This is a genomic window from Desulfobotulus alkaliphilus (assembly GCF_007830435.1).
Lineage (GTDB): Bacteria > Desulfobacterota > Desulfobacteria > Desulfobacterales > ASO4-4 > Desulfobotulus > Desulfobotulus alkaliphilus.
Genome location: NZ_VLLC01000002.1, coordinates 1 through 114,490 on the forward strand (window position 1 = coordinate 1; position 114,490 = coordinate 114,490).

Annotated in this window: 113 protein-coding genes and 1 tRNA gene (1 of these 114 cut by a window edge); 65 read left to right on the plus strand and 49 right to left on the minus strand. The window is 51.8% G+C overall.

Going from position 1 to position 114,490, the window contains the following annotated elements; all coding sequences use genetic code 11:
• On the minus strand, positions 1–182 hold a 182-nt coding region (locus LZ24_RS01585; RefSeq protein WP_144681658.1), incomplete at its 3' end, for an IS110 family transposase.
• 414 nt (positions 183–596) lie between these two features.
• Here LZ24_RS01585 and LZ24_RS01590 point away from each other — a divergent pair.
• From LZ24_RS01590 to LZ24_RS01605, 4 genes are all read left to right on the plus strand, one after another.
• Positions 597–1,100 (plus strand): hypothetical protein, encoded by a 504-nt coding sequence (locus LZ24_RS01590; RefSeq protein ID WP_144681660.1) that lies wholly within the window; start codon positions 597–599, stop codon positions 1,098–1,100.
• A gap of 23 nt (positions 1,101–1,123) precedes the next feature.
• The gene (locus LZ24_RS01595; protein ID WP_144681662.1) at positions 1,124–1,399 is read left to right on the plus strand and encodes an AbrB/MazE/SpoVT family DNA-binding domain-containing protein; all 276 of its coding nucleotides are present in this window, start codon (positions 1,124–1,126) and stop codon (positions 1,397–1,399) included.
• Between the two features lie 371 nt (positions 1,400–1,770).
• Entirely contained in the window at positions 1,771–3,231 is a 1,461-nt protein-coding gene (locus tag LZ24_RS01600) for a catalase (RefSeq protein WP_144681664.1), read from the plus strand.
• 209 nt (positions 3,232–3,440) lie between these two features.
• The gene (locus LZ24_RS01605) at positions 3,441–4,766 is read left to right on the plus strand and encodes a M78 family metallopeptidase domain-containing protein (protein WP_144681666.1); all 1,326 of its coding nucleotides are present in this window, start codon (positions 3,441–3,443) and stop codon (positions 4,764–4,766) included.
• A 512-nt stretch (positions 4,767–5,278) separates the two neighbouring features.
• Here the strand turns inward: LZ24_RS01605 and LZ24_RS01610 are convergent.
• Genes LZ24_RS01610 through LZ24_RS01620 form a run of 3 tightly spaced genes read right to left on the minus strand, consistent with a single transcriptional unit; the run spans position 5,279 to position 8,111 of the window.
• Positions 5,279–5,749 carry a hypothetical protein gene (locus tag LZ24_RS01610; RefSeq protein ID WP_144681668.1) on the minus strand — a complete coding sequence of 157 codons (471 nt, stop codon included), beginning with the start codon at positions 5,747–5,749 and terminating at the stop codon, positions 5,279–5,281.
• 35 nt (positions 5,750–5,784) lie between these two features.
• Positions 5,785–7,125, minus strand: coding sequence for a DUF2201 family putative metallopeptidase (locus LZ24_RS01615; protein ID WP_144681670.1), 1,341 nt, complete (start codon positions 7,123–7,125; stop codon positions 5,785–5,787).
• Positions 7,125–8,111 (minus strand): AAA family ATPase, encoded by a 987-nt coding sequence (locus tag LZ24_RS01620; RefSeq protein ID WP_144681672.1) that lies wholly within the window; start codon positions 8,109–8,111, stop codon positions 7,125–7,127. The genes LZ24_RS01615 and LZ24_RS01620 overlap by 1 nt, the downstream gene beginning before the upstream one ends.
• 341 nt (positions 8,112–8,452) lie before the next feature.
• Between LZ24_RS01620 and LZ24_RS01625 the strand changes: the two genes are divergently transcribed.
• From LZ24_RS01625 to LZ24_RS01640, 4 genes are all read left to right on the plus strand, one after another.
• Complete coding sequence (locus LZ24_RS01625) at positions 8,453–10,681, plus strand: TonB-dependent receptor domain-containing protein (RefSeq protein WP_144681674.1); 2,229 nt, start codon at positions 8,453–8,455, stop codon at positions 10,679–10,681.
• A gap of 97 nt (positions 10,682–10,778) precedes the next feature.
• Positions 10,779–11,480: a hypothetical protein gene (locus LZ24_RS01630; RefSeq protein WP_144681676.1), complete on the plus strand. Its 702-nt coding sequence runs from the start codon at positions 10,779–10,781 to the stop codon at positions 11,478–11,480.
• Between the two features lie 318 nt (positions 11,481–11,798).
• Positions 11,799–12,293: a hypothetical protein gene (locus LZ24_RS01635; RefSeq protein ID WP_144681678.1), complete on the plus strand. Its 495-nt coding sequence runs from the start codon at positions 11,799–11,801 to the stop codon at positions 12,291–12,293.
• A complete protein-coding gene (locus LZ24_RS01640) occupies positions 12,293–13,057 on the plus strand; it encodes a hypothetical protein (RefSeq protein WP_144681680.1) in 765 nt (254 codons plus the stop codon). Before LZ24_RS01635 ends, LZ24_RS01640 begins: the two co-directional genes overlap by 1 nt.
• Before the next feature lie 119 nt (positions 13,058–13,176).
• Here LZ24_RS01640 and LZ24_RS17065 read toward each other — a convergent pair whose 3' ends face one another.
• Positions 13,177–13,326, minus strand: a complete 150-nt coding sequence (locus LZ24_RS17065; RefSeq protein WP_186442867.1) for a hypothetical protein — start codon at positions 13,324–13,326, stop codon at positions 13,177–13,179.
• Positions 13,327–13,447: 121 nt separating this feature from the next.
• Between LZ24_RS17065 and LZ24_RS01645 the strand changes: the two genes are divergently transcribed.
• The 18 genes from LZ24_RS01645 (at position 13,448) to LZ24_RS01730 (ending at position 29,543) form a co-directional block, all read left to right on the plus strand.
• Entirely contained in the window at positions 13,448–13,828 is a 381-nt protein-coding gene (locus LZ24_RS01645) for a type II secretion system protein GspG (protein ID WP_144681682.1), read from the plus strand.
• A gap of 71 nt (positions 13,829–13,899) precedes the next feature.
• Positions 13,900–14,484 (plus strand): hypothetical protein, encoded by a 585-nt coding sequence (locus LZ24_RS01650; RefSeq protein WP_144681684.1) that lies wholly within the window; start codon positions 13,900–13,902, stop codon positions 14,482–14,484.
• A 267-nt stretch (positions 14,485–14,751) separates the two neighbouring features.
• Positions 14,752–14,958 carry a hypothetical protein gene (locus LZ24_RS01655; protein ID WP_144681686.1) on the plus strand — a complete coding sequence of 69 codons (207 nt, stop codon included), beginning with the start codon at positions 14,752–14,754 and terminating at the stop codon, positions 14,956–14,958.
• Between the two features lie 36 nt (positions 14,959–14,994).
• The gene (locus LZ24_RS01660) at positions 14,995–15,252 is read left to right on the plus strand and encodes a hypothetical protein (RefSeq protein ID WP_144681688.1); all 258 of its coding nucleotides are present in this window, start codon (positions 14,995–14,997) and stop codon (positions 15,250–15,252) included.
• A complete protein-coding gene (locus tag LZ24_RS01665) occupies positions 15,246–16,301 on the plus strand; it encodes a type II secretion system protein (protein ID WP_222427489.1) in 1,056 nt (351 codons plus the stop codon). The genes LZ24_RS01660 and LZ24_RS01665 overlap by 7 nt, the downstream gene beginning before the upstream one ends.
• Before the next feature lie 79 nt (positions 16,302–16,380).
• Positions 16,381–18,201: a type II secretion system protein gene (locus tag LZ24_RS01670; protein ID WP_144681690.1), complete on the plus strand. Its 1,821-nt coding sequence runs from the start codon at positions 16,381–16,383 to the stop codon at positions 18,199–18,201.
• Between the two features lie 22 nt (positions 18,202–18,223).
• Positions 18,224–19,882, plus strand: coding sequence for a coiled-coil domain-containing 22 family protein (locus LZ24_RS01675; RefSeq protein WP_186442868.1), 1,659 nt, complete (start codon positions 18,224–18,226; stop codon positions 19,880–19,882).
• A 1-nt stretch (position 19,883) separates the two neighbouring features.
• Complete coding sequence (locus tag LZ24_RS01680) at positions 19,884–20,429, plus strand: hypothetical protein (protein ID WP_144681695.1); 546 nt, start codon at positions 19,884–19,886, stop codon at positions 20,427–20,429.
• Between the two features lie 90 nt (positions 20,430–20,519).
• Positions 20,520–20,903, plus strand: a complete 384-nt coding sequence (locus LZ24_RS01685) for a hypothetical protein (RefSeq protein ID WP_144681697.1) — start codon at positions 20,520–20,522, stop codon at positions 20,901–20,903.
• 94 nt (positions 20,904–20,997) lie between these two features.
• Positions 20,998–22,620, plus strand: a complete 1,623-nt coding sequence (locus LZ24_RS01690) for a type II secretion system protein GspD (protein WP_186442869.1) — start codon at positions 20,998–21,000, stop codon at positions 22,618–22,620.
• A complete protein-coding gene (locus tag LZ24_RS01695; RefSeq protein WP_222427490.1) occupies positions 22,617–23,822 on the plus strand; it encodes a type IV pilus twitching motility protein PilT in 1,206 nt (401 codons plus the stop codon). Before LZ24_RS01690 ends, LZ24_RS01695 begins: the two co-directional genes overlap by 4 nt.
• On the plus strand, positions 23,819–25,495 hold the full coding sequence (locus LZ24_RS01700) for a GspE/PulE family protein (RefSeq protein ID WP_144681701.1): 1,677 nt from the start codon (positions 23,819–23,821) through the stop codon (positions 25,493–25,495). Before LZ24_RS01695 ends, LZ24_RS01700 begins: the two co-directional genes overlap by 4 nt.
• Before the next feature lie 10 nt (positions 25,496–25,505).
• A complete protein-coding gene (locus tag LZ24_RS01705; protein ID WP_144681702.1) occupies positions 25,506–26,705 on the plus strand; it encodes a type II secretion system F family protein in 1,200 nt (399 codons plus the stop codon).
• Positions 26,706–26,781: 76 nt separating this feature from the next.
• Positions 26,782–27,621, plus strand: a complete 840-nt coding sequence (locus tag LZ24_RS01710) for a peptidyl-prolyl cis-trans isomerase (protein ID WP_144681704.1) — start codon at positions 26,782–26,784, stop codon at positions 27,619–27,621.
• A 119-nt stretch (positions 27,622–27,740) separates the two neighbouring features.
• On the plus strand, positions 27,741–28,337 hold the full coding sequence (locus LZ24_RS01715) for a hypothetical protein (protein ID WP_144681706.1): 597 nt from the start codon (positions 27,741–27,743) through the stop codon (positions 28,335–28,337).
• A 39-nt stretch (positions 28,338–28,376) separates the two neighbouring features.
• Complete coding sequence (locus tag LZ24_RS17485; RefSeq protein WP_222427491.1) at positions 28,377–28,673, plus strand: hypothetical protein; 297 nt, start codon at positions 28,377–28,379, stop codon at positions 28,671–28,673.
• Positions 28,674–29,035: 362 nt separating this feature from the next.
• The gene (gene relB / locus LZ24_RS01725) at positions 29,036–29,293 is read left to right on the plus strand and encodes a type II toxin-antitoxin system RelB family antitoxin (protein WP_222427492.1); all 258 of its coding nucleotides are present in this window, start codon (positions 29,036–29,038) and stop codon (positions 29,291–29,293) included.
• Positions 29,277–29,543 carry a type II toxin-antitoxin system RelE family toxin gene (locus tag LZ24_RS01730; RefSeq protein WP_144681708.1) on the plus strand — a complete coding sequence of 89 codons (267 nt, stop codon included), beginning with the start codon at positions 29,277–29,279 and terminating at the stop codon, positions 29,541–29,543. Before relB ends, LZ24_RS01730 begins: the two co-directional genes overlap by 17 nt.
• 257 nt (positions 29,544–29,800) lie before the next feature.
• Here LZ24_RS01730 and LZ24_RS01735 read toward each other — a convergent pair whose 3' ends face one another.
• The 6 genes from LZ24_RS01735 to LZ24_RS01760 all read right to left on the minus strand — a co-directional run bounded on the left by LZ24_RS01735 (position 29,801) and on the right by LZ24_RS01760 (position 39,432).
• Complete coding sequence (locus LZ24_RS01735) at positions 29,801–31,291, minus strand: efflux transporter outer membrane subunit (RefSeq protein ID WP_222427493.1); 1,491 nt, start codon at positions 31,289–31,291, stop codon at positions 29,801–29,803.
• A 15-nt stretch (positions 31,292–31,306) separates the two neighbouring features.
• Positions 31,307–33,244 (minus strand): MacB family efflux pump subunit, encoded by a 1,938-nt coding sequence (locus LZ24_RS01740; RefSeq protein WP_144681710.1) that lies wholly within the window; start codon positions 33,242–33,244, stop codon positions 31,307–31,309.
• On the minus strand, positions 33,241–34,521 hold the full coding sequence (locus tag LZ24_RS01745) for an efflux RND transporter periplasmic adaptor subunit (RefSeq protein ID WP_144681713.1): 1,281 nt from the start codon (positions 34,519–34,521) through the stop codon (positions 33,241–33,243). Before LZ24_RS01745 ends, LZ24_RS01740 begins: the two co-directional genes overlap by 4 nt.
• A gap of 593 nt (positions 34,522–35,114) precedes the next feature.
• Positions 35,115–36,410 carry a PepSY-associated TM helix domain-containing protein gene (locus tag LZ24_RS01750; RefSeq protein ID WP_186442870.1) on the minus strand — a complete coding sequence of 432 codons (1,296 nt, stop codon included), beginning with the start codon at positions 36,408–36,410 and terminating at the stop codon, positions 35,115–35,117.
• A gap of 110 nt (positions 36,411–36,520) precedes the next feature.
• Positions 36,521–38,911: a TonB-dependent receptor domain-containing protein gene (locus LZ24_RS01755; RefSeq protein WP_144681717.1), complete on the minus strand. Its 2,391-nt coding sequence runs from the start codon at positions 38,909–38,911 to the stop codon at positions 36,521–36,523.
• A 344-nt stretch (positions 38,912–39,255) separates the two neighbouring features.
• Complete coding sequence (locus LZ24_RS01760) at positions 39,256–39,432, minus strand: Com family DNA-binding transcriptional regulator (protein WP_144681719.1); 177 nt, start codon at positions 39,430–39,432, stop codon at positions 39,256–39,258.
• 99 nt (positions 39,433–39,531) lie between these two features.
• Here LZ24_RS01760 and LZ24_RS01765 point away from each other — a divergent pair, with 99 nt between their 5' ends.
• A complete protein-coding gene (locus LZ24_RS01765) occupies positions 39,532–40,008 on the plus strand; it encodes a hypothetical protein (protein WP_144681721.1) in 477 nt (158 codons plus the stop codon).
• Positions 40,009–40,016: 8 nt separating this feature from the next.
• On the opposite strand, the gene LZ24_RS01770 is transcribed toward LZ24_RS01765, so the two are convergent.
• From LZ24_RS01770 to LZ24_RS01780, 3 genes are all read right to left on the minus strand, one after another.
• On the minus strand, positions 40,017–40,622 hold the full coding sequence (locus LZ24_RS01770; protein ID WP_144681723.1) for a DUF4405 domain-containing protein: 606 nt from the start codon (positions 40,620–40,622) through the stop codon (positions 40,017–40,019).
• Between the two features lie 161 nt (positions 40,623–40,783).
• Positions 40,784–41,398, minus strand: a complete 615-nt coding sequence (locus LZ24_RS01775; protein ID WP_144681725.1) for a DUF4405 domain-containing protein — start codon at positions 41,396–41,398, stop codon at positions 40,784–40,786.
• Between the two features lie 109 nt (positions 41,399–41,507).
• Positions 41,508–43,421 carry a TonB-dependent receptor plug domain-containing protein gene (locus tag LZ24_RS01780; RefSeq protein WP_144681727.1) on the minus strand — a complete coding sequence of 638 codons (1,914 nt, stop codon included), beginning with the start codon at positions 43,419–43,421 and terminating at the stop codon, positions 41,508–41,510.
• Positions 43,422–43,677: 256 nt separating this feature from the next.
• On the opposite strand from LZ24_RS01780, the gene LZ24_RS01785 reads away from it, so the two are divergent.
• The 5 genes from LZ24_RS01785 to LZ24_RS01800 all read left to right on the plus strand — a co-directional run bounded on the left by LZ24_RS01785 (position 43,678) and on the right by LZ24_RS01800 (position 47,637).
• On the plus strand, positions 43,678–44,367 hold the full coding sequence (locus LZ24_RS01785; protein WP_144681729.1) for a hypothetical protein: 690 nt from the start codon (positions 43,678–43,680) through the stop codon (positions 44,365–44,367).
• Positions 44,301–45,278, plus strand: a complete 978-nt coding sequence (locus LZ24_RS01790) for an Rpn family recombination-promoting nuclease/putative transposase (protein WP_144681731.1) — start codon at positions 44,301–44,303, stop codon at positions 45,276–45,278. The genes LZ24_RS01785 and LZ24_RS01790 overlap by 67 nt, the downstream gene beginning before the upstream one ends.
• Positions 45,279–45,883: 605 nt before the next feature.
• Complete coding sequence (locus LZ24_RS17070) at positions 45,884–46,024, plus strand: hypothetical protein (RefSeq protein WP_186442872.1); 141 nt, start codon at positions 45,884–45,886, stop codon at positions 46,022–46,024.
• A gap of 49 nt (positions 46,025–46,073) precedes the next feature.
• Positions 46,074–47,126: an AAA family ATPase gene (locus LZ24_RS01795; protein ID WP_144681733.1), complete on the plus strand. Its 1,053-nt coding sequence runs from the start codon at positions 46,074–46,076 to the stop codon at positions 47,124–47,126.
• A gap of 1 nt (position 47,127) precedes the next feature.
• Positions 47,128–47,637: a cysteine--tRNA ligase gene (locus LZ24_RS01800; RefSeq protein ID WP_144681735.1), complete on the plus strand. Its 510-nt coding sequence runs from the start codon at positions 47,128–47,130 to the stop codon at positions 47,635–47,637.
• 92 nt (positions 47,638–47,729) lie between these two features.
• Here the strand turns inward: LZ24_RS01800 and LZ24_RS17490 are convergent, their stop codons facing one another.
• The 6 genes from LZ24_RS17490 to LZ24_RS01830 all read right to left on the minus strand — a co-directional run bounded on the left by LZ24_RS17490 (position 47,730) and on the right by LZ24_RS01830 (position 53,614).
• Positions 47,730–48,005 (minus strand): hypothetical protein, encoded by a 276-nt coding sequence (locus tag LZ24_RS17490; protein ID WP_222427494.1) that lies wholly within the window; start codon positions 48,003–48,005, stop codon positions 47,730–47,732.
• Between the two features lie 347 nt (positions 48,006–48,352).
• The gene (locus LZ24_RS01810; protein WP_186442873.1) at positions 48,353–48,877 is read right to left on the minus strand and encodes an SRPBCC family protein; all 525 of its coding nucleotides are present in this window, start codon (positions 48,875–48,877) and stop codon (positions 48,353–48,355) included.
• Between the two features lie 41 nt (positions 48,878–48,918).
• Complete coding sequence (locus LZ24_RS01815) at positions 48,919–49,104, minus strand: hypothetical protein (RefSeq protein ID WP_144681741.1); 186 nt, start codon at positions 49,102–49,104, stop codon at positions 48,919–48,921.
• A gap of 49 nt (positions 49,105–49,153) precedes the next feature.
• Positions 49,154–49,732 (minus strand): hypothetical protein, encoded by a 579-nt coding sequence (locus LZ24_RS01820; RefSeq protein WP_144681743.1) that lies wholly within the window; start codon positions 49,730–49,732, stop codon positions 49,154–49,156.
• Positions 49,733–49,763: 31 nt separating this feature from the next.
• Positions 49,764–51,449, minus strand: coding sequence for a S8 family serine peptidase (locus LZ24_RS01825; RefSeq protein WP_186442874.1), 1,686 nt, complete (start codon positions 51,447–51,449; stop codon positions 49,764–49,766).
• Positions 51,450–51,793: 344 nt separating this feature from the next.
• Positions 51,794–53,614, minus strand: a complete 1,821-nt coding sequence (locus tag LZ24_RS01830; protein ID WP_144681748.1) for an acyl-CoA dehydrogenase — start codon at positions 53,612–53,614, stop codon at positions 51,794–51,796.
• Positions 53,615–53,962: 348 nt separating this feature from the next.
• Here LZ24_RS01830 and LZ24_RS01835 point away from each other — a divergent pair, with 348 nt between their 5' ends.
• Entirely contained in the window at positions 53,963–55,528 is a 1,566-nt protein-coding gene (locus tag LZ24_RS01835; RefSeq protein WP_144681750.1) for a sigma-54 interaction domain-containing protein, read from the plus strand.
• Positions 55,529–55,606: 78 nt separating this feature from the next.
• Here the strand turns inward: LZ24_RS01835 and LZ24_RS01840 are convergent, their stop codons facing one another.
• From LZ24_RS01840 to LZ24_RS01855, 4 genes are all read right to left on the minus strand, one after another.
• A complete protein-coding gene (locus LZ24_RS01840; RefSeq protein ID WP_144681752.1) occupies positions 55,607–56,536 on the minus strand; it encodes a helix-turn-helix transcriptional regulator in 930 nt (309 codons plus the stop codon).
• Positions 56,537–56,797, minus strand: coding sequence for a zinc ribbon domain-containing protein (locus LZ24_RS01845; protein ID WP_144681754.1), 261 nt, complete (start codon positions 56,795–56,797; stop codon positions 56,537–56,539). It abuts the gene before it with no gap.
• 262 nt (positions 56,798–57,059) lie between these two features.
• Positions 57,060–57,650: a 2'-5' RNA ligase family protein gene (locus tag LZ24_RS01850; RefSeq protein WP_144681756.1), complete on the minus strand. Its 591-nt coding sequence runs from the start codon at positions 57,648–57,650 to the stop codon at positions 57,060–57,062.
• Between the two features lie 9 nt (positions 57,651–57,659).
• Positions 57,660–57,908, minus strand: a complete 249-nt coding sequence (locus LZ24_RS01855) for a hypothetical protein (RefSeq protein ID WP_144681758.1) — start codon at positions 57,906–57,908, stop codon at positions 57,660–57,662.
• A 257-nt stretch (positions 57,909–58,165) separates the two neighbouring features.
• On the opposite strand from LZ24_RS01855, the gene LZ24_RS01860 reads away from it, so the two are divergent.
• From LZ24_RS01860 to LZ24_RS01870, 3 genes are all read left to right on the plus strand, one after another.
• Positions 58,166–58,429: a hypothetical protein gene (locus LZ24_RS01860; RefSeq protein WP_222427495.1), complete on the plus strand. Its 264-nt coding sequence runs from the start codon at positions 58,166–58,168 to the stop codon at positions 58,427–58,429.
• Between the two features lie 88 nt (positions 58,430–58,517).
• Positions 58,518–58,892, plus strand: coding sequence for a hypothetical protein (locus LZ24_RS01865; protein ID WP_222427496.1), 375 nt, complete (start codon positions 58,518–58,520; stop codon positions 58,890–58,892).
• Positions 58,892–59,356 carry a hypothetical protein gene (locus tag LZ24_RS01870; RefSeq protein WP_222427497.1) on the plus strand — a complete coding sequence of 155 codons (465 nt, stop codon included), beginning with the start codon at positions 58,892–58,894 and terminating at the stop codon, positions 59,354–59,356. Before LZ24_RS01865 ends, LZ24_RS01870 begins: the two co-directional genes overlap by 1 nt.
• Before the next feature lie 12 nt (positions 59,357–59,368).
• Here LZ24_RS01870 and LZ24_RS01875 read toward each other — a convergent pair whose 3' ends face one another.
• Both LZ24_RS01875 and LZ24_RS01880 read right to left on the minus strand, forming a co-directional pair.
• On the minus strand, positions 59,369–60,703 hold the full coding sequence (locus tag LZ24_RS01875; RefSeq protein WP_144681764.1) for an MATE family efflux transporter: 1,335 nt from the start codon (positions 60,701–60,703) through the stop codon (positions 59,369–59,371).
• The gene (locus LZ24_RS01880; protein WP_144681766.1) at positions 60,700–61,140 is read right to left on the minus strand and encodes a MarR family winged helix-turn-helix transcriptional regulator; all 441 of its coding nucleotides are present in this window, start codon (positions 61,138–61,140) and stop codon (positions 60,700–60,702) included. Before LZ24_RS01880 ends, LZ24_RS01875 begins: the two co-directional genes overlap by 4 nt.
• A 604-nt stretch (positions 61,141–61,744) precedes the next feature.
• Here LZ24_RS01880 and LZ24_RS01885 point away from each other — a divergent pair.
• The 4 genes from LZ24_RS01885 to LZ24_RS01900 all read left to right on the plus strand — a co-directional run bounded on the left by LZ24_RS01885 (position 61,745) and on the right by LZ24_RS01900 (position 67,060).
• On the plus strand, positions 61,745–63,691 hold the full coding sequence (locus LZ24_RS01885; RefSeq protein ID WP_144681768.1) for an aldehyde ferredoxin oxidoreductase family protein: 1,947 nt from the start codon (positions 61,745–61,747) through the stop codon (positions 63,689–63,691).
• Positions 63,692–63,756: 65 nt separating this feature from the next.
• Positions 63,757–64,005: a (2Fe-2S) ferredoxin domain-containing protein gene (locus LZ24_RS01890; protein WP_222427498.1), complete on the plus strand. Its 249-nt coding sequence runs from the start codon at positions 63,757–63,759 to the stop codon at positions 64,003–64,005.
• Between the two features lie 5 nt (positions 64,006–64,010).
• Positions 64,011–65,834: a [Fe-Fe] hydrogenase large subunit C-terminal domain-containing protein gene (locus tag LZ24_RS01895; RefSeq protein ID WP_144681772.1), complete on the plus strand. Its 1,824-nt coding sequence runs from the start codon at positions 64,011–64,013 to the stop codon at positions 65,832–65,834.
• Positions 65,831–67,060 (plus strand): SpoIIE family protein phosphatase, encoded by a 1,230-nt coding sequence (locus LZ24_RS01900; RefSeq protein ID WP_144681774.1) that lies wholly within the window; start codon positions 65,831–65,833, stop codon positions 67,058–67,060. The genes LZ24_RS01895 and LZ24_RS01900 overlap by 4 nt, the downstream gene beginning before the upstream one ends.
• Before the next feature lie 2 nt (positions 67,061–67,062).
• Here the strand turns inward: LZ24_RS01900 and LZ24_RS01905 are convergent, their stop codons facing one another.
• A complete protein-coding gene (locus LZ24_RS01905; protein WP_144681776.1) occupies positions 67,063–67,926 on the minus strand; it encodes a hypothetical protein in 864 nt (287 codons plus the stop codon).
• Positions 67,927–68,009: 83 nt separating this feature from the next.
• On the opposite strand from LZ24_RS01905, the gene LZ24_RS01910 reads away from it, so the two are divergent.
• The gene (locus tag LZ24_RS01910; RefSeq protein WP_144681778.1) at positions 68,010–69,743 is read left to right on the plus strand and encodes a hypothetical protein; all 1,734 of its coding nucleotides are present in this window, start codon (positions 68,010–68,012) and stop codon (positions 69,741–69,743) included.
• 55 nt (positions 69,744–69,798) lie between these two features.
• Here the strand turns inward: LZ24_RS01910 and LZ24_RS01915 are convergent, their stop codons facing one another.
• The 4 genes from LZ24_RS01915 to LZ24_RS01930 all read right to left on the minus strand — a co-directional run bounded on the left by LZ24_RS01915 (position 69,799) and on the right by LZ24_RS01930 (position 72,850).
• A complete protein-coding gene (locus tag LZ24_RS01915) occupies positions 69,799–70,341 on the minus strand; it encodes a bacterioferritin (RefSeq protein WP_144681780.1) in 543 nt (180 codons plus the stop codon).
• Positions 70,342–70,460: 119 nt separating this feature from the next.
• Complete coding sequence (locus tag LZ24_RS01920; RefSeq protein WP_144681782.1) at positions 70,461–71,036, minus strand: cysteine hydrolase family protein; 576 nt, start codon at positions 71,034–71,036, stop codon at positions 70,461–70,463.
• Positions 71,037–71,087: 51 nt separating this feature from the next.
• Positions 71,088–71,702, minus strand: coding sequence for a DUF4276 family protein (locus LZ24_RS01925; protein WP_144681784.1), 615 nt, complete (start codon positions 71,700–71,702; stop codon positions 71,088–71,090).
• Entirely contained in the window at positions 71,693–72,850 is a 1,158-nt protein-coding gene (locus tag LZ24_RS01930) for an AAA family ATPase (RefSeq protein ID WP_144681786.1), read from the minus strand. The genes LZ24_RS01925 and LZ24_RS01930 overlap by 10 nt, the downstream gene beginning before the upstream one ends.
• 324 nt (positions 72,851–73,174) lie before the next feature.
• Between LZ24_RS01930 and LZ24_RS01935 the strand changes: the two genes are divergently transcribed.
• On the plus strand, positions 73,175–73,762 hold the full coding sequence (locus LZ24_RS01935; RefSeq protein WP_144681788.1) for a hypothetical protein: 588 nt from the start codon (positions 73,175–73,177) through the stop codon (positions 73,760–73,762).
• Between the two features lie 16 nt (positions 73,763–73,778).
• Here the strand turns inward: LZ24_RS01935 and LZ24_RS01940 are convergent, their stop codons facing one another.
• From LZ24_RS01940 to gltX, 3 genes are all read right to left on the minus strand, one after another.
• Positions 73,779–74,027 carry a S24 family peptidase gene (locus LZ24_RS01940; RefSeq protein WP_222427499.1) on the minus strand — a complete coding sequence of 83 codons (249 nt, stop codon included), beginning with the start codon at positions 74,025–74,027 and terminating at the stop codon, positions 73,779–73,781.
• 374 nt (positions 74,028–74,401) lie between these two features.
• Positions 74,402–74,475, minus strand: a tRNA-Gln gene (locus LZ24_RS01945).
• Positions 74,476–74,542: 67 nt separating this feature from the next.
• A complete protein-coding gene (gene gltX / locus LZ24_RS01950) occupies positions 74,543–75,949 on the minus strand; it encodes a glutamate--tRNA ligase (RefSeq protein WP_246118493.1) in 1,407 nt (468 codons plus the stop codon).
• Between the two features lie 223 nt (positions 75,950–76,172).
• Here gltX and rpmF point away from each other — a divergent pair, with 223 nt between their 5' ends.
• From rpmF to LZ24_RS02015, 13 genes are all read left to right on the plus strand, one after another.
• Positions 76,173–76,355, plus strand: a complete 183-nt coding sequence (rpmF, locus tag LZ24_RS01955; protein ID WP_144681792.1) for a 50S ribosomal protein L32 — start codon at positions 76,173–76,175, stop codon at positions 76,353–76,355.
• Positions 76,356–76,525: 170 nt separating this feature from the next.
• A complete protein-coding gene (acpP, locus tag LZ24_RS01960) occupies positions 76,526–76,753 on the plus strand; it encodes an acyl carrier protein (RefSeq protein WP_342779241.1) in 228 nt (75 codons plus the stop codon).
• Positions 76,753–78,033, plus strand: a complete 1,281-nt coding sequence (fabF, locus tag LZ24_RS01965) for a beta-ketoacyl-ACP synthase II (RefSeq protein ID WP_144681794.1) — start codon at positions 76,753–76,755, stop codon at positions 78,031–78,033. The genes acpP and fabF overlap by 1 nt, the downstream gene beginning before the upstream one ends.
• On the plus strand, positions 78,030–78,491 hold the full coding sequence (gene rpiB, locus LZ24_RS01970) for a ribose 5-phosphate isomerase B (protein ID WP_144681796.1): 462 nt from the start codon (positions 78,030–78,032) through the stop codon (positions 78,489–78,491). Before fabF ends, rpiB begins: the two co-directional genes overlap by 4 nt.
• 11 nt (positions 78,492–78,502) lie before the next feature.
• The gene (glyA, locus tag LZ24_RS01975) at positions 78,503–79,747 is read left to right on the plus strand and encodes a serine hydroxymethyltransferase (RefSeq protein WP_407923296.1); all 1,245 of its coding nucleotides are present in this window, start codon (positions 78,503–78,505) and stop codon (positions 79,745–79,747) included.
• A gap of 378 nt (positions 79,748–80,125) precedes the next feature.
• The gene (locus LZ24_RS01980; protein WP_144681798.1) at positions 80,126–80,608 is read left to right on the plus strand and encodes a deoxycytidylate deaminase; all 483 of its coding nucleotides are present in this window, start codon (positions 80,126–80,128) and stop codon (positions 80,606–80,608) included.
• Positions 80,605–81,069, plus strand: a complete 465-nt coding sequence (gene nrdR, locus LZ24_RS01985) for a transcriptional regulator NrdR (protein WP_144681800.1) — start codon at positions 80,605–80,607, stop codon at positions 81,067–81,069. The genes LZ24_RS01980 and nrdR overlap by 4 nt, the downstream gene beginning before the upstream one ends.
• Complete coding sequence (gene ribD / locus LZ24_RS01990; protein WP_144681802.1) at positions 81,066–82,190, plus strand: bifunctional diaminohydroxyphosphoribosylaminopyrimidine deaminase/5-amino-6-(5-phosphoribosylamino)uracil reductase RibD; 1,125 nt, start codon at positions 81,066–81,068, stop codon at positions 82,188–82,190. The genes nrdR and ribD overlap by 4 nt, the downstream gene beginning before the upstream one ends.
• 326 nt (positions 82,191–82,516) lie before the next feature.
• Entirely contained in the window at positions 82,517–83,179 is a 663-nt protein-coding gene (locus LZ24_RS01995) for a riboflavin synthase (protein WP_144681804.1), read from the plus strand.
• A 60-nt stretch (positions 83,180–83,239) separates the two neighbouring features.
• The gene (locus tag LZ24_RS02000; RefSeq protein ID WP_144681805.1) at positions 83,240–84,457 is read left to right on the plus strand and encodes a bifunctional 3,4-dihydroxy-2-butanone-4-phosphate synthase/GTP cyclohydrolase II; all 1,218 of its coding nucleotides are present in this window, start codon (positions 83,240–83,242) and stop codon (positions 84,455–84,457) included.
• Positions 84,458–84,486: 29 nt separating this feature from the next.
• Entirely contained in the window at positions 84,487–84,960 is a 474-nt protein-coding gene (ribH, locus tag LZ24_RS02005; protein WP_144681807.1) for a 6,7-dimethyl-8-ribityllumazine synthase, read from the plus strand.
• Positions 84,960–85,394, plus strand: coding sequence for a transcription antitermination factor NusB (gene nusB, locus LZ24_RS02010; RefSeq protein WP_144681810.1), 435 nt, complete (start codon positions 84,960–84,962; stop codon positions 85,392–85,394). Before ribH ends, nusB begins: the two co-directional genes overlap by 1 nt.
• A gap of 63 nt (positions 85,395–85,457) precedes the next feature.
• A complete protein-coding gene (locus LZ24_RS02015) occupies positions 85,458–86,084 on the plus strand; it encodes an MBL fold metallo-hydrolase (protein WP_144681812.1) in 627 nt (208 codons plus the stop codon).
• 90 nt (positions 86,085–86,174) lie between these two features.
• On the opposite strand, the gene mltF is transcribed toward LZ24_RS02015, so the two are convergent.
• The gene (gene mltF / locus LZ24_RS02020; protein WP_186442875.1) at positions 86,175–87,575 is read right to left on the minus strand and encodes a membrane-bound lytic murein transglycosylase MltF; all 1,401 of its coding nucleotides are present in this window, start codon (positions 87,573–87,575) and stop codon (positions 86,175–86,177) included.
• 208 nt (positions 87,576–87,783) lie between these two features.
• On the opposite strand from mltF, the gene ispG reads away from it, so the two are divergent.
• The 3 genes from ispG to LZ24_RS02035 all read left to right on the plus strand — a co-directional run bounded on the left by ispG (position 87,784) and on the right by LZ24_RS02035 (position 92,819).
• Entirely contained in the window at positions 87,784–88,896 is a 1,113-nt protein-coding gene (gene ispG, locus LZ24_RS02025) for a flavodoxin-dependent (E)-4-hydroxy-3-methylbut-2-enyl-diphosphate synthase (RefSeq protein ID WP_144682091.1), read from the plus strand.
• A 3-nt stretch (positions 88,897–88,899) separates the two neighbouring features.
• Positions 88,900–90,411, plus strand: coding sequence for a proline--tRNA ligase (gene proS / locus LZ24_RS02030; RefSeq protein ID WP_144681816.1), 1,512 nt, complete (start codon positions 88,900–88,902; stop codon positions 90,409–90,411).
• 254 nt (positions 90,412–90,665) lie between these two features.
• Positions 90,666–92,819 carry a RelA/SpoT family protein gene (locus tag LZ24_RS02035; RefSeq protein ID WP_144681819.1) on the plus strand — a complete coding sequence of 718 codons (2,154 nt, stop codon included), beginning with the start codon at positions 90,666–90,668 and terminating at the stop codon, positions 92,817–92,819.
• 357 nt (positions 92,820–93,176) lie between these two features.
• Here the strand turns inward: LZ24_RS02035 and rpmB are convergent, their stop codons facing one another.
• The 5 genes from rpmB to LZ24_RS02060 form a co-directional block, all read right to left on the minus strand.
• Positions 93,177–93,368 (minus strand): 50S ribosomal protein L28, encoded by a 192-nt coding sequence (gene rpmB / locus LZ24_RS02040; RefSeq protein ID WP_144681821.1) that lies wholly within the window; start codon positions 93,366–93,368, stop codon positions 93,177–93,179.
• Positions 93,369–93,559: 191 nt separating this feature from the next.
• A complete protein-coding gene (gene bamD, locus LZ24_RS02045) occupies positions 93,560–94,225 on the minus strand; it encodes an outer membrane protein assembly factor BamD (protein WP_186442876.1) in 666 nt (221 codons plus the stop codon).
• A 115-nt stretch (positions 94,226–94,340) separates the two neighbouring features.
• Complete coding sequence (gene trxB, locus LZ24_RS02050; RefSeq protein ID WP_144681825.1) at positions 94,341–95,264, minus strand: thioredoxin-disulfide reductase; 924 nt, start codon at positions 95,262–95,264, stop codon at positions 94,341–94,343.
• A gap of 7 nt (positions 95,265–95,271) precedes the next feature.
• Positions 95,272–95,601 carry a thioredoxin gene (gene trxA, locus LZ24_RS02055; RefSeq protein ID WP_144681827.1) on the minus strand — a complete coding sequence of 110 codons (330 nt, stop codon included), beginning with the start codon at positions 95,599–95,601 and terminating at the stop codon, positions 95,272–95,274.
• A 223-nt stretch (positions 95,602–95,824) separates the two neighbouring features.
• Positions 95,825–97,129, minus strand: a complete 1,305-nt coding sequence (locus LZ24_RS02060) for an EAL and HDOD domain-containing protein (RefSeq protein WP_144681829.1) — start codon at positions 97,127–97,129, stop codon at positions 95,825–95,827.
• A gap of 80 nt (positions 97,130–97,209) precedes the next feature.
• Here LZ24_RS02060 and purN point away from each other — a divergent pair, with 80 nt between their 5' ends.
• Positions 97,210–98,007, plus strand: a complete 798-nt coding sequence (gene purN / locus LZ24_RS02065; RefSeq protein ID WP_144681832.1) for a phosphoribosylglycinamide formyltransferase — start codon at positions 97,210–97,212, stop codon at positions 98,005–98,007.
• Here the strand turns inward: purN and LZ24_RS02070 are convergent.
• Positions 98,004–99,194, minus strand: coding sequence for a TraB/GumN family protein (locus tag LZ24_RS02070; RefSeq protein WP_144681834.1), 1,191 nt, complete (start codon positions 99,192–99,194; stop codon positions 98,004–98,006). The genes purN and LZ24_RS02070 overlap by 4 nt on opposite strands.
• Before the next feature lie 501 nt (positions 99,195–99,695).
• On the minus strand, positions 99,696–100,610 hold the full coding sequence (locus tag LZ24_RS02075) for a tetratricopeptide repeat protein (protein WP_144681836.1): 915 nt from the start codon (positions 100,608–100,610) through the stop codon (positions 99,696–99,698).
• A gap of 408 nt (positions 100,611–101,018) precedes the next feature.
• On the opposite strand from LZ24_RS02075, the gene yedF reads away from it, so the two are divergent.
• Complete coding sequence (gene yedF, locus LZ24_RS02080) at positions 101,019–101,621, plus strand: sulfurtransferase-like selenium metabolism protein YedF (RefSeq protein ID WP_144681838.1); 603 nt, start codon at positions 101,019–101,021, stop codon at positions 101,619–101,621.
• A gap of 523 nt (positions 101,622–102,144) precedes the next feature.
• Here the strand turns inward: yedF and LZ24_RS02085 are convergent.
• The 6 genes from LZ24_RS02085 to LZ24_RS02110 are packed head-to-tail and all read right to left on the minus strand — an operon-like array spanning position 102,145 to position 108,005.
• Positions 102,145–102,555: a response regulator gene (locus LZ24_RS02085; protein WP_144681840.1), complete on the minus strand. Its 411-nt coding sequence runs from the start codon at positions 102,553–102,555 to the stop codon at positions 102,145–102,147.
• A gap of 10 nt (positions 102,556–102,565) precedes the next feature.
• Positions 102,566–103,384, minus strand: a complete 819-nt coding sequence (locus LZ24_RS02090; RefSeq protein WP_186442877.1) for a response regulator — start codon at positions 103,382–103,384, stop codon at positions 102,566–102,568.
• Complete coding sequence (locus LZ24_RS02095) at positions 103,377–104,288, minus strand: HDOD domain-containing protein (RefSeq protein WP_144681845.1); 912 nt, start codon at positions 104,286–104,288, stop codon at positions 103,377–103,379. Before LZ24_RS02095 ends, LZ24_RS02090 begins: the two co-directional genes overlap by 8 nt.
• Positions 104,248–105,600, minus strand: a complete 1,353-nt coding sequence (locus tag LZ24_RS02100; RefSeq protein ID WP_144681847.1) for an HD domain-containing phosphohydrolase — start codon at positions 105,598–105,600, stop codon at positions 104,248–104,250. Before LZ24_RS02100 ends, LZ24_RS02095 begins: the two co-directional genes overlap by 41 nt.
• On the minus strand, positions 105,597–106,847 hold the full coding sequence (locus tag LZ24_RS02105; protein ID WP_144681849.1) for a sensor histidine kinase: 1,251 nt from the start codon (positions 106,845–106,847) through the stop codon (positions 105,597–105,599). The genes LZ24_RS02100 and LZ24_RS02105 overlap by 4 nt, the downstream gene beginning before the upstream one ends.
• A gap of 33 nt (positions 106,848–106,880) precedes the next feature.
• Complete coding sequence (locus tag LZ24_RS02110; RefSeq protein ID WP_186442879.1) at positions 106,881–108,005, minus strand: ATP-binding protein; 1,125 nt, start codon at positions 108,003–108,005, stop codon at positions 106,881–106,883.
• Positions 108,006–108,485: 480 nt separating this feature from the next.
• On the opposite strand from LZ24_RS02110, the gene LZ24_RS17075 reads away from it, so the two are divergent.
• A complete protein-coding gene (locus LZ24_RS17075; protein WP_186442880.1) occupies positions 108,486–108,659 on the plus strand; it encodes a hypothetical protein in 174 nt (57 codons plus the stop codon).
• 222 nt (positions 108,660–108,881) lie between these two features.
• Positions 108,882–109,415 carry a zf-TFIIB domain-containing protein gene (locus LZ24_RS02115; protein WP_144681853.1) on the plus strand — a complete coding sequence of 178 codons (534 nt, stop codon included), beginning with the start codon at positions 108,882–108,884 and terminating at the stop codon, positions 109,413–109,415.
• Positions 109,416–109,646: 231 nt separating this feature from the next.
• Here LZ24_RS02115 and LZ24_RS02120 read toward each other — a convergent pair whose 3' ends face one another.
• Positions 109,647–109,895 (minus strand): DNA polymerase, encoded by a 249-nt coding sequence (locus tag LZ24_RS02120; protein ID WP_186442881.1) that lies wholly within the window; start codon positions 109,893–109,895, stop codon positions 109,647–109,649.
• A 218-nt stretch (positions 109,896–110,113) separates the two neighbouring features.
• On the opposite strand from LZ24_RS02120, the gene LZ24_RS02125 reads away from it, so the two are divergent.
• The 3 genes from LZ24_RS02125 to ade form a co-directional block, all read left to right on the plus strand.
• On the plus strand, positions 110,114–110,971 hold the full coding sequence (locus tag LZ24_RS02125) for a response regulator (RefSeq protein ID WP_186442882.1): 858 nt from the start codon (positions 110,114–110,116) through the stop codon (positions 110,969–110,971).
• Between the two features lie 510 nt (positions 110,972–111,481).
• A complete protein-coding gene (locus LZ24_RS02130) occupies positions 111,482–113,761 on the plus strand; it encodes a response regulator (protein ID WP_144681859.1) in 2,280 nt (759 codons plus the stop codon).
• Between the two features lie 13 nt (positions 113,762–113,774).
• Positions 113,775–114,490 carry the start of an adenine deaminase gene (gene ade / locus LZ24_RS02135; protein WP_144681861.1) on the plus strand. Its footprint extends 1,006 nt past the window's final position, so 716 of the gene's 1,722 nt are visible here — the first part of the coding sequence; its start codon is at positions 113,775–113,777; its stop codon lies off the right edge, out of view.

A 114,490-nucleotide genomic window follows, 5' to 3' on the forward strand; every position in this document is an offset into this window, starting at 1 on the left:
TACCAATTGTAAGTAGACTCAACTACCACGCCGTCCAGACTATTTTTAAAGGGTTCAAGAGCTTTCAGAACATTTTCAATATTATTGGGTATTCGTTTTTCAAAGAGCCGTTTGTCATCGTTATCAATGACTACAATAAAATTATTGCTTGAATGAAGGTCAATTCCAGCGTAAGTTTTCATAAGACACCTCCTAAATCCTATTGAGATTTAAGTCTCTTGCCCTTGGTTTCATAGTCTTACTATGAATAGGGAGGTGTCAATTTTTTACAAGACTCGGTGAGGTAATCCTTTATATGATTATCAGACCCCTTTTGTGTTTTATGTTGACAAATCAGGGCTTTTTTTGTTATCAAACCCTTTGTTTTTTGGCTTCCCTCGTATTGCAAAATAAAAAAATGAGAAAAGAGATGAATATACTGGCAACATATTATCGCTTGTTTTTCCCTCAGATCCCTGTTTTTGACGGGAAAAAATTTATTCGGGAACATATGCGTCATTTCACCAAGAGAAGAGCGCGGGGAAACATAAATCTCCAGATGGGGAACTATGTCACTCAGGATGATATTGACGTAATCAAGAAAAAAAATCTGACACATGTCTTCTCAAAATAAAGCTGTCTCCCAAAATGAGTCTGATGAAGACCTTCAGTCCATCGTCAGGCTTTTTGGTAAAACGGAAGCTGTTCTTAAAGAAATTGAAAATACAACCAGCGATATGGTTGTTCCTGTTATCAATGAGCTTCGCTACGCAGGCTATCATCTGACCCAATACCTGCAATGCAAGAATGCAGAGGATCTGTCTAAGGCAAAGAACCATTGCAAGCGTGCTCTCTTTGACGCATACGACTACAGAATTAATCTGGCCCTGATGACAATCAGGGAGTTCCAGCAGGATTACAGGCTTGTCAACATTGGTGCCATTGTAAATGATTATCAGGCACTCATGAGAGATGTCGAAAATATAAAAAAAGAAGTGAATAGCAAAATTACCACCCATGAGATCCGCGAAGAAAGATATGCTGCACTTGAAAAACCCGTGGCCCGAATCAGCAGAAAATTACAATTGCCAAGGAATCCATTGCAGTTACATTGTAATTAAATTAACCGCATCTGGAGGCTGAAATGGCAACTTTAATAAAAATAGGGAATTCACAAGGTATCCGCATTCCAAAGGCCCTCATTGAGCAGGCAGGATTGGAAGACAGGCAACTGGAGTTCAAAATCATAGACAACGGTCTTTTAATAAAACCTGTCAAGAAAAACAGAGAAGGCTGGAAAGAGGCTTTTGATAAAGCCCTTACTGCAAATGAATTGATCGAAGCGGATCAAGTCTGGCTGGATGCTCCTTTGGCAGATGAAGGAGACCGGGGTGGTAAAAAAAGATGTTCACAGATTTGAAATCTGGTTAGTTCCGCTTGACCCGACATCAGTCTGAACAAAATACGCTAAATCATTATTTTTGAAACACAGTGCCGCACTAAAACACCACAATAACTTGACAGCCATACCCGCCCCGTCCTACTCTTTTTTCGGCAGCCATAAGACCATTTTCTGAGATTGAAGAATTCTGAAATGAGTCCCCTCAACCCGGCCCCTGACTTCGAGAACCTCAGCCACCGCCCATAGGGAGATGGCACCATAAGATACGCATAGTTTAAAAAAGATTATCCATTTCCTCCCTTATTACCCTAAACTTTTCTTTTTAGTTTTTGAATGAACATTCAATTTCATTCCAGCTCCAACCCTTAAAACCCCAAAGGAGATGCTGCATGACAGAAGAAAAGAAAAAACTCACCACCAATGCAGGCGCACCCGTTCCGGACAACCAGAATGCCCTCACCGCAGGGCCCAGGGGACCGATGCTTCTTCAGGACGTGTGGTTTCTGGAAAAGCTGGCCCACTTTGACAGGGAGGTGATTCCGGAACGAAGGATGCACGCCAAGGGTTCCGGAGCCTACGGCACCTTCACCGTCACCCACGACATCACGCCCTATACAAGGGCAAAAATCTTTTCTGAGATCGGCAAAAAAACAGACCTTTTTCTCCGTTTCAGCACCGTTGCCGGTGAGAGGGGCGCTGCGGATGCGGAAAGGGACATCCGGGGTTTTGCCGTTAAATTCTACACGGAAGAGGGCAACTGGGACATGGTGGGCAACAACACCCCCGTTTTCTTCCTGCGCGATCCCCTGAAGTTCCCCGATTTAAACCATGCGGTGAAGCGGGACCCCCGCACCAACCTGCGCAGTGCCAGAAACAACTGGGATTTCTGGACCTCCCTGCCCGAGGCCCTGCATCAGGTCACCATTGTCATGAGCGACCGGGGTATCCCCGCCACCTACCGCCACATGCACGGTTTCGGCAGCCATACCTTCAGTTTCATCAATGGAAAAAATGAACGCTACTGGGTGAAGTTCCACTTCAAAAGCCAGCAGGGCATCAAAAACCTCAGCGATGCCGAAGCCGAAGCCCTCATCGGACAATGCCGTGAAAGCCATCAGCGGGATCTTTATGAGAGCATTGAAAAGGGCGATTTTCCCCGCTGGACCCTTTTTGTACAGATCATGCCGGAAAAGGAAGCTTCTTCCTGCCCCTACAATCCCTTTGACCTGACCAAGGTCTGGCCCCACAAGGATTATCCCCTGAAGGAAGTGGGGGTACTGGAGCTGAACCGTAACCCTGAAAATTATTTTGCGGAAGTGGAGCAGTCTGCCTTCAACCCGGCCAATGTGGTTCCGGGCATCGGATTCTCCCCGGACAAAATGCTGCAGGGAAGACTTTTCTCCTATGGGGATGCCCAGCGCTACCGCCTGGGCGTCAACCACCATCTCATTCCCGTGAACAAGGCCCGCTGCCCCTTCCACAGCTATCACAGGGACGGAGCCATGCGGGTGGACGGCAACCACGGCAGCACCCTTGGCTATGAACCCAACAGTTACGGAGAATGGCAGGAACAGCCGGATTTTTCCGAGCCGCCCTTAAGCCTTGAAGGCGCTGCGGATCACTGGAACCACAGGGAAGATACGGATTATTATTCCCAGCCCGCTGCCCTTTTCCGACTGATGAATGGTGAGCAGAAAGAAGCCCTTTTCGCTAACACGGCCCGTGCCATGGGGGATGCGCCCAGAGAAATCAAGATCCGGCACATAGGAAACTGCCTGAAGGCAGACCCGGCCTATGGCAAAGGGGTGGCCGAAGCCTTGGGTATTGGCTTGGAGGAAGTGCCCCAGTAAAAATACCAGAAAAAAGGCATTTTACTCAAAAGACTGGCTTTCAGCCGACGGCTATGGAAAATGAATTTCCACCATAAATACTTGACTGACAAGGCATAGGTGACCAAAACCATGGAAAAGCCGGAAGAGAAGAATTCTTCCGGCTTTTTTTGAATGACAGCCGGAGTCCGATCCTTTTTCCCATGCAGTGATTCATGAATGGAAAGCCCGTGATGAAAAAATTTGAGCTGCGTCAAAGCTGGTCCGACACCGGCTCCGGATCACCGGAATTCAGTGCTACCACAGCCCGGCTTGAAATCTATGCAGACGGGCACAACCTTACAAAAAATGAGAATATCTGGTCCCGCTCCATACAGGATCATGTTCTTGTATCCACCTGGCCTTTAGCCATGTGGGCCTTGCAAAACTGGTGGCGGCTGCTTTATGAACCCCTGCCATCACCAGCCCGCAGGCCCGATATGGGCTGGAGAATGGCCCATGGGCTGGGTGCTGCCAATCATGGCTTTGTCTGGCCAGAAATTATGTTTGCCAGTGACGGTGAAAATGTTCAGATATGGTCAACCCCATCCAGTGATGATAATCAGCAATCTGTCAGATACATCAAACGCATAGACTCTCCCGTATCCATACCCATTGCCGTTTTCCGAAGTGTGCTTCTGGACTTTGTTTCCACCATTGAAAGCAGGCTGGATGCCGTGGGCTTGCACGCCTCTGATCTTTCCGTCTTCTTTAAAATCATAAGGGACGAGGAACAGAACAGAGATTCCATGATTTACCGTAAACTGGAAGCCCTGATGGGTTTTGATCCCGATGAATGCCCACCCGAAACTATGGATAATGCACTGAAACTGTATGCTGCCTGTGGGGAAAAGACCCTCTCAGAACTGGCACCCGTTTACGGCAAAGGCGGAAAAACAGAGCCGCTGAAACCCATTGAAGCATTTCTACATGCCCCCGGAGTTATGGGGATGCCTGAATTTTCAACAAAAAGCATGGGAAGGGAGACAAATTCCGATACTGCACCCTGGAGGGTGGCCGTAGAGGACGCCCGAAAATTAAGGGAGGAAATCGGAAACAGGCACAAAGCCATTGAAACAGCAAGGCTCTTTGACCTTTTAGGAATTGCCGCATCGGACAGGGATAAATGGAGCCCACCATGCAGGTCCTTGGTTTCAGTAGGTATCCCAGCCTTTCACCAGCATATAAAATTTATCCCCCGAAAAAGACACCCTTTGAGCAAACGATTTGAACTGGCCCGTTACATTGGTGATTATATCTGCACCGGTGACAGCCACTGGCTGACAAATACAGACCTTGGCACAGCCAGACAAAGATATCAGAGGGCTTTTGCCGCCGCATTTTTATGCCCCATGGATGGTCTGATGGCTTTTTTACAGGATGATTATTCCGAAGAGGCCATTGAAGACGCCGCAGATCATTTTGACGTGAGTGTACAGACCATTGCTTCTCTGCTGAACAGCCATTCTTCCGGAGAAAGGGAATTTTCCTTTTTTACATCGCCCCTTTCATTCTGAAAAGGAGATGCTTCTTAATGGTAATTATTCAGAACAGTTTATTCCGAACTGTCAATGCTGTAATTGCAGCAGCTTCGTACTGTTGCAAGGCTCCGTGGCTATTTGCAAGTGACATTGCAATCGTTTCGGATCAGAGCTTTGCAGGCCTGTGCGAAAGAAGCGGCAAACTGTCTGAGCCGCCACAAAGGCAGCGTACCAAGGCCTGCTATGGTAATCAAAAAGCCTATCCTGCCTGTGGCGGGGAGTTTTTGCCGCTTCCGCACAGGGCAAAAAGCTCCCGAATAAGATTGCGTCACGGGCAAATAGCCTGGGGCCTGTGCATCTGCCTTGCAGGTATGGTACCTGGAAAACTGTGCTGAACAGTTACTCTTAATGAATGAGAACTAAAAAAAGCCCTTATCGATCACAAGGCCCGCACCATGGAGGATATGATCAAGAAAGGCAAAAATCAGCCCAGTCATGGCCTGATAAGAATCCGGACATGACTGAGCTTAAGCGATAATGAGAAATTCTTATGCCACCCTCTTCAGAACCGAAGAAAGCATGCGGTCCGCAGCAAGGCCGGGAGCCAGCTGTTTCCGAACCATTTTCCCCAGAGCCATTTTTTCTTCCTCATGCATGGGCGTGCTGGCCGCAGCCTCGCTAAGGGCCTTTTCCATGGCTTCACGCACCCTTTCAAAGCCTGTGATCACTTCAGGATAGGCATTGTTCTCCCGCCATGGAAGAATCATGCGGCCTTCACTTCTTCCGGATTTATGGGCTGGTGTCAGCACTTCCCAGCTTCCGCCAAGGGGCTTTCCGCTCCTTTCATGCTGACCCGGATAGCAATGGCTCTCCCAGTAGGCAGGGGGCATGGGTATTTCCGTATCCACGGCAAGGGGGGCCATACCAAGCTCTTTTTCTGCCGGCTCCAGTGTAATGCTCCAGCTTAAAACGGGGCGGAAATTACCTCTTTTTTTATCAATGCTCCATCGAATTTCCAAGGGGATCTCCTTTCTTCATACTGTTTTGTGTTCCATCACACCCCACCCAGAGCCAGACATTCACCAAAGGGTGGCATCGCTTTGGCATCATTCCCGCAAACCGCCCATAAAACAGGAAAACCCGGATCTGCCGGATAATGCTCACAGGCAAGATCGGTCAGATAAATCAGGCAGCGGGGCGCAAGGCCTTCTTTTTCAAGCCATCTGAAGGGTGCCCTGAAGTCCGTACCTCCTCCGCCTGTGAAAAGGGGTTCCATGGGCAGATCCGAGCGGGTCAGCCTGAAAACCCCTCCAACGGCCATATCACAGCCCATCACAAGGATTTCACCGGAAAAGGCAGAAAGGATGGCGGACACTTCCGCACAGAACATATCCAGTTCCCCGGGGGATATGCTGCCGGAAGTGTCCACCACAATCACAATACGGTCTGCGTCTTCACTGCGGACCGATGGCAGATAAAGTCCCTGATGCAGATAACGTCGGTTGGGGGGTGACCAGGCATAATCGCTTCTCGCTGTCTGGTCCACAAAGCGGGAAAGGAGCATGCGCCAGTCCATGCCCGGTTCAAGGGTGTCACGGATACTGCGCTCTATGCTGGCAGGAAGATCGCCTGCATCCCTGCGGGTGAGGAGGACCTTGGCCAGCAGGGTTTCCATGGCCGATGCTTCCGCTTCTCCGTCGGAAGCATCCCCCGGATGCTGCCCGTCCCGCACTTCGCCCGTTCCTGCGGGATCACCGCCACCGGGGTCGGAAATATCCGAATCCCCTTTTTCTTCTTCGGCAGATCCTGCGCCCCCTTCATCTCCTGCGCCTTCACCGGATCCGGCAGAAGGCCCATGGGTGTGGCTGTCTCCGGCTACCTTTTCACCGTCGGCACCCGGACCTTCCATTTCCTCACCATCGCCATTTTCGCCGGAACCGGGATCGGAAAGTCCCTGTCCCTCCCTTTTATCCATGCGGCTTAAAATACGCTCATACACGGTTTCCGCAGGAAGATGCCTGAAGGCAGGATCATCCAGCCAGCCTTCGGGCAGCCTGAACCCCGCCTCCAGAAGCATCCAGTTCATGGTGTGGTCGCAGGCCATGTTCCAGATGGAAGGGTCCCTGTCCTTTCTGCGGGTATGATGCCCAAGGGCCGTGTGCAGCACCAGATGGGCCAGAAGCCCCTTCAGGCTTTCAAAGGGCAGGGCCCGGATGTATGCGGGCTGATACCCTATGGTTCTGCCGTCCGTCCATGCGGAGTTACAGCCGGGATCCGCCGCAATTTCAAGGCCCATGGCAAGGGTTCCGAAAAAGGGGTGATCCAGAAGCAGATGGGTTCTGGCCTTGCGCATGAGAAAGGCAGGAGACCCGGATAAAAGTTCTGAAGGAGGCATCAGACAAAAATCTCCGCATGGTTTTCTGCCCAGAGGATAAATTCCTGAGTATCCACAAGACGGGTATCCTTTCTGATGGCATCCCTTATCAGAAGTACGGCAAATTCCACGGGAAGCTTTGATGCAATGCGGGTGATGGCTGAAAAGGTTTTACTGGATGCATGGCTGGCCAGAAGTTCGCAGAGGGCATAGAGAAGGGCCGGGTCTTCCGCTGGCAGTTTCCAGGTATCCGGGTTGCTCAGCAGATTTTCAGCCGAAGGCAGCTCCCGGCATACGGCAAGATAGCCCGTAAACTCTGCGGCAGCTCCGGCACCCACGGTTCCGGCCACAAGGGCGCTGAGGATTTCCTCGTCTTCCGTTGCATCCAGAATTCTGGAAACAAAGGCCCAGGATCTGGGGGTGGGAAAGGCCTTTTCATTGCGGGTGGGATCAAAATGATGCAGAAGGGCCGGTCTGAAACGCAGAAAAGCAATGACTTCCGGTGCAATTCCCTCCTGAAGCGCCCAGTCCACCCAGTCTTCAATGCGGACCTCAAAATCAATGTGGGTAAAGCGGTTGGCCAGAGCCGAAGGCATGCGGTGGGTGACGGAGCGGTCCGTCTCCCGGTTGCCCGCAGCCACCACAGACCAGCCATCGGGCAGTTTGTAGTCTCCGATGCGGCGGTCCAGAACCAATTGATAGCAGGCGGCCTGTACTAAGGGCGGGGCGGCATTCAGCTCATCCAGAAAAAGAATACCCCTGCCCTTTACGGGAAGGAAATCCGGCGGAGACCAGGAGGTCCGGCCATCCTTTTCTATGCGGGGCAGCCCCCGAAGATCCACGGGATCCAGAAGCAGGGCGCGGATATCCACAAGTTCCCGGTCCATGGCTGCGGCTGCCTGCCGTACCACATCACTTTTTCCTATTCCCGGAGGCCCCCAGAGGTAAAGGGGCTGGCCTGCTTTTACAAGGGTTTCTACGGTGCTCTGTACCAGACGGGCTCTCATGACAGTCTTTCTCCTGATAAAATCTGTAATTTCCAGACTCTGAAAATGCCCGAAGATATTTTTATTGTCAAACCCTTTTTGGTCTACCAAAAATATATTGCTTCGCCTTTTTTTGGCAAGAGGGCCTGCATCCTTATAAAAAATTCATTTTATCTTTAAAAAGCAGGGGCTAATATCCGAGACTCCTTCTTTTTTTGAAATATGTATTTTTTTCGGCATACCTTATTTTTTTGAATTGACTTTGGCTTTCCGAAATCATATGGATGGCAAAAAAATCTAAGCTATGAAAAAAAATTTAATGTTCCCCGCACTTACCACCAGCCAAAGAGAAAGGATTATTCATGTTGTTACCATGCAGCCAAAGGCAAAAAAGTCTTTTAAAGACAAAAGACAAGGGGAAAAAATCACCTGTTCCATGGAAGATCGCCCGGGCACTGGGGCTGGGGCTCACCCTCACAGCCTTTGCCTTCAGTTCATCGGCGATGGAAAAGGAAAAAGAAGATACAGCCATTGCCATGTCCGAAGTAACGGTCATCGGTACCCGCATTGCAACGGATGTGCAGAAATATCCCGGATCGGTGACGGTTCTGGGGGAAGAGGATCTGAAAAGTTCCAGTACGGTCATTGAAGCCATGACTTCCATCCCCGGTGTCACCACAGGGGGGGATTCCGGCAGGGCCATGGGGCAGCAGTTCAACATCCGCGGCTTCGGTTATCAGTCCGAAGACAGGGTCATTATCCTTCAGGATGGCGTCAGGCGTTCCGCCTCCCTTTTTTCCAATCAGATCTCAACCTTCCGTTCGGATAATGATCTTTTAAAGAGGATAGAAGTGGTCAAAGGCGCATCCTCCGGGGTACACGGCAGTGGTGCCATCGGCGGTGTGGGGGAAATGGGCACCAAGGATGCCTATGATTTCATGGTTCCCGGTCAGAACTTTGGCATGGCCACAAAATTCCGCTATGAAGACAACAACTACAGGGAAGGTTATGTGGCCTTTGCCGCGGCACCGGAAGACCAGAAATATGAGATGCTGATTTACGGTAAAAAAGGTCAGCATGGGGACAGAACCCTTGCCAAGGCATACAGTGCCGGAAATGATACAAGCTCAAAAAAAGTTGATAACGATGAGGATCTCAGAATTCTTTTTATCAAGGGGGGCTACAATTTTACCGATGCCTCAAAACTGACCCTTTCCTATTATGATTTTTCAAAAGATTCCAAAGTCACCTGGCAGAGCCTTTGGCATACCTCATACAGCACCGTAACCGGACCCGTCATCGGTACCCTCACCCAGAGGGATATGATCGCCAGCTTCACCCACAACCCTAACCATTCTCCATGGCTGGATTTCGGTGCAACGGTGTACAGGGCTGATTCCAGCTACGACAGGGGCTTTGACTCCTTTAATGCCAGAGGAGAAAAGGACAAGCTGGACTATGAAAACAAGGATGAGCGCTGGGGCCTGCGCCTTCGCAACCAAATGCACTTTTCTGCCCTGACAGCCAGCAACCGCCTCCTTGTGGGAGCGGATTTTGAAAAAAGGGAAGAAGATGCCATTTATGTGAGAAACGGCACCGTCAGTGATTTTGGCTCCATGCCCAATACCTATGAAGACATGGGGTATTATGCCCATCTGGAGTCCTCATTTTTTGATGACATTCTTGTACTGCAGGCCAGCGGCCGTTTTGACAGCTTTGACCGCAAGGTAAAGGGAGGAGGCAAGGCCTACTCCGGTGATCACTTTTCTCCAAGGATAGGGTTCAGTGCCCGCCTTTTTGAGGGCTTCCACCTTCTGGGTAACTACTCCGAATCCTTCCGTGCTCCCACACCCCATGAAACCTCCTCCGAAGGCCCCCTCAACCGCCATTACTGGTATCTGCCCAATGCGGATCTTAAACCGGAAATCGCCAAGGAATTTGAAGGCGGCTTTTCCTATACCCGCAGAAATATCCTGAGGGATGAAGACCGGTTCCGCTTTAAAGCCATGTATTTTGACGGTAAAATTGAGGACATGATCAATCTTGCACCGGATCACGACGGACCCAGAGCAGAAGATCATCCCATGAATGAAAATGCAGTTTATGCCACATATAAAAACATCGACAGCGTTTCCCGCGAGGGGTACGAGCTTTCAGCGTCCTATGACGCCTTCCGGGCAGGCTTCAGTGCAAGCTTTTCCCATCTCAACATGACCGATGATGCCACGGGCAAAAAAGCCCCCCAGGCCTTTGCCGATAAAGTCACCTTCAGCGCCTATGCAAGGCCCCTTCACAGCCTTAAAATCAGCACCACCGTTCATCACTGGCTCAAGCCGGACCAGAACCCAGAAACCCTCGTGAGCGGTGGAACAACCCACTGGTATGTCAGAGACAGCTACACACAGGCCAACTTCCTTGCCGCATGGACTCCGGATATCCGCTCCATGAATCTTTTTGCAAAGGATCTGGAAATCCTTGTGGGTGTAAACAATGCCTTTGATCAGGCCTATATCAATGCCAGAGACGTGGAAACCACTTCCCGTGTGGCTAAAGGCCGGAATATTTTCGCCAGTCTGAGCGCAAAATTTTAATAACCCTCCCCGGATCTGTCGGATGCTGCCTGAAAGGGCAGAGGGATGCAAAATGGCCATCCGCATCAGATCCGGGGAAAAAAATGAAAGGATATAAATGATGATGCACCGCTTATGCAGCTGTATTCTCGGCTTCACCCTGATATGCATGGCTGCGGCAACGCCCCTCATGGCTTCAGAAAAAAGAAGCTATCCGGAAGCCCTGAAAAACCTTCCTCCCCTGACAGCCACACAGAACGGAGAAATCCGCATCATCCATCTTACGGATGTGCTGGATTTCTTCAACAAGACATGTCCGGGCACCATTCTGAGCTTCGTTGCCATCCGTTATGGCATCGACACCCTCTTTGGAGAAGACACACCGGACCTTGACGATATCGTTGTCATGAGCCGCATCGGTGGGGGGCCTTTAGACACACTGGATTTCATTCTGAAGGGCGGCAACCCCGCCAACCGCACCTGGCCTCCTCCGGGTATTGACCGCAGCATGGAAAACTATGTGCTTCAGTTTTACCGCAAATCCACCCTGCAGGGCGTCACCGTAAGTCTGAAAAGGGATGTCTGGGCAGGGGCGGATTCCTATTGTTCCTCTGCAGCACCCACAGAGGAAACAACCCAGCAGAGGCGCACGGATCTGCGAAGCTACATTTTCCAGACCCTGCCCCTTGTGCATCCCTCCGAAGCCTTTGAAACCACTGCCGTTTATACCTTCATTCCCTGGGGCAGCATGACGGAGCCGGAGATGAGACGGAATATCCGGAACCAGAGGCGGCAGCACGCAGAAACGCAGGAAGGGTAGTTTTTTTCCTGAAAAATCATAAAAAAGCACCATCCCGGACAGCAGGCACCGCAATGGGTGTCCACTGTCCGGGAATATCCCCCCCTGATTTCTGCATGTAATTCTTTTTTCAAATATAAGAATCCCTGTCATTATCCATTCAGATATGCTTTAATATTCTTCATGTTTGAAGTTTTTTTCTAAAAAAATCAAACCTGAACCTTCCATTGCTGAAGAGGGGTGCTTGACTGCGACTTTTTTCACAAGGCGAAAAATTCTGGCTGCTGACTTTGTAGGCCGTTCGACCTCAATGCACCATACCAAACCTTTAGAGAAGCCATGAAAACAACCAGCTTAATTTATTCAGTAACCGCAATCCTGATTGCAGCCATTATGGCCTTTAAAATTTATGATGGGCTGAATCACCTGCAGCAGATGAAGCGTATGGAAAATCATGGAGAAAAAACCATTGGTTATGTTCAGGGTACAGCCAGTGAGACCATCAGCAGGCGGGGCAGCCGGGTACGCTATTTTGCTTACATCGACTATGCCGGAACCGATGCAGGGGGTCAGGACCGGCGCCTGACCATTAAAGCGCCTGTTGAAAAGGAACAATATCAGATGCTCACCCACAGCCAGCAGGTTTCTGTCATGTATGAGTCTGGTGCACCGCATAATGCCATGATGATCGGTCAGAAAGAAACCTCTGCCAAAACCAAATGGGTAACAGGTTTTGCCTTTGCCCTTTTCCTTATGGCTGTAAATGCTGCCCTGTATTTTATCTTCAGGCCAGTCCCCCGGTTTTCACCAGGATCCCGTAAGGAGCCGTACTGATGTCACCCATATTTGCATGGTTACTTTATCTTACATTTACAAGCCTGAGCCTTTTGCTGGTGATGGCAGGTCTGGCCACAACCCGCGCCAACTGGAGAACCCTTCAGCGCGTCAAGAGCCCTGTGCAGCAGGTGACTGCGCCTGAGGAACCCTTTTGCTCTCTGGTTCAGGTTCAGTCAGGCACCCCCGGCCTGTCCCTGCTCTTACAGGAACCCTGTGTGTACTCCATAAGCCTTGTAAAAAAAGGATACTCCAAAAATAAAAGCCGGATCTATCTGGACGAAATCTCTCAGGCAGAAATAACAATGATTTCGGGGGACTGGTCCTTTGAAATCCCTGAAAGGGACACAGGGTGTTTTTGGATACTGCCTGAATATCATTACCATAAATGGGTGGGCCGCGCCCTGCCTGAAACCATAAGAAAGAGACTGGAAACCCTTGATATTGATCCGGACTTCTGGAAGGGGCTGCGTTCCTGCACCGTAGACATCAAAGAAAAAATTATCCCTACCGATACGCCGGTATGGGTATGCGGGCGGCTTGTACCGCAAAAGTCCCCGGAACCAGAAGAAAAGAAATCCAGCAGGCAGCCCGCCCCTTACCGGTTGGCCGGACACTGCGATCTGACGTTTCCTTTAATTGCTGTTACCCACAAAGACATGAAACAACAGGCATTCTTTGACTGGATGATGTGGCTGACTGGCAGTCTGTCACTTACAGCCTTTACGGCTTTTGTCAGCTACCTGTTCTTCTTTACATTCTGACCCCTTTGATCACATCAGTACAGAAGCAGCAATCCAAAACAGGGCAGGCCTTTTAAAGCTCCTGAGAAATCCGTCAGCTCGTTAAGGGATGTGATGAGCCAAAAACTTTAGCCTGCTGCTCAGCCCCCCCTCTCCCACCCGCCGCCCAGTACCTTATAAAGATCCAGTGCCGCATCCAGACTTGCCAGCCGGAGCTGTACCATCTGATCCCTGGCCTGAAAAAGACTGCGCTGGCCGTCCCGTTGTCCGCATATTTTCTCATTTTGCAAAAACAGGACATCAAAATAAATTCCTTGACTTTTTTTAGGCATACAAAATAAGATTTGTCACACACAAGAGCTGGACACCCATATCTCCCGCGCGGCGGGAAGCCCCTTAACCGGAAAGATTATGATTGATATCCTTCAAAGACTCGTTCTCGCCGCTGCGGTCAGCGGTGCCATTGCCCTGAACATGGATGAGATTCAGGGTTTCTATGAAGAAACCATGACGGCATCCCAGAGGGTGACGGCGGCCGGTGACCTGCGAAGTATATCCATCATGCTGGATTATGAATTCATGCAGAGCGGCCGCTATCCTTCGGAAAGAAACTTTGAACGCTGGCTGCAGCAGCGCTTCCAGGAAAATGAACTCCGGGAGCTGAACAGGGATCAGTGGGGAAACACTTACAGATACAGCACGGGACCGGACCGGAGAAGCTTTGTTCTTGCCAGTGCCGGGCCGGATGGAGAATTTGATACCGAAGACGACATGATCCGCACAGGTCCCTGATTCAAAAAAAGCGGCCTTTAAAGCAGCAGATTTTCATGCAGACCGTACAACAAGACAAAGGAGGATAAAGGATGTTACTTGAAAACCAGCGGGAGGACAGGTGGAAAATCCGGCATTCTTTGCCCCGTTTCATGAAGGGACTGCTGCGGCGACGCAGATTTTTTGTGTCTCCTGCCTTTCAGCTCAGCCTTACCTGGCGCATTCTCCTGCTCATGATGCTGGCCGTGGGCATTACAGCTACCATAGATGCCTGGTTCTATCTGGTCTTTCTGGATCAGAGGATGATGATCAATGTGAACATGGCTTATCTGAACAAATTTATTGCCATCCTGCTCCTTGTACTCATCGGAGGGGCCGTCTGGACTCTGCGTCTCACCCATCGCATTGCAGGGCCGGTTTACCGGATCATCCGGGTTCTGGAAAAGACAGGCGATCATGGAAAGACAAAGGTCTGTCTCCGAAAAAATGACCTGCTTCAGGAACTGGCGCAGCCTGTAAATGCCACGCTGGCCCTTCTGAACGAACAGCGCCTCCGCATTCATCTGGCCCGGAAGGATCTGAACAGCCTTCTGGAGCAGATGGCAGAGGGTGAGCGGAATGAGGAAGATGTGATACGGCAGATCCGGGAGGCTGTTCGCAGGCTGGACGGAGAATGATGCCTGTTTTTTTTAAAGAAAAAGATAAAAAACCCCTAAAAAACCATGGCTTTTAGATTTTTTTTAGACTATCCAAAAAAATGCTTGACATGGAAAAAGAAAGGGGTTAAGTTCGGACCCGTTCGATGAATGATAATTCAGGCACAGAGGAACACCTTACGGTCTTCGGCATTGCAAATGTGCGACAGAAAGTGAAGGCGTAACTGGAAAAGGCGATTTTTTTTTCGCCCCGGTTACGCCTTTTTCCTTTTACAGGGAGCAGACACCATGGAAAACCATCTTTCCTTAGAACACAGCCCCATACGGGAAAAAATCATGGAGCTTTACACGGATCTTTTTCTGCACGACGGATACGGAAAAATTTCCCTTGAGATGCGTTTTCTCAAGCGGGGGCAGAAGGAAATTATCGTCAGCAGCGGAAAGGATTTTCGTTTTGTGGTGGACTGGCCCGAAGTCCGGTCCGCTGGCAGCTAAAACAGGTATCATCCTTCCCCTTTCACGGGAAGGTTCATGATAACGGATTTTCAATTCGGAGTGAAGGGAGGTGAGGCAAGGGAGGAAGTACATTCCCCAAAGGCCGGTGCAATGCCGGAAAAGGGAAAACAGGCTCTTTCTTCATGGGAACCCTGGGGCAGGGCAGGGAAGAAAGAAAGTCAGAAAAAGGGAAGTGTGGAAAAACTTGCACAGGCAGCGGCAGACTCTGGGGCTGAGTTGCTGCTCCATAGGAAAAACAACTTCAATTTTTTATGGAGCAACAAACAATGTTAAAAATGTTTAAAAAACGAAACAGACAACTGAACCAGAAGGGTTTTACCCTGCTGGAAATCCTCGTGGTTGTGGCCATCATGGGCTTCCTCGTGGCCATGGTGGCTCCCCGTTTTGCGGGTATTGTGGGTAACACCGAAGAACTTGTCTGCGACACCAACCAGCAGCGCATGGTGGCAGCAGTGGCCACCTACTATGAAACCAAGGGCGGCCTTCCTTCGGGTCTGGTTAACCTGGTGGACCAGAATACAGAGGATGACTCTTACCAGATCCCTACCCACACAGGGCAGCTTGAGTTTTCCGATGAAGGGAAAGCCACCTTTGATGATGAATTTATTGACCGCAATCTCTTTGCGGTTCACCACCTGAGTGGAGCAGAAGCCAATCGAATCCGCAGGCTTGGTATCGGTTCCGTTTACAATCTCAATGCCTACAATTATGAGGGTATTGATGAGGACGAATATGACTTTATAGATAGTGACGATAGGGCCGCCCCCCTGAACCGTGCAAGGGTCGCAGAAGGCCTTGGTGTACTCATGGTGGGTATGGGTGCTAGTGACCAAGATGCTTACCTGGCTTTCTCACCTAGCGTATCACGCAATACCACAACTGGCATCCTTGAATTTGGCGGCGAAGGATATGCTGAATGGGGAAATCCCGAGTGGCTGGGCCGCATCTTCTTTGGTGTGGGTGCTGACTCCGCACTGGTTAAAGAAGGGATGCTTTCCGCCGCTGGTCTCTGCCCCGAGGGTCTGAACGATGATCAGATCACCTGGAACCATTACGGCATCCTTCTTCCCCGTCTTAAAGAAACGGTGGATAGAATGACTGATGAATTCAGAGGTGATCTGGAGCAGGTCATTGCCAAGGCCAATGGCGGCGCCTACCGCACCTTCAACCTTGCCAAGGCACAGCAGGGCTTTGAGTTTGTCACCCAGTGCCCCGAAGGTCACATGTATCCTGAGTCCGAAGACTTTGAAGAGTGGGCCATCGCTGTGGGTGTTACAGATGAGGAAGATGCCAAAACAGCACTTGATGCCGTAATGGATTAATCCGGTCAGACAGAAATCTGTCTGAGCATTAACCCCGCGGGAAGGGCAAAAGCCCTTCCCGCATCCATTGGAGTCGGGCATGGGCGGCAACTGCAGGGGCTTCACCCTGATGGAAGTACTGATTGTGGTGGGAATCATGGGCTTTATGGCAGCCATGGTTCTGCCCTTTGGCGGCATGGTCCGGGAGGCGGAACGGGAAAGGGCCACTCTGGCAGCCATGGATGCCCTTGAAGAAGCCCTTTTGGGCCACAGCCAGCTTGTGGACCCTCTGGATAAGGGCCGCATCATCGGCGGCTATGTGGGAGACATGGGCGCATGGCCGGATCTCTTCCAGCCGGGAGCAGCAGATGGCAAACCCGGAGACACAAGGGGAGAATTTACAAAGAACCGTTTTCAGTGGAAGGATTTTACCAAGGTGACCGATCCAAAGGCTCCGTCTCTGGGACAACCCCGGGGGCTCTGGACCCGTCATCTTCCGGGCAGCGCAGATACCCGGTGGCAAGGTCCCTATCTCAGGGACCCCCGGGGAAAAACCAAATCACTGGCAAGGCATTATGCCAGCAGCCAGAAGGATTATGAAGGCATGGATACACTGGACAGGGAATACTTTCATCTGCTGCAGGCCGGTGAACAGCTTCGGGACGGCTGGGGGCAGGCCTTCCGGTTTTTTATTTCCCCCGACCCTGAAGAAAGTGGCTCCGATGCCAACGCCCTTTTCTGGATAATCTCCATGGGGCCGGACGGCATGGCCACCCTGCCCGACGATATAAAAGACTATAATCCGGATGCATCCCACAATCAGGATAATATTGTACGAAAATTTCGAAAACACCAGTGGCAGGACATCATGGAAAAACAAAGCCGCATCAGCACCATTACCCAGCGGCTCATTTTTATTACCGAAGACAGGCTGGACAGCGCTGTCAAAGCCATTGTGGGTGATGCCCCGGCCGGTGCCAACACGGGCTATACGGCCGATCTTCTGGACTGGCCGCAACTCTGGAACCGGGCGTGTAAAAATGATGAGGGCCATACGGTTTCCTGCACAGGCGACAATGCCGATAGTGAAGGCTGGCAAAACCTGTTCCATGGCGAATCGGAAAATAATCCTTTCACCTACGGCCAGCCCAGAGGTCTCTGGGACCAGACAGCTCTGGAAGGAATCATGCGGGGCAGCCATGAACTCAAGGAAAGCCGTTTCGGTGTTGGCTGGCGACACGGCTATGTCCCAGCACCCCACGGTTCTGCTGAAACACTGCAGGATGCCTGGGGCAGGCCCCTTCACTTCTTCAATATCAAGGAAAACGAAAAGGATCAGCTCATGGTTCTCTCCGGCGGTCCTTCGGGTTCCTTCTGCATCACAGGCAGCGATAACAAGTGCCTCCATATGACGGATCTGGAAAACTGGACAAAAACCTTTTCCCTGAAAAAGAATGGCACCTGTACCGATGACTCCCCCTGCTATGACCCGGAGCACGATCTCAACCGTGATAACCGCATCCGCATCCTTCGTATGCAGGACTGGACACCGGGTTTTCTCAAGCTGACAATCCGCTTCCATAACATAGAGGCGGCCTGTCCCGGTTCAGGTGATGAAAAAATCCGCTGCCGCATTTATGGCATCACGGGGGATAAAAACCAAGACCCATGGGTTGAATCGGGAGAATGGACATGGACAGAAGGTGAAAATGGAACCCAGGACACCTGCACATCCGCCTTCTCCTTCAGCGACACGGACGATTCACGCCTTGCCTCAGGGGGAAGGTATCTGGTCTGCTGGAAGGGTGGTGATGATCCTCCGGAATCCTGCCCTTCAGAAAACTGCCTTATCCGTATTTTCAGCGTATATGCCAGCCCCGGCCGCATGGTGGACAGGGAGCTGGTCATCAATTTTAATTGAGCAGGAAGCAGGCTTTTTTTCAATGAGTGAACAGGACCAGACAACAATAAAAGAAGGGGATGGGGCAGATCATCCCCAGCCTCCCAAAACTCCGGCCCAGCCCAAAGGGGGTTTTAGGGCAAGGCTTTCTTCTGTGGCAGCCGCCCTTTCTCCTTACCGCCTTGCAGCAGGAATGCAGGCCCTTCCCCTGCCGGAAAAACGCTGCCTCGGCATAGAATGTTCCGGCGATGAAATAAGGGCCGCTCTGGTCCGCAGCCGTGCCGGAAAAATTGAGATTGTGGATTTTATGGCCCTGAAACTCCACGATGCCAGGGAAGAGCTGCCCGGCATTGCCCAGCTTCAGGAAATCCGCAACCGTTTAGGGTGCAGGGCAAAAACCCCCACGGTATTCATCACCCCCAGAGCAAGGGTGGTGGTTCTGCCCATGAACCCGGACAGGGTAAAAAAAATCTCTGCCCATGCACTGGGAGAAGCGGCAAAGTGGGAAGCCGAAGCCTATACGGGCATTCCCGGCCACCAGTCCCTTGCCGGTGTGGAGGTGGAAAAAAAAAGGGAGGAGCCGGGCCAGATTCAGGAAGAAAGCGATGAGGTGCTGGTTCAGGTTTCCGTACTGGAACAGAATGTTTACAGGGCGGTAAAGGAGCGCTTCCGGCTGGCAGGGCTCAGAATGATGCGCATTTATCCGGCAGAAGTCTGCTTCCATGTGCCTCTGCTGGACATGCACAGGGATACGGACAGGGCGGTTCTGGAGGTGGGGGATGCCTTTTCCGGCTTTGCCCTGCTCCGGGGCGGAGACACCCTTTCCATCAATGCCATGGATATCAGCACCCCAAGAATACGGGAACACATACTGGGAGCCCGCATTCCGGATCTGGAAGACACCCTTTTTTATCATTTTCGTCAGGCTCCGCCCCCCCATTCCGTGGCCGTAACCGGCACAGGTGCCATGGATGACAGGGTGATGGATTTTCTGAAAAAGCTGTCACCTTCCGGAGCCGAGCCCCTGCTGATGCGCCGTGCGGGCAGTCTCAGCACCCTCGGTGCCACGGAAAGCCCCATCTTTGCCATGGCCGCAGGTGGGGCCATGCGGGAGCTTGGGAAAAAAACCATGCAGGGCATCGGCATTTCCGATGCCATCCCCCTTGGCATCCGCATCCGCCAGAGTATTTATCTCATGCCCCTTGCTGCGGCCTCCCTTCTTTTTGCCCTGCTCATGTCCCACTATCTTCTCCTGCGTTATCAGGAAAATCATTTCCGGGAACGGCGGCAGACCATGGAGGAGCAGATCAAGGAAAGGCGGGGTGAACTGAACACCAGCCGCAGCCTTCAGACTCAGATTGATGAGACGAGGAAGAAGAAGGAGGAGATGGAAAGACAGCTCCGCTTCATGGAGGGGGATTCGGGCAGGGAGATCCGTGAGCTTGTGGCATTCAAAGAAAAGTTGATCCACCTTCTTCCGGAAAATATCATGTTTACGGAAATCCGCCAGCTTCCCGGCCGGAAAAAGGGCTTTGAAATTCAAGGCTCTGCCGTGAATGCCTCTTCCGTAATGGAATACGTGCTGCTTCTTCGTAAAAAAGACCTCGCCCGCACCGTTGAGGTAAAACGCCTTGAGTATCAGGGGGCAGGCAATAACAGCGGCCTTAGCCACGGCTTCACCCTGATGATGGAGATTGGCTGAGATGGCCCGCAGGTTAACCAAGCTGGAAAAATTCGGTCTCATTGCCGCCGTGATAACGGGCATGATCTTTTTTTACCTGAACAAGGTCTATGATCCCCAGCAGCTTGCCATGCAACGGGCCAGAGACCAGTTGAATAAAACCATCAGAGACTACAACGATCTTCAGTCTGCCCCACCCCTGTTCCAGTTGCAGCAGAGGCTGAAAAGTTACAGGGAAGATGTGGAAAAACTGGAAAAAAACCTGGCTGAAAGGGATATACACGCAGGAAAGGAAGAAAGCCGCATGGCTTCCCTGAGCTGGATCTACCAGCAGATGGAAGGCCGGGGAATGCCCGTACTGGAAGCCCGGCCCTCGGGAACCAGACAGGAACTCTTTACATGGCATGTGTACCGCTTTGGAACAAGGGGGAGTTTTTCAGATTTTACGGAGCTGCTGAAGCAACTGGAAAGATCCCCCCTGCCCCTGAAGGTGGAGGCCATAGAGATAAAAAGACCGGACAAGGGATGGCCCCTTGCCATCTCCATGGATATCTGGATCATGGGCTGAAAAACGACCGGACAGGGCAGGGGCAGAAAATAACTTTCTGCAAAATATTAGTCATGGCTATACTTTTTTACTAAGTGAAAGGTTTTTCATATGTTTTTTTTCGGAGGAGAACCATTCCGGGCCTTTCTTCTCATACTGGCCCTTATCATTATTTTCCTGTCCAGTCCCCGGTGGGCTGCCGCAAGGGAACCCTTCATAAACCCGCCCCCGCCCATGGCGGTATTCAATTATCCGGCAGCCGCAGCCCAGATGCAGCTCAGGGGGCTGGTTGTCACGGAAGACAGTTTCAGGGCCGTGATTTATGTGAAATCCCAGCGCCGCTTCCATGTGGTGAGACCCCTGGACAGGGTGGAGGTGGAAATGGACGGCCTGCGCCATGAGTTCAGGGTTCAGGGGAGCGGAGGGCAGCGCCGGGTTCTGCTGCAGGGTAAAGACCGCCAGTGGTATGAGATCGGGGTGCATGAAAGTGAATAAAAATATTTTTAATTTTTTTGCCTTTTTTTTCCTGGCTGCTGCCTGCTTCCATGGGTGTACCCATGTGCGGCCAGCCCAAAAGGAGATTCATGCCATGCCCTCTTCTCTGCTGCAGGGGGAGACGACACCGGAAATACGACTCCCTGCCAGAGAGGATGTCCGCATCATCAGCAGGCATGAACCGGGAGAAGGGAGCCGCACCTTCAGACCGGGATTCCGCCATCCTGCAGGCCATACCCGCATCCTTGAACTTTTTTTTCAGGATCTTCCCCTTTCCATGGCAGCCGAACTTCTCAATGAGCTTTCCGGCATTAACCTCATGCTTCAGGAAGATATCAGCGACAAAAGGGTTCGTCTTTATCTGCAGGATGTGGATGTGGCCGCAAGCGTGGATTCCCTTTTACGGAAAAATGGCCTCTGGTTTCGCACGGACGGCCTGACAACGGCTGTGATGAGTGAAGAAGCCTTTGCAGAAAACATGATCTTCCAGCAATCGGAAAAGATACTGGCCTTTTTCATGCGCTACACCAATGCCCAGGACATGGCCGCCCTGCTGGCTACCCTGCTGGAGCCGGATGTGGATTTCAGGGATATGAGCGGCCAGTCTGTTTACGGCCATCTGGAAGCAGGCAGCAGCGGTGCGTCCAGTGCTTCCGGCGACACCCGGGCCAATCTTACGGAAAACGAAAGGAAGCAGCTCATCCGTATGGGCGTTCCGGATACCAGCCTCAGCATGGAAGAAGCTGCTGGACTTCTGGGAAAACCCATACCAGCCATTGTCACCGTTTTTAAAAAGAACAATGCCATTGTGGTGCGTTCATCGGACACAACCCTTTTGCAGCACATCAGCGGCCTGATCCGGGAGCTGGACACACCCATCCGGCAGGTACTGCTGGAAGTACGCATTCTGCGCCTTCAGCTGGGAGACAGTTTTGAATCCTTTTTTGACCTCAGTTACGGCGAAAACAGGAAAGACTACAGCGTAGGTGCAGCTACACTGACCGGTGCCGGAGAGCTTGCCGCAATCACCCTCGCCTCGGTTTTTTCCAATGAACACATCGCCGCCAGAATGCAGGTTTTTGCCAGAGAAAATCGCATGAAAACCCTTTCCTCTCCCTTTCTCATGACCGCAGATAATGCGTCCGTCCGCTTTTTTGTAGGGGAGGAAGTCCCCCTGCGCACAGGGGTGAGCAAGGAAACCATCCGGGGTTCGGACGTACAGGATCTGGTTGTATTTACCATGGACATACAAAGAAGGGAGCTGGGTACGGAACTGGATATCCGCAGTTTCATCAATGCGGACAAAACCATCACCATGGAAATGGCCATCGCCATTGAATCTCCCAATTATGGCGTTTCCAACATCACCCTCATCAATGACAGAACAGGGCAGCCCGTGGTCTTTCCTCTGGACGGTGTGGATAAAAACGAGTTCCGGTCCATCCTTGCCGTTCCTGCAGGGAATACGGTGGTGCTGGGGGGGTTCATCCGTCAGGAAAATCAGGATTATGAACAGAAGGTTCCCTTTCTGGGAGACATTCCCCTTCTGGGTTACCTCTTTAAAAAGGTGGAGCGCAGGGCCGTGCGCAATGAAACCCTTATCCTTGTAACCCCCCATATCATGGCACATCCCGATGAGGGGGGAGGGCAGGTGCGGCGTTTTCTCGAAAGGAGCAGCCGCAGTCTGGATGCGGAAACAGAGGGAGAAATTCCATGAGCCGCTTTACACGGAAACATCTGGGACCGGGTGCGCCTCCCGAATACATGGAAGATCTTTTGCGGCTGACTGTGGAAAAGGATGCATCGGACCTTCACCTCACCTATTCCGAACCGCCGGTTTTCCGCATACGGGGGGACCTTACTCCCATGGACTGCGGAGCTTACACCCATGACAAGATCCATGAGCTTCTCATGCAGGTCATGCCCCCCCGCTACGCCAAGGTGCTGGAGGAACGGCGATCCGTGGATTTTGCCGTGAGCAGCCCGGAAGTCGGCCGCTTCCGTTTTGCCGCCTATTACCAGAGGGGAGCCCTTTCCCTTGCCATCCGTCTGCTGGCCAAGGGCATTCCGAACTTTGAAAGTCTGGGGCTGCCCCCCAGTGTGGCGAGACTGGCCACCTTCCGGGATGGACTGGTTCTGGTAACGGGGGTGACAGGCTCCGGTAAATCCACCACCCTTGCCGCCATCATAGATGCCATCAACCGCAAGGACAGCAAAAATATCATCACCGTGGAAGACCCCATTGAGTATGTGCACCAGAACGGAAAGTGCATTGTGAATCAGCGGGAACTGCACACGGACGTGCTGAGCTTTCCCGATGCCCTGCGGGACTCCCTGCGTGCGGACCCGGATGTGATTCTGGTGGGAGAAATCCGGGATCTCGATACCATGCGCACGGCTATCATGGCAGCGGAAACGGGACATCTGGTCTTTTCCACCCTGCACTCCAAGGATGCCATGTCCAGCGTAAACCGCATGGTGGGTTCCTTCCCCGCCGGAGAACAGGCCCAGATCCGTCAGCAGCTTTCCTCCACACTCAGGGCCGTCATCTCCCAGAGACTGCTTCCCAGGGCGGATATGACAGGCCGTGCTCCTGCCGTTGAAATCATGTTTACCACAACGGGCATTGCCAACCTGATCCGACTGGGAAAAGACGATATGATCTATTCCGCCATAGAAACGGGTCAGAGGGAGGGTATGCAGACCATGGAGCAGTCCCTCCTGTCCCTTGTGAAGCAAAACATCATATCCATGGAAACGGCCCTGCCAGCGGCAAAAAACAAGGCCATCATGGAAAACCGCATGGCGCTCTGCGGTGAAATGCCAGCAGGAGAAGAAAAAGATAAAGAGTGCGGTCCTCCGAGATCCTGGTTCTTTTCTACCTCCATAGAAAAGGAAGGGGTGGGCAGAAAACCATGATACCCCTGTATAAGGACAGATTCGGCGGCTTTCTCGTACAGAAGGGCCTGATTTCCCAGGCCTGTCTGGAGCGGGTGCTTTCCATACAGAAGGTGGTTCCGGAAAAAATCGGCCAGCTTCTGGTACGGGAAGGGCTGCTCACGGAAGACAGGCTCATGCAGGCCCTTTCCGAATTTACCCGCATTCCCCTCTATGACGGCAACGGTGCTTCCTCCGTCAGTCCTGAAATACTGCGTCTGGTTCCGGAAAAAATGGCCCGCAGGGCCGGGGTTATGCCCCTTTTCCGCAATACAAAAAACGAGCTGCTTCTGGCCTGCAACGGCCCCGTGCCCAGGGCCATGCTGCAGAACATATCCCGCCTTGCCAAAGGGGAGGTCCGGCTGGTGCTGGTTACAGAGCGCCAGCTAAGAAAACTCCAGCAACTGGCCTATGCAAAGGATGTGGACACCCGCATTGATTTTCGCAACCAGAGCATGGATCTGGACGATCTCAACCTTGTGGTGGAGCTTCTGGAAAAAATACTGGTGCGGGCCGTGAGTCAGAACAATGTGTCGGATATTCACTTTGAACCGGAAATGGACGGCTTTGCCATACGGTTCAGGGAAGACGGCATGCTGCGGCGGGTGGAATCCCTGCCCCTTGCCATGGGCCAGAAACTTACATCAAGAATCAAGGTGCTGGCCAATCTGGACATTGCGGAACGAAGAGCCCCCCAGGACGGTTCTTTTGTCTTTCGCCCCAGTCTTCTCAAGGTGGAAATGGAGGCCGTAAATATGCGTGTATCCGTTCTGCCCGTTCATTATGGAGAAAAGGCCGTTATCCGTATTCTGCCTCCCCATGATGAAGAAATCCGGCTGAACGCCATGGGCATGGACAGCGAAAGCCTTGAAAAATTTAGCAAAGTCCTGAAATCACCCCACGGCCTGATTCTGGTAACCGGTCCCACGGGGTCGGGAAAATCCACCACCCTTTACGGATCTTTGCAGATGCTGCGCTCGGAACGCACCAATATCACCACACTGGAAGATCCCGTGGAACTCACCCTGAGGGGTATCAACCAGACCCAGGTGGACGGGGGGCAGCGCATGGATTTCGCCTCCGGTCTCCGGGCCATTCTCCGTCAGGATCCCGATATCATCATGGTGGGAGAAATCCGGGATGCAGCAACCCTGCAGGTTTCCCTGCGCGCTGCCATCACAGGCCATCTGGTACTTTCCACCCTGCACACCAATGATGCACCCAGCTCCTTTTCCCGGCTCATGGACATGGGAGGAGAGTCCTTTCTTGTGGCGGTTTCCGTCAGGGCCATTCTGGCCCAGCGTCTGGTGCGTCTGGTGTGCGCCCACTGCAGTGAGCCAAGGCCGGTCACAAGGGCCGAGCTGGATATGCTGGGTCTTCGCCACCTCTCTCCCGGCAGCTTTGATGTGAAACGCTCCTCAAAGCCATGCGATCTCTGCGGAGGCAAAGGGTATGCCGGAAGAACAGGTCTTTATGAGCTTCTTCTTGTGGATGAAGCCCTGAGGGAAAAAACCATGCACGGTGCCACATCCCACGAAATTGCAAAGGTGGCAAGGGCAGGGGGCAACTACAGGAGCCTTCTGGAAGACGGCATAGAAAAAGTGAAAATGGGGCTGACCACACCGGAGGAAATTCTCCGGGTTACCATGGAGTAAAGGAGAGGGAATGCTGCACTACGAATGCCGGGCCATGGATCCGGGAGGCCGCACGATCCGCATGATCATTGAGGCAAAAGACAAGGCCGCCGCCGCCGCAGAAGTGCGGGCAAGGGGCCTGTCTCCCATATCGGTTCAGGAAAATCAGGGAGGGGCGGCAACTTTTTCCATCAGTCAGTTCATGCCCGTTGGCACAGGAGACAAGGTGCTTCTCTTCCGCATGCTCAGTACCCTCATCAAATCCGAGGTAACCATCACCGAAGCCATCCGTATTCTCCATGACCAGACAGACAGAATGAACGTGAAGCGGGTACTGGGGGATGTCCTCATACGCATCGAGGGAGGTGCTCCCCTGAGTGATGCCCTTTCCCAACATGCAAGGGTTTTTCCCCCCATGATCATGAACCTGATCCGGGCCGGTGAAATGGGAGGAATGCTGGATGTCGTCTTTGACCGCATTGCCGACTTTCTGGAGAAAAAGTCGGATCTTAAGAAAAAAATGCTCATGTCCTTTTTCTATCCCGGCATGGTGCTGCTCATGGGCATTGGCGTGGTGCTGTTCATGGTGCTCTTTGTCATTCCCAGATTCATGGGCATGATTCAGGGCAAACTTCCTCCGGTCACCCAGTTTCTCATGGATTCCACAGCCTTTCTTCAGAATCACGGACTGAACATACTCATGGGGACAGGGGCTTTCATTGCCATGCTTTTTTTATTCCATGCCCTGCCCCTCACCCGTTACTGGATGGACCGTTATAAAATAAAGATTCCCGTGGTGGGACCGGTGATGAAGCTTGGCATAGTGGTGGGCTTTGCAAGGACCTTCAGTCTCCTTCTGGAAAGCCGCATTCCCATGGTGGAGGCCCTTAAAGCCACCAGTGCCACCCTGCCCAATACGGCGGTGCACCGTTTTCTGGATCAGGTGATTGAAAGGGTCATGGCCGGAGAGCCCCTTTCCTCCACCATGAAAAACAGCTGGTTTTTTACGCCCATCACCACATCCCTTGCCAGCATCGGCGAACATTCCGGCCTGATGAGTGAAACCATGGGAACCGTGGCCGAGGTGCATGAAAAACTTCTGGAAAGCAAAATCGCCCGCATGAGTGCCATGGTAGAACCCCTTCTCATCATCACCCTTGGGGGAGTGGTGGGTCTTGTGGTTTATGGGCTGATCTCAGGAATGCTGGCCATGTACTCCGGCTCCATGTGAGGTGTCAAAGAGATTTAGGGACCGGTCTGTCCGGTCCTGCATACAGATTCAAACCAGAAAAAAGGGAGGTTTACCCATGTTTCGTTATCTCATCTGCGGCCTGCTGCTCCTCTGCCTGCTGGCAGGATGCGGGAGCCAGCAAGTCCCGGAAAACAAAAACCAGATCTCTCAACATATGGATCAGGCCTTTCTCGATGCCTATGCCAGACGCATGCAGGAAGGAAGGGACGCTTCACTTTCGGCGGAACAGGTTCTTGAACATGTGCAGAACATGGAGGCCCTGATAGCCGAAGCAAGAATCAGAAAGCTGCACGACATTCCGGAATTTCGGCAGGCCCTGCATCAGTTTCAGGCAGAGCTGTTCATGCATACCCTGCAACCTGATCTTGTGAAGGAAATTCCAAGGGAAAGCATCAGTAATGAAGAAACCATGGCCTTTTTCGAAAAACACAAAGAACAGCATTACAGCCTTCCGGATCTCTATACCCTGCGCATTGCCATGTCCGAAGATACTGAAGAGCTGTATAGACTTAGAGAACTCATGGACAGCCAGCAGCCAGCAGAAAACTCCAGCTCGCTTCGCCTGCTTTCTCCAAGGCCTCTGGAGCAGTTTCCCGCACCATGGCAGGAGGCACTGCAGGGGATGAAGGAAGGCGACACAAGCCCCGTACTGAAACATGGAAATGGTTTTGCCGTTCTGCGACTGGAATCCATTGAAACAGAACGCTTCCATGATTTGGAAGAAAGGATGGAGTACATCCGCAATGATGCCCTTTATGCCCGTTACCGCAATGCATGGAAAAAAGCCTATGAAGATCTGAGGGAAATCCACGGTATTCGCATGGACTCAGCCCTTTCGGACGCCTTTGCAGCCGGCTTTGCCCATTCATCCGGCAAAGCCGGAGAGAATCTCTGAGCCTGATCTGGCCGGATCCCGATGCCCTGCACCGATCCGCCGATTCCAGATATTCTCATGTTCCTGATGCAAAAAAGGGAACAGAAGCCCTGATATGTTAATATGAAAGGATATACGGCATGAACACATACATATATTTCAGACAGATGCTGCATCGGCCTCCTCCGGCCGCAATGGCCCTTTTTCTCTGCTTGTTTTTGGCAGCCCTCCTCCTCCCCTGCACGGCCCACAGTCACAGTACCGAAGGTAGGGTGAGAATCCCGCTGGACACCTCCCGGCCGGACTGCGATGCCTTTGCCTATTTCATTGAGCCCTATGTGAATCAGGAAAAATACAAAGGCATTCACCAACCCCACATGGGCCGGTTTTACGTGATGGATTTTCATGGGGTGGAACGTAAAGGGAACCATGCCACTGTTTCCTTTGAGGTGCTGGATGTTCGGGTAAACCAGCGTTTTAACGATTCCATGGACTTTGTACGGGGAAATGACGGCGTCTGGACTTTTATGGACGGGGACGGCAGGGCAAGGCCGGTTTTCACCTATATACCTTCCTGGCTTCATTTCATTCAGCTTTATGTGCAGCCCGCCGCCATGGCGGGTCTTCCCCTGCTCTGCATTCTGTTTTTCTTCCTGTACCGCAGAAGAAAACTGAACTCCGGCAGCAAGAAGGAAAAGGATAAAGATGCCTCTGATGAGGAATCTGTTACCGCCTGATGTGCTTTTGCATCGGCAGAACAAGGAGTAAGCCCTTCCATGCAGGTAGACAAAAAACATCTCATCAAGGCCCTGAATGCCAGCGCCAGGGATCTGCAACAGGATATTACCATGCATTACGGACTCATGGCTTCCATACTGGAAGGAGAGGTGGACGAAAAACACCTTCAGCACTTTCTCAATGTCTGCCCCAGATGTACGCGGGAAAAACATCTGGAGGCAGCCATACGAGAAGCCATTGAGATTCTCGAGGAAAGTCGAAAATCTTTTAAATCCAAACAGCTGGAACAGCTTCGCATCCGTCTAAGCCGGGTTCTTACGGAGAGGAGGCTCTGACGGTATCTGTCCTTTATCCATTGCGGCCCTGTTTTCATCTCATATATTTTTTTATGCAAATCACTGTCAGAGTTGCTGCGGTTATAAAACTTCTTTTAATAAAAAAAGGGGGCCTTATGAATAATTTTTACGGCCCTTTTATGCAGAGGGCATCCTTTTCAGGTGCCCCTACAAAACAGGGGGCGTAAAGATTATTCGTAGAGGCAGGCCTTGCGCCTGCCCGTATGAAAGCTCTCACTATGGTTTTGACAATAATCTGACCAGCAGACTCTGGCTGAGTCAGGGTAGTAAGCAGAAAAAAAATTGTTTTTTTTATTTATTTGTTTTACATATAAAACAAATGATTTTAAAAGGAGGTTTTTATGCCAAGAGTAAGAGAAATCAATAACCCGGTTATGCTTGGGGTAAGGATTCCAGCGGAGTTAAATGCCAGACTGGACACGCTTTCAGAGGCAACAGGGCGCAACAAATCCTTTTATGTCCGGGAGGCCCTTTCTGAATACATAGCCGACATGGAAGACATCTATCTTGCGGAAAAACGCCTTGAGGACTTGAGGGCTGGCCACAGTTCCACCATGACCCTGGAAGAAGTGGAGAAGGCCCTTGGTTTGGCAGATTGAATTTGACAAAAGGGCTATGAAAGAACTTTCCAAGGCTGAGCCACAGATTCAAAGGCGCATGATCGCTTTTCTCAGGGATAAGGTGGCGCAAGACCCGAAAGCCTTTGGTGCGCCACTTCAAAGCAATCTGTCTGGATTGTGGAAGTTCAGAATGGGAGATTACCGGATCATAGCAGAATTATGGGAAGAAAAAATAACCGTCATGGTGTTGCGTATAGGCCACCGGAAAAATATTTATGGGGGACACTGATGATTGAAGAAATGCACATCTGGTCTTTGATCTATTCAGGGGAAGATTAATCCCTCTATTTTTGATAAAATAGCTAAAAAATCTGTTGGTTCCGTTGATTTTTTGAAAATCCGGCCACGGTATCATTTTTGTCCTTGCTATCTTCCTGAAAAAGAGCCCCTTCTACCTCATCCAAGATCGGACAGGCCTTTTAAAGCTCCTGATAAATCCCTCAATGCCTTACGGGATGTGATGAGCCAAAAACTTTAGCCTGCCGTTCAGCCCCTCCTCTCCCACCCGCCGCCCAGTACCTTATAAAGATCCAGTGCCGCATCCAGACCTGCCAGCCGGAGCTGTACCATCTGATCCCTGGCCTGAAAAAGACTGCGCTGGGCATCCAGCAGGGTCAACAGGTCATCCGCACCTTCCCGGTAGCGCAGCTCCGCCAGCACGAGACTCCGGGCCGCTTTTTCCACAATGGCTTCCTGCAGAGAAATCTGACGACCGGAAAAATCCGCCCGGTTCAGTCCGTCTTCCACTTCCTTTAAAACCGTAAGAATGCTTTTCCGGTAACTTTCCACCTGCTCCCGGAGGCGGGATTCCGCTGCGGCAACCTGATTTTCCCGGCGTCCGGCGTCAAAAAGCGTCTGGGCAATGGCCGCGGAAAGGCTCAGGCTGCCATCGGGGCTGGCAAGGGAGACAAGGGCGGTGCTGGCCAGTCCGGCGGAACCGGAAAGCTGAAAAGAAGGCAGAAAGGCCGTTTTGGCAACGGTGACACTGGCCGCCGATGCCGCAAGCTGGGCCTCGGCCCTTGCGATATCCGGCCTGCGGAGAAGAAGCTCCGATGGCATGTAGGCCGTCACCTGCGGAATGATAATTTCGCAGAAAGCTTCCGTCCCCGGATCAAAGGACTGGGGCGGATGCCCCACGAGAATGGCAAGGGCGGAACGCTGCTGGCGGTACTGCTCTTCCAGAGACAAGAGGGTGGATTCCTGACTCAGCACCGCAGACTGCTGCCGCTTCAGGTCCAGTTCCGTCGCACTGCCGTGCCTGTACCGGGATTCCACAAAGGCCAGTACCCTTCTGGCAATGGCCAGATTGCTGCGGCTGATCTGCAGGCGCTCCTCCAGAGCCAGCACCTGAAAATATCCGGAGGCAACCCCGGCCATGAGGCTTAAGCGAACCGCATCCCGGTCATATTCGGCCGCATGGAGAAGGGCACCGGAAGCACGCATGTCAGCGGCAAGCTTTCCCCATACATCCACCTCATAACTGGCTCCCATGGAAAGGGTCGTGGACTCTGTGGAAACCGTTTTACCTCCGGAAGCCCGGTTTCTGCGCCATGAACTTCCGCCGCTGAGATTCAGGGAAGGGAAGAGGGAAGCTCCGGTAATGCGCAGCTGACTTTCCGCCTGCATCACCCGCTCCACGGCCATGGTCAGATCCGGAGATGCGGAAAGGGCCTCTTCCAGAAGTTCTTCCAGTCCCCCTGACCGGAAACTGCGCCACCAGTCATTCTCCGGCAGCTCCCCATCCATGGCCATGTCCGCAGACCAGCTTTCCGGCAGGGCAGGGGGATATTCCAGAGGCTCCGGGTCTTTGAGCGCACATCCTGCTCCCGCCATCCAGATACACAGCAGAGCCGCCATCTGCAAGAGAAGGGCAGGCCTCTTCCACAGGCGGAATCCCCCAAAGGGCAAAGTCCCTGTAACCCAGGAAACAGCTCCGGCACCGGACCCCATCAACACATTTTTTTTCATGCTATACATGGATATTTCCCCGTATCATTCCGAAGCCAGCGCCACAACCGGATCCAGACCCGCTGCCTTGCGGGCAGGAAGATATCCGAACACAAGACCCGTTGCAAAGGCACAGCCAAAGGCCAGCAGCACCGGTGCGGAGGTATACTGAACGGGCGTGCCCAGAGCGGCAATGACCGCTGCCACGCCAAGACCCGCGCCCACACCAATGAGCCCCCCCATGGTGGAAACCACCAGTGCCTCAATAAGAAACTGCTGCATGATATTCCGCATTCTGGCCCCTGTGGCCATGCGGATACCGATTTCCCGGGTCCGCTCCGTCACACTGACCAGCATGATGTTCATCACACCGATGCCGCCCACCAGAAGGGAAATGGCGGCAATGGATGCCAGCAGTATGGTCAGGGTATTCTGGGTTTCGGAAACGGACTCAATGAGAGAAGCCATGTTCCGGATCTGGAAATCTTCCACACCATGGCGGGCCAGAAGAAGGGCATGAACCGCATTCTGGGTTTCATCCATCCGTTTTACATCCTTTACGGCCACCGTGATGTTCCGCAGATGACGCTGACCCGTAATCCGCAGGCTGCCCGTGGTATACGGTACAAAAACCACATCGTCCTGATCCCTGCCACCAAAACCGGCCCCCATGGGCGCCATAACACCCATCACCTGAAAGGGAATGCTGTTGATGAGAATATACTCTCCCAAAGGATCGGCACCGGGGAAAAGGGCCTCCGCCACGGTCTGGCCCAGCACGGCAACGGTGGCATAGGCCGCCTCGTCTTCGGCCGTAAAAAAAGTACCACGGGATGGATGCCAGGTTCTTGCCACCCCGTAGTTCCATGAGGTCCCGTTGATTTCCGCCCTGTGGTCCATGCGGCCGTACCGCAGGGTCACGGAGCCGGATTGCTCCGGCACGGCAGCCAGTACATTGTCCAGCTCGCCGATGGCGCGGACATCCTCCCAGACCAGGGTGGCGATGTCCCCCCGGCCCCGCATGTTGGGAGCCCCCGGCCGTACGGTGAGCAGATTGCTGCCCATGGAACTGATCCGCTCCACCACCGCCTGCCGCGCCCCGTCACCGATACCCATGAGGGCAATGACGGAAGCAACACCGATGACAATACCGAGAAGGGTGAGGATGGTCCGGAACACATTGCTTTTCAGGGAACGCAGCGCCGTGAGGGTTGCTTCCGCAAGTTCTGCCGGAAAAGAGCTTTCCGCACCCTTTACCACCCTCTCCGGCATGGCTGAGGCTCCGGGCATGGGGCCGGGATCCGAAAGGATATGACCGTCGCGGATTTCGATGATGCGGTGGGCATGGGCGGCCACTTCCTTTTCATGGGTAATGAGAATCAGGGTATGCCCCCGCTCCGAAAGCTCACCCAGCAGACGCATGACCTCTGCTCCGTTGCGGCTGTCCAGTGCTCCTGTGGGTTCATCCGCCAGAAGAATGCGGCCCCCGTTCATCAGGGCACGGGCAATGGATACCCGCTGCTGCTGCCCGCCGGAAAGCTGGGTCGGCCTGTGAAACAGGCGGTCTCCCATTCCCAGATCCTCCAGAAGACGGGCGGCCCTTTCCTTTCTGTCCCGTGACTTCATGCCCGCATACACGGCCGGTACCGCCACATTGTCTCTGGCACTGGCCGTGGCAATGAGGTTGTAGCTCTGAAAAACAAAGCCGAATTCCTCCCGCCGCATCCGGGCCAGTTCCCCGTTGTCCATGCGGGACACATCCTGCCCCATGAAGAGGTATTCTCCCTGCGTGGGCCGGTCCAGACAGCCGAGGATATTCATCAGGGTGGACTTACCGGATCCGGAACTGCCCATGATGGCCACAAATTCGCCGGGATAGATCGTCAGGTCAATGCCATGGAGCACTTCCACATCCATGTCACCACTGCGGTATACCCTTGTAATACCTGTAAGCTCCAGAAGGGGTTCGGCGGCTGTGTTCATCGCATCCTCGGCATTCCGGGCATCCCCCCATCCGTGCGGGCAGGGGATCTCTGACCCGCGGCAAGCGGCCCTGTTATTACCCTTTCCCCCTCATCCAGACCGGAAAGAATCTGCACCTGCACCCGGTTGCTGACTCCCGTCCGCACTTCCCGGATTTCTGCCACTCCGCTGCTTCCCAGCACCCGGACACGGGCCGATTTTCCCTCCGGTCTTGCCCCCCTCTCCGGCCTTTCACCCTGAACCACAGGTTTTCGTCCCCTTTCTCCTCTCTGGGGCATGCCTTCCTGTCCGGCTTCCCCTGCCATCAGGGCAGACTGAGGAATGACAAGGGTATTGGCCGCCGCCGCCACCACAAAAAAGACCTGAGCCGTCATCTGGGTAAAAAGTTCTCCACCACTGTTATCCACATCAAAGAGGGCATTATAGAGCACCACATTGTTTTCCACGGCTGGCGTAGGCTCAATGCGCTTCAGTTTTCCCCTCCAGCGGCGGTTCTGGCTGCCAAGGGTGGTAAAATACACATCCATTCCCATAAACAGCCTGCCGATATCCGCTTCGGACACCCGTGTCTCCACGGTCATGGTGGAAAGATCGGCAATGCGCAGAATGGTGGGTGCCTGCTGGCTGGCGTTAAGGGTCTGGCCCTGACGGGCAGAAATGGAAACCACCGTTCCATCCATGGGCGCATAAATCCGGGCATACCCAAGGCTGGCTTCATCGGCCCGCAGGGTGGATTCGGTCTGTTCAATCTGGGCAAGGAGCATGGCAACCTGAGCCTCTGCGGAAAGAAGGGATGTTTCCGCATTCTGGGCCGTTTCAAGGGTGGTGGCTCCTTCGGCCAGAAGGTTTTGCTGCCGCTCATGATGGTTGGCTGCCTGTTGACGCTGGGCTTTTCTGTCCTGTAACTGAGCCTTCTGATACCGAAGCTGGGCACGGCTGGCATCCACCTTTGCCACAAAGAGGGTGGGATCAATCTCCGCCAGCAGTTCTCCTTCTTTGACAAAATCCCCCACCTCAACCCCTATGCGCTGCAGCTGTCCGGAAACCTGCGCTCCCACATCCACATAGTTTCTGGGCTGCAGCACACCCGTTGCCGCAACCAGATCTTCGATGCTTCCCCGCTGAACGGGAGCCGTTGTCCAGGAAATTCCTTCGCCCCCGTTTCTTAAAAAAAAATGCCAGACCACACTGCCGGCAACAAGGGCAAGCACAGAGCCAAACAGCATCCATCCCACCAGCCCCCTTTTTCTTTTCCCCTTTTTCTCCGCCTGTTTCATGCTCTGTCCCGTTATGATTGTTCTTAAAAAAACCTGATGTAACTTCTGAGTAACTTAAATTTAGTTCTTTTAATTCAAAAGCTTAAAAAATGACCAATTATCCATCACTGATCGAAATTAGTTTGAATCCTGCACAAGTTACTCTATGACAAGACGCCCTAGCAGGGAGTGAGCTGCTGTTCAGCACAGTTTTCCAAAACTATACCTGCCAGACAGATGCACAGGCCCCAGGCTATTTGCCCGTGACGCAATCCGGCACTCAAGCTAAAAAACGCAAGCCCCTTTACGGGAGTAGAAATGCCTATGGATCTTGAGTGCCGGATTCGGGAGCTTCTTGCCCTGTGCGGAAGCGGAAAAAACCCCCCGCCACAGGCAGGATAAGCTTTTTGATTACCATGGCAGGCTTTAAGCACGCTGCCTTTGTGGCGGCTCAGACAGTTTGCCGCTTCTTTCGCACAGGCCTTCAAAGCTCTGATCCGAAACGATTGCAATGTCACTTGCAAATAGCCACGGAGCCTTGCATAAAGTACGAAGCTGCTGCAATTTCAGCATTGGCAGTTCGGAATAAACTATGCTGAATAATTACAATATGATCAGCCGTGATGGGTTTCCGGTGTCTGAATACCGAAGGCTTCTGCCGGTTCTTCCTTTCTTTTTCGTCTCTTCCGCCGGTCCAGATAGAGCATCCATCCCGTTATACTGAAAAATGGCATTCCCACGCTGGCAAGGAACATGAGAACTTTACCGAAAAGCCCGAAATAACTGCCCGAATGCAGGGGCAGCATGCTGCTCATCAGCCGCACATTCAAAGGACGGTCCCGGTAACGGTCATGATTCACGACAGCTCCGGTCACAGGGTGTATCTCAAGGCGGTTGAAGGCCCTTTCATGGGCGGGTTTGGCATCCTGATACATGACCATAAGGGCCTGCCCCGGATTCTGGGGGAACCGGAACATGGCCAGACTGTAGTCGCCGCCGCTCTCTTGCAGAAAAAGGGCCCATAGTTCATTGAGTCCTTTCTCTGGCATGACTTCCTGCATCTCCCTTGCCCCTCCGGAGCCTTCTCCCGGACTTCCGCTGCGCTCTCCTCTTCCTTCTCCCCTGCGCCTCTCCGCTCCGGCCATGGCCTGGGTATTTTCAGCAGGAGCAGGGGCTGGCGCCATCCTCACGGGCATGGGAACGCCACTCACACGGTGAAGCATTCCCCTGTACCAGTCATAGGACCAGTAAAGGCCGGTAAACGAAGCAAGAAGAAAAAAGAGAAGCGCCCAGGTACCCAGAACCGCATGGGAGTTCCAAAGAAATTTCCTGCCTTTCTGCTTCACGCGGAAGGTCAGCCAGCGCTTCAGACTGAACACCTTCCTTGGCCAGCGCAGATAAAGGCCGCTGAGGCAGAGAACAATCAGCAGTACCGTACTGGCGCCCACAATCTGCTTTCCGATATTCCTGTCCCCGAACAGCTCATTGGTCAGAAGCCAGCGGTGGAGATGCTTGACCGTACGGAAAAAACCCTCTCCCCGGACCTCGCCTGGAAAGGCCCCCGTATAAGGATCCACAAAAAGGGTTTCTCCCCTGCGCATGGCAGGATCCGCGCTGCTAAGAGTCACCTGATGGGTACTCCCCGGGTCCGCATGGAAGGTCAGGGCATTGATCCTTCTGTCCGGCAGCCTTTGCTGAATCTTTTCAAACTGGGCTTCGGGCGAGAGTTTTTCCATCCCTGCCACCGGAGATACCCGCATCACACCGGGATTGATGAGCCTGAGAATCTCCCTTTCAAAGGAAAGGAGGCCACCCGTGACCCCGATGATCATAAGAATCACACCCGCAGTAATACCGAAAAACCAGTGCAATTGAAAAGTAAACTTGCGTAAAGTTTTTTTAAGACCCATGGCAGTTCTCCATGTCTCACAAATCATATGTGTTGGCAAAGATGTTTTTGTGCAAACAAAAAGTCCGGTGCCTCCTCTGGTGGGAGCACCGGACTTCCTTTCCTTCCTTCCTAGAAAATCACGTTAAGGCTTACCCAGAGATTCCGGGCCTTTGCTTTGATATTATAATCATCCGTATAGGATGCCGTATAGCTGCCATCCGGATTCTGGGTAAAATCCGTTCCGTAGGAGGTGAAATCACGGTCAAAGAGGTTGTTGACCCTTGCCGTGAGGGTGGCATATTCGTTGAGTTTGTAAACGCCACCCACATGATAGATTTCATAATCCTTCCAGTACCGGGCCTTATCCGCCTCCGTATCCCAGCCACGGTAGCGCTTCGAACGCATCTCCATGCCAAAAAACACGTTGAGATCTGCCAGCAGGCGCCAGTCAAAGCCTGCATTGACCATATGCTCTGCCGTTCCCGTGAGGGGGCGGCCTTTTTCGGCACCGCTTTTCTGCTCCGAATCCGTATAGGTGTAGTTTGCCTTCAAAAGCATGTCTTCGGTGATCTGATAACGGCCGGCCAGCTCCAGGCCCTGAATATCGGCCCTGTCAATGTTAAGGGTCTGGGTAAAGCTGGTATAGCCAAGATCTGCCCAGCCTTCCCCCACATTCACACAGTGCTCACCCGGAGCAGCCACCTCACAGTTGGGTACCGAATCCCCCCTTGCAATTTTATCCTTGAAACGATTATAGAAGGCCGTCACATTAAAACTGTGCCCCAACGGGCTGGTATAATATACGGCCACCTCGCTGTTTACACTTTTTTCCGGCTCCAGATCGGGATTGCCCACGGTGGGATTGACCCCCTGCGCTGTAAAGCCTGTGATACCGGAAAAAAGCTGATCCGTAGTGGGAGTTTTATACCCCGTACTCACGCCGCCCTTCAGGGTCCAGCTCGAAGCAAGGTCCATGATTCCATAGAGGCGGGGGCTCAGCTGACCACCGTACATGTTGTGGTCATCGTAACGGATACCGCCCACCAGCGTGAACATACGCCCTATGCGCCAGCTGTCTTCCAGAAAAAGGGCCCACTGACGATGATCCTGGGTCTGGCCGGAACGGTAGCCATCCCCGTACATGCCAAAAACACCATCTTCCATTTCCGCATCCACATACTGACCGCCAAAGACAAGCATGTGATTACCCATCATCATGTCCATTTTGGCATCAAGGGTGCGCTGCCGGGTTTCCATGGTACGCCGGTCTCTGGGCAGAAAGGATTTCAGCCTTGCCATCTCATCGGCAGTGAGAAGCCCTTCCATCACCTTAAGCTTCTGCTCTTCATTCCAGTTGTTATTCAGCCCCATGCTGGCGGGAGAACACCCGCCACTGCCGCCGGAAGCCACACAGGCCGCATCCCACAGTTCCTGAAGCTCAGCCCTTTCGGAAACGGTAAAGGGAAGGGAGCGACCCAGATTGCTGGTGTTCACCGATGAGACGGATACCTCACTGCGAACTGTACCCCACCGGCCTACGTGGGTAAGGGCCCACTGATCCCGTTCAAAACGCTGATCCGCTGCATAACCAACCCGGGGCTGGACAATGCCGTTGTTGGCCGCCCTCAGAATGGTTCCGTAATCATCCAGCGTACCCAGCTGCCCTTCGCTGTTGGCATACTTCTGGCGGGAGGAGTCAATGTCCGCAATGATGTCATGCTGCTCATTGGGGGTATAGGTGAGCCTCAGACCCGCATTCCAGTTGGTATTGTCCACGGTCCGGCCCCCACCGCCGAAACCGAGGGTTCGATCGTGTACAACTCCGGACGGATCCGTTGCCGGATCATAGGAAGGACTGGAGGCATCCCGTTCATAAAGACTGCCCCGCAGGCTCAGCCCCAGCCTGTCCTTCACAAGGGGACCCATCATCATAAAATCCGTGGTGCTGTCATTCCCGAAATCCGAATCCTGCTCAAAGGTTCTTGTGTGGGTATAGGAGCCGGTCCACCGGTCTGACACCCTGCGGGTGATAATATTGATGACCCCTCCCAGGGCATCGGCTCCGTAGAGGGTGGACATGGGCCCCCGGATTACCTCGATCCTTTCAATCATGTCCAGGGGAGGAATATGGTTGAACTGGTTTCCTCCAAAGTTGTTCGGGTAAAGATCCCCCACATTGTTCTGACGCCTTCCGTCAATGAGAACAAGGGTATAAGCCGCTCCCATACCACGGATACTGATGGTTCCCTGACCGGTCTTGTCCGTTGTTTCGCCCACGTCAACGCCTTCAATGTCCCGCACCGCATCCAGCAGGGAAATATAAGGCCGCATGGACAGCTCTTCCCTTGTAATCACGGAAATGCTGGCTGGCGCATCCGTAATTTTCTGCTCAAAACCCGATGCCGTCACAACCATCTGCCCCATATGGTGATCGTCTTCGGCGGCCTTTGCGCCCTGAAAGGCAAACAATAAAGCGGACATCAGCGCAGCACTGCGCAGATGTTTCTTTCCTTTTCCCATGATGATTCCTTTCTCCTTCAGCCTGACCCTAAACGCTGTCATGCATGCAGCCATGGGCTTCAGAATGGGCAGAAAGGGAAAGGAAAAGGGGAGAGGAGGACTGAAGGAACTTTCCCGAAGACCTTACCACATATCTGCGGGCATTCTGCCGCCTCAGGGAGTGCAGACAGATAACCGCCGGGTCTTACGGGATTTGAAATCCTCTTCATTGATAAAAAAGGCGTTCGAAACGCTCTGGGAAACGCATGCTCACTGAGCATTCCGTTCAGAGTAACAGCAGGGCTTCAGCCTCTGCATCTCTCAGGAGGCCGGTCTTCTGAGGGAAAACCGGAAAAAAAGGAAGCTTATTCGCCCATACCACATTCCGGCCGACCGCCAAAAAGCTGCAGGGAGCCGCATTTCGGACACTTCACTTCCACCTTAACAACCAGCCCCTTCATCAGCAGTCTGCGGCAACGGCGGCAGCGGATATCCTCCCCACAGCGTTCCTGTATGGACGTGGTGTCTTGCGATGTTTTCACAACCTGAACTACTCCCGAAAATTAAAATACAGCAAATTAAACAGCTTTTGCTTCCCATACTTTTAAAAAAAGCAGGAATTTTTCATACTATCGGGAATATTGCCTGTCAATATTTTTTTGTTGTTCCAAAAAAAATTTAAAAATCTGCTAAAAATAAAAGATGCTTATATTTTTTGCTTTAAGCGTTTTCTTTCAGCCATGATAATTACATGGTCAGATTTTTACCTTTGCCTGCTTACCCGTCACCCAAATTCGGCATTTTTTTCTGAAAACCCAATGAAATCAAGCAAGGTGGTTTTTTATGGGTACTACATATCCATTTCTCAGCCGTTTAAACTAAGCCTTCAGGCGTGTGGTCACTACTTTGGCGAACTTGGGGTAAAGGGTGTCCTTCAAAACAGAAGCCGTAAAACCGTTCACAGGGCAGGCATTCAAGCCTGCCCGTATGAAAGCACTCTCCATGGGTTTGACAACAATCTGACCAGCAGGCTCTGGCTGAGTCAGGGTAGTAACCAGAATCTTTTTTATGGTTTCACAGGCGGCGGACGGATACATGATTTTTCAGAAGGGGAGTAAAACAGCCCCTAATCCTGCCGGATCACAAGGTACACATCCCTTGCACTGAGTCCGTTGGCTCTGGCAATGGAACCAAGGGTCTGCTCCGGTCTCCTGAATTCCAAACCCTTTGCCCGGATTTTTTCCACGGCCTGCTCAAGGGAAAGCCCTTCCATTCTGCATACATCCGCAAGGCTCATGCTGTCTGCCCTTGGAAAGGGCGGTTTATTATCTTCCGTTACCCAGGCCTCCTTCACATGGTCCACACCGTTCATCAGCCAGGAAACGGGCGGGGTAAAGGTCACTGAAGAGACGAGAAAAATCAGCGTAACAAGGCTGGCCCCGTAAAATTCCCTTGAAAGCCCCCATTTCTTCTCCCTGTTTTTAAAATAACTGACAAAAAGCTTCCAGTTGTAGGCCAGCAGATGAAGCACACCGGCCAGAAGAATGAGCAAAGAAAAGGCCACATGCAAGGCCTGCCAGCCCTCCCTTTCCACTCCCATAAGCTGCCAGCCCATCCAGTGGATCTGTCTGCCATGGGGCATGATGGCCAGAATAATGCCGCTGAAGGCGGCAATGGCAAAGGTGAAACAAAGGGTAAGGCTGGTCCATTTTTTTATACTGAACTGCTTCATATTCTTTTCTCCCCAAAAGAAAATCTGATTACTACCCTGACTCAGCCACAGTTTGCTGGTCAGGTTGCTGTCAGGCCTATGGTGCGGGCTTTAACACGGGCAGGCGCAAGGCCTGCCCTTAACGCTTGGTTTTACGACCCTGTTTTGTGTAGGGGCACCCTTTACGGGTGCTCGCTAACATCGGTAATCATCAGATAAATTTCCCTGGCACTGACCCGGTTGTCCCTTGCGATAAAAGCGATGGACTGCTCCGCTCTTCTTACTTCCATGCCCCTTTCACGGATCTTTTGGATGGCTCTCTCCTCGGGTATCCCCGTACGCAGACTGATATCCCGGATACTGAGAATTTCAGCCATGGGGAATGGGGGTCTGGTTTCTTCGGAAACCCAGGAATCCTTGGCCCTGTCCACACCGGACATAATCCAGGATGAAGGAGGCATGTCCGTGAGTGCTGAAGCAAAAATCAATACAAAAAAAATCAGTGCAGCATAAAATTCTGTGGAAATTCTTTTATCAGACTTGCTCCTGAAGTAAGAAATAAAAATTTTCCAGTTATAGGCAAGAAGGTGAAGGGTTCCCACCGCAAGAATAATGATGGCAAAGGGAAGGTAAAGGCTTTCCCATCCTTCCTTGCCAAGACCCAGAAACTTCCAGTTCAGCCAGTAGGCAATCCTGCCCGGCGGCATGATACAGAGAACAATTCCGCTGAAACTTGCCGTGATAAAGGCAAAAAAGAGGGTAAGGCTGGTCCATTTTTTCCAGTTGAAACGTTTCATTTCTGACTCCGGTAAAGTCTGAGGGATAAAAACCCGAAGGCAGTTTTAATCTGCCTTCAGGTTTCATGATGAGATATCAGACAGCTTTTCTGGTCTGCCTGCGTTTTTTTCAAAAATAAAATTTCATCCCTGCCATCCATTCCGTACCGTCCAGCCGCCACTCATCCTCTATGTTTTTTTCATTGGTAAGGTTTTCAATGCGGGTGAATATTTCCATCTGGGGAGCAGCCTTCCAGGTGACGGCAAGATCAAAGGTTTCATAGGAGGAAAGGCTCTTTCTTTGATTCTGGGAGACCGTATCCCTTTCCCCGATCCATGAACCGGTAAGACGGAAACGGATATCCGGATGACGGAGATGATAGTCCAGATCCAGACCCGCCCTGTGTTCCGGCCTGTCAGTCAGCTTTTTCCCGGTACTCTTATCTTCCGTATCCGTATAGCTGTGGTTCAGGGTTGCCCTGAGTCCCTCCATAATCCGCCACGATGCACTCCATTCCACCCCCTGGGTAACAGCCTCGCCAATATTGGCATAGGTTTCCAGCTTGGGAGTCTGGGAATGGTCCACTGGCACCGTTACGATGAGATCATCAATCTCATTTCTGAAAAAGGATGCGCGGATCAGCAGGGCAGGGGTCGCTTCCCAGTCAAAACCCGCCTGCCATGACAGGGATTTTTCCGGTTTGAGATCCGGATTGGGCTGAACGATGAACTGCCGTCTCTGGCGGGGCATTTCCGCATAGCGTTTCAGCAGGGAAGGACCGGCAAAGGCGGTTCCCACGGATGCCCTGAGGTGCAGGGTGTCCATGGCACGGAAAACAAGACCTGCCTGGGGGTTGAACTCCGTATCCCAGTCGTCGTGGTGGCTGACCCGTCCCCCAAGACTGACAAGGGTGCGGCCAAAATCCATTTCATTCTGGATATAGAGGCTGTGGGTATCCTGATCCGCCGAATCTCCCGGAATACTGTGGGTTTTTCTGTTTTGCGGAATATGGGTGGCCTTGTCTTCTATCTTTTCTCCAAGGTAGGCATAACCTGCGCTCAGGGTATGAATACCGAACATGCCCGTAGCTCCGGCCTCAAATTCCCATGACTGGGCCAACTGCTCCAGAGATCCGTCTTCCCTGCGGTGATCGTGGGCAATGTAGCTGGCACGGGTATGGATTCTTGTGAAGGCGTCGGGCTTAAACTCTGCAATGGCATTGATGCCGCTTCTTTCCTGAATTCTGTCCTGAATGATAACCTGCCCGCTTTGACCACTGCCCTGACCGCCACCCTGTGTTTGGGAATCATCCGTTGTTACCTGACGGGTGAAAAGGGGCGTAAAGGTCAGATTGACGGACTCGCTGGGTGTATAATGGATGGTTGTGGAAATGGCTTCCCAGCGGCTTTTATCCTTGGGCTGGGTAATACCGTCATCCCTGCGGTAGGAATAATCCATGCGGACACCATAATTGTCGCCACCAACATCCGCGCCGGCATGGCCCCGGAATCGATTACGGCTGCCTGCGGCCATACCTCCCCGCAGAGCAGAACCCTCTTTGGCTTTTTTGGTGAAAATCTGAACAACACCGCCCAGAGCATCGCTGCCATAGAGCGAGGATGCCGGTCCTTTCACCACTTCAATGCGTTCAATGGCTTCTACGGGTATGCTGGCTATATCCACCACATCATTGCCACCGATAAAACGCTGACCATCCACCAGCACCAGCGTATGGTGGGCATCCAGCCCCATGAGCCGGACACTGCCACCGCCACCCCAGGAGCCTGTGCGTTCCACCACCTGAAGGCCGGGAATTTCCCTTAAAAGAACCTGTATGTTCTGGGGCTGACGCGCTTCAATTTCATCTGCCGTTATCACATAGGTGGGTCTGGGGGTGTCTGCCAGCCGCTGTTCCGTGCGGCTGGCACTGACCACCACCTGCCCCATTTCCGTGTTTTTAAACATCTCTCCGGCATGGGCTCCTCCGGCTGCCATGCACAGGGCAAGACAGAAGATGCCGGATCTTAAACAGGATCTTTTCATTGTTTTCCTTTCCAGATAACGCCTTTAATTTCTAAGATAATATCAGAGGCAAATGCAGGGTGCATCACAGTCTGCATTTGCCCCATACAGGATATGGCTCATTATGGGCCATGTGATATTCCGAAAAACTTACGGTGTCAAGAAAAAATACGGAAAGGCTAAAAGGTTTAAAGAAAAGGCTTGATTTAGGAGTTTATTAAATATAATGAGACTGCAAAGTTTTAAAGAAGTACTAAACATATAAAGGGGAGAAAAAATGAAATCAGGTTTTAAAAAGGCTATGGTACTTTCCTGTATGATCTGTATGTTCCTGACTCCGGGACTTGGGGCAAGTGAGCAGAAACATCCGGAAAGCATAAGAAAACTGCCTCCCATCACTGCCATGCAGAAGGGTGAGGCGCGCATTATTCACCTGACGGACATCTATGGACACTACAATACTTCCTGTGCCGGTACCCTCATGAGTTTCATCGGTATCCGCTATGGCATGGAAAGCCTTTTCGGTGAGGACACACCGGATCTGGATGATATGCTCATCCTTACCCTTGCAGGGGGTGGCCCTCTGGATACCCTGGACTACATCCTGAAGGGGGGAGATCCCGCAGACCGCACTTGGCCACCCCCCGGAATCGCCGGTGACTTTGACCACTATATTTTCCATTTTTTCCGTAAATCCACCCTCGAAGGCATTACAATAAGCTTGAGACAGGATGCCTGGCCCGCAGACTGGTTTGAGCTGCGGGAAAAATATAAGAATGAAACCATAACGGAAGCAGAAGAGAAAAAAAGAAGGGAAAACCGGCGCAGCGTGGTGCAGGCCTTTTCAACGAAAAACCCTGCGGATCTCTACGACAGCTCTGGGGTTTATACCTTTATTCCGTGGGGGAGCATGACGGAAGGGGAAATGAAAAGAAACATAAGGAATCAGCGGCGGCAGAACATGTAGAGGAATTGATACGGTCATCCCTGCCGCCCGCTATACTTGAGCAACTGGATCTGAGTACCCTGGAGGAGGAAAAGGGTTCCTTTTTGGGGGAAGAGTTGTCAGAGTATTTTTCTGATCTGCTTTATACCTGCCAGTTCAAAGGTGCGCTGATCCGTATCGCCCTTTTGTTTGAGCATAAAAGCTATGTGGACCATGATCTTCCTTTTCAGATTCATTTATACACGGGTGGTTTCTGGGAGCGTTGCCGTAAGCAGAAGATAGAACGAACCCCCATTATTCCCATAGTGATCTATCATGGAGAAAGAGAGTGGCAGCCCGGTCTCCTCAGTGACTGTTTTAAAGACCTGCCCTCTATGATCAAGCCCTTCATCCCGGATTCAGAGTACATTTTTGTGGATCTTTCAAGCTGGAAAGACGAAGAGATCAAAGACAGCCTATTTGTCATGGTTTCCATGAAGTTCTGTATGCTTATTTTTAAAAATGTTTTTCATCCAGATACGTTCAGAGAAAACATAAAGGAATACTTTGAGCTGGCATCCTCATTGTTTGAAGATGAAGATGGTCTGAAGATCATCAAAAATGCCATTGAGTACATTTTCAAAACCACAGATCTTCAGCCTGAGTATGTGGCTGAGACCATAGGTAGTGTAAGCCAGAAAGGAAAGGAGCTTGCCATGACTACAGCGGAAAGACTGATAAGCGAAGGTATAATGATGGGCCGTAATGAGGGTGTGGAGCTTGGCATGTACAACGAGAAGTTTCAGACGATTATGAATCTTCAAAAATACAACATGAAGCCCGAAGAGATAGCGGACATTACAAACCTTACCCCTGAAAAGGTCAAAGAAATCCTTGCTGCCGGGGATAAAGGCTTGGATCTGCTCATAGGCGATAATGCCACCAAACATTAGTCCTGTGTCTGACGGCTTCATATCCATTCTCTCTGCTGTGGTTGCTGTATTGGTAGCCATGGCAGGGTAAGGGAGTCTTTTGCTCAGTTCGAGTTCTCCGGATTCATTCCATCCTGTCATGTCCCGGATACCCCTCTATTTTCCCCGTACAGATGCCCATTTTCACCCCTCGGTACCCATGCAGCCCCTCCCAAAGTGGTTGTCAGCAAAATTCACATATATATTACACTTGTGAAATATAGATTCTTTAGGTCTTTGTGATTATCCAAAACCAGCCTCCCTTCTGCCTTTTTACGGGCAGAGGGGGAGGCTTTATATTGTTTTTAAATTATCCCGATTTTTAATCTGGCACAACGGATACCCAGATACCACAACCATCCCTTCAATTCTTAAAAAGCACTCCTAAGGCAGATTTCCAGCATCCCCCCCCCAAAAAAAACACCTCCCACCATCGAAAAAAAACTCCCCATCCCTACCTAAAACTACTGGAATTACTCATCCATTCCCCCTTGGTTCTTGCCCCCATGCTTGTGCATAAGGTGAAAAAATGTTTTCCTGCAAAAAAAGCCCTGAGCTTCATCCATTACTATATATGGGCTGCACCCATGGCAGCAGGCCTGATCAACAGGGGACAAAAGAAGTTTCTTATCATGCTAAAACTTAAAAAAATCAAAACCAGCACCATGATCCGTGGCATAAAGGGTAGTGAAATTGTAAAGGTCGTTCAGAAGCAAGCGGATTTATGAATACGGAAAGTAACGAAACAAGGCAAAACCCTTGCAAAGGAAAAAACATATGCTGAGAACCTTTTCCATTAAAAATCTGAGTGTTTTTTCAGAAGCAAAACTGCACTTTTCTCCGGGCCTGAATGTCCTTATCGGAGAAAACGGCTGCGGCAAATCCCACCTTCTTAAAACCGCCTATGCGGTCATGGCGGCCAGTGCGGAAGAAGGCAGAAAACCGGGTGGAGAAAGCCCTTCCAAGACCACCCTGCAAAAAATCCTTGCCGATAAACTCATCCATGTGCTGCGTCCGGAGTCCCTTGGCCGTATCGCCCGAAGAAAACAGGGAAAAGAACGCTGTGAACTTTCCTTCTCCTTTGCGGACAAGGCCCTGGACTGCGCCTTCCATTTCTCCACATCCAGCCGTTCTGAGGTGCAGCTCACAAAGCTTCCGAAAATCTGGCAGGACAAGGCCCCGGTCTTTCTTCCCACCCGTGAACTCATGACCCTTTACCCCAATTTTGTTTCCGTCTATGAGAACCATTATCTGGAGCTGGAGGAAAGCTGGCGGGATACCTGTATTCTCCTTGGAGCCCTTGCCTTAAAAGGGCCAAGGGAAAAAAAGGTGGCAGAACTCCTTGCCCCCCTTGAAAAAGCCATGGACGGCAAAGTGCTGCTGGATCAGAACGGACGTTTTTATCTTCAGCGCACAGGTCAGGGCCGCATCGAAATGAGCCTTGTGGCCGAAGGCCTGCGAAAGCTTGCCATGGTCTCCCGCCTCATCGCCACGGGAACCCTGCTGGATAAGGGCTGCCTTTTCTGGGACGAACCCGAAGCCAGCCTGAACCCCAGACTGATACGCCTTGTGGCGGAAGTGATGATAAGCCTTGCGGAAAACGGAATCCAGATTTTTGTGGCCACCCATTCCCTCTTCCTCTTAAAGGAGTTGGAAGTTCTCAGCAGACAGCAAAAGACCCTTTTTCCGCCCCACCGTTACTTTGCCCTCTCCTTGAAGGATAATGAGGTGACCGTGGAGCAGGGAGAAAGCCTGGATGCCCTCCAGACCCTTGTGCTGCTGGATGAGGAACTGGCCCAGTCCGACCGTTTCATGGAAGTGGAGGCATAGCATGAGAGACTTTAAAGAAGGCAGCCTCACATTCCGTTTCCCTGAGGGCATGAGGGTTTTCAAATACGACGACAGCACCTTTTACCGCAAACAGTTCCACGCAGCCTTTGGCGGCAACAAGGCCCTTGATTTTATCCTGATGGAAAAAGGCCAGACATGGCTGATGGAGGTCAAGGATTACCGGGGAAGAACCCGAACCAAAGCCCTGGACCTTGCGGATGAGCTGGCCTTCAAGGTGCGGGATACCCTGGCCGGGCTGACCGTGGCCCAAAATACTGCCAGCAATGGGGAAGAAAAAGAACTTGCCGCCCTTGCCCTTGCTAAAAAAGGTTTCCGCATTGTGCTGCATCTGGAGCAGGCAAAAAATCACTCAAAGCTTTTTCCCCAGGCCGTTGATCCTGCCAATCTGCTGATAAAAATGAAACAGAAACTAAAAACCATAGATCCCCATCCCCGCATTGTGAATCAAGCCCGCCTGAAAACAGAGCTACCCTGGGATGCTTTGGACTGAAAAAATATCCCTTGATCACACGCATCTCTAAAAAAATGGTCGGAACGAAGGCTGTCTTATCACTCTCCCAATACAGAAAGGGCTCGGGGGGATCAGGGCAAAAAAACATCCTTCCCCAGCTCTACATCCACTTGCAGCCTGCGAAGAAAAACGATTTCCCCCTCTCCGCCATCGGAAAACCGTTCTACTTTAACGGGCAGGCCCAGCTCCGGATGCACCCACAAAAACCAGACCGTACCCTCAGCTTCAACCAGAACACCCTCACAAAGCAGGCCATCCACAGATTCCGGCGAAAGCAGGGTCACAATGCCCTCATCGGCATATTTTTTTACAGTCTTAAGCAACGAACCTATATCCGAACGATCCACAGTATGCCCCTTTGGATCTCTAATCAACCTGTTCTCAGGAGAAAGCCGCAGCTGGATCAGGCTGCCTGAAAATGGCTGAAGATGAACCCTTTTACTCTCCGGATTGTAAATCAACCTGGCCCCCTTATGGGGTTCAATAAAATCCATCCGCATAAAACCAGGTTTCTGATAGGTATAGTAAATGCGATTACGCCCGCCTTCTCCTTCCGAATCCAGCAAAGCAGTGTAATTTGTCAGAGAATCAAAACGATCCAGCATTCTGTCAACAGAATCTGCTGACGCCACTTCAAAAAAATCAGTCGAAAAAAAAGAGAACAAAAGCAAACACAGGCCCACCCAAAAAAACTTCAAATTTTGTCCCCTTCAGCGAGGTGACGTCTAAAACCCTGTATTCCTTTAACCATAATACGTTTGTGGTTTTCACTGAAATAACTTTTTAAAAAAGGGGACAGAAGAGTCATCCATGGGTGCATCGTACGTACATGCAAATCAAAAAAACCACGGGTACCCTGCATCTCTTCTTCAACGCAGCACAGGCATTCCCCCTGGATATCCCCATAGATATCTGCACGGATCAAAGCTTCCGGCTTGATTTCCCGGATCACAGCTCCCACATCCAGACGGTAAGACAAGGCCCCCCTCCACCGGGTATTGTAACTCTTGCCCTGAATACCAGCAGGTAATGCATCGGGAGAAGAAGAAGTTATCAAGCCCTCCCACCAGATGGGCCAGTCTTCCACATGCACCACGCCATCCCATACTTTTTTCAATGGTGCCTCGATAAACCATGATTCCTCAAAATGATAACGCGACCACCGATCCGGAAATAAAATGACAACACCTGCCTGTCCAATGTAAAAAGGCCACGGCACCTGCTGCACCATGGGAAATTTTAAACTTAGTACGCAATAGATCAGGACAAAACAGGGCTTTGTAAATCCCGCCATGAAAAACCAGAAACAAAACTTACCGGGAATGCAGTATCAGATGGCATTTTCCATCTGACACTGCCGTCCCGTTCCATAAGAATACCTTTGAAATGCTTCGTTTCTTTTCGATGTTCTGATAAAAAAAGCTTCTTTTGGTTCAGAACATCCATAAAGGCTGCCTTGTGACAAAAAAAGATTCTCAGCCTGACAGAACCCAACCTATCGCCTGGCCCTCGGCCGCCACCAGTTTGGCTGTGCCCAGACAACATCTTTATGCCCATGCATCTCATTGGCTAAATTCAGTGCGGCCAGCCCCGGACCGGAAGCAACAAGGTAGGTATTATCGCCTACGGGAATTGTGCGGACAAGGGTCAGTCCCTCGGTGGCAAACCAGTCCTCAGCCTCTATCTGCGGTTTCAGCCGGATGATTACCCCGCCGGGAAGGGCACGAACAGGCCCTCCTTCCCCGCCATCCCGGAATACGGGGGATAACTTGCGTCCTGTATCAGCACTTTGGACCTGACGCTTTACTGAGCTGTCCTCCCGGACACGCAGAATCTGCACACCTCTATATGTAGCCACCACATCGGAACTGTCGCTGGCCAGTGCTGTACGCGCACTGCTGTGCTCATAATTCTCTCCAAAAACAGCCACAATAGCGGGGTCCAGATATGTAACGCGCTGGCGATTACCATCATGCCAGGTGTAACGGTTTTCATCGGAAGCAATGGCTCCTGTACCGGAAAGGAGGCCAAGGAGACATACGATAACACTAAGGCGTCCTGTATATTTGATCATCTCAGATTCCTTTTAAAAATATAGTTGTGGCCTAGTAGCCATAGACTTCCAGCCCCCACGGTCCAAGCACAACAGGTGTCCCGCCTAGCGAGTTGTCAATACTCAGCGTCCACTCTCCATTGGGATTTTCTCCAAAATGTCGCACGGAACCAAAACGGAATCCCTCCAGATCTTCATCACCGCAGGGAATTTGATCTCCCTCTTCCGTATCCCAGCAGAAACGCGGCTTTGCCAATGTATTAACTGTACCGAACGGGCCTGTAAGACTAAGTCCTATATCTCCGATATCTGCACCTTCCTCCACATTGAGTGTCAGATAGATGGCAATAAACTCTGCTTTATTGATGCCGCTTGCATCTACTCTTAAGTTGCTGACCGCGGATTCACCAGCCGGAATGTTCTTACCTGTCTCCTGAAGATGTTCGCTAATGATCTGGGCAGGAAGCAGCTGCTGGGTTGCCACCGCAGCACGCACGGCTTTGTCTGCATCCACCGCTCCAAAGCCATAGTTTTCATTAATCCTGTATCCTGCACCGTTTTGTGACCAGTCCGGGCAGGTCGAATCATTTTGACGGGCAGTCGTAATCAGTATTTTGCGCACATCCCGCCAGGTCAGGCTGGGATTGGCCTCCAGCATCAAAGCAACCACACCGGCCACCGTGGGTGTGGCCGCACTGGTACCATTGAAGCATCGTGTGTAGCTGCGATTGGCTAACTCATAGCTGGCATTCTCCCCTGCATCGGTATTGTACCCCCGACCCGGGCCGGTAAGATCCGTTGTGGTGATGGTGAGGCCATCACTCTCCTCATTACAGTACTCCCCTGCAAAACCACTGACCAGCACATTGGATCCCGGCTCTGAGTAGCTGGCCCGTTTGCCCTGGGCGTTCAATGCGCCAATGGCCATCACCCCGTGAAAGGTAGCCATTTCGTCATAATCGGATCGATCCTCTTCTTCAGCACCATTACCAGCCGCCCAGAGATAAATAATCCCCTTGCCGTCCCGGCCATCACGCAGCCCCTCTTCGATCGCCTCTTCCCAAAGACCGGATGCCACATGGAAGTGCCCGCTATCAGGTGGCCCCCAGCTGTTGTTGGAGATCCAGACAGCTTCTTTGTTCAGGGTCATGGCCAGGGCCTCATCAGAGCCTTCCGCATCAATGGCAAGAACATTGTATCCCGCCAGCGAAGCATCACCCGCTATACCAGTCACACCAATATGATTGTTATGTCTGGCAGCAATAATACCGGCAACTGCCGTGCCGTGGGCATCGTCATCTTCGACAGGGGCGGGATCTACCCCAGGTGTATGGGTTACAAAATCGTAGTTGAGGTCCGTGAGGATATTATCTTTGAGATCCTCATGGTTGATATCCAGACCGTCATCAACGATGGCCACCACCACACCTTTGCCACGACAACCGCCATTGTGCGGACAGTTTTCCCACAGGGGCAGAATATTGAGATCCTCACCACGCTTGGCCTCATGGCCAGGTCGTCCGCTTTGTCCGGTGTTTTGGAGGTGCCACTGATGGGCAAAGAGGGGATCATTGGGTATGGGGTTTGTGGGGATGGTAATATCACCACCGTTATCCGGTGGTGTTACCGGATGCGTGCTGGCACTGTCTGAGCTGCTTCCGCTACAGGCGGCCAGAAAAAGCAGCAGGGCAAAAATCAGTCCATAAAATAAACAAGGGAAACTCCGGAAAATTTTCACATAGGCCTCCTTATATTGCAACAATCATTTATTGTTCCAAATGAGCGGGGCAGAATCAGCATTTCCCTTCCATTTGGCTGATAAACCGGCTGTCGGCTCCATAGGTCAGCCCCGTCAATGGGGGGGCTTTTGCAGCCTGAATGCCCATGGGCTTGCCTGACTGGTATGGGTATGCCCTTTACCAAACGAAGATGAGAGAAAAAAATACTGTAGAATTTCCTTATTTTTAATTTTGATATTCCAGAAAGTCAAGCCTTTTAAAACATTTGATATAACAGAAGGAAAACGGCAACAAAAAGGCACTGGTTTTAATGCCCCGAAAAATGAAGAAGCGCATCAGTCCGTCAAAAACAATCCTCTCCCATCTCCATGACAGCATCGGTTACTTTTTTAACGGCATCCATCTTTCCAAGGGCCTCCGGAAGATGGATACCATAATAATATTTAGCTGTTACAATCTGGCCCTGATAAAAAAGTCTGTCTTTTCCCGATGCAGATCCAAGCTTTGAGCAAGCCAGAGCAGCCCTCCAGGCAAGACCCCAGGCCATCATCAAATCTCCCAGTATATCCAGAAAAGGTTTTGCCACAGCAAAGGCATCCAGAACCCTGCTGCCCATGGCGGCACCGCCAACGGACACCGCCGCTTCCCCCGCCTTTTTTAGGGCATTCTCAAGTCCGTCAGCCATTTCATCAAGCCCGTTTTCCCTGACAAAAACTATGGTTGCATTGATTTCACCCATAAGGTCCATGAAAGCCCTGCCCTTTTTCATTCCAAGCTTTCTGCCAAGAAGATCCATGGCCTGAATTCCGTTGGTTCCTTCATAAAGGGAGCTGATCCTCACATCCCTGTAATATTGTGCCTGGGGATACTCTTCGATAAAACCATACCCGCCATATACCTGAATACCTGCGGAAGTAATCTCTATGCCCTTATCTGTGGTATAGGCCTTGGAAATCGGCGTCAGCAGTTCTATCAGCCCCTGATATTTCTCCCTTTCCCCTGCACTATCCACAAATATGCACCTGTCGTGGCACCATTTCAGATAGTATGACAGAAAGCGGTTACCTTCGATAAAGGCCTTCATGAAAAGAAGCTGCCTTCTCACATCGGGGTGCTGGATGATGGGAACAGGCCTGGCATCGGAGCTGAATGCCTCCTTCAGGTCTGGCCCCTGCACCCTTTCCCTTGCGTAACGGACGGCATTGGCATAGGAAGCCGAAGAAATACCAAGGGCCTGAAGGGCAGCACCCTGCCTTGCCTCATTCATCATGAGAAACATATATTTCATGCCCTTGTTTTCTTCACCCACCAGCTCTCCCCGGCAAGCTCCCTTTGCGCCAAAGGCCACGGTGCAGGTGACATTGCCATGCATTCCCATTTTTTCTTCTATGCCGGTTATCTCCACATCGTTTCTTATATCCGTCGTCCTGCCGTCTTCACTCAGCCTGTATTTTGGAACAAGAAAAAGGGAAATGCCCTTGGTACCTGAAGGAGCCCCTTCCACCCTTGCAAGCACGGGATGGATTACATTCTCCACAAGGTCGGAATCTGCACCGGATATAAAGATTTTGTTTCCCTCGATGGAATAGCTGCCATCATCATTTTTTATGGCCTTTGTTGTCAGTGCTCCCACATCCGACCCGGCCTGGGCTTCCGTAAGACACATGGTGCCAGCCCATTTTCCCGAAAAAAGATTCGCAAGGTATCTTTTTTGAAGCCTTTCATTGCCAAATTCCCGGACAATGGCTCCGGCTCCATGGGTAAGACCCGGATAGTTCAGAAAGGATGGGTTTGCCCCCATAAACAGCTCAAGACAAGCGGCGGCCAGCAGGTGAGGCATGCCCTGTCCTCCCCATTCCTCCTCATCACACATGGCAAGCCAGCCGCCTTCGCAATAGGATCTGTATGGCCGGTGATAAGACCTTGGAACCCGTATTTCACCCTTATGAAAAAGAACCCCTTCCGGATGCCCGTTCTCCACATCCGCAAGCTTGTTTGTGGGAAGAATCTCATTGACCGCAAGCTTTCTTGCTTCCTTCAGAAGCATTCTGCAGGCCTGCTCATTGAAGCCTGAAAATTTTACATTTTCAGAGTAAAATCCAAGGTTGAACATTTCAAAAAGCATAAACTCCTGATCTCTGCGATCCGCAAGTTCAGATACCATGATGTTTCCTTTCATCCCTTTTATTTGCCTTCATGTACAAACGGACCACCCTTTTTTAAGGGAAGTTGCTGCACAAAAAAAAGTACCGGGACAAGCCCTTTGTCCGGAAAAAGACCGGAAAAGCCTGAACAGGGGAAGAAGTTTCAAAGAATGTTCCAGAGAGAAACATCCTGCCATCTGAAAAGCCAAGGGATTCAATTATAAGGATATAAAGCCAGAACAAGGAGAGGACAACAAAGTACAGGCTTAAATAAACCGTTTCTTTTAGTGGGCGCTTCCGTCATATGTAGCAGACCGCCATATCTGACGGCACGCGATCAACCCAATAAAGAACCAGAGGCAAAAAACATGAACTCTTCAAAAAACACCAGGCAGGACACCGCTTTTATCCATGAAGTTACCCAGCGCCTTTATTCAACCCTTCAGATTGAAAAAGCACTGCATTCAACCCTGCTCTTTTTGAGGGAGCACATGCCCGCAGACAGTCTCAATGCAGGAATTTTTGATCCAACCACTGGCATGCTTCAGTATCTGGCATCCGCCACCTGTCTGGGGGGCATGCTCATTGACGAGCGTCTTCAGCTTTCAGAAAAGGGCATACGGGATACAGAACACTACGCCATAGGAAAAGCCCATATCGACAAGCACCCCTGGGGCACCCAGGTATCCGGTGAAATTGCAGAGCATTTCAGGCTCTTCCATGAAGATTTTCCGGGTTTTGATGTTGCAGGAGATTTTTCCACCCTGACCCTCACGGTGGGAATCGGGGTTCCTCGATTCGGGTATTTCAATATCCTTGCCCACGGGCTTAATCAGTTCTCGGAAAAACACCGCCGCATGATGAACCTGCTGGAGCGCCCCCTCACCGGAGCCGCACTGAATCTCTGGCATTACCGTAAGGTTGTGACCCTCAACGAACACCTCGTCCGGACCAACGATCTGCTTTTGAACCGCCTCGGTCATATTGCCGCCACCGAGGTGATCGGTACGGAAACGGGACTCCATGGGGTAATCACCCTTGCAAAACAGGTAGCGGACACAAATGCGCCCGTACTCATCACAGGAGAAACCGGCACTGGAAAAGAGGTTGTGGCCCATGCCATTCATCGCTTGTCCCGAAGGAAGAATCACCCCATGATTTGTATCAACTGCGGTGCCATTCCGGAAACCCTTATGGATTCTGAACTGTTCGGCCACGAGAGGGGTGCTTTCACCGGCGCTTCCAGCAGAAAACGGGGGTATTTTGAGCAGGCGGACGGTGGCACCATTTTCCTTGACGAGGTGGGGGAGCTGTCAGCTGCGGCCCAGGTGAAACTGCTGAGGGTTCTGCAGGAACATGCCATCCGCCGGGTGGGTGGTAACAGATCCATTCCGCTGGATGTACGGGTGATTGCAGCCACACACCGTAATCTGCCAGCCCTTGCGGAGGAAGGAAGGTTCAGAAGGGATCTCTGGTTCAGGCTCAATGTTTTTCCCATCCATATCCCCCCCCTCAGGGAAAGAACCGCCGATATCCCGGCCCTTGCCGAATTCTTTGCCGCACGTAAAGCCCGAGAGATGAATGTATCGGAAAAACCGGTCTTTGCTGCAGGTGCCTTTGATCTTTTAAAAAGCTACCACTGGCCCGGAAATATCCGGGAGCTGGAAAATCTCATTGAACGCAGCCTGATCATATGCCAGGGCAGCCCCCTTCATTTCGACAATCTTTCCCCTTCGACACCATCCCTGTCAGAAAAAAGAGAAGGAGAGGAAGAAGCTTTTCCAAGCCTTGAATCCATAACCATCCGGCATATTCTTAAGGCCCTCAGAAAAAGCGGTGGCCGCATTGAAGGGCCGGGAGGAGCTGCCTGCCTGCTGGATCTCAACCCCTCAACCCTCAGGGGAAAAATAAAAAAATACGGAATTTCAAAATGATTTCATATTTTTTTCTCTCACCCTCAATCCGGACTCCCTGATGAAGCTGAAAAGCCCTAAGGCCTGAGGCAGAAAAATTCAGTGCTTTTCATAAGTGGCAGAAAGACGGGAAGCCATCTCCCGGATATATGCTCTGGCATGGCGAGGCTCAAGGACTTCTACCAGTGGACCGAAACCCATGATCCAGCTGTAAACCCATTCATCTTCCGGAAAGGGGAAAAAACCCATGATGCTGCCGTCTGGCATAAAATGCAGACTGTCCGGATGGTAGTAGTCCGTGATCCTGCCCCGGGCCGAAGGAGCAAAGCGCAGGACAAAAAGGGTGGTTGCACGGGCATTTTCCCCCCTTTCCAGTGTTTCCTCCCAAGGGGGATGGGCTTCCGGGCAGAAGGATTCCCCAATACATTCAGCCTCAATGAACCGGGTGATCTTAAAAAAACGCAAGGCCTTGCGAAGACGGCAGAAGGCATAGAGATACCAGCCCGACCCTTTCAGGATCATGCTCAAGGGCTCGATCATCCGCTCCGTTACCATCCCGTCCGGGGCAGCATAGCGGAGACGGATTAAGCGACTGGCTTCCACAGCCTCATAAACATCCTGAAAAAGCTGTTTTTTCGCCGCATCCAGACCCCATGGCGTGAAATCCATAATCAGAGGCCTGTGTGTTTTCAGCGGATCCCCGGGCCGTGTAAGGTTACGCAGCTTTTCTTCGGTATGCCTGAGGTGGCCGGGCTGCAGAAGGGCATTGAGGCGCCCCACAAGGGACAGGAGGGATGCGAGTTCCTGTGGGGCGAAATAATGCCTGTCTACGGTGCAGGTATCAAGAATCCGGTATCCGCCTTCGCTGCCCCTGTCCGCATATATGGGAATCCCTGCAAGGGCGAGGGAGTCCATGTCCCGCTGTATGGTACGGTGGGAAACCTCAAAATGCCGGGCCAGTTCCCTGGCCGTGGCCTTTTTCCGGTTGATCAGGTAAAGGACAATGGCAAGGAGGCGGTCGGTCTTCATCTATTTTCCATGCCAGCGGCCAAGGTTGGGGAGGGTTTTTTCCAGAAGCGCCCGTGCCGCCTTTTCCTCCATGCCGGATGCCACCATGTGAGGTACACAGACCTCTATCATCTTCTCCATGGTCACATCCTGGGTAAAAGATCCCTCCTGATAGCAATAGGTACAAAACTCTGAAGTCATGGCACCATTTTTTTCCGTTCCTTTCAAAGGATCTTCCGTGATGGGCATACCGCAGCTTTGGCAAAAGGTCTGGTCTGTCATGGTCATTTCCTCCTCATTGATTTTTCGGTTTATGGAATGGAAAAAGCCATGGAAGGCTTTTCTGTCACCTTACAGAAGGAAATACGACAGCATCATGTCGTAATTATCTCTCCCTTGAAAAAATAAACATCCCCATGACACGACCCCTTATCACCACATGCTTTCAGCAATAGGATAGGGGCAGAAAGTATGGTTTTCAATATTGTAAACGGGCACAGGCCTTCCCTTAAGATTCCGGTGCTGCCCTGCCAGATCGCTATCTTCAAATCTCATCAGGCAGGGCAGAAAAACCCCGACCTTCCTTAAAAGCAGACCGGAACAAAAGGGTATATACAGGCCCCTCTGGCCTGAGCTCGGAGCTGTAAAGACTGAACCCAAGGGGATTCATGGTAAAATTTTTCCCAAGATCGGGCATAGGGGGCAGAAAAGCACCTTTGCCCTTTCTCCGGATTCTTGCCAGTGTCATGTGGGGATAAAAACTGTCATGGCTCCAGTCCATATGGCTGCACAGTCTGCGCTGAAGGGCACATAGCCACGGCCCTCCGTCAAGAACGGGCAGAAAAACAGGTACAGGCCCCCGGCTGCGGTAAAAATACTCCGGCCGGGAAGAAAGAAGCAGTCTGCAAGCAGAGACCGAAGGCATCTGCCCCAGTCGTTGCATGATTTCCTCTACCCTGTCCGTATCCCCTAAAAATTTTAGCGTAATGTGCAGATTGTCATGCCGGACCCGCTTCAGGACAAAAGCACCCGCCACCCGGATTCTCTCCGCTGCCTCATACACCCTGAGCCTTTCTTCCCCGGAAAAATCCAGAGCCACAAAAAGCCGCTGCATCCCGTGGGCCTTTCCTTCCATGGCATCCGCCTACCCCAGAAGCCAGAAAAAAAGGATGAAAAAAACCGCCAGTGCGGCAAAAACAAAAAGCATATGCAGCACATTGCCCCTTATCATGGCTTTTTTTCTCTGGATCAATTCTTCAAGCTCCCTTTCCGAAAGACCTGAACAGTGGGGGCAGTTCATTTTTGAATCTTCATAGGAAAGCCCGCACCTGCTGCACTGCTTCGGCTGTTTTGACCGGAGCTGCTGGCCGAGCATAATGAGTCTGTCTATCATAAACATCCATCCTTTCCCCTGCCTACAGGGCAGACCACAGCTGAAAAAATCCCAACAAGGGTTCATTCCCCATCGGATTCTTTATGTTTTTTTACCATAACACAACTTGGCTGATGGAAAAATGCCGTCAGCAGAGACTTGTGACCGGATGCGGGATGGGATAAGACAACGGGTACATCATGGATGGTAAAAAAAGACACCCTGTCTTGGATGACAGGCAGCAGATCTTCACCCGCAAAGAACTGAAAGGAGCACCCATGAATCCGGAAAAAATCGTTAACGGCTTGGGCAAAGAACTGACCGATGCATTGCAGGCCATGGCAAAGACCAAGGATCTCCAGAAAAAAGAAGCCTACAGCCGCATCATCAAAAACCTGAGTAAATCCTTAGCTTCCCTTTTTGAAATGGCAAGTGATGCGGAATTTTATGGCTATAGTTATGAAGGCAATAATCTTGACGATGATGACCTTTGTGCCGAAGACTATAAAGAGGATGATCCGGATAGGGACTGTCCCTTTTAAACTTTATTTTTTCAAACAGACCTTCCGGCGGATAAAGCAGAGCGGACTGAAGACATGAAAATAATGGAGCAATAGTCCATGGCTGATATTGCACACATGCTGGAAACCATCGCTGAATCCTGCGAGCTGCAATCTCATTCAGGATAAAGATGTTCAGGTACTGGATGTGGAACTGATGCCAACGGGGATAATAGAACAACTGCAGGTCTTATATGGAGAACGATTCCGATCTCAGCCCCGGCTGGAGCGCCTGATACTTGCAACAGCAGCAACGGAACAGGTCATTTCCCACAAACGTATCAGCGATATCAGCATTGATCACAGCAGGGATATTACCATAGCATTACAGGCTCTGGTCAAACAGGGGCTGCAGATGATAAACAGCACCACGGCCATGGCCGTGGTGCTGTTTATCATCTGCAGGGGCAGGATTTACCAACCCCGGATCAGGTCTTCGGTGTGATGGTACAGGACAATCCGGAATTCCACATTCACTCCAAAGATTTAAAGCCTTCCTCCGAAGATTTGGAATACCGCTCCGAAGATTTACCCGCTCCCTCTGAAAAACGAGATACGCACGGACGCCTTTTGACCCCATCCCTTTCAGCACCAGTAATCCATAATCTGGATCTCCTGTCTCCAGCACTGCTGGCAAAGCTGAAAACAAAGGCAAGCCTGACAGCAAAAAAGAAAAAACTGCCAAAATCCATCATGAGGGATGTGATTCTATCCCTGTGTGAGGAACATTTTATTACCCGAAACTGTCTTGCACAGCTGATGAACAGAGATCCGGACTCACTGCGGCAGCAGCATCTGAAAGAACTGCTGGAAGAGGGCCTGCTCAGACAAGCCTTCCCCCAGAACCCCACAGACAGCCGTCAGGCATATATTGCAAACAGAGACAGAATAATAAAGACCAGCAGATAAATCATCAGTGCCTCATCCTTCCCTTTCCCCCTTTCTTTTCAGCTTTTTCATTTCACGGAAAAAGAAAACAGAAACGATGGAGGCCAGGACCACATTGGACAGGGGAAGTGCTATCCATACGCCCTGAAGCCCAATGATCTTCGGAAGAATAAACAGAAAAGGCAGCTGTATGAACATATTGCCAAGGGTGATCATGGTGGCTTTTCTTGCCATGCCCATGGACTGCAAAAAACTGGCGGTAAGAACAATAAAACCATCCAGAAAAAGGGCAAAAAGGTGTAGCCGCATCCCAAGGGAGGCTGCGGCGGAAAGCTCTGGATCACCGGAGACAAAAAACCATACAGCCAGCCCCGGTACCAGCATCACCGTAGAGGTCATGAGAACACCGGTACCCAGAACCACAGCCATGGCAAGGCCTGTCACCTGACGGATATTCCGCGGGTTTTCTTCGCCCTTGTAATAGCTGACCAGAGGCTGCATACCACCGGAAACACCTTCGGCAAACATGTAGTAAAGTGTGAGTACATAGCCCACAACGGTGAAAGCCGCCACCTGCAGGGTACCTCCGTATGCCATGAAAAGCAGGTTATGCAAAAGCACCACAAAACTGATGTAAATATACATCAGCATACTGGAAAAACCCGTTGCCAGAACCCTTCCCAGCAAAAAGGGCCTTAGTTTTAGAAACCCCTGATTCAGCGGCACACGGTTTCTGGTACTGAAAATGAAAAAAAGCCCCATGGCAATACTGAAACTTTCCGCCAGCACCGTAGCCACGGCTGCCCCCTTCAGTTCCCACCCAAGGTGCATGATGAAAAGATAATCCAGTATGATATTGGCCACAGCGCCGGTTGCCATGCAAAGGGTGGCAAAGCCCGGTGCCCCCAGATTCCGGACCCAGAATGGAATGGCAATGCTGGCCAGAACAAGGGGAGCCGCAAAACCCATTACCCGCAGATAATCCCGACCCAGAGACCCAACACCCTCTTCTGCCCCCTGCAGGACCAGAAAAAAGGTTGAAAAATTCACCAGCAGAAGACCGGAAACCAGCCCCAGCAGCATCAGTGCCCAGAATCCCTGCCCCATGATGCGGGAAGCCCTGAGAAGATCTCCCTCACCCTGGGCAATGCCGCACTGCACACCCGTACCAATACCAATCATCATCCCAATGGCCAGCAGCACCCCGATCCAGGGCCAGGACATATTGATGGCCGCCAGTCCTTCGCCACCCATGGCATGACCAATAAAAATACCATCCACGATCTGGTATGCGGCACTGACCAGCATAGCCGTAACCGAAGGGATGGTGTAGCGCCAGAACATTCTGGAAACACTGCCTGATTTCATTTACCTTCAACCTTTTTTTCTGCAATAACAGAACAGACCCTGCCCAGGATATCGCTCAGTTCCGCAAGGGCTTTCGGGTCCAGAATCTGAGCTATATCCTTGGCGGTTTTCCTGTAAATTCTGTCCTCTTCCACGGCCAGCGCCATGGTTCTGTCCGTTGCCTGCAACAAAGAGGCCCGGCCATCTTCCGGGCAGGGTATTTTATGGATATACCCTTTTTTTTCAAGCTTGACCGCCATGGTACTGGCAGAAGCTTTGCTTACCTTCATTACCCCTGCCAGCTCCGTCAGGCGCATGCCCTTTTTTGAGCTTATCAGCGCATAAAGATAGTCCAGTTCGCTGCTGCTGAGTTCACCGCTTCCGCTCTGGCGGCTTGCCTCACGCCAGAGATCCCACATATGCCATTGTAAAATTTTCAAGCTGTCGGAAAGCTCCATAAAGATCTCTTTATTTCTAAAGGTTGAAAAAGAATCAAAAAAACTTAGCAAGACTAACTAACCAAACAGAAGCTGTCAACCCAGCTTGCCAATACCTTTAAATCGCTAAGAAAAGATCTGGCATTTTAAAATAAAATCTGATTACTCCCCTGACTCAGCCACAGCTTGCTGGCCATCTAGTTGTCAGGCCTATGGTGCGGACTTTAATACGGGCAGGCGCAAGGCCTGCCCCAACGAATGGTTTTTACGACCCTGTTTTGTGTAGGGGCACCCCTGTACGGGTGTCCGCTGACAAGCGTAAAATCTGGTCATATAATTTCCATGGTTAAGGTTTGTATGGCTGAAAGACAGTGGTAATCAGAAAATAAAATGTTCTGGATGCTTATCTTCCCTCTTGAATGCCTGTATGCCTTATGCCATAATTTTAGGTTGTTGAAGAAAAAAAGACGGCCGCTGGTGTTTTAGAATACGACATTGATTTTGTGATACAAAAAAAGCTATGCACCAGCTGGCTTGCATGAAACGAACAATCCGGCTGACAAAAAATGCAAAAATAACGATCTGACTGTCTTCCCCTTAGCGACCCATAAAAAAGGAAAAAATCATGAAAGGCTGGTGTGGCCGTATACTGAATGTGGATTTAAGCCGTGGAAGTCTTGAACCGGCGGCACTGGACCCTCTGGATGCCCAACTCTTTATCGGTGGCCGGGGCTTGAACGACAAAGTCCTTTTTGACCGCATTCCTCCGGGCACCGATCCCCTTGGCCCGGACAACGTCATCTGCTTTGCTCCCGGCCCCCTTTCCGGCACGGTGCTCGGACTCACCAGCCGTGTTGAAGTCAGCACCCTGTCTCCCTACAGCGGCATTCTGGGAGATGGCAATGCGGGCGAAAGGCTGGCCCATGTCATGAAACTTGCCGGATGGGATCAGATCAATATCACAGGCCGGTGTGAAAGCCCCTCCTATCTGTATATCCATGAAGATGAGGTTTCCCTGATTCCCTGCCCGGAATACTGGGGGACGGACACCTGGGAATTCACCGATGCCATGCGCAATACCCACGACAGGGATATCAGTGTTGCCTGCATTGGTCAGGCAGGAGAATGCCTTGTGCGTTTTGCCTCTGTGATTGTGGATAAATACGCATCCGCCGCCAGAGGTGCCGGGGCTGTCATGGGCTCCAAAAATCTCAAGGGCATCGTGGTCCGGGGAAACAGGAAGGTGAAGCTTGCCGATCCTGAAACCTTTAAAGCCCTTGCCAAGGAAGACAGAAATTTCTTTAAAACAGATCCCTTCCAAAAGGGCGTTGCCTCCTGCATCGGCTCCCACCACGGTATCCTCAACTGGTTTCCGGGCTACCGCAATTACGAGGACTTCTGGGACAGAAGCAAGATCCCTGCGGCCATCCAGCCCGAAGCCTTCAAGGAATATGAGGTCCGCCGCACGGGCTGCAGAAACTGTACGGTACAGTGCAAGAACCGCTTTGAAATTCCCAAAGGCCCCAGAGCCGGAGAGCAGGGCGAGGCCATGGAGTATGAATGCGTTTTCTGCCTCGGCACCAACTGCGGCATCACAGACCCCGTGGTGATCATGGAAATGGAAAACCTCTGCGACCGTTACGGCATGGATGTCATTGCCGCAGGCAACACCATGGCCATGGTCAAGGATCTTTTCAATATGGGCGACATCACCCCTGAAGATACGGGGGGGCTGGATCTCTCATGGGAAAACGCCGAAGATCAGGTGGAACTGCTGCACAGAACCGCCCTGCGGCAGGGTTTTGGCAACATTGTGGCAGAAGGCCTTTACCTTGGGGCAAAGATTCTCGGAAAAAGGGCCATGGATGTCTGCTACCACGTCAAAGGCCTTTCCAGAGGCCCTTATAAAGCGGGGATGTTTGCCCTTGCCCACGCCACCAGCACCCGGGGTGCCGACCATCTCAGGGGACGGAGCTGGGCCTATGGAGAAAATGACGGCGATCTTTTTTCTAAACTGAAAAGCGAAGGCCGTCTTCCCAGAGATATGGACACAAACCCCGTATCCGCCCTCATCGTCTCCGAAAGGGCCTGTACCCTTGCGGACTGCATCGGCCGCTGCAAGGGGGCTGTCAATTCCTGGAGCTGTGCTGTCCCCCTTGTGAATCAGTATCCCCTCATGGAAGGGCTGGCCCGGCTCATGACCGCAGCCACGGGCCTTCCCTACACGGAAGAACGCCTGAGCGCAGCGGCAGACCGGGTCTATCTTCTGGAAAAGGCCTTTAACATACGGTGCGGAACCCGCAGGCAGGATGACAGGCTGGTATTGCACAAGGATCTTCTGGGAACAGAGGAGGCTGCAAAGGAGCAGGAAAAGCACGAAGCCATGCTCACGGCCTATTATGAAGCCTCCGGTCAGGACAGGGAGACGGGAATTCCCACCCGCAGAAAACTGGAAGAGCTGGAGCTGGCCTTTGTGGCCGATACCCTTGAAAAAGAGCTGCCCCTTAACCCATGGGACGGCCCGAAACCCTGGCCCCTGGATGCCTATCCCTCAGGCGTAAAAAGGGTATAGTTTTTCAGGCAGGGGTCTTGTGTCCCTGCACCCCGAAAGGACATGCATTTTCCATGGACCATCCTGTGAAACCTGTACAAACCCTCACCCTCTGCATGGGAAGTTCCTGCTTTTCCAAGGGAAACAATCTGAATGCGGCAGCCATTGAAAACTTTATCCGGGAAAACGAACTCACAGAAACCATCAGCATACAGGGCTGTCTCTGTGAGCAGCAGTGCAAAAACGGCCCGAATATCAGAATTGGTGACGAGCTGATTCAGGGCGTTCAGCCGGGAATGCTCCATGATCTTCTGGCCCATAAAATCAGGCGGTAAAATCCATGACTCGACTAAAAAGCCCCATTTATACGGAAAAAACCCGCTGTCAGGACTGTTATAAATGTATCCGGGAATGCCCCGTCAAAGCCATCCGTGTGGAAAAGGGACACGCCATCATCATCCCGGAACAGTGCGTACTTTGCGGTCACTGCGTTGTGGCCTGCCCCGCCCAGGCCAAAAAAGTGCGGGATGACCTGCCCCAGGCCCGGCAGATTCTGAAACTCAAACCAAGGGTCATTGCATCCCTGGCACCTTCCTTTGCCGCAGTATATCCGGACCTTGAACCGGGCCAGCTCATTTCGGCCATCAAAGCCCTTGGTTTTTACGGTGTTTCAGAAACCGCCATCGGTGCGGATCTGGTTTCCGCAAAAATCGCCTGTGACCTGTCCATGGCGGCAAACATCCCTGATGCCGGCCCAAAGGATCACATGGAAAGGCTCTACGGATACCGGGTGCAGTTCCGCTCCCAGGAATCCGCAGGGGAAAAAAACTCCCTTCAACGACAAAAACTCTTTTTATCATCGGCCTGCCCGGTACTTGTGGAATTCATCAAACACTACATACCCGAACTCAACCCCTGCATCACGGACTGTGCCTCTCCCCTGCTGGCCCATGCCAGATATCTGAAGGAAAAATACGGAGAAGAAACAGGCATTGTTTTCATCGGACCCTGTATTGCCAAAAAAAGGGAGGCCGACACCTGGGATGAGCTGGACGCTGCCATTTCCTTTACGGACTTGAACCGCTGGCTTGAGGACGAAGGCATTCATCCGTCTGACCGCAAATCAGCCAAAGACACCTTTATCCCGCTAAAGGCAGCCAAGGGAAGCCTTTATCCCATTGAAGGCGGCATGATCGCATCCATCCGCAAATATGCCACCATCCGGAATGCGCATATGATGAGTGTCACAGGACTCAAGGAGATACGAAAGACCCTTGAGGGCCTCAGCCCGGAGGCACTTTCCGCTCCCATTTTCATGGAGCTTCTTTCCTGCCCCGGTGGCTGCATCAACGGCCCCGGCGTCTGCAACGATACCCTGAGGGCTTTCCGGAGAATCCGGCTTCTCGATTATGCCAGTAAAGCCAGAAACACCCTCAGCGAAAAAATGCCGGATATGCAGGGTACCCTGCCCGTGGAAAGAATTGTCCCCTCTGAGCATTCCGATGACGACATTCAGGCCGCCCTGAAACAGATCGGTAAACGCACCCTTCAGGATGCCCTGAACTGCGGAAGCTGCGGCTATGATACCTGCAAGGCCTTTGCCGCAGCCATGCTGGAGAACCGGGCCGAAAAAACCATGTGCCTTTCCTACATGAAAACCCTTGCCCAGAACAAGGCCAACGGACTCATCCGGGCCATACCCGCAGGGGTTGTCATCTGTGACAGCCAGCTCAAGATTATTGAATGCAACAGATACTTTGCCAACATGATGGGAGAAGATGTGCTTTCCATGTTTGAAGTCCGTCCCGGCATGGAAGGTGCCAGCCTTGAAAAAATCACAGACCTTGCCCGTTATTTCAAGGATGTGATTGATCTCAACGGGCTGGATCTTGTGAACAGGGAAGTCCGGGAAGGAAAAAAAATCTTCCATCTGACCATCTTTTCCATAGAAAAGGGGGAAAGCGCCTGCGGTGTCCTGCAGGATGTGACAGCACCCCAGATCCAGAAATCAAGGGTCATTGATGAAACAAGGCGGGTCATCAACAAAAACCTGAAAGTAGTTCAGAAAATTGCCTTCCTTCTGGGCGAAAATGCCGCTGAAACCGAAGCCATACTGAATTCTGTGATAGAATCCTTTTCAGGGGATGAGGACAGGGACCTATGATCCATATGCCCGCAGGTGAAAGCTTTATCGAGGTGGATCATCATCAGATTTTTAAACACAGGGAAGGCGCCGGAGGTGACACCTTTTTGTCCCAGAAAAATGAAAGCGACGGCAGGGTGATCACCGTCCTTTCCGATGGTCTTGGCTCCGGCGTCAAGGCCGGTGTGCTTTCCACCCTCACGGCCACCATGGCACTGAAGTTTGTGGCCTCCAACATCCCCATCAAAGGGGCAGCCAAGACCATCATGAACACCCTGCCTGTCTGCAGGCTGCGCCAAATCAGTTATGCCACCTTTACCATTGTGGACATTGAACCGGGGCTGCAGGTAAGGATGATGGAGTTTGATAATCCGGGCTACCTTCTTATCCGGGACAATCAGCCCATGACCCCTGAAAAAAACGCCATCATTATTGAAAGAAAAAATAAAAAGTCCGGCCCTCCCCAGAATGCCACCATGTTTTATTCCAGTTATCAGGCCCTGCCCGGAGACCGGCTGGTCTTTTTCTCCGATGGCGTCACCCAGTCCGGCATGGGAAGCAAGGGCTTTCCCTTTGGCTGGGGAGAAGAGAGGGTGAAGGATTTCATACTGGAAAAAATCCGCACAACACCTTCTGTCAGTGCGCGGGAACTGGCCCGGTCCATTGTGCAGCAGGCGCTTTTTCATGATCAGTATCAGGCAAAGGATGACATCACCTGCGGTGTCATCTACATCCGCAGCCCGAGGGATCTGCTCATTGTCACAGGCCCCCCCATGAATCCGGACCATGACAGCGAAATGGTGAGGCAGTTCACCGCCTTCAGCGGATCGAGAATTATCGCAGGCGGCACCACGGCAGGCATTATATCCCGTCAGCTCGGCAAAACCTGCAGGACGGATATTAAGAATCTGGATCCTGTCATTCCGCCGGTCTCGGAAATGGAAGGTGCCGATCTGGTGACCGAAGGAATCATCACCCTTGGCAGGGTGGCGGAAATTCTGGAACAGCGGACCAACATCGTCACCGGTACCATTGCTTCCAGTGGCAGGCAGAATGCGGCCGACCGGATCATTGAAATGATCATCAACCATGACCGGATTGTTTTTCTGGTGGGCACGAAAATCAACGAAGCCCACCAGGATCCCAATATGCCCGTGGGGCTTGAAATACGAAGGAACATCGTTAAAAAAATTCAGGGCCTTCTTACGGAACATTACCTCAAAGAGGTCAGCATCCACTACCTTTAGGTTCAGGCAAGGGGTGCCGTGCCTGTCAGGCGCACGGCCCTGTCATGGATTTCCATCACTTTTTTCGCTTGAGAAAGAACCCCTTTTTTTCCGAACTCGCCGATAAAATCACAGATTCTGAATCCTTCATCCTTTTGCCGGTAGATTTCCTGCCAGCTTCTGTATTCCCTTTCCCTTGCCTCATCTTCCCAGGGAAAGGCCGAAGGCGGTTTCGGAGAGCCGCATCGCCAGGGTTTGGAAGTCAGCCTTGCCCGGAAACACGCCTGCTTTCGGGTCAGCACCTGATACAGGGGATCGGCATTCAGGTCTTTCAGTATTTTTTCCGTTTCCTCTGAGGCGGGGACAAAAAGTTTTCCCGTAAACAGGAGGCGCAGCCCTTCCTTTGTTCTGTAAAGGCGAAAAGCATAGTCCGGATTCAGCCGTGACCATTCCTTTACGGAAGCAATGGCTTTCTGGACAGGATCTTCCTTCTTTTCAGCAATGCTCCGGCCAAAGAAAAGACTGCGCAGCCATTCCAGAAAGCCCGCAGACTCAGCCTTGGGAAAATCCACATCCACAAAGAGCACCTGCGAACAATTCAGAACACTGGCACCGTAGCGGTTGCGGGTGATCACTGCTATCCGCTCCTCTCCGTCAAAAATCTCCTCAAGGATCTCCTCTTTGACGGGCATGTCATGGTATTCGTAATGATCCGGCCTTTCACCGCCCAGCAGACGGTTAAAGATGCGTCCGGCTCTGGCTGCGGCCTCCTTTGCCGCCTCTGCCGGAGAAACAAAGGACCAGCCCGAAGCCGTTATGCTGTGGGACTGGCCATGGGCATCTTTCATTTCATGGCTTTTTTTTACCCAGTAAGGTGGAATTTTCATTTTTACCCTCCATAAATGCAAGAATACATGCCATACTCACAACCCGGAAGAAGCCTGTTCTCTTTTATAACAATGGAGCCTGAATGATGAAAAAAAATCTGATCCTGTTTATCCTTCTTATTTTCAGCGCTACGGGCTTTGCCGCCTGGTATCTCATGAAACAACCGGACCCGGCGGACGGCCCCCATCTGGCCTCTGTGCTGCCTGCGGACACCCTTTTGCTTTTGCGCATCAATCATGCCGAAAAACAGATGGAAGAACTCAGAAACAGCCCGCTGGCAAAGGCCATTGAAGGCATGGATCTGGAAGCCAGCCTTGAAAGGGCAGGCTTTCCCTACCTGATTCCCGATGGAATGAGAAACTACCGGGAATGGCTTTCTTCAAAGTGGAACCAGAAAATCTTTAACAGCATTTTCGGCAGGGAAGCGGCTCTGGCCATTCTGCCGGAAGCCCTGGCGTTTATGACGCCCTACGCAGAACCTGAAGATATGCTTAAGGGAATCGCCATCATAGCACGACCTGTACAGGGAGCTGCCCTTGCTTCCTTTATCAGCCCCTGGGCCCCCGGCCTCGATGTTTCAGAAATTGCCCCCCACGGAAATACAAAAATACGGCAGATCACCCTTGCAAACGGCATGGCGCTTTTTACCAGCGACAGAGAAGGTCTTATGCTGGGAGCCTTTCATCTGGAAACACTGAAGCGTATGCTGGATGCTTCTTCGGGCAGCATTGCCTCGCTGGAAAACAATAAAAACTTCAACGCCATGGAAAAAGCCCTGGACGATGGGCCAAGAACCCTTTCCTTTTATGGGGATCTGGCCACAGCCCTCCCCCTTGTGGATGCAAAGCTCGCCTCTTTTGCCGAAGCCGATGATGTGAACGACTGGAATGATATCAGAAAAATGCTTCAGGGGTTTAAAAATTTCGGATATGCAAGATTCAATGAGGGTACAGAAGTCAGAAGATCCCTTGGCAGAGCAGGCATGGACAAAAAAGAGATGGACCCTGCTCTTCTGGCACTGCTGGAAAGACCCGCACGCAAACCAGAGCCTCTGTGGATGGCTCCTCCGGAAACGGAGCTTTTTTTCTGGGACGGCAGCTTTGACCTTGAGTATACCATCCAGTCCGTTCTTGAAGATCCTGAAGATCAGGCGGCCTTTCGCGGGGCCTTCGAGATGCAGACCGGCATCCTCTTTGAGGATCTCATCCACAGCCTGGGCCATGAAATGGCTTTCATCATGACAGAAGCTGATGAGGATAGCGTATTCCCTCTGCCCCGACTCGCCATCATGCTGGAGAGCCCGTCCCCTGACATTCTCACAAGCCTCATGCAGAACCTCGTCAACAAGACAGAAGCCACCTTTGGGATCCCTCTTCAGCTTCAGCCCCACAGCATAGGGAATGTTGAAATCACACAGGTTCAGATTCCCATGGGGGAAGACATTCAGCCCGGCTGGGCAACCATGGGCAGATATTTCGTTTTTGCCCTGCACTGGGAAAGCATTGCGGACATGGTCCGGGCGGAAAGTTCCGGCAACAATCTGGTTTCCGATGCGCTGTTTCAGTCTGTGGATAAGGGTTTAAGCGGAAAAAACAAATCTGTTACCTATGTCCGGTCCGAAGCCCTTATGGATACGGTTCTCGCCATGGCCATGTGGCAGGCAACCAATCTTGCAGGCGGCAACACCCATGTGCTGGTATCCGAGATCCTTGCGCCAGTTCTGGAAGGCCTGAAAATGTACAGGGCCTCCGGCAGTCGGGGGTATACGGAAAAGGATGATGTCGTTTTCCAGACCTTCACCCATATCCGGAAATAAAAAACCAAAGGAGCCCCGATGCAAAGGGGCTCCCTGAAATCCCTCTGTCCCGACCTCAGGCAAAGCCACCCTGTGCAGCAATAAATCCGCCGGACATGGTGCCCGTTTCCGCAGGTGTACCTGCAATCCGTGCCAGATAGGCAGCCCCCAGCCTTTTAATGTGATCATTCACATTATCAAAATAATTGAAATGGGCCTGCTCTTCCTCGATAATGGTTTCAAAAAGCTTCATGCTGATGGCATCACCGTTTTCCCGGCAGACCAGCAGGAACTGATTGTAAGCATCAAGGGCCTCGTCCTCCGTATCGGCGTCAAAGGCAAAAATAACCTCAACCTCCTGCCCCCTTTCCACGCCGCCTGCGGGTGTCACCGTAGGCTCTCCACCCAGCTCTTTGATGCGTTCGGCAAACATTTCCGCATGGCGCATCTCATCAATGGCAATGAGCTTCAGCTTAGCCGCCAGCTCGCCAAAATCCCTGTCATCCAGATTGTAGTGCTGGTTCATATACTGGTGAATGGCCTGCAGCTCCATGCCCCGAGCCTGATTCAGAACCTCAATCACCTTTGCCCGTCTTTCTTCCTTGGTGCCCTGTACCATATTATCCTCCAGAGTTGGGGTTATGCAAAGCCGCTCCTGTGCGGGAAACATCATGAAGGGGAGCATAGCATGAAGCCGGAGGAAATAAAAAGCCTTCTCCTGCAGCAGGATTGTTTCAATCAAAGGCACTCCCGGATAAAGCGGCCCGCTTCAACACAGGAGACACCCATGGCCGCAATGTCCCGGATATTGGCTTCAGCCACATCGCTGCTCCGGGCGGACGTAGCATCCACAATACTGGTGACGCGATAATCAAAGGCCAGAGCATCAAAAATCGTGGTGCGGATGCATACGGGCCACTGGGTTCCACAGATCACAAGATGATTCACGCCAAGGCGGCGCAGAATAAAATCCAGTTCCGTCTGCATGAAGGCGCTGAAACGGCGCTTCACCAGCACATATTCATTTGCAAGGGGAGTAAGTTCATCCACTATCTCCGCCCCTTCCGTTCCCGGTACGGCAAAGCCCGGCCCCCCGGTGAAATACTTCTCCCGGATGCCTTCCACGTCCACGCCATCGGCCCTGTGGTGGCGGATCACATGGATTACCGGAAGCCCCCTGACACGGAAAGCCTCCAGAAGCTCCCCTATGCGGGGCAGGGTTTCTGCGGCACCGCCAATGCATAAAGGTGCATTCGGCAGCACAAAATCCTTTTGCATATCAATGATCATCAGGGCGTATTTTTCAGAAATCATTCCTTCCTCCCAAAGACTTTATTCCCATACGGTATGGATGAGTAAACATTCTCATCCTTCCAGATTCTGCAATATTACCCGCAGACGATGATGTGCACGCCCAAGGCTTTCCGAATGGAGAACAGCCCTCTCAAGGCACCAGCTTTCCTTAACAAAAGCCATCAAGCGCTGATTATAACCCACGCCTACCTTTGCCCGCACACCCTTTGCCGGAACAATATCCCGACGGACAGCTCTGGAGGCATAGCGTCTGGCAATTTTTAAAACGGTCTCTTTGGGATCAGCAAGAAAATCCGGGTTGGCAGGAATCTGCTCAAGGGGGGCACCCATAAAATCTGCCATCCCCTTTCTGTCTGCAAGCAGCCAGCTTTCAACTTCCCGAACAGCCACCCGGAACAGAAATCTTTCCGGCAAAGGGTTCTCTCCCAGCCATTGCTGCATCAAAAAAGGAGCACATGGCTTCTGATCCAGATCCGTAAGAAGAAAAACCGGACAATGGGCGGCAAGTCGTAGCAGAGCCGGAAGGTTTTTCTTCAGATGACCAAATCCCGAAGTTTTCAAGGCCTCAAAGACAAAAGGTCCTGCCCCGGTCTGTTCCACCACCTGTATTGCAAGTGCCTGACTGATGGGATCTTCCGTTGCCAGATAAAAGGGCATCACTCCCATAGCACCATCTGCTCCATACCCTTTGGCCGGGTCTTGGGAAACACCACATCGGCAATGGTCAGGCCTGCATCCAAAGCCTTGTCTTCGTTCTCACTGACCTTCCGGATCGTACTGCCTTCCGTCCCCGGCTCCAGAACCATGATCCCCCCGGCATCAACGCCCGGATTTCTCAGCAGAGCTTCACTGTGGGTACTGATGAGTATTTGACGTTTTTTTCCGGATCGATCCCTCTGTGCACGATCCAGAAAAAGGGGAATCTGTTCCACAATGGCCTCATGCAGCGACAGCTCCGGCTCCTCCAGAAGCAAAAGCCCCCTTCCCTCCAGCAATACCCACAGGATGCCAATCAAACGCAGGGTGCCGTCGGAAAAATGTTCTTCGGACTGCCAGCCCGCATTGGGGCGATGGTGTGCATACAAGGCTTCCAGATGGGGATGCCCCTGATGATCCTTTGTAAAACGAAGATCCCTGAACTGGGGAACGGCAAGGGAAAGCACTTCTTTAATTTTACGAAGCCTGACATCCCGTGTTCTTTTCTGGCAAGTGGCAAGGCGTTCCAGAAAACCCTGCCCAAAGGGATCTTCCTCAAGGCGGTTACCGCCAATCTGATCACCATATCTCAAAAGCTGAGGAATCAGGTGCAGGTATGTAATCTCCGAAAAAAAATCGGATATGATTCGAAATTCACGGTTGGCAAGGGTCTGTTCCAGATGGGTTTCGGTGAGCAGAAGGCTGTCTTCACCATCATCTGTATTGGGCCTTTGGAGTATCAGCCGATTTTTACACCATACCTCTTCCCGACTGACAAGAAGCCGTTGGGCTCCTTTGCCCTCAGGCCTGAAGGCAAGCAGATATTTCCAGTCGATAAAATCGCTATCCTGTTTTTCGGAAAACCCCACCTCTATGCTCACCTCCGTATCCCGCCTGTGATGAAGGCAACGGAGTTTCTGTATGCCACCGCGATCTTTTACCGCCTTCTGAAGCCCCCCCCCATCGGGTCTGCATATATCCCGCATAAACCGGAATACATCCATAAGATTGGATTTTCCGGAAGCATTGGGACCTATCAGGTAGGATATCTGTGCAGGGAATATTTCCGCCTCACGGAAGTTACGCCAGTTTTTAAGTTTGAGATTCTTCAGATACATGGGGCCACCATTTCCGTTTCCACCTTGCCGGACACAATAAATTTTTGTATTATTTTCAAAAGATTGTATTGATCATGCAGTCTCTCCTGAACCTGTCACTTCGACCGGATTATCGTTTTTATCTTAAAAAAATTCTGGCACACTCCGATCCATACCACAACCTCTGAAAATATCAAAAACCCTCCCGGAAGCCTTTGCAGTCCATTCAATCTTCGCATAAAGTCACAGAAATAACATTTACCTTGCCAGAGCCTAAAAATGCTGAACATAAAAAAGAATCAGGCAAAAACTGTTGATCCTGCGCATAACTTAAGGAGAACCCCCATGACCTACACCCTGCGCCTTTTCACAACGGAAAAAAGGGTTCCTTCCATTCCACAGCTCCAGCAGGAAATGAGTACGGTATTCCCCGCCATTCCCCTGATTCCGGAAAATCCCGGCCAGTACCCTTGGGAGCAGATCCTTGTCCGTGATCCCGAAAACAGGGATCTGGCCCTTTTGTGCCGCATCCCCCTGACGGACAGCCCCCTGGCCGAAGCCAGAAAAGAAAAACTGAAAGAAGAAATCCGCTACGGCCGCCCCCTTTCCGGGGCCCGCTGGCTTGAAAAATATTTCAGAAAAATCACCACGCTCTATGAAATCCATCCCATGGAAGAGGTTCAGTCCCACAAAGGATGGGAAGTTCTTCTGCACCTGCGCCTTTCCCTCTGGGAGCAGGTAAGGGGCATCTTCCACACCAGAGATGAGGGCTTTACCAATCCCCAGGGCGACCTGATTTTATGGGAATATCCGCCATCCGCCACAGGGGTTGTATCCGCCGCAGTTTACCGTTTCGGACAGTTCCGCTCCTTTTCCCTCAACCTCGCCAGCCCTTCACACAGGGCGGCTTTTCTGAAGGGGGAAAAGCCTTAAAAAAATGTAACTGTTACTAGGATCTGTCCACAATCAGAATATCCCCGGATCGGATACCGCCATCTTCCATGGAATCCCCGGACACCCTTACAAAAAATGTAGCGGCTGGGTTATGGATACAAAGATCATTCAGATCAAGGCTTCGTTCAACATAATCCTGGGCGGGAGAAGGAAAGCCAGCACTGACGGATTCTGTGAACAAGGGAATATAAACCTTTTCATCCCTTACCACAGCTTTGAAAATATTTTCTTTTTTTATTTTCATTTTTCGAAACTCTGATTTTCCCTGTGCTGGTCTAAGGTGGTTGTGGTGGACTCGGGGCCATGTGCTTGGCCTTGCGAGGACTGTGTGGTAATAGGCGGCCCCTGTTAAAGAAGTGGGTGTAGGAGGCAGGAGCTGTGCATATGATGATCAAATACAATTTTTATATGGTGAAGGCAATGGGAGGGACCGATGGGGTGCTTTTAAAAAAGTATGCTTTTGGTTTAGCGAAGACAATACGATTCCATTTGCAATGCCAAAAATAATCCCACATTTTTCCTCAGCGTCAGTTTCAAAACTGGGATAAAACTGGGATGATTTTAAAACAATAAAAAAAGGACTCACAGCATTGTGCTGTAAGTCCTTAATTTTTTAAATGGCAGAGGGGCAGGGATTCGAACCCCGATAGACGGAGTCAGAGTCCGTAGTCTTACCATTAGACGACCCCTCTGCAAACGAGGAGTAAACTAGAAAAAAAGAGGGTCTGTGTCAAGAAAAAAATACGGCCCCTTATTTTTTCAGAATGTTTCCAGATGCGCAATGGCTGCCCTTATTCTGGGAAGGCTGCGCTCCTTTCCGAGCAGGGCAAGGGTTTCTCCCATGCCGGGGCTTTGCCCTTTGCCAGTAAGGGCCACCCTGAGCGGGCCGCCGACTTTGCCAAGCTTGAGATCCATTTCATCACAGACGCTTTGCAGCAGGGCTTCCATGGCTTCCAGAGAGTCTTCTTCCGCTGTCATGAGTTTTTCTTCTATTTTTTTAAGGACATCGACACTGCCGCCTTTAAAATTCTTTTTGGCGGCAACCTCGCAATAGCTGGTCGGATCCACAAAAAAGCTTTCCGCCTGCTGTGCCATTTCCACAAGGGTCTTGCTTCTTGGCTGCAGCAGGGCAATGATGGCAGGCAGCCTCGGATCTTCCGGCCCATGGGGGATGCCAAGGGCTGTCATCTGCTCCAGAAGCAGAGGGAGAAGTTCGGCAGGGCTTTTTTTCTGCATGTGTTCGGCATTGAGTGCCGTCAGCTTGTCCACGTCAAAAACTCCGGGAGAGCGGCCGATGGCCTCCAGGGTGAAAAGCTCTTTCATATCTTCTATGGTGAAAAATTCCTGATCCCCATGGGACCAGCCCAGGCGGACAAGGTAGTTGAGCAGGGCTTCCGGCAGAAACCCCATTTTTTTGTATTCCATGACGCCCAAGGCACCATGGCGCTTGGAAAGGCGGGTGCGGTCCGGGCCCAGCACCATGGGTACATGGCCGAATTTCGGCACAGGGGCATTCAGGGCTTCATAGATGAGAATCTGTTTGGGTGTGTTGCTGACGTGGTCATCCCCCCGGATGACATGGCTGATGTGCATGGTCAGGTCATCAATGACTACAGCAAAATTATAGGTGTACACACCGTCGCTGCGGCAGAGAATGAAATCATCGATCTCCGTGTTGGGGATGGCGATGGGACCCTTGACCACATCGTCAATGCGGGTGCTGCCCGTATCCGGAGTGAGGAGGCGGACCACGGCACCGGGCTGTGGGGGAAGCTTTTTATGGCGGCAGGTGCCGTCATACATGGGGTTGCGGCCCTCAGCCCGGGCTTTTTCCCGCATGGTTTCCACCTCTTCGGCGGAGCAGGTGCAGCAGTAGGCCTTTTCTTCGGCAAGGAGCTGGTCCAGATATTTTTTATAGATGTCAAAACGTTTCGTCTGGTAAAAAGGACCTTCGTCCCAGTCGATGCCCAGCCATTCCAGTCCTTCGAAAATCGCCCTGACGGATTCTTCGGTGGAGCGCAGGATATCCGTATCTTCAATGCGCAGGATGAATTTCCCTCCGGTTTTCCGGGCATAGAGCCAGTTGAAAAGGGCTGTTCTGGCACCTCCCACATGGAGGTATCCCGTAGGGCTTGGCGGAAAGCGGGTAATAATGGTATCTGTCACGATGAACCTCGGTTTTTTTGGTTTTGCCTGAAAGGCCCGGAATGCGCCAGAGAGGCGCATGAAAAAAGAGAATTAGCACAGGCTGTCCTTGCTGGACAAGGGGGAAGAGGAAAAAACTTGACAGCATCCGTTGAATTCTCATAGGAAAACGGCTATCATGTCGCGGTTTTGTGGGTGTTGCAGGCTGTTTATTAAAAAATGTAAATTATTTCAGGAGATTGATATGGCTGTACCTAAGAGAAAAGTATCCAAGTCAAGAAGAGACAAGGGCCGGACCCATAAAAAAACGGCTGGAGTCAATGTTTCTGCCTGTCCCGAGTGCGGCGAAGCAAAACAGTCCCATGCTGCCTGCAGAAGCTGTGGTACCTATAAAGGACGCAGTGTTCTGGCGGATATGGAGGCCTGATCCGGTTTTTTTGAATCGGAAAAAAGGCAGGGAAAGGAGGGGGTCCGGAGTGTTTTTTCCCGTGTACCAAGGGGAATACTTCACCCCTTTTCTTTTTCCGGGGATGCTTGTGGGTCGGGGAACATTTTTTTGCCGCTCTCTTTTTTGATGAAGAGGAAAGGAAGGGTATCATGTCCGTTGAGGATAAGGTTCGTAAGGTGATTGCGGAAAAGCTGGATGTGGATATTGATGAGGTGGTTCCCGAGGCTTCCCTTGTGGAGGATCTGGGGGCAGACTCTCTGGATCTTGTGGAGCTGATGATGAGCATGGAAGATATCTTTGATGTGGATATCTCCGACGAGCAGGCGGAAAAGCTGCGCAAGGTAAAAGACGTGATTGAATTTCTGGAAGCCCTGTAATGGAAGCCGGAAATATCCGTACCCTGCAGAAGGTTGCGGTGACGGGCATCGGCATGGTTTCTCCTCTGGGACTGAATCTTTCTGAAAGCTGGGAGGGCCTTGTACAGGGCAGCTCCGGTATCGGGCAGATAAGCCGTTTTGACACAAAGGGCCAGAGCGTGACCATTGCCGGAGAGGTGAAGGGGTTTTCCGCCGCCGATTATCTTTCCAGAAAGGAAGCCCGGCGGACCCCCCTTTTTATGGCCTATGCCCTTGCCGCATCCCGTATGGCCGTGGAGGATGCCGCCATGCCGGAAGGCTGGACCCGTGACGCCAGAGCCGGTGTGTATGCGGGTTGTGGTATCGGCGGGCTGGAAGTGATGGATGAGAATTTCCGCATCCTTGCGGAAAGGGGACCGGGGAGGGTCAGCCCCTTTCTGATTCCCCATTTCATCGGCAATATGGCCGGGGGCATGGTGGCCATGCATCTGGGGCTCAAGGGGCCCAACCTGACCTATGCCACGGCCTGCGCCGCCGGAGCCCATGCCGTGGGTGAGGCCTTCCGCAGAATCCGGGACGGCTATGCGGATGTGATGCTGGCCGGAGGCAGTGAGGCGGTGATCAGCCCTGTCTGCCTTGCCGGTTTTTCCGCCATGAAGGCCCTTTCCACCCGCAATGACGCTCCGGAAAGTGCCTGCCGTCCCTTTGACAGGGACAGGGATGGTTTTGTGGTGGGAGAAGGAGCCTGTTTTCTTGTGCTGGAGAATCTGGAGAAGGCAGAAGCGAGGGGTGCCCGTATCTATGCCTGTATAGAGGGCTATGGTGCCGGGTGTGATGCCTATCACATTACGGCTCCGGAGCCGGAAGGTCAGGGCATGGCCGCCTGCATGGAGGCGGCCTTGAAGGACGCCGGTCTTGCTCCGGAAAGAATTGGCTGGGTGAATGCCCATGGTACGGGAACGCCCCTGAACGATGTGTGTGAAACAAGGGCCATTCGTCAGGTTTTCGGAATCCATGGGGACAGGCTTTCCATCAGTGCCGTGAAAAGCATGACCGGCCATCTTCTGGGGGCGGCGGGTGCCTTTGCCGCAGGAGTGAGTGCCATGGCACTTTTCCATGGTGTTCTTCCCCCCACAAGGAATCTGGAAAATCCGGATCCGGAATGCGACCTTGACTATATCCCGAATCTGGCCAGAAAACAGGCAGTGGCAGCGGCATTGACCAATGCCTTTGGTTTTGGTGGCACCAACGCCTGTCTGTGCATGGTTTCAGGTTCCGGCAGCGAAAGAGGCAATCCATGACAGAGAGAAAGGCCATTCTGCTGGGCAGCGATCATGCCGCAGTGGACCTCAAGGCCATCGTGCTGGCCCATCTGAAATCCCGGGGGCTGGATGCTGAAGATATGGGAACCCATGGCCTGGACTCCGTGGATTATACCCATTATGGAATGCAGGTGGCGGAAGCGGTTTCCGAAGGCCGGGCCGAACGGGGGATTCTTCTTTGTGGCACCGGCCTTGGCATGAGCATGGTGGCCAACCGTTTTCCCGGTGTGCGGGCAGCCCTCTGCAATGATCTTTTTTCCGCTGGCATGTGCCGTCGCCATAACGATGCCAATATCCTTGTGCTGGGGGGCCGTGTACTGGGCAAGGATCTGGCCTGTGCCATTGTGGATACATGGCTGGATACACCCTTTGAGGGCGGGCGTCATCAGCTGCGGCTGGACCATTTTAATCAGGGATTCTGTAAACCCTTCAAGTGATGGAGAAAAAAGTGGATATGGACACCATTCGTGCGGTGGATCCGGAAATTGCCGATTCCATGGCAAGGGAGCTTGGGCGTCAGCAGGGCAGTCTGGAGCTGATTGCCTCTGAAAATATTGTCAGCCCCGCGGTCATGGCTGCCCAGGGCAGCATCATGACCAACAAGTATGCCGAGGGTTATCCTGCCAAGCGGTATTACGGCGGGTGTGAGTTTGTGGATGAGGCGGAAAATCTTGCCCTTGAAAGGGCAAAGGAGCTCTTTGGTGCCGTGTATGCCAATGTGCAGCCCCATTCCGGTTCCCAGGCGAACATGGCCTGCTACTTCGGTCTTCTGGAGCCGGGGGATAAAATTCTGGGCATGGATCTTTCCCATGGCGGGCATCTTACCCACGGATCTCCTGTAAATTTTTCCGGAAGACTCTACAATTTCAGCCATTACGGGGTTGCCAGGGAAACGGGACGCATTGACTATGACGCCCTGCAGAAACAGGCGGAAGAGTTCCGGCCCCGCATGATCGTTGCCGGAGCCAGCGCTTACCCCCGCATTCTGGATTTTGAGCGCTTTGCCGCCATTGCCGCATCCGTGGATGCCTTCCTTATGGTGGATATGGCCCATATCGCAGGCCTTGTGGCCGCAGGCGTGCATCCTTCTCCCATTCCCCATGCCACGGTTGTGACCAGCACCACCCATAAAACCCTGAGGGGCCCCCGTGGCGGACTGATTCTGGCGGGTGAAGACAAGACGGCTGTTTTCAACAAGCAGATTTTCCCCGGTATTCAGGGGGGGCCGCTGATGCATGTGATTGCAGCCAAGGCTGTGGCCTTCAAAGAAGCTTTGTCCAGTGATTTTAAAGCCTATCAGATGCGCGTGGTGGAAAATGCTGCTGCCATGGCTGCTTCCCTGATGGATGCGGGGCTGAATCTGGTGTCCGGCGGCACGGACAACCATCTGATGCTGGTGGATCTCACCAATATCGGTATTACGGGCAAAGAGGCCGAAGCCGTGCTGGGGCAGGCGGGCATTACGGTTAACAAAAATACCGTACCCTTTGAAACCCGCAGTCCCTTTGTCACTTCGGGCATCCGCATTGGTACGGCAGCCCTCACCACCCGTGGGATGGGTGTTAAGGAAATGCAGACCATTGCTTCCTGGATTGCCGATTGCGTAAAAAATTCTTCTGATGAGGCAAAAATTGCTTCCATACGCAGGGAAGTGGCAGCCCTTACGGATGGGTTTCCTTTGTTTCAGTACTGATGTTGTAACTGTTCAGCACAGTTTTCCAGGTACCATACCTGCAAGGCCGATGCACAGGCCCCAGGCTATTTGCCCGTGACGCAATCTTATTCGGGAGCTTCTTGCCCTGTGCGGAAGCGGAAAAAACTCACCGCCACAGGCAGGATAAGCTTTTTGATTACCATAGCAGGCCTTGGTACGCTGCCTTTGTGGCGGCTCAGACAGTTTGCCGCTTCTTTCGCACAGGCCTGCAAAGCTCTGATCCGAAACGATTGCAATGTCACTTGCAAATAGCCACGGAGCCTTGCAGCAGTACGAAGCTGCTGCAACTACAGCATTGGCAGTTCGGAATAAACTGTGCTGAATACTTATCTGATGTTTAGACAATAGGGGGGTGTGATGACAGAAGACCGGCCGTCCTGGGATGCGTATTTTATGGACATCACCACCCTTGTTGCCCGAAGATCCACCTGCCTGCGCAGGGCCGTGGGTGCCATTCTGGTGAAGGATAAGCGTGTGCTTTCAACGGGCTATAATGGTGCTCCCGGCGGTGTACGTCACTGTGCCGAGACAGGATGCCTCAGGGAGCAGATGCAGGTGCCTTCGGGCCAGCGGCATGAGCTTTGCCGGGGCATCCATGCGGAACAGAATGCCATCATTCAGGCTGCCCGGCACGGGGTTTCTATTTCAGGTGCCACCCTTTACTGCACCACCCGGCCCTGTTCCATCTGTGCACGCATGCTGATCAATGCGGGAATTGAAAAAATTTATTATCTCGAAGGGTATGCAGACCCCTTAAGCGAGGAGATGCTGGCGGAAGCGGGGATTCCTCTGGAAAAAATTCAGGGTAAGGGGAGCCCCGTATCCATGGAGGCTTTATGAAGTGTCCGTTTTGTGGAGAAGGGGATAACAAGGTCATTGATTCCCGTCTGAGCAAGGATGGTACCATGATCCGCAGGCGGCGGGAGTGCCTGAGCTGTACCCGCCGTTTTACCACCTATGAGCAGATTGAGGAAATTCCCATGATGATTGTCAAAAAAGACGGTCGCAGGGAACAGTTCAGCAAGGAAAAGCTGCGCAGCGGTATTCTCCGGGCCTGTGAAAAGCGCAATGTGAGCATGCATACCATTGAAGGCTTCATCGATGAGCTGGAAAGGGATCTGAGGGAGGCCGGAGAAAAGGAAATTTCTTCCCGTATTCTCGGGGAAAGGGTGATGCAGAAACTCCATGACCTTGATGCCATCGCCTATGTGCGCTTTGCTTCCGTTTACCGGGAATTCAAAGATGTGAATGATTTTGTGGAAGAGTTGAAATCCCTTCTCATCCGGGAAAAAGAAGCATGAGTGATGATGTTTTTTTCATGGAAAGGGCTCTGGAGCTGGCCTTAAAGGGCAGTGGCCGGACATCTCCCAACCCGCTGGTGGGCGCTGTGGTGGTCCGGAACGGTGAGATTGTGGGGGAAGGCTGGCATATGGCCTACGGTGGTCCCCATGCGGAAGTCCATGCCCTGAAAGCCGCCGGAGCTGCGGCTGAGGGAGCCACCATATATGTCACTCTGGAGCCATGTAATCATTATGGAAAAACACCACCCTGTACCCAGGCCGTTCTGGATGCCGGAATCCGGCGTGTGGTCATTGCCATGGAAGATCCCAATCCCAAGGCCGCAGGGGGTATGGATCGCCTGCGCTCAGCGGGTGTGGCGGTGGATACGGGGGGATGTGAAGACAAGGCCAGAAAACTCAATGCCCCTTTCATTAAAAAGCTGGAAACGGGTCTGCCCTGGGTGGTACTGAAGTGTGCCATGACCCTTGACGGTCGTGTGGCTACCCGGAGTGGCGATTCAAAGTGGGTGACGGGTCCCGAGTCAAGGCAATGGTGCCACAGGCACCTGCGTCAGCGGCTGGATGCCATTCTGGTGGGCAGTGCCACTGTCCGGGCGGATGATCCCAGTCTCACGTGCAGACTGCCCGAGGGTGGCGGAAGGGATCCTTTGCGTATCGTACTGGCGTCGAATCTGGATCTCCCCACCGAGGCCAGTGTGTTGCGCCAGAAAAGCGATTCTGCTACCTTGCTTGTCTGCGCGGGGGGAGTGCCAGAATCCCGGAAACAGCCTTTTTATGACATGGGTGCCCGGATTCTTGAGGCCCCTTCGGGCAGTGATGGCAGGCTGGATTTCAAGGCTCTGATGCCCCTTCTGGCAGAACAGGGGATTCAGAGTCTTCTTATTGAGGGGGGGGGGCGTGTGGCAGCATCGGCCCTTAAAAGCGGTGTTGTGGATAAGGTTGTTTTTTTCTATGCCCCAAAAATCCTTGGCGGAGACGGGATTCCCGTGCTGGACGGCCCCGGCCCCGAGCGTATGGCCCAGTGCATGCGCCTTTCGGGTATGGAAGTTTTTTCCTGTGGAGATGATATCCGTGTGGAAGGGTATCCCGACAAAGTTTATCCCGAACTGCTAATGCTGTAGTTCTAGCAGCTTCGTACTGTTGCAAGGCTCCGTGGCTATTTGCAAGTGACATTGCAATCGTTTCGGATCAGAGTTTCGCAGGCCTGTGCGAAAGAAGCGGCAAACTGTCTGAGCCGCCACAAAGGCAGCGTACCAAGGCCTGCTATGGTAATCAAAAAGCTTATCCTGCCTGTGGCGGGGAGTTTTTGCCGCTACCGCACAGGGCAAGAAGCTCCCGAATAAGATTGCGTCACGGGCAAACAGCCTGGGGCCTGTGCATCTGTCTTGCAGGTATGGACCTGGAAAACTGTGCTGAACAGAAGTTACGTTTTCTTTAAGGAGCATGGATGTTTACGGGAATCATTGAAGGAATGGGCACCATCCGGGAGCTTACGGCGGCCGGAGAAGGCCGGCGGATGACCGTGGAGGCGGATTTTGACCTTACGGGCACCCGCATCGGAGACAGCATTGCCGTGAACGGTGCCTGCCTGACGGCCGTGCATCTGGCGGGCAGGCGTTTTGTTGTGGATGTGGCCCCCGAAACCGTCATGCGCTCCCGTTTTAAAATTGCCAGAGTGGGTGAGCGGGTGAATCTGGAAAGGGCACTGACCCTTTCCTCCCGTCTGGACGGGCATATCGTGACCGGGCATGTGGACGGTGAAGGCCGGATTCTCCATAAAGAAAGCCGGAGCAATGCCATTATTATTACCATAGGGGTTGCGGCTTCCCTGGCACGTTATCTGATACCCAAGGGTTCCGTGGCTGTGGACGGCACCAGCCTCACGGTAAACACATGCGAAAAAGACCGCTTTTCCGTTTCCATCATTCCCCACACCGCAGGGCTTTCCACTGTGGCTGTCAGGGAGGTGGGGGAAAGCGTGAATATAGAAACGGATATTGTGGGAAAATATATAGAGCGTTTTATCACAATGCCCGGTGGTGCAGGGGAGAAACAGCCGGCATCTTCCGGTATTGATCTTTCTTTTCTGGCAAAAAACGGGTTTCTGTAGAAAGATACCCGGATTCTTACAAGGGCTTTAAGCAAGCACCAAGAGGGAGGCAAGGGTTTCATGCCGAAAATATCGATAGAAGAGGCCATTGAGGATATCCGGGCCGGAAAAATGGTTATTCTGGCCGATGATGAAGACAGGGAAAATGAGGGTGATCTGACCATTGCCGCAGAAAAGGTAACGCCGGAAGTGATTAACTTCATGGCTAAATATGGTCGTGGGCTGATCTGTCTTTCCCTGACGGGGGAGCAGTGCGATGCCCTGGATCTGCCCATGATGGTGGGCAACAATACCTCTCCCTTTGGCACGGGTTTCACGGTTTCCATAGAAGCCAGAGAAGGGGTGACCACGGGTATTTCTGCGGCAGACCGGGCAACCACCATTCTGGCGGCGGTAAAGGACGGTGCCAGGCCAAGGGATCTTGTGCGGCCGGGGCATATTTTCCCCCTGCGGGCCAAGGATGGCGGAGTCATTGTCCGTTCCGGCCAGACCGAAGGTTCCATGGATCTTGCCCGCCTTGCGGGTCTTAAGCCAGCGGGTGTGATCTGCGAGATCATGGATGATGACGGAACCATGGCCCGTATGCCGTCTTTGGAGAAGTTCAGTGAAGAGCACGGCATAGGTATCTGCACGGTGGCGGATCTCATTGCCTACCGTCTTCGTACGGAGAGTTTTGTCAAGCGTCAGGTGGAAGCCAGAATTCCCACGGCCTTTGCCGGTGAGTTCCGTACCGTTGTCTATGAAAATGCCATTGATGATTTCCAGCATATCGCCTTTATCAAGGGGGATATTGATCCGGAAAAGCCGGTTCTGGTGCGGGTACACTCGGAATGTCTCACCGGAGATATTTTCGGTTCCCTGCGCTGTGACTGCGGTGATCAGCTCCGTAAGGCCATGATGATGATGGAAGAGGACGGCTGCGGTGTTCTGCTCTATATCCGTCAGGAGGGCCGGGGTATTGGTCTTGTGAACAAACTGAAGGCCTATAACCTGCAGGATGAGGGGCTGGATACGGTGGATGCCAATGTGAAGCTTGGTTTTAAACCGGATATGCGGGACTACGGCATTGGTGCCCAGATTCTTGTGGATCTGGGAATCCGGGAAATGCGGCTGATCACCAACAATCCCAAAAAAATGGTGGGCCTTGAAGGATATGGCCTGCGTATTGTGGAGCAGGTTCCCATTGAAATTGAATCCAACGATGTGAACCGCTGCTACCTTGAGTGTAAAAAGTTGAAAATGGGCCATTTGCTTACCCTGATGGATAAGGATGCCTGAGGTCCTCTGGACATATAAGGAGAAAAAAGATGCCAAGAATTCTGGAGGCCCAGCTCAGGGCCGATGGCAAGCGTTTTGCCATTATCAGTACCCGTTTCAATGATTTCATCACAGAGCGCCTTGTGGGGGGTGCCGTGGACGCACTGGTGCGGCATGGGGCTTCGGAAGAGGCCATTGATATTGTAAAAACCCCCGGCGCCTATGAGGTGCCGCTGGTGGCAAAAAAGATTGCCGCCAAAGGCTGTTATGATGCGGTGATTTGTCTGGGCGCTGTGATCCGTGGAGCCACACCCCACTTTGATTATGTGGCAGGCGAGGCGGCCAAGGGAATTGCTCAGGTAATGCTGGAAACGGGTGTGCCCGTAATTTTCGGTATTCTTACAACGGATACGATTGAGCAGGCCATAGAGCGGGCCGGAACCAAAGCAGGAAATAAGGGCTTTGATGCGGCAGTGGCTGCCCTTGAGATGGCAAACCTTATGGATGTGGTGGATAAAGCCTGATGGGATACCGGCGTAGGGCGAGGGAACAGGCCTTGCAGTTGCTGTTCTCCATGGATCTTCGGGGAGATTATTCAGGGCAGATGAAAAATCTTTTCTGCCATGCATTTATCCCTGAAGATGCCACCATTACCCTGTTTGAGACTCTGGTGCAGGGTATTCTGGACCACCGGGAAGTGCTGGACCGTACCATAGAACAGTTTTCCAGTAACTGGCGCATTCCCCGTATGGGCAGGGTGGACCGGAATGTACTTCGTATGGCTGTTTTTGAAATGTTCTATCTTCCGGATATACCGGATAAGGTATCCATCAATGAGGCCATTGACCTTGCCAAAAAGTACGGTACAAGGGATTCCGGTGGTTTTGTCAACGGTATTCTGGACAGTATCCGCAAACACAGGGAAACCGGCAGGGAAGGGATACTGGAAAATCCATAAAAAGCCTTAAGGTCAGGTGCAGGCCGTGGGCTGGCAAACGGAAAAAGGAAGGGGAGGCAAGTTATGATGATCAAATCCCTGGCTGTAGGTCCTATTATGGCCAATTGTTTTATCGCTGCCTGTGAGAAAACACGGGAAGCTGTGGTCATCGATCCGGGGGATGAGGGGGATCGCATCCTCATGGCTCTGGCCAATGAAAAGCTTACGGTAAAATATATTCTCAATACCCATGGTCACTTTGATCATGTGGCTGCCAACCGCAGGCTGAAAGAGGTGACCGGGGCTGAAATCTGTATTCATCCTGAAGATGCTCCCATGCTGGGCCAGCTTTCTACCATGGCCATGTCCTTTGGTCTCCGGGCGGAGAACTCACCGCCCTGTGACCTGCCCCTGAAAGGTGGCGAGGAAATCCGTTTCGGTGAAGAGGTTCTGAAGGTGATCCATACGCCGGGCCATTCAAGGGGCGGACTTTCCTTTGCAGGAAAAGATGTGGTTTTTGTGGGGGATACCCTTTTTGCAGGGTCCATCGGCCGGACGGATCTGCCGGGTGGAGACTATAACACCTTGATTTCCAGTATCAGGGAGCGTCTCTTTCCTCTGGGTGACAAAATGCGGGTCTGCTGCGGCCATGGCCCGGATACCACCATCGCCAGTGAAAAGCGTTTTAATCCCTTTGTGGGTGGCGTTTGATTTTTTATCGGACATATGCCGTCGTGACATGATGCTGCGAGGGGCAAAAAGAGATGTATGGGCAGGGGAAGTGCTTTTCCCCTGCTTTTTTTATTCCGGTGGCAGTGTGCGGGATTCCAGCAGACTTTTGTGGCGGATAATATCATAGTAAAGCAAAATTCTTTTGACGTATGTCACAGGTTCTGAGCCCCTGCAGTATCCATAGGTGGCATCTTTATAGTATTCTTTTTTTTCTAGCAGGGGCAGCATTTTTTCCATGTTGTACCAGCGGTTGGGGTCCAGTCCGAAACGCCGGGCCAGGGCGCGGGCATCGTACATGTGGCCCTGACCCACATTGTAGGAACCCAGGGCCTTGTAGGTGCGGTGAGGTTCTTCGGCCTGGTAAAAAATATTGTGGAGATTTTTAAGGTAGCGGACACCGGCCTCTATGCTCTGTTCGGGATCATGGACGTTGGTGACCCCCAGACTGCGGGCTGTCCTTGGCATCAGCTGCATCAGCCCTCTGGCATTGGCATGGCTGCGGGCCCAGGGGTTGAAATGGGATTCCTGATAGGACTGGGCCGCAATGAGCCGCCAGTCAAAACCATGGAGGTCAGCATATTTTTCAAAAAGGTGCTGGTATCTGGGAAGCCTTGACTCCAACCTCTGGTGAAAGCGCATGAGATCCACGTAGTCAAAGAGATCAAGATTTCTGTAGTGGTGGTTGTAAAGGGTCTCAAAGGTGCCGTTCGCAAGAATTTGGTCTAAGAAACGATTGATGGTGTAATGGAGTCTGTGGGCTTCCGGATGTACCAGCCAGACAAAGGGCGCAGGTCTGCCCAGGGCAAAGGCTGGCAGGGCCTGGGGATAGTAGCGCTGGTAACGGCGTGCCATATGGCCGGGGATAACGGTTCCCTCAATTATCCTTGAAGCAACCTTTGAAAAAAGTGCCTCACCGCAGAGGCTTTCTTCCACAAGCTCTATATCCAGCCCATCGGCCTGTAGATGCCGCAGCAGGGTGTAGCTGTCGGAACCTGTCGGTACATGGATACGCATGCCTGCGATATCCTTCGGTGAGCGGATCTGCATTTTGCTGCGATGAACGACCAGTTCGAGCTCCATATACATATAGGGACGGGTTGTGCGGAGGGATTCTGCTGGCAGGGCAGGACTTCCCGGTATGGCAATGGCTGCCCTGCCCTGAGTCAGAGCCTCTTCCATTTCTTCCATGGTATCGGCCATCTGGATTTCAAGGCGCAGGTCAAGTTTGTCTGCCAGGGTTTTTACCAGCTCATATTCAAAACCCGTCTCCTTTTCATCATAAATATAATAGGTGTGCAGGGTATTGCGTGTAACCACGGGAAGAACACCGGTTTCCAGTATCCGTGCAAGGCTGAGTTCCGGCTCCTGGGGCAGATTCTGCAAATGGTGGACAAAGCGCAGGCAGAAGCAGAGGCTGAAAAGAATCAGCAGTTCCAGGATGCAGCGGAGAAAAAATAGGAAAAAATGCACTTGTATCCTCTCTGGGAGGTCACCCTTATGCAGGGAGGGGATGATGTTTTATTGCAGGGTGAAAGAATATGACCACTGCGGCTTCTTGCACTTCACCGATGCCTCTGTTATTACCAGAAATTGCTGTAATGCAGAAAAAGTTTTTTGGGTATGACACCTTTAAATATGTAAAAAGCGGTATTAGCACAGGGAGTTTTTTTTGGAAAACATGCAATTTCCCGGCACCTGGACCATTCCTGCCCCACGCAGGCAGACCCGCAGGCTGAGGCTGGGATCTGTTGATTTGGGTGGAGATGCCCCCATCTGTGTGCAGTCCATGACCAATACCCTCACAGAAGACGTGGCTGCCACCGTCGCACAGATCAAAAGACTTGGGGAAGCCGGTTGTGAGATTGTACGGGTGGCGGTTCCCCATATGGAGGCCGCCAGAGCCATTGCTGAAATCAGAAAACAGACGGATCTTCCCCTGGTGGCGGATATTCACTTTGACCACCGGCTTGCCTTGGCAGCCGCAGATGCGGGGTGTGATGGCCTGCGCATCAACCCCGGCAATATCGGAGCTGAAGCCCATGTGCAGGAAGTGGTGGCTGCGGCAAGGGACAAAGGACTTCCCATCCGTATCGGCGTCAATGGCGGTTCCCTTGAGAAGGATCTGATGGTCCGTTATGGAGGGGCGAGTCCGGTGGCCATGGTGGAAAGTGCCCTGGGGCATGTGGCCATCCTTGAGAAGCAGGGCTTCGGGGACATTAAAATTTCCCTGAAGGCTTCGGATGTACCGAGAACCGTAGCTGCTTACCGGCTTTTGTCAAAACGCTGTGACTATCCTCTGCATGTGGGAGTCACGGAGGCGGGGGGGCTTTTTCCGGGGGTGGTGAAAAGTGCCCTTGGTATTGGTATGCTGCTGGCCGAGGGTATCGGAGACACCCTGCGGGTTTCCCTTACCCGTGATCCTGTGGAAGAAGTGCGCGTGGGATATGAGATTCTTAAAAGCCTGGGACTGCGGCAGCGGGGACCGGATATCATCTCTTGCCCCACCTGTGGCCGCACCCGCATTGATCTGTTTTCCATTCTGGATGCCGTGGAAAAGCGGCTGATGGGAGTTATGGCACCGATAAAGGTGGCCATCATGGGCTGTGTGGTCAACGGGCCGGGAGAAGCCCGGGAAGCGGATGTGGGCATTGCCGGAGGCATGGGTAAGGGCATTCTCTTCCGTAAAGGTGAGGTTGTCAGAAAGTGCCGTGAGGAAGAGCTGGTGGATGTGCTGATGGCGGAAGTGGCGGTTCTGGAAGAAGAATGGCGTAAAACCTTAAAAACAGGATAAAGTATGGGCCAGAATAAAAAAACGGCGATCACGCCGACACGTATGGAAGATTATCCGGAATGGTATCAGCAGGTGGTGAAAGCCTCGGACATGGCGGAAAATTCTCCGGTACGGGGCTGCATGGTGATCAAGCCCTGGGGCTACAGCCTCTGGGAGCGGATGGTGGCGGTCCTTGATGGCATGTTTAAAAAAACGGGCGTGAAGAATGCCTATTTTCCCCTCTTTATTCCTTTGAGTTTTCTGGAAAAGGAAGCGGAGCATGTGGATGGTTTTGCCAAGGAATGCGCCGTTGTGACCCATCACCGTCTGGAGGCCGGGCCTGGGGGAGGGCTTGTTCCGGCGGGGCCTCTGACGGAGCCGCTCATTGTGCGTCCCACATCGGAAACCATCATCGGAGACTCCTTCTCCCGCTGGGTGACAAGCTACAGGGATCTGCCTTTGCTGATCAATCAGTGGGCCAATGTGGTGCGTTGGGAAATGCGTACCCGCACCTTTCTGCGTACCAGTGAATTTCTCTGGCAGGAAGGGCATACGGCCCATGCAACAGCCGAAGAAGCGCTGGAGCGCACCCGGATCATGCTGGATATTTATGCGGATTTTGTGGAAAACTGGCTGGCCGTGCCTGTGATCCGCGGAGTAAAAACACCTTCCGAGCGATTCCCCGGTGCCGTGGAAACCTTTTGCATTGAAGCCATGATGCAGGACAGAAAGGCCCTGCAGGCCGGTACATCCCATTTTCTGGGCCAGAATTTTGCAAAGGCTTCGGATATCCGCTTTCAGGGTTCAGATGGTGTGGAATCCTTTGCATGGACCACTTCATGGGGGGCTTCCACCCGTATGGTCGGTGGTCTCATCATGACCCACGGGGATGATGACGGGGTGATCATGCCGCCGAAGGTGGCGCCTGCCCATGTGGTGCTTTTGCCCGTTTTTCCCAAAAATGCAGATCCTGAAGCCATTCTTGCCTATACACGGGAGACGGCGGATCTTCTTCGCCTTGAAAATTATGGAGGCAGACCCCTTGAGGTGGAGATTGACAGCCGGGATATGCCGGGCAGAAACTGGGACTGGATCAAAAAGGGGGTTCCCCTGCGTCTGGAAATGGGGCCGAGGGATATGGCCGAAGATGCGGTGTTCATGTTCCGCAGGGATACGGGCGAGCGTTGTGCCGTAAAAAGGGCGGATCTTGCAAAGGTTGTGACAGAAACGCTGGATGCCATTCAGAAGAATCTTTATGACAGGGCACTGGCCTTCCAGAAGACCCACACCTGCAATATGGATGATAAAGCCGTCTTTTACGACTTCTTTACGGCAAAAAATCCTGAAAAGCCTGAAATCCACGGGGGCTTTGCCATGGCCCACTGGTGCGGAGACGGGGCCTGCGAAGAAGCCATTAAAAAGGATCTTTCCGTTACCATCCGCTGTATTCCCCTGGATGCCCCGAAAGAGGAGGGAGGCTGTATTTTCTGTGGAGAAAAAAGCATGGGTCGGGTGGTTTTTTCCAAATCCTACTGATGCTGCATATATTGTAAAAGTAAGTATTCAGCACGGTTTATTCCAAACTGCCAATGCTGTAGTTGTAGCAGCGTCTTACTGTTGCAAGGCTCCGAGGCTATTTGAAAGTGACATTGCAATCGTTTCGTCACGGGCAAATAGCCTGGGGCCTGTGCATCTTCCTTGCAGGTATGGTACCTGAAAAACTGTGCTGAACAGTTACTTGTAAAAAGGGTTGCCTGAACGGAACGGGGGATAGAAAGAGACGGAACGCCATGATTCGTATTAACGATATCATCGACAGTATTCTCGATTATGATCCGGATGCGGACATTGATCTGGTGGAAAGGGCCTATATTTATTCAGCCCGGGTCCATGATGGTCAGGTACGGCTTTCCGGTGAGCCATATCTGACGCATCCCCTTGAGGTTGCTGGCATTCTGGCGGATCTCCGGCTGGATGTGGTCAGTGTGGCAGCAGGTCTTCTCCATGATGTGGTGGAGGACACCCATGCCACGGAAGAGGAAATCCGGCAGATGTTCGGTGCTGAAGTGGGGCATATTGTGGCGGGAGTTACAAAAATCAGCAAGCTGCCCTTCCAGACCTCGGAGCACAGGCAGGCGGAAAGTATCCGCAAGATGATTCTGGCCATGGCCGATGATATCCGGGTGATCCTGATCAAGCTCACGGACCGTCTGCACAATATGCGGACCCTGCACTTCCATAAGAAAAAAGACAAGGCCATGAAGATATCCCAGGAAACATGGGATATCTATTCTCCCATTGCCGCCCGGCTGGGGATGTACCAGCTCAAAAATGAGCTGGATGATCTGGCTTTCCGTTATCTGAAGCCCGAGGCCTACGCCGAAATTGAGGCAGGCATTGCCAAAGACAGGGAAGAGCGGGCAAATTATGTCGGTGAGGTGCAGGAGATTATTCGTAAGCGCATGGATGAAGCGGGTCTCCCTGCGGATATAACGGGCCGCTACAAGCAGATCCCCAGTATCTATCAGAAGATGGTGCAGCAGAGGCTGAGTCTTGATGAAATTTATGATCTCACGGCATTCAGGATTATCCTGAACACCGTGCCCCAGTGTTACGAGGCTCTGGGCGTGGTCCATTCCCTTTGGCGTCCTTTGCCAAAGAAGTTCAAGGACTACATTGGTATGCCCAAGCCCAATATGTACCAGAGTCTGCACACCACAGTCATTGGGCCCTATGGGGAGCGCATGGAAGTGCAGATCCGAACCTGGGACATGGACCGGGTGGCCAAAAGCGGCATTGCCGCCCATTGGAGCTACAAGGAAGGAAAGAGTGCGGATCCCAATATTTCACGGGCATTTACATGGCTCCAGAATCTTGTGGAAAATCAGGAGGATTACAGGGATCCCGATGAGTTTATGGAAAATGTGCGCATTGACCTTTTCCCGGACGAGGTCTATGTCTTCACCCCCCGTGGAGAAGTGAAGAATCTGCCCAAGGGGGCTACCCCTGTGGATTTTGCCTACATGATCCATACGGAGGTGGGGGAGCAGTGCGCAGGCGCAAAGATCAATGGCCGCATGGTGCCCCTGAGCTATGAAATGCGGAACGGTGATATTGTTGAGATCATTACGGCCAAGGACCACACGCCCAGCAAGGACTGGCTGAATTTTGTCAAGACCGTTCGGGCGAAAAACCGTATCCGTCAGTGGGTGAAAAGTCAGGAAAAGGAGCGTTCCCTTTCCCTGGGCCGGGAGCTTTGTGAAAAAACCTTCAGAAAGCAGAAGCTGAATTTTAACTCTCTGGTTAACACGGACACCATGCTGGAGGTGGCGCAGTTTTTTAATTTTAAAACGGTGGAGGATCTCATCGCCAATGTGGGCTACGGGAAAATAACGCCCCTGCAGGTGCTGAGAAGGTATGCGCCTTCGGAAGAGCCGGAAAAAAAGACAACGTCTTCTTTTCTTCAGAAGCTCATTACGGGACGCAGTCGTCGCAAGCCCCGTGGAGAAGGGGTTGTGGTCAAGGGACTGGATGATATTCTTGTGCGCTTTGGCAAGTGCTGTCAGCCCGTCCCCGGAGATCCTGTCATGGGGTATATTACCCAGGGGCAGGGGGTCAGTGTGCACCACAAAAACTGTCCCAGCATCAAAACGCTGAATCCGGATCGCTATGTGGATGTGGACTGGGCCGGAGAACGTGCGGAATATTATCCCGTCCGCATACAGGTTCTTTCCAATGACAGGATGGGGCTGCTGGCGGATCTGGCATCGGCCGTTACCAAAACAGGGGCCAACATCCTTTCTGCCCATACGGAAACAGGAGAAAACATGGATGTGACGACTTTTTTTACCGTGGGCGTGACGGGCAGGGAGCTGCTGGAAAAGGTGATGGGTGCCCTGCTGCGTATTCGTGAAGTGACGGATGTGCGGCGGATGGATCTGTAGCAGGGAGTCTTAGGGTATCATATGTAAAAAAAAGAATATCAGTTCAGCACAGTTTTCCAAGTCCATACCTGCAAGACAGATGCACAGGCCCCAGGCTATTTGCCTGTGACGTAATCCGACACTCAAGCTGAAAAGCTCAAGCCCTTTACGGGAGCAAAAGTGCTTCAAGGATCTTGAGTGCCGGAATCCGAAACGATTGCAATGTCACTTGCAAATTGCCACGGAGCCTTGCAGCATTGGCAGTTCAGAATATACTGTGCTGAATAATTACTAAAAAGGGTCTTCAGGAAGTGGTTTCCAGAAGACCCTTTTTTGATTGTTCACCGGCATGGCCAGTCAGCCTGTCAGCCCCTGAGATCACCCTTTTTTGACGACCCGGCCTGACTTGATGCACTGGGTGCAGACCTTCATACGCTTGAGGCCGCCATTGTGCAAGGCACGTACGTTCTGAAGGTTGGGATTGAATCGGCGCTTGTTCACATTGTGGGCATGGCTGATGTTGTTTCCGACCATGGGTTTTTTTCCACAGATATCACATTCTCTGGACATGATGCATTCTCCCTGCTGATAGAAAATACGAATAAGGATGCATGGAAACATGCAGCCGTTTATCCGCTTTTGATTTTAAATTTTCCGGATTCCGGTACCAGGCGGAGCAGAGGCCGGATATATACCAAAACCATAACCCAATACACCAAGGCGGGATGGAAGTAAAGACCTGTGTGGTCTTTAAAGTAAAGTTACTTTTTATCCTCTTTTTCCAGAATCTGCCGGATTTTCTCCAAAAGAATCTTGCCCTCTTTGGCCTGAGGTGTTTCAGGATAGCCATTGATCAGGGTTTGCAGCCGGGCTTGCGCTGCTGTAAATGCCTTGGTTCTGAAATAATAGCGTGCAACATAGAGTTCCGCACCGGCAAGGCTTTCCCGACACGCCCTGATTTTTTCTCGGGCTTTTTCCGCATAGGGAGAGGCCGGGTAATCTTCCTGGAGTCTCAGAAAGACATAGAGGGCATTTCTGGCGGCTGTCTGATCCCTGTCCACACTGTCCATGCGTTCAAAATGGCACATGGCCAATTGGAAAACCGCCCTGGGTGTTTCCGCATTGTTTGGATGCAGGCGTTCAAACTCTGCGTAAACAATGGCTGCTTCTGCATATTCCTTCAGGGCGTAATGGGAGTCTGCAATGCGGATGGTGGCTTCTGTTACGTGCTGGCTGAAGGGATACCAGTCCCGCAGACGCTGGAAGCTTTCCAGGGCACGGCGGTATTTTTCATTTTCAAAGGCTTCCCTGCCTTCAACGAGAAGTTCCGGAGCCGTTTTTTCCGGTTTTTTACCGAGAAGGCCACATCCTCCAATCAGGGCGCACAGGAAAAGGAGTAAAAGGGTGGAAAAAATTTTTGATTTCATGGTTCCCTGAAAAAAATTTGGGGTACCCGGCAGGGTGTCCTGCGGTTTTTCAACCTGCCCGTTAAGCTGCCCCGGAAAATCAGGGCCGCGGAATCTGTCTTTCAGCCATTTGTTTTCAGGCTGTGATGTAATGCTCTGCCGCCACAGCGGCAATGGCGGCATCTCCTACGGCGGTGGCTACCTGCCTTAGGGGGGTGTTACGCACGTCTCCGCAGGCAAAGACCCCCGGTACCGAGGTTTCCATACGCTCATTGGCAATGATAAAGCCGTATTCATCCGTGGCGAGGGTGTTTTTAACAAATGAGGTGTGGGGCGTGATGCCAATCCAGATAAAGCAGCCATCCGCAGGCAGTTTGCTGATTTCTCCGGTTTTGACATTGCGTATGCGTACGCCTTCCAGCCCCCGGTCTCCCCCGAGTATGGCTTCCGGAACAGAATCCCAGACCATGGTAATTTTCGGGTTGGAAAGGGCCCTTTCCTGAAGAATCCGGGTGGCCCTGAGCTGATCCCTGCGGTGGACAAGAAAGACCCGGTCCACAAAGCGGGTCAGATAAAGGGATTCCTGGACAGCCGTATCGCCTCCGCCAATGGCCACAACGGTTTTTTCCTTGAAAAAGGGAGCATCACAGGTGGCGCAGAAGGAAACGCCTCTACCGTAATAATCATCTTCTCCGGGAATGCCCAGTTTTTTTGCAAAGGCACCTGTGGCAATGATCAGGGTTTTTGCATAAAGGCTTTTGTCTGTCAGTACCACTTCCTTAACATCCCCTTCCGGACGGATGGCCACAACTTCCTCATAGGCCGTTTCAAGACCAAAGGCATTGGCCTGGGCGGTGATGCGTTCGGCCAGCTCTGCTCCGGCAATGCCTTCGGGAAAACCGGGGTAGTTTTCCACCCAGTCCGTGATCATGATCTGCCCGCCGGGAATCATTTTTTCTATGAGCAGGGTTTTCATGCGGGCCCTGCAGGCATAAAGACCGGCTGTCAGGCCTGCGGGACCGCCTCCGATGATGATAAGGTCGTATATGTTTGCATCCATGGATGTTCTATCCGATCATCTGATTCAGAAGCTCTTCAATTTTGGGTTTGGCCATCATGCCAGTGACCTGCTCCACCATTTTGCCGTCTTTGAAGAAAATCAGGGTAGGAATGGCTTTGACATCAAACTTTCCCGGGGTAATGGGGTTGTCATCCACATTGCACTTGGCAATTTTAGCCTTGCCTTCAAATTTTTTTGCCATTTCTTCGATAATCGGGGTCATGGCTCTGCAGGGACCGCACCAGGGAGCCCAGAAGTCAATGAGGACCGGTTTGTCTGACTGAAGAACTTCTTTTTCAAAATCCGCATCACCAATTTCAAGAACACCGTCTGCCATGGAGTTTCTCCTTTACTGATATCTTTAATTTGTCGGGAAACAACGGACTGAAAAACAGCCCGTTTTTAAATTACAGGCTACTATAGGGGCCGACCAGCACCTTGTCAATGAAGCCCGCCAGAGCAGCAGGGTGGTGCTGGCAGTTTCCTTCACAGAGCATCGATTTTCCGGAAGGTTACACAGGCCATTTAAAAAACCGAAGAGAGATCCTTGCCTGATGGTTTTAAGCTGCGGTCAGATTCCTGCTCCACTCACAGGCTTCCAGATAAAGTCCCGGAACAAGGGTTTCGGAAAGCTTGATGGCGGCAAGGGCTTTGGGTACCTGATCCCACTCACCCTTCTCATAGGCCTCGGCCAGACTGAGGAAAGGGTAAAGGGGGCCGTTTTTTTCCAAAAGGGCCCTTTCAATATCCCTGGAAAGGGAGAGCTGGCCAAGAATTTTATCCATGGGTTCATCAAGGATGGCATCAAGGAGGGAAAACATGCCCAAGGTAAAGAGCTGGCTGGAGAGACCGGGTTTTTCCGTTGCCACTCCCAGACGTTCACAGAATCTTGCCCTGATACAGGAGGCCTTCATCAGGGCCTCGGGCTTGTTGCCGCATATTTTAGTCAGGGTAATGATGGCGATGAAGCGACGGATTTCATCGGTTCCCAGCAGCACAAGGGCCTGACGGATGGAGGTGATTTCCCGTATGCGCTTGAAAAAGGCGGAATTGATGTAGCGCAGAAGGGTGTAAGCAATGCCCACATCCCTGTGGATCAGGGCTTCAATGCGGTCAAAATCCATATCCGGCATGGCGCTTTCCGCAGTAATCTGAAGGAGGTTGAGGTATTGTCCCTGAATCTGACGACCCCGGATGATTTCCGGCCTGCAGAAAAAATACCCCTGAAAAAGGGAAAAACCCATGGCGACCGCCATGGCAAACTGCTCATGGGTTTCCACCTTTTCCGCAAGGAAAACGGGCTTTCTTTTTGTTTCCATGGCCATGGATTCTCTGATCTTTTCCGGAGAGGTGTTCATAAAATCGATTTTGATAATCCGGGCAATTTCAGTCAGTTCTTTCCATTCCGGTGTATAGATGAAATCATCCAGTGCCAGCACATAGCCTTTTCCCGCCATTTCCCTGCACGCCTGAATGACTTCCACCGTAGGATGCACGGTTTCAAGGATTTCCACCACCGTATCCTTTGATGGCAGCATGAGGGGAACCTTTTGAATCAGCAGGTTTTCCGTAAAATTGATAAAGGCCTTTTTCCCTTCGGTCAGGGTCTGCATGCCAATATCCATAAAACTGTTGGCAATGAGCTGATAGGAGGCCAGATCTCCGTCCATTTCCGGCATGGCATTGTTCATGCCGTTGCGGAAAAGCAGCTCAAAGGCCACAATCTGTTTTTTTGTATTGAATATGGGTTGTCTTGCTACAAAGGTTTCCATGGCTGCCTCGTCATAGGAGGGATTTTTTGTCCCGCTGTCTGGAAAAAAACCTGAAAATCGGATATGGCTTCTGGCTGTGATCCGTAACCGCATACATCATGCATTGTAAACATATAGCAGTATGGCTTCTTTTTGTCATCTGCTTCTTGGGATTGTTGCTGAAAGGTGTAAGGATGAAAAAAAAACTGGCCCTTGCCATTTTGCTGTCCGGCGGTGGCAGCAATGCCCAGGCCATCATGGACGCCTGCAGAAGCGGTGCCCTGGATGCAAAAGTCCGCATTGTGGGGGCAGACCGGCTGAGTGCGGGGGGCCTCGACCGGGCTGCGGCCATGGGGGTGGACCATTTTGTGGTGGATTATAAGGGCATACTGCAGGATACGGAAGCCTCTTCCGTATACCCTCCGCCCCCGGATCTGGACCTTGGGGATGTTTTGAAAAAACAGCATCTTTTCCCCGAAGACAGGGCGTCTGAAGAAGGCTGTGTGTCTGAAAAGGTCCGGCATTTTTTCATGCGCAGGGCCGCTGCGGAAAGGATGCTGCTGGATGCCCTCCTGCCCTTTGAGCCGGACCTCATTGTTCTGGCAGGTTTTATGCGAACCCTTTCCCCCTATTTCATCGACAGGATGCAGCAGCCCGGAGAGCTGCCGAAGATCATGAATATCCATCCGGCCCTGCTGCCTGCCTTTCCCGGTACGGACGGGTACGGAGATACCTTCAGGCATGGATGCAGGGTGGGGGGATGTACGGTGCATTTTGTGGATTACGGTGAAGATTCCGGCCCCATTGTGGGGCAGGCAGCCTTTCCCATTCTGCCCGGAGACAGCCTTGAGGATGTGAAGCGCAGGGGCCTTGAGGAAGAGTGGAAGCTCTACCCTTCCTGCATACAGCTGTATGCCGAAGGCCGTCTGGTTCTGGAAAACCGGCCCCAGCGCAGCGGGGCCGTCCGCAGGGTGGTGCGGGTGCTTTCCTAGCCCAGCAGCCGGATCATAAGGGGCAGGGCCACAAAGGTGCCCACGGAGCTGCCAAGGTTGGTGAAGACCACCACCAGAAGGATCCTTGTGGCTTTATTCTTCCAGAAGCCCCTGAGGTTTGTGATGTCTTTGTTCAGGTTCTGCATATCTGCCACGCAGGGTTTTCTGAGAAAGACTTCCGTGAGTCCGGCCACCCATCCCGCTGCCACCATGGGGTTGAGGGAAGTCAGGGGTGCTGCCACAACGGCTGTGAGTATGGTCAGGGGATGGGCCATGGATACGGCAGCTCCGATGCCGGCGAAAACGCCGTTGGCAATGACCCAGAAGACAAGCATTTCAATGCCCGTATCCTTTCCGCCGAAAAAAAATCCAGCGGCAAAGATCAGTATAATAATGGCGGGAAGCAGCCATTTGAGGATTTTTCCGGTTTTGCCCGGCGGGGGGGTGGTTTCAAGGGGGGCTGTGTCTATGGCTTTTTCCCAGTAGTCAAGAATCCCCGGCACATGCCCGGCACCGACCACGGCCACAATGTTTTTTCCCGGAGCCGTGCGGATTTTTTCCGCAAGATACTGATCCCTCTCATCAATGAGCACCTGCTGAAGAACGGGGTGGGCACCGGCCATTTCTTCCATGAGAGAGGCCATGGCATCCTTGTTTTTCAGGCGTTCAATTTCTTCTTCCTGAATGGTATCCGCCTCAAAGCCGGAGCCTAAGAGTTGAAAAATCAGTTTGCTTTTGGCAAAAAAACCCATTTTTCCCCAGATCCGGGCAAGGGTAATGCGCACTTCCCGGTCTGCCAGATGAATGGCAGCGCCGGTTTTTTCAGCACCCTCAATGGCCCGGAGCATTTCTTCGCCGGGCCGGATGTCCATACGGTCGGCTATGCGTTTCTGAAAGGCCGCAAGCATGAGGTTGGAGAGCAGCAGAAAGGCTTTTTTTTCACGGATCACCTGAAGGATATCCATGTTCTGCCAGCGGTCCGGAGAACGGATGGATTCATATCTGGATGCGCAGAGTTCCACGGCCACCGTATCCGGTCTGTATTTTTGTATGGCCTCTTCAACTTCTTCGGCACTCTGCCTTGAAACATGGGCCGTACCGATGAGGCAGATGCTTTTTTCTCCGTGGCGGAGAAAGGTGAGATTTTCGCTTTCGTATGTATCCTGTGCAGGTTCAGCAGCGTTCATGTTTTTTTCCAGTATTTCATGTGGTTTTACGTAAAAAAAAGGTAACTGTTCAGCAGAGTTTTTCATATCATACCTGCAAGACAGATGCACAGGCTCCAGGCTATTTGCCCGTGACGCAATCTTATTCGGGAGCTTCTTGCCCTGTGCGGAAGCGGAAAAACCCCCCCGCCACAGGCAGGATAAGCTTTTTGATTACCATGCCAGGCTTAAGTACGCTGCCTTTGTGGCGGCTCAGACAGTTTGCCGCTTCTTTCGCCCAGGCCTGCAAAGCTCTGATCCGAAACGATTGCAATGTCACTTTCAAATAGCCTCGGAGCCTTGCAACAGTACGAAGCTGCTGCAATGACAGCATTGGCAGTTCGAAATAAATTGTGCTGAATAATTACAAAAAAAGATCTTTTATCCCCCCTCTCCCTCTGGGAGAGGGCCGGGGTGAGGGATCGGTTTATGGTATGCTCAGTCCCGGAAATCTCTTAAAATAAAAAACTCAGGATTTTGCAATCAGTCACAGGGACCGGCGATGGCTCTGCCGGCCAGCCAGATTTTAATGAAGTGCAGGGACAGGCTTGTGTCTGCACCGCTTTTTTCAGAAAGTTCCATAAAAAAAGCTTTGTGTTCTGCCACTTCATGGGCAGCTCCGGTCAAAGACCAGATTTCCATGGCCCTGCGGGCCGAATCATAGGCTTCAGTATAATTTTCCATCAGGAAGTCACAGCGGGCAAGGGCCATGAGATCCGATGCCGTGGCACCGAAGCGGCCTGCGGCTTTGTCCAGCCCAAGGGCTTTTATGAAAGCTTCTCTGGCCTCCTCAGCCCGGTTCTGTTCAAGGAGGATATTTCCGAGGGTGAAATACAGTCCTGCTTTTTCAACAGGGCCTGCCCCATGAAGTGCGGTTTTAAGCAGCTCTTCAGCTTCTTTTTGCCGGGCGGAAAGATCCAGCAGTCTGGCTTCCGGTCTTCTGAATACAGGAAAAGTTTCCCTGTCTGCAATCTTTTCCAGTATGGATGCTGCTTCATCGGCCCGGTTCATATCGAGAAGCAGGGAAATCCGGTTGGCAGTACTGAGCATTTCAAGGTTCTTTTCACCCCTGCGGCTGGCCCGCTGTCCGGCTTCTTCATAGCAGGCAAGGGCGTCGTCATACTGATGGCGCATGCGGAAGGTATTGCCCAGATTGTTCAGGGCAAGGGCTGTGCCATAGGTGTTGTCTGCCGTGGTGAATCCTTCAAGGGCTGCCTGATAGTAACGGGATGCAAGGAGGTAGCAGCCTTTATGATAGGCGGCATTGCCGTGGCGAAGGGAGCGGTGGGCCTGCTGCTCCCATTCCGGGATGACCGGCATTTCCTTTTTGCCGCCGCAGGATGGCAGAAGGATAATAAAAGCAAGGAGGGCGAGGGGGATCAGGCTGTATTTTTTCATTTTACTTCCTTTGCTGTCTGGATGGCGGAAGAAAGTGTGGGCTGGTATTATAAAATTCCCTTTATCCTGAGCATCGTTTCAGAATTTTTTATCTTGTATCAAAGGGAGGTCTTTGACAAAAGATTTTTTCGCTGGCACTCGGTACTCTTTTTGAAAGGGCAGGCACAGGGGGCTGCCCCTACAATAATACCGATCATCAATTGCCCATGGGTTTTGTGTAGGGGCAACCCCCCGTGGTTGCCCAAAATCAGGGCAGGCACAGGGGCCTGCCCCTACAATAACACCGATCATCAATTGCCCATGGGTTTTTGTGTAGGGGCACCCCCTGTGGGTGCCAGAACCAGGGCTGGCTGTGAAGAATGACCACGCAGCGTATAAAATATCCATGTCATGGAAGGGAGATAAAACATGAAAGAGCTGGATTGCAGGGGGCAGGCATGTCCCCAGCCCGTACTGATTACCCGGAGTTTTCTGGTGGACCATAAAGATGCCGGGGATTTTTGCATCCGTGTGGATAACCGGGCCGCAGCGGAAAATGTGAAACGATTTCTGGAAAATTCCGGATTCGGCTGTGTGCTGGAGGAGGCTGGGTCAGACTTCCTCATTGTTTCCAGAAGCGGCATGCCAGAGGGCCTGCCGCAGGAAAAGATGCCTGAAAAGCAGGACGGCGGGAAAAGAAAAATCCTTGTGATGCTGACCACAGACCGCATCGGTGAGGGGGATGCCGTACTGGGAGCCGCACTGATGAAAAATTTCATCCTTACCTTGAAGGAGCTGGGGGAGGATCTCTGGCGGCTTGTCTGTCTCAACGGCGGGGTAAGGCTGGCCCTTAAGGACTCTCCCGTACTTCCTGCCCTTCGGGAGCTGGAAGATGAGGGCGTGGATGTCCTTGTCTGCGGCACCTGTCTGGAGCATTACGGGCTTACGGAAAAAAAGGCCGTTGGCAGCACAACCAACATGCTGGATATTGTGACGGGTTGCGGGGTGGCAGATAAGGTTATTTCCTTTTGAGCGCAGGTAATTTCTGCCTCTACAGTATCTTATGAGTAACTTGTGAAGTTATTCAGTAACTGTTCAGCACAGTTTTCCAGGTACCATAGCTGCAAGGCATATGCACAGGCCCCAGGCTATTTGCCCGTGACGCAATCTTATTCGGGAGCTTCTTGGCCTGTACGGAAGCGGCAAAAACTCCCCGCCACAGGCAGGATACGTTTTTTTATTACCATAGCAGGCCTTGGTACGCTGCCTTGTGGCGGCTCAGACAGTTTGCCGCTTCTTTCGCACAGGCCTGCAAAGCTCTGATCCGAAACGATTGCAATATCACTTGCAAATAGCCACGGAGCCTTGCAGCAGTACGAAGCTGCTGAATAATTACGTTATTCATAGGCAACGCACGTCGTGTTGGGGCCGTAAAAAACATTCGCAGGGGCAGGCCTTGCGCCTGCCCGTATGCAAGCTCTCACCATGGGCCTGACAATAATCTGACCAGCAGGCTGTGGCTGAGTCAGGGTAGTAACTCAGATAAGTTAATCCTTTATTTTTGATCAGGACCACCCGAAAGCCCCAGTTCATCCATGAGCTGGAAGAGCTTCTGCCTCTGTATGGGCTTGGTGAGATATCCCTCGCACTGGGATTTAAAGGCCCGCATGATATTATCCTTATCATCCAGCGCCGTGGTCATGATGACCTTGACGCCGGAAAGTCCATGGATTCCCCTTTCCTCTTCCATTCTGCGGATTTCCTGCAAGGCCGTCTGTCCGTCCATTTCCGGCATCATGATATCCAGGGCGATGAGGCCATAGGGGCTGTTTTCCTGATGGGCTTTTTCAAAGGCTTCCAGGGCCTCCCTGCCGTTTTCCACCAGATCACAGATACCGAAGGTTTTCAGGTTTTTCTGCATAACCATCCGGCTGATGGGGTCATCTTCAACAATAAGAATGCGCATAAAAAGCTCCTTATTTCCCTGAGGCCTGAGGGCTGAAGACCAGAACGGCACCGGCACCCTGAAAGCGGCCTGTAAGGGGGGTGATGGTGAGGGATATCTGTTCCGGCAGGATTGTCAGTCTGCGGGTTTCATTTTTTTTCATAACCATACCGATGGCTTCAAGGACGTTTTTGTCAAAAAAGTCCGAGGCTTCTGCACCGGGTCCGAAGCCGTTTTTTTTATTGAAAACATCCATGGCACTCTGGTTGGCTACGGCCACAAGACCTTCGCTGCTGATACCCAGCACGGGAAAGGGCAGGGTTTCCAGCACGGCCCGGGACAGTTCCAGGGCATGATTCTGCACTTTCAGCTCATGGGTGCGTTCCGCAACGGCCTTTTCAAGGCCTTCATTGCTGTTTTTCAAGGCTTCGTTCTGTTCAACAATGGTTTCCTGCAGCCTGCGGTTGGTTTCGGCCAGGGCGTACTGGTCCAGGGCCTGACGGATTTCAAGCCGCAGATTCTGATCATTCCAGGGCTTGAGAATAAACTTGTAGATGTGTCCCCTGTTGACGGCTTCGGCAATGGTGTCGATGTCCGTGTATCCGGAAAGGATGATACGGATGATCTGTGGCCATTTTTTCCGGACCCGTGAAAAAAGCTCCGTACCATCCATGCCGGGCATGCGCTGATCGCTGATGATGACATGGATTTTTTCTTTTTCAAGGATATTCAGGGCTTCATCTGCGCTGTTTGCGGTGAGGGTCCGGTACGGCTCCCGGCGGAGAAGTCGTTTAAGGGCCTGAAGAATGCCGGTTTCATCATCTACGCAGAGAATGCAGGCATCATCCATGGGAACTCCCCAGAAAAAGGTGGCAGGCTTCCCTTCCCTTTTCATGCAGGGGGGGAAACCAGATATGTGGATTTTTAAGAACCGCCCGCATTTTTTTTATGGCCAGAGGATGCAGCATACCTGCGGGCAGTTCATTGCGTACCAGATCCCTCTGGCTGTCCAGCATGTTTGCCGTGTGCACCAGCAGGGAAAGGGGAGCGATTGTACCCTTTGGCAGGCGGTGATGCTGGGCAATGGCCTGTTTCAGGGCAGGGGGCAGCTGCCACTTCAATGCCATGGCTGCGCCCATGTCTGCATGGGAAAAGTCCGGAATAAGCGATGTTTCCATAAGGAAAAATGGCTTTCCGCTTTCCCTGCTTTTTTTTTCAAGGTCCATAAAGGTTTCCGGCATGCAGCGGGCCAGAACAATCAGGCCGATGTCGTGGAGCAGCCCCGCCACAAAGGCATCATCCGGCCTGCAGAGCTGTGTTTCCATGGCCAGATATTCACAGAACACCGCCGTACGGATGGAATGGGGCCAGAGCCAGTCGCCGGGCATTTTTTTTGATGGCCCCAGAATATCCAGTATGGAAAGGGAAAGGGTAAGGCGGTGCAGGGTATCAAAACCCAGAAGGGAAACGGCGTCCGGAATATTGCCCACGGTGGAGCGTAGCCCGAAAAAGGCTGAATTGACAAGTTTTAAAATCCGTGTAACCAGCGAAATATCCTTTTCAATGATCCGGCTGAGATCTTTGGTCCGGGTCTCCGGATCCTGGAGCATGGCATTGACCGTGAGGATGACCTTGGGCAGGGAAGGCAGTTTGTCCGCAGCATCCAGAAGTGTTTTTAAAGGAGTCTCAGGGGCTGAATTGGGCATGGCTACCTCAAGCTGGCAGAATCTGTATGGGTTCCTGTATGGCTTCATTTTTGTGTATCTGGTTCAGCCGCTGCATGATTTCTTTTGTGATGATGGTATTGTAGGGCAGAAGGAAGCGTCCCTGAACAGTATAGAGTGGTCTTGCCAGTTTCATTCCCGGCTCCATCTGTTCCAGGATCAGGCTTTTTTCCCGTTTTACACCGAGTCCCTGATTTTTCAGAAGGTCCAGCAGGGCCTTCACCACATCGGGATCATGGCGGGAAAAGGCATCCTGCTTGACCTTTGCTGCGGCAGCCTGACGTTTGAGGGTCTGGCTGTTGATGTGATCCAGGGTACTGTCTTCCTGACGGGAGAGCAGGCGGACGGCCTCTGCGGACAGTTCGGGAATATGGAGGTATCTGTCATAGGCGTCCGCCACGGAAAGGATGCGGGCTCCCATGGGAATTTCCTGTTCGGAAAGGCCGTTGGGAAACCCCTGGCCGTCGTAGCGCTCATGGTGGCAGCGGATGAGAATGCCCACGTGGTCCAGCCGGGGGATGAGCTGGAGCAGGCTCTGGCCTTCTTCGGGGTGTTTCCTGTAATGCTGAAAATCCTCTTTGCTCATCTGCTGCGGGTTGCCCCTGAGAATCCCCGGTGTACCGCCCACCTTGCCGATGTCGTGCAGAAGTCCTGCCACTTCTATATGCAGAATTTCTTCCGCATCCAGTTCCATGTGCCGGGCAAGCATGGCCGCCATTTCACTGACCCTGCGGCCATGGCCGGAAAGCTCAGGAGCACTCCTGTCCACAAGGGAGGCCAGCAGCCGGACCGTACTGTAGAAACTGTCTTCCAGCATCTGATTGACACGGGAAAGGCTTTCGTTCTGTTTCTGGATATCTGCGGTTCTCTGCTGAATTTTTGCTTCCAGTTCCTGATTCTGGCGGGAGAGCATGATCTGAAGTTTTTTATTCTCGAGAATCACTTCATACTGCTGCAGGGTTTCCGTGACGGCCTGAATCAGGGTGTCGTCTTCCCAGGGTTTGGATAAAAAGCGGTGAATGCCCCCAAGATTGATGGCCCGGGTAAGGGCTTCCAGATCCGAGTATCCTGTGAGGAGAATACGGGAGGCATAGGGGTAGAACTTACGGCTTTTTTCCAGAAAGGTGGCCCCGTCCATTTCGGGCATGCGCTGATCCGAAAGGATCAGGGAAAAGGCATGTCTGCTTTCTTCGAGAAGACAGAGGGCTTCCGGGCCACCCGATGCCGTGTGCAGGGTGCAGGGCAGCCTGCGGAGGGTTCGGGTAAGGGCTTTGAGTATGGAAGGTTCATCATCCACAAGCAGAACATGGTGGGTATATTTTAAATTTTCTTTTGTGCTCATGGGAGATCCTGTGGTTTTTGAGGGGTATGCTGGCTGATTTTCTGAACCTTGATTCCTTCCGTCGGCAGATGAATGCGGAAGGTGCTGCCTTTGCCCGGCTCACTGTGAACCTCAATATGTCCCCCATGCTGCTGGATCAGGGTATAGGCCACATGGAGTCCCAGCCCTGTTCCCCTGCCAGCAGGCCTTGTGGTGAAAAAGGGATCGAAGATTTTCGGAAGCAGGTCAGGTTCAATGCCACACCCCGTATCCCGTATCTGGATAACAATATGCTGGTTATCGCTTCTGCAGGTACGGATATGAATTTCTCCCCCTTCATTCAGGGACTGCAGGGCGTTGATGCAGATATTGAAAAGCGCCTGCCGGAGCTGCCCCGGATAACAGAAAAGGGGAGGCAGGTCTGCCAGATCCTTTTGAACAGGTGCTGTTTTTCCGTGTTTTTTTTCTGCAAGGGAAAGGCCCTCTGTGATGCACTGTCCGATATCCGCCATATGGGGAGTCAGGCTGCCCGGATGGGTGAAAATGCGCATGTCTTCCACAATGTTCCCGATGCGTTCAATGCCTTCGCCCGACTCGCTGACAAGGGCTGGGACATCTTCAAGGATGTAGGCAATCTCTGCGCTGGCTTCAAGGGCCTGCATTTTCTGAAGGATCTGCTCTGTTTTTGTATCTTTGGGTTCAATCGCCCCTGCCAGAGCCTGATACGCTGCAAAAAAGGCCTGCACTTCTTTTGCGTATTTTCCAAGGGTTCTGATGTTGCTGGCAAGAAAGCTTAAGGGGTTATTGATTTCGTGGGCCATGCCCGCAGCCAGATGGCCAAGGGATGCCATTTTTTCCGTATTCAGGAGCTTGCGCAGGGTTTTTTCATGGCGGTCTTCCATGGCCAGATGGCGCAGGCCTACCCGGATGCGGGCCATGAGTTCGTCGGGATTCACGGGTTTGGCAATATAGTCATCGGCTCCGGCCTCAAATCCGGAAAGGAGGTCCTCTGTGGCATCCCTTGCCGTGAGAAGGATGATGTACACATAGGAGCCGGAAAGGGTTTCGCGCACTCTTCGGCAGAGGCTCAGTCCGTCAAGGCGGGGCATCATCCAGTCCGTAAGAAGGATACGGACGTCCTTTTTCAGGAGAAGATCCCAGGCTTCTTCTCCGTCTGCTGCCAGATGGACCCTGTGCCCGGCCCGGAGCAGGATTTTTTCAAGAAGTTTTGCGGAAACAGGATGGTCTTCGGCAACAAGGATATCCATGGAGCACCCCTCTTTGCTATAAGGATGGTCTGTTCATGGTTCTCTTAAGGGAATACGGATGCTGAAGGTGCTGCCTTTGCCCGGTGTGCTGTGTGCGCTGATGTCGCCGCCGAGCTGATGCATGATGTTGTAGGAGATGTTGAGGCCAAGGCCCGTTCCCTTTCCCACGGGTTTGGTGGTGAAAAAGGGGTCGAATATTTTAGGCAGAATGTCCTCGGGAATCCCTTTACCCGAATCTGTGATATCCACAAGAATAAAACTGTTTTGGATCTGTGTTTTCAGGGTGATGGTTCCCTGTTTTTCAATGGCCTGGGCCGCATTGACCAGAATGTTCATGAAAACCTGACTGAGTTTCTGGGGAACGCAGAGAACCAGCGGAAGGGGCTGGAATTCTCTGATGATTTCTGCCTTGTATTTAATCTCGTTCCATACAATGTTCAGGGTGGATTCCAGACACTGGTGGATGTCCGTCACTTCGGCATCCATTTTTCCCGTGTGGGAAAAATCCTTGAGGTCTGAGACAATGCGGGCAACCCGCTCCATGCCTTCCAGGGATTCCGTAATAACGGCCTGATGGTCTTCACGGATAAAGTCCAGATCAATCCGGGCACGGATTTTTTTTATTTCTTCTCTGGTTTCTGCTGTGTTTTTTCCATTCTCCAGATTTTCTTCCAGACTGTCAAAGGCATCGAAAAGTTCAAAAATATCTTTAAAATAATCCCGTACGGTGCCAAGATTGCTTTTGACAAAGCCAACGGGATTGTTGATTTCATGGGCAACGCCTGCGGCCAGTTGTCCAAGGGAAGCCATTTTTTCTGACTGGATGAGCTGGGACTGGGTTTCCTTTAAATTTTTCAGGGTGTTCTGCAGATCTCTGGTGCTTTTTTCGACCATGCGCTCAAGATTGTGGCTGTATTCTATGAGCTGTTTTTCCTTTTGGATCTGGTCACTGATATCCCGGATATAGTATATATCCACGGGAGTGTCTTCAAGGGGTCTTGGGCAGTGCACCACCTCCACAGGGATACTCTCTCCGGATTCAGGTAAAAGAAGCAGGCCTCTGCCCTCGCTGCCCGCAAGCAGTATTTCCTGTATGGTTTTTCCTGCGAGCGCTTCTTGACCGCTGTGCAGGCAGAGTGCTTTCATATGACTGTTCATATAAAGGATTTCCCCAGTTATTTCGGGGCTGTCCTGGATAAGCACTATACCGATACCGGCTCTGGCAGCCGTTTCTGCTAAAATGCGGGCGGTTTTTGAGTGGAAAAAATGAGGGGAATTCATGGCGTCCCGGAGATTTTGTTTGATAAAAACAGTGTTTTTCGTAACTATTCATCGGATTTTCCCCCCTCCCTCCGGGAGGGGGTCAGGCCTGCCCGGCAAACAGGTCACCAACCTGATCTTTTCAATGTGCTGAAGCTTATTGGCCTGAGTACCGGGGGGAGGGAAGAGCGCTGTAAAAGGCACCTTATCCCACTGGCTTTTTCTTAAAGATTTAAAAGGCTGCCAAAGTCAGGGTGATCCATCTGAATCGCTGCGTTTTTTCTACCATAGCGAAGCTGAGGTTCTTTGTCCATTGCCTTGTTTGGAGGGTGGCTTTTTTGGAAAAATAATCATCCCTTTTGTCTGAAAGGAGTTGGTATGGGATCCATGGATGAGCAGATACTGCGCACCACCAAGGAAATGGTGGTGAAATTCATAGAGGTGGGCCGGGTTTCACCCACCACCTTTGAGGATATTTTTAAAAATGTGTACAGAACCGTATGCGAGGCCGTGGAGGAAAACTCTCTTCAGGGTGAAAAAAAGGAGCGTTAATCAAGGGAATATCTGCTCTTTTTTCCATGTTCTCCATGGCCCATTTTAGCCATGCCTCAGTTTAAGCTTCGGGAATTGCTGCAATGACGGATACGGAAACAGATAACGGAACACCGCCAGAAGAAGACAGAGGGTATTGGAATCAGGTGGTAAGCGGTGTTAACGATGTCCGTTGCCACAAGATCGGGCGAGTCCTTTTATGACAGAAAAATGGAGGTGTAAATGAAGTGTCCAAAATGTAAAACAGCAGTATTGAAAAAATCAGCTTATAATTCTCAGTATTTTTGTGATCAATGCAAGGGTATGTGGTTAGTAAAAATGAAAAGCTCAAGCTTGACAGATATTTCAATTGAAACGATTGATAATGATACGGTGGCCGATAATGATAGTAAAACGGGCCTGTGTCCGTCTGGTCATGGCCTTATGATCAGAGCGAAAGTAGATATTGATGAGCCTTTTTATCTGGAAAGATGTACGGCGTGCGGTGGAATCTGGTTTGATAACGGTGAGTGGCTTCGAATAGCAGAAAACAATCTTTCTGATAATTTAAGTATTATATGGTCAAAATCATGGCAGAGAAACCAGAGCAGAATTAAGAACAGAAACAGTTTTCTTGAAACAAACAAGAAACTTTTGGGAGAGCAGGTTTTTAGAGAGGTCATGGAATTGTCTGAAACACTGAAAAATCATTCTGAAAAAGACCGGGCAATCGCCTTGCTGCAGCAGGAAATACTTCATGAAGATGCCCATTCGTAAACATGTTTTTTTACAAAGATTCAAGGGGTTTCATGTTGTTGTGAGGCCCTTTTTTTCTTTTGGTCTCAGATATTTTTTCTTGTACAAAAACCTAAGGTATGCTACCCGTCCTCCGGTTTTGCAATTTTGTGCAACCCGATACAAAAGCAAAAGGAGGCCCCATGGCCAGACGTAAAAAACCGAAGATCACACTGGTGATTGAGGTGGATCATTCAAAGATCCGAAAACCCATCAGCCCCCCAACCCAGACCCACAATGATAAAAAGAGCTACAACCGGAAGATGAAACACAAAAAGCGGTTCCCCGAAGGGGGGCCGCTTTTTGTGTTTCATCTTCCGGCACTTCAAAAACCAGTTCATCATGTACGGTCAGGAGCATCTGGGTCTGCATGAAATGATCCTTTAAAGCCGTATCCATCTGAACCATGGCCATTTTGATGCGGCCAAAAAGGGTGGTGGTGAAGCTCTTTTCCCTGTCCACAGCAATTCCCCTTTCTTCCATAAGCATGACGGAAAAACAGCACAGGGATCTTCTGGAAATCGTGTAGGATGCCTGTTTTGAACTTGACCTTGAAGACCGGATTCAGTACTTCAACACGGCTCTCTGTCGCATTACAGAAAGACCTTCTTCCGAAATCAGGGCCAGGCGTTTTTTTCTGCTGGCTCAATTCAGAGGATGCCAAACTTCTCAGAAAACAGATGGAAAGCAAATCCCACATTGGCGGTACAGCCATTTTTTCCCTGAACCTGCAGAAACCCGATGACGGTAGGGTGTCTGTGCGTTTGAGTCTTGCTCCCATAGAAGACGGCCAGAGCCGTATTTCTGGATTCCGCTGCGTGGCCAGGGATACCAGCCGGGAGGTAAAGCTGAAGACGGAGTTGAATACGGCCCGGCAGCACCAGAGTCTTTCTGAAAGTCAGCACCTAACCTTTCTGCGCCATATGGCCCACAGCCTGAGAACCCCGATGAATGCCATACTGGGTGGCCTGCATCTGCTGAAGGAAAAAAACGGGGCTTCCCTTATCCTTGGGGAAGCATCAGGCCGTATACAGGAAGTGCTGGAGGACCTTCAGGACTATTTAGATCTGGCCGAAGGACGACCGCAAGCAGGGCCTGTGGAAGAAAAAAGGAAGGAACAAAGGCGGATCCATTCAGAACAGAATGAAAGAAAACAGCCCCTTATTCTTCTGGTGGAAGATAATCTCATCAATCAGAAAATCACCATGAAACTTCTTGAAAACAATGCCTATATCCCTGATCTTGCGGAGAACGGGTTTCAGGCGTTGGAAAAACTTGAAAACCAGAGCTATGATCTGGTTCTGATGGATGTGCAGATGCCGGAAATGGACGGACTCACAGCCACCCGCAAAATTAGGGAAGGCCATTGTGGAAAAGAAGCCGCCCTTACACCCATTGTGGCCTTTACAGCCCATGCTTCTTCCCAGGACAGACAGGCCTGTCTGGAGGCTGGCATGGATGACGTACTGACCAAACCGGCCAAGCCCAAGGGTTTGCAGGCCATGGTTGAAAAATGGATACGGCAGAAAGAATCATAAAAAGTCGGAACCTGATGGAAAACATCAAAAAACGATGCGTGTGACCCGAGATGCCCCGAAAGATTCTTTTTTACAGGAGTCGGTCTGAAGGTTTCTGATCCTGCTTCCCTCTCTTTTTACTATTATCCCCGTATTCTGGATTCTTTCTGACCCAAGTTCGTAATTTTTTTATGCAAACCCAATGAAATCAAACAAAGTGATTTTTTATGGGTGCTACATATCCATTTTTCAGCCCTTTACATTAAGCCTTCAGGAGCATGGTCACTACTTTGGCGAACTTGGGCTGAAATGAAGACCTTCCTCGGAGGAACTTAAGGGATAATCTGCTCCCAGAAGTGATGTCTCTTCAGATTTTCTTGATTTTTTTTCCACCCCAAGATAAATTTATTTAGTCGCACTGAAATACAAGAAACTTCTCCCTGCTCACTTTCTGCTGCTGTGGTCAAAAAAGAGCCCTCCGTTTTTCTCTGGCCGAAACAGCCCTGCCCCTAAAGATACCGGAGGTTTTTTGTGATCCCTTCTCTGGCTTCAAAAAACGTCAATCAACAGGACAAATGCCTTGAAGCAAAGGCATTTCTGTCCTTTTTTAATGAAAAGGTTCTGCCTGCCCGCCGCATGGGTCTTGTCTTTGGTATCTTTTTTTATGGGATCTTTGGCCTTCTCGATGTTGCTATTCTAGAAAAAAAAGAACTCTTCATTATCCTTTCCATCCGCTACCTTGTCATCATTCCTCTGGCTTTTCTGGTTCTTGGCTGCAGTTTCAGGGTAAAATGGGTGCAGCACTATTTTGAACCCATTGTTGCTTTCCTTATTCTTCTCTGTTCCCTGAGCATGATTCTCATGGTTACCTTTGCCAAAGATGCCCACGCCTTATCCCATTACATGTTCGGCGTTCTGCTGGTTATTTTTGTGGGATACAGTCTCTTCCGGCTCTTTTTTTTCTGGGCAGGCATCACGGGATCGCTGATTCTTATTGCCTTTGTGGCTTCCACGCCATGGATGCCCATGGAAAAGGCACTGGTTACGGCCTATACCCTCCAGCTTTTCTGCGGTTTTGTGGCCAGCATGATCGGTGCCTATGTCATGGAAACGGCATCCTACAGGGATTATCTTTCCACAGAAGAGATGGAGGCACAGCGGAAAAAGGTGGACAGCCTGAATGCGGATCTGGAATTGCGGGTAGAGGAAAGAACCCGTGTCTATAATGAAAAAGTAAAGGAGGCCCAGAGGCTTCTGGAGCAGCAGCAGGTGGTGGAAAGAACCCTGCGCATGACGGAAAAACAACACAGGGATCTTCTGGAAATCGTGGAGGATGCCTGTTTTGAACTGGACCTTGAAGGCCGGATCCAGTATTTCAACACGGCCCTCTGCCGTATTACCGGAAGGCATCCTTCAGAAATCAGAGCCAATCGTTTTTTTTGCTGGCTGAACGTGGATGATGCCGCGCAGCTCAGAAAAGAGATGGAAAATAAAGCCCATGTGGGAGGCACTGCCATCCTTTCCCTGAACCTGCAGAAACCCGATGATGATATGGTGTCTGTGCGTTTGAGTCTTGCTCCCATAGAAGACGGCCAGAGCCGTATTTCTGGATTCCGCTGCGTGGCCAGGGATACCAGCCGGGAGGCAAGGCTGAAGACGGAGTTGAATACGGCCCGGCAGCACAAGAGTCTTTCGGAAAGTCACCACTTAAAATTTCTGCGTCATATGGCCCACAGCCTGAGAACACCCATGAATGCCATATTGGGCGGCCTGCATCTGCTGAAGGAAAAAAACGGGGCTTCCGTAAGCCTGGGAGAGGCCAGCGGCCGCATGCAGGGCGTTCTGGAGGATATTCAGGACTATATACAGCTGGCAGAAGGCCAGTGGATATCCCAGGAGGATATTTTTTCACCTAAGGATGCAGCCTCTGAAATCTGTGCATCCTACCGGGTCTGGGCAGAAGACCGGGGCCTTGAATTTCATTTTGAAACCAGCAACCTTCCGGATTATCTTCAGGGAGATGCCCGTTTTTTCAAGCGCATTCTCAATAAGTTTCTGGACAATGCCCTCAGGTTTACGGAAAAAGGGGGCATCGATGTTTTTCTGGGATGCAGAAACATCGCAGGCATGCTCTGGCTTGTCATGGAGGTAGCGGATACGGGCTGCGGTATGGATGAAACAAAGCTTGCCCATGCCTTTGAATCCCCCCACAGTTTGAAGGGGGGGCAGGAGAATCAGGGAACCATGGGGCTGGGGCTGGCCTTTATCCATCTGATGACGGAACAGTTGGAAGGGAATCTGCGTATCCGGAGCCTTCCGGAAAAAGGAACACGGATCATCTGTGAAATTCCGGTCAGGGAAGTCCGGTCTGTGGAAGAAAAAAGAAGGGGACAAAGCCAGATTCATGCAGAACAGAATGAAAGAAGGCAGCCCCTTATTCTTCTGGTGGAAGATAATCTCATCAATCAGAAAATCACCATGAAACTTCTTGAAAACAATGCCTATATCCCTGATCTTGCGGAGAACGGGTTTCAGGCGTTGGAAAAACTTGAAAACCAGAGCTATGATCTGGTTCTGATGGATGTGCAGATGCCGGAAATGGACGGACTCACAGCCACCCGCAAAATTAGGGAAGGCCATTGTGGAAAAGAAGCCGCCCTTACACCCATTGTGGCCTTTACAGCCCATGCTTCTTCCCAGGACAGACAGGCCTGTCTGGAGGCTGGCATGGATGACGTGCTGACCAAGCCGGCCAAGCCCGAGGGTCTGCAGGCCATGGTGGAAAAATGGATACGGAAGGCAGCATCATAAAAAGGTGGAAGCTATGGAAAAATATCAGGAATGGATGCGTGTGGCGAGGGGTGAAGCCCCTGCGGATCTGCTTATCACGGGCGCCCGCATCATCAATGTCTATACGGGAGAAATCCTTGAAACATCCCTTGCCGTTCATCAGGGGCGTTTTGTGGGATTCGGGGATTATGAGGCCATCAACACCCTTGAACTGGCGGGCCGCCACATTGCCCCCGGTTTCATTGATGCCCATGTCCACCTTGAAAGCAGCATGGCCTCTCCTTCGGAATTTGTGAAAGCCGTCCTGCCCAGAGGCACCACAAGCGTGGCCGCAGATCCCCATGAAATTGCCAATGTGCTGGGAACTGAAGGTATACAGTATATGCTGAAAGCCAGTGAAAATCAGCCCATGGATCTGCTTTTCACCCTGCCATCCTGTGTTCCTGCCACCCACATGGAGACGGCCGGAGCCAGACTGGAGGCTGCTGATCTGGCTCCTTTTTTATATCATCCCCGTATTCTGGCGCTTGCTGAAATGATGAATTATCCCGGTGTTATTTTCGGGGATAAAGGCGTGCTTGAAAAAATAAGGGAAGCGCACCGTAGGGCAAAGCCTGTGGACGGCCATGCTCCGGGACTTTCCGGCAAGGCCCTGAACGCCTATCTTTCAGCAGGTATCTCTTCGGATCATGAATGCACCACAGCGGAAGAAGCCATGGAAAAAATGCGGGGCGGCATGCACATCATGGT

Excerpts from the sequence above, each read along its gene's own strand:
- LZ24_RS01925 (WP_144681784.1), bottom strand. The coding sequence starts at position 71,702 with ATGGGAGTGATGCCCTTTTATCTGGCAACGGAAGATCCCATCAGTCAG.
- LZ24_RS02125 (WP_186442882.1), top strand. The coding sequence starts at position 110,114 with ATGGAAAGCAAATCCCACATTGGCGGTACAGCCATTTTTTCCCTGAAC.
- LZ24_RS01590 (WP_144681660.1), top strand. The coding sequence starts at position 597 with ATGTCTTCTCAAAATAAAGCTGTCTCCCAAAATGAGTCTGATGAAGAC.
- LZ24_RS01675 (WP_186442868.1), top strand. The coding sequence starts at position 18,224 with ATGAGTGAACAGGACCAGACAACAATAAAAGAAGGGGATGGGGCAGAT.
- LZ24_RS01770 (WP_144681723.1), bottom strand. The coding sequence starts at position 40,622 with ATGAAGCAGTTCAGTATAAAAAAATGGACCAGCCTTACCCTTTGTTTC.
- LZ24_RS01895 (WP_144681772.1), top strand. The coding sequence starts at position 64,011 with ATGACTCGACTAAAAAGCCCCATTTATACGGAAAAAACCCGCTGTCAG.
- LZ24_RS01845 (WP_144681754.1), bottom strand. The coding sequence starts at position 56,797 with ATGACAGACCAGACCTTTTGCCAAAGCTGCGGTATGCCCATCACGGAA.
- LZ24_RS01935 (WP_144681788.1), top strand. The coding sequence starts at position 73,175 with ATGACCTACACCCTGCGCCTTTTCACAACGGAAAAAAGGGTTCCTTCC.
- LZ24_RS01830 (WP_144681748.1), bottom strand. The coding sequence starts at position 53,614 with ATGGTATCTGAACTTGCGGATCGCAGAGATCAGGAGTTTATGCTTTTT.
- LZ24_RS01835 (WP_144681750.1), top strand. The coding sequence starts at position 53,963 with ATGAACTCTTCAAAAAACACCAGGCAGGACACCGCTTTTATCCATGAA.
- LZ24_RS01685 (WP_144681697.1), top strand. The coding sequence starts at position 20,520 with ATGTTTTTTTTCGGAGGAGAACCATTCCGGGCCTTTCTTCTCATACTG.
- LZ24_RS01750 (WP_186442870.1), bottom strand. The coding sequence starts at position 36,410 with ATGGGTCTTAAAAAAACTTTACGCAAGTTTACTTTTCAATTGCACTGG.
- LZ24_RS01595 (WP_144681662.1), top strand. The coding sequence starts at position 1,124 with ATGGCAACTTTAATAAAAATAGGGAATTCACAAGGTATCCGCATTCCA.
- nrdR (WP_144681800.1), top strand. The coding sequence starts at position 80,605 with ATGAAGTGTCCGTTTTGTGGAGAAGGGGATAACAAGGTCATTGATTCC.
- LZ24_RS01905 (WP_144681776.1), bottom strand. The coding sequence starts at position 67,926 with ATGAAAATTCCACCTTACTGGGTAAAAAAAAGCCATGAAATGAAAGAT.
- LZ24_RS01785 (WP_144681729.1), top strand. The coding sequence starts at position 43,678 with ATGAAATCAGGTTTTAAAAAGGCTATGGTACTTTCCTGTATGATCTGT.
- LZ24_RS02110 (WP_186442879.1), bottom strand. The coding sequence starts at position 108,005 with ATGAACAGTCATATGAAAGCACTCTGCCTGCACAGCGGTCAAGAAGCG.
- LZ24_RS01780 (WP_144681727.1), bottom strand. The coding sequence starts at position 43,421 with ATGAAAAGATCCTGTTTAAGATCCGGCATCTTCTGTCTTGCCCTGTGC.
- rpmB (WP_144681821.1), bottom strand. The coding sequence starts at position 93,368 with ATGTCCAGAGAATGTGATATCTGTGGAAAAAAACCCATGGTCGGAAAC.
- relB (WP_222427492.1), top strand. The coding sequence starts at position 29,036 with ATGCCAAGAGTAAGAGAAATCAATAACCCGGTTATGCTTGGGGTAAGG.
- bamD (WP_186442876.1), bottom strand. The coding sequence starts at position 94,225 with ATGAAATCAAAAATTTTTTCCACCCTTTTACTCCTTTTCCTGTGCGCC.
- LZ24_RS01615 (WP_144681670.1), bottom strand. The coding sequence starts at position 7,125 with ATGCCTCCTTCAGAACTTTTATCCGGGTCTCCTGCCTTTCTCATGCGC.
- LZ24_RS02100 (WP_144681847.1), bottom strand. The coding sequence starts at position 105,600 with ATGAGCACAAAAGAAAATTTAAAATATACCCACCATGTTCTGCTTGTG.
- LZ24_RS01665 (WP_222427489.1), top strand. The coding sequence starts at position 15,246 with ATGTTAAAAATGTTTAAAAAACGAAACAGACAACTGAACCAGAAGGGT.
- ribH (WP_144681807.1), top strand. The coding sequence starts at position 84,487 with ATGCCAAGAATTCTGGAGGCCCAGCTCAGGGCCGATGGCAAGCGTTTT.
- trxA (WP_144681827.1), bottom strand. The coding sequence starts at position 95,601 with ATGGCAGACGGTGTTCTTGAAATTGGTGATGCGGATTTTGAAAAAGAA.
- LZ24_RS01885 (WP_144681768.1), top strand. The coding sequence starts at position 61,745 with ATGAAAGGCTGGTGTGGCCGTATACTGAATGTGGATTTAAGCCGTGGA.
- LZ24_RS01670 (WP_144681690.1), top strand. The coding sequence starts at position 16,381 with ATGGGCGGCAACTGCAGGGGCTTCACCCTGATGGAAGTACTGATTGTG.
- LZ24_RS01645 (WP_144681682.1), top strand. The coding sequence starts at position 13,448 with ATGATTGATATCCTTCAAAGACTCGTTCTCGCCGCTGCGGTCAGCGGT.
- LZ24_RS01880 (WP_144681766.1), bottom strand. The coding sequence starts at position 61,140 with ATGGAGCTTTCCGACAGCTTGAAAATTTTACAATGGCATATGTGGGAT.
- LZ24_RS01635 (WP_144681678.1), top strand. The coding sequence starts at position 11,799 with ATGAAAACAACCAGCTTAATTTATTCAGTAACCGCAATCCTGATTGCA.
- LZ24_RS17485 (WP_222427491.1), top strand. The coding sequence starts at position 28,377 with ATGCAGGTAGACAAAAAACATCTCATCAAGGCCCTGAATGCCAGCGCC.
- LZ24_RS01870 (WP_222427497.1), top strand. The coding sequence starts at position 58,892 with ATGGTACAGGACAATCCGGAATTCCACATTCACTCCAAAGATTTAAAG.
- purN (WP_144681832.1), top strand. The coding sequence starts at position 97,210 with ATGAAAAAAAAACTGGCCCTTGCCATTTTGCTGTCCGGCGGTGGCAGC.
- LZ24_RS02090 (WP_186442877.1), bottom strand. The coding sequence starts at position 103,384 with ATGGATGATGCCTGCATTCTCTGCGTAGATGATGAAACCGGCATTCTT.
- LZ24_RS01995 (WP_144681804.1), top strand. The coding sequence starts at position 82,517 with ATGTTTACGGGAATCATTGAAGGAATGGGCACCATCCGGGAGCTTACG.
- trxB (WP_144681825.1), bottom strand. The coding sequence starts at position 95,264 with ATGGATGCAAACATATACGACCTTATCATCATCGGAGGCGGTCCCGCA.
- LZ24_RS01900 (WP_144681774.1), top strand. The coding sequence starts at position 65,831 with ATGATCCATATGCCCGCAGGTGAAAGCTTTATCGAGGTGGATCATCAT.
- LZ24_RS02060 (WP_144681829.1), bottom strand. The coding sequence starts at position 97,129 with ATGCGGTTACGGATCACAGCCAGAAGCCATATCCGATTTTCAGGTTTT.
- LZ24_RS01700 (WP_144681701.1), top strand. The coding sequence starts at position 23,819 with ATGATACCCCTGTATAAGGACAGATTCGGCGGCTTTCTCGTACAGAAG.
- LZ24_RS01705 (WP_144681702.1), top strand. The coding sequence starts at position 25,506 with ATGCTGCACTACGAATGCCGGGCCATGGATCCGGGAGGCCGCACGATC.
- ispG (WP_144682091.1), top strand. The coding sequence starts at position 87,784 with ATGCAATTTCCCGGCACCTGGACCATTCCTGCCCCACGCAGGCAGACC.
- LZ24_RS17070 (WP_186442872.1), top strand. The coding sequence starts at position 45,884 with ATGGCAGCAGGCCTGATCAACAGGGGACAAAAGAAGTTTCTTATCATG.
- LZ24_RS02095 (WP_144681845.1), bottom strand. The coding sequence starts at position 104,288 with ATGAAGCCATACAGGAACCCATACAGATTCTGCCAGCTTGAGGTAGCC.
- LZ24_RS01695 (WP_222427490.1), top strand. The coding sequence starts at position 22,617 with ATGAGCCGCTTTACACGGAAACATCTGGGACCGGGTGCGCCTCCCGAA.
- fabF (WP_144681794.1), top strand. The coding sequence starts at position 76,753 with ATGGAAGCCGGAAATATCCGTACCCTGCAGAAGGTTGCGGTGACGGGC.
- LZ24_RS01755 (WP_144681717.1), bottom strand. The coding sequence starts at position 38,911 with ATGGGAAAAGGAAAGAAACATCTGCGCAGTGCTGCGCTGATGTCCGCT.
- nusB (WP_144681810.1), top strand. The coding sequence starts at position 84,960 with ATGGGATACCGGCGTAGGGCGAGGGAACAGGCCTTGCAGTTGCTGTTC.
- LZ24_RS02035 (WP_144681819.1), top strand. The coding sequence starts at position 90,666 with ATGATTCGTATTAACGATATCATCGACAGTATTCTCGATTATGATCCG.
- LZ24_RS01930 (WP_144681786.1), bottom strand. The coding sequence starts at position 72,850 with ATGTATCTGAAGAATCTCAAACTTAAAAACTGGCGTAACTTCCGTGAG.
- LZ24_RS01625 (WP_144681674.1), top strand. The coding sequence starts at position 8,453 with ATGTTGTTACCATGCAGCCAAAGGCAAAAAAGTCTTTTAAAGACAAAA.
- LZ24_RS01820 (WP_144681743.1), bottom strand. The coding sequence starts at position 49,732 with ATGATCAAATATACAGGACGCCTTAGTGTTATCGTATGTCTCCTTGGC.
- LZ24_RS01795 (WP_144681733.1), top strand. The coding sequence starts at position 46,074 with ATGCTGAGAACCTTTTCCATTAAAAATCTGAGTGTTTTTTCAGAAGCA.
- LZ24_RS01715 (WP_144681706.1), top strand. The coding sequence starts at position 27,741 with ATGAACACATACATATATTTCAGACAGATGCTGCATCGGCCTCCTCCG.
- LZ24_RS01745 (WP_144681713.1), bottom strand. The coding sequence starts at position 34,521 with ATGAAACAGGCGGAGAAAAAGGGGAAAAGAAAAAGGGGGCTGGTGGGA.
- LZ24_RS01650 (WP_144681684.1), top strand. The coding sequence starts at position 13,900 with ATGTTACTTGAAAACCAGCGGGAGGACAGGTGGAAAATCCGGCATTCT.
- LZ24_RS02070 (WP_144681834.1), bottom strand. The coding sequence starts at position 99,194 with ATGAACGCTGCTGAACCTGCACAGGATACATACGAAAGCGAAAATCTC.
- LZ24_RS01940 (WP_222427499.1), bottom strand. The coding sequence starts at position 74,027 with ATGAAAATAAAAAAAGAAAATATTTTCAAAGCTGTGGTAAGGGATGAA.
- LZ24_RS01660 (WP_144681688.1), top strand. The coding sequence starts at position 14,995 with ATGATAACGGATTTTCAATTCGGAGTGAAGGGAGGTGAGGCAAGGGAG.
- LZ24_RS01775 (WP_144681725.1), bottom strand. The coding sequence starts at position 41,398 with ATGAAACGTTTCAACTGGAAAAAATGGACCAGCCTTACCCTCTTTTTT.
- LZ24_RS01860 (WP_222427495.1), top strand. The coding sequence starts at position 58,166 with ATGAATCCGGAAAAAATCGTTAACGGCTTGGGCAAAGAACTGACCGAT.
- LZ24_RS01875 (WP_144681764.1), bottom strand. The coding sequence starts at position 60,703 with ATGAAATCAGGCAGTGTTTCCAGAATGTTCTGGCGCTACACCATCCCT.
- LZ24_RS01680 (WP_144681695.1), top strand. The coding sequence starts at position 19,884 with ATGGCCCGCAGGTTAACCAAGCTGGAAAAATTCGGTCTCATTGCCGCC.
- LZ24_RS02115 (WP_144681853.1), top strand. The coding sequence starts at position 108,882 with ATGAAGTGTCCAAAATGTAAAACAGCAGTATTGAAAAAATCAGCTTAT.
- LZ24_RS02105 (WP_144681849.1), bottom strand. The coding sequence starts at position 106,847 with ATGGATATCCTTGTTGCCGAAGACCATCCTGTTTCCGCAAAACTTCTT.
- LZ24_RS01920 (WP_144681782.1), bottom strand. The coding sequence starts at position 71,036 with ATGATTTCTGAAAAATACGCCCTGATGATCATTGATATGCAAAAGGAT.
- LZ24_RS01840 (WP_144681752.1), bottom strand. The coding sequence starts at position 56,536 with ATGAAGACCGACCGCCTCCTTGCCATTGTCCTTTACCTGATCAACCGG.
- LZ24_RS01915 (WP_144681780.1), bottom strand. The coding sequence starts at position 70,341 with ATGGTACAGGGCACCAAGGAAGAAAGACGGGCAAAGGTGATTGAGGTT.
- LZ24_RS01620 (WP_144681672.1), bottom strand. The coding sequence starts at position 8,111 with ATGAGAGCCCGTCTGGTACAGAGCACCGTAGAAACCCTTGTAAAAGCA.
- LZ24_RS02085 (WP_144681840.1), bottom strand. The coding sequence starts at position 102,555 with ATGCGCATTCTTATTGTTGAAGATGACCCCATCAGCCGGATGGTTATG.
- LZ24_RS01690 (WP_186442869.1), top strand. The coding sequence starts at position 20,998 with ATGCCCTCTTCTCTGCTGCAGGGGGAGACGACACCGGAAATACGACTC.
- ribD (WP_144681802.1), top strand. The coding sequence starts at position 81,066 with ATGAGTGATGATGTTTTTTTCATGGAAAGGGCTCTGGAGCTGGCCTTA.
- LZ24_RS02015 (WP_144681812.1), top strand. The coding sequence starts at position 85,458 with ATGATGATCAAATCCCTGGCTGTAGGTCCTATTATGGCCAATTGTTTT.
- LZ24_RS01640 (WP_144681680.1), top strand. The coding sequence starts at position 12,293 with ATGTCACCCATATTTGCATGGTTACTTTATCTTACATTTACAAGCCTG.
- LZ24_RS01600 (WP_144681664.1), top strand. The coding sequence starts at position 1,771 with ATGACAGAAGAAAAGAAAAAACTCACCACCAATGCAGGCGCACCCGTT.
- yedF (WP_144681838.1), top strand. The coding sequence starts at position 101,019 with ATGAAAGAGCTGGATTGCAGGGGGCAGGCATGTCCCCAGCCCGTACTG.
- LZ24_RS01850 (WP_144681756.1), bottom strand. The coding sequence starts at position 57,650 with ATGGAAGGAAAGGCCCACGGGATGCAGCGGCTTTTTGTGGCTCTGGAT.
- proS (WP_144681816.1), top strand. The coding sequence starts at position 88,900 with ATGGGCCAGAATAAAAAAACGGCGATCACGCCGACACGTATGGAAGAT.
- LZ24_RS01815 (WP_144681741.1), bottom strand. The coding sequence starts at position 49,104 with ATGGATGTTCTGAACCAAAAGAAGCTTTTTTTATCAGAACATCGAAAA.
- LZ24_RS01710 (WP_144681704.1), top strand. The coding sequence starts at position 26,782 with ATGTTTCGTTATCTCATCTGCGGCCTGCTGCTCCTCTGCCTGCTGGCA.
- LZ24_RS01735 (WP_222427493.1), bottom strand. The coding sequence starts at position 31,291 with ATGTATAGCATGAAAAAAAATGTGTTGATGGGGTCCGGTGCCGGAGCT.
- rpmF (WP_144681792.1), top strand. The coding sequence starts at position 76,173 with ATGGCTGTACCTAAGAGAAAAGTATCCAAGTCAAGAAGAGACAAGGGC.
- LZ24_RS01655 (WP_144681686.1), top strand. The coding sequence starts at position 14,752 with ATGGAAAACCATCTTTCCTTAGAACACAGCCCCATACGGGAAAAAATC.
- LZ24_RS01800 (WP_144681735.1), top strand. The coding sequence starts at position 47,128 with ATGAGAGACTTTAAAGAAGGCAGCCTCACATTCCGTTTCCCTGAGGGC.
- LZ24_RS02000 (WP_144681805.1), top strand. The coding sequence starts at position 83,240 with ATGCCGAAAATATCGATAGAAGAGGCCATTGAGGATATCCGGGCCGGA.
- acpP (WP_342779241.1), top strand. The coding sequence starts at position 76,526 with ATGTCCGTTGAGGATAAGGTTCGTAAGGTGATTGCGGAAAAGCTGGAT.
- LZ24_RS01740 (WP_144681710.1), bottom strand. The coding sequence starts at position 33,244 with ATGAACACAGCCGCCGAACCCCTTCTGGAGCTTACAGGTATTACAAGG.
- LZ24_RS17075 (WP_186442880.1), top strand. The coding sequence starts at position 108,486 with ATGGGATCCATGGATGAGCAGATACTGCGCACCACCAAGGAAATGGTG.
- LZ24_RS01910 (WP_144681778.1), top strand. The coding sequence starts at position 68,010 with ATGATGAAAAAAAATCTGATCCTGTTTATCCTTCTTATTTTCAGCGCT.
- LZ24_RS01855 (WP_144681758.1), bottom strand. The coding sequence starts at position 57,908 with ATGATAGACAGACTCATTATGCTCGGCCAGCAGCTCCGGTCAAAACAG.
- LZ24_RS01630 (WP_144681676.1), top strand. The coding sequence starts at position 10,779 with ATGATGATGCACCGCTTATGCAGCTGTATTCTCGGCTTCACCCTGATA.
- LZ24_RS01980 (WP_144681798.1), top strand. The coding sequence starts at position 80,126 with ATGACAGAAGACCGGCCGTCCTGGGATGCGTATTTTATGGACATCACC.
- LZ24_RS02075 (WP_144681836.1), bottom strand. The coding sequence starts at position 100,610 with ATGAAAAAATACAGCCTGATCCCCCTCGCCCTCCTTGCTTTTATTATC.
- rpiB (WP_144681796.1), top strand. The coding sequence starts at position 78,030 with ATGACAGAGAGAAAGGCCATTCTGCTGGGCAGCGATCATGCCGCAGTG.